82 protein-coding genes and 1 pseudogene (1 of these 83 running past the window's edge) are annotated in these 83,214 nt (G+C 72.5%); 58 read left to right on the forward strand and 25 right to left on the reverse strand.

The genetic code is table 11. From position 1 onward, the window contains the following. From ACFYS8_RS24185 to ACFYS8_RS24215, 7 genes are all read left to right on the forward strand, one after another. Positions 1–2,575: the 3' portion of a toxin glutamine deamidase domain-containing protein gene (locus ACFYS8_RS24185; RefSeq protein ID WP_387644118.1), read on the forward strand. Its footprint begins 686 nt before the window's first position; 2,575 of the gene's 3,261 nt are visible here — the last part of the coding sequence; its start codon lies off the left edge, out of view; its stop codon occupies positions 2,573–2,575. Beyond that, the gene (locus tag ACFYS8_RS24190; protein WP_387644121.1) at positions 2,572–3,849 is read left to right on the forward strand and encodes an SUKH-4 family immunity protein; all 1,278 of its coding nucleotides are present in this window, start codon (positions 2,572–2,574) and stop codon (positions 3,847–3,849) included. Before ACFYS8_RS24185 ends, ACFYS8_RS24190 begins: the two co-directional genes overlap by 4 nt. 49 nt (positions 3,850–3,898) lie before the next feature. Next, the gene (locus tag ACFYS8_RS24195) at positions 3,899–4,852 is read left to right on the forward strand and encodes a Ppx/GppA family phosphatase (protein WP_387644124.1); all 954 of its coding nucleotides are present in this window, start codon (positions 3,899–3,901) and stop codon (positions 4,850–4,852) included. 101 nt (positions 4,853–4,953) lie between these two features. Next, positions 4,954–7,935: a hypothetical protein gene (locus ACFYS8_RS24200; protein ID WP_387644127.1), complete on the forward strand. Its 2,982-nt coding sequence runs from the start codon at positions 4,954–4,956 to the stop codon at positions 7,933–7,935. A gap of 220 nt (positions 7,936–8,155) precedes the next feature. Next, positions 8,156–8,959, forward strand: coding sequence for a sugar phosphate isomerase/epimerase family protein (locus ACFYS8_RS24205; protein ID WP_387644970.1), 804 nt, complete (start codon positions 8,156–8,158; stop codon positions 8,957–8,959). Between the two features lie 89 nt (positions 8,960–9,048). Continuing rightward, complete coding sequence (locus ACFYS8_RS24210; RefSeq protein WP_387644130.1) at positions 9,049–9,447, forward strand: VOC family protein; 399 nt, start codon at positions 9,049–9,051, stop codon at positions 9,445–9,447. Between the two features lie 14 nt (positions 9,448–9,461). Further along, the gene (locus ACFYS8_RS24215) at positions 9,462–10,217 is read left to right on the forward strand and encodes a class I SAM-dependent methyltransferase (RefSeq protein WP_387644132.1); all 756 of its coding nucleotides are present in this window, start codon (positions 9,462–9,464) and stop codon (positions 10,215–10,217) included. 193 nt (positions 10,218–10,410) lie between these two features. Here the strand turns inward: ACFYS8_RS24215 and ACFYS8_RS24220 are convergent, their stop codons facing one another. Next, positions 10,411–11,568, reverse strand: a complete 1,158-nt coding sequence (locus ACFYS8_RS24220; RefSeq protein WP_387644973.1) for an IS701 family transposase — start codon at positions 11,566–11,568, stop codon at positions 10,411–10,413. 206 nt (positions 11,569–11,774) lie between these two features. Between ACFYS8_RS24220 and ilvD the strand changes: the two genes are divergently transcribed. Next, positions 11,775–13,619: a dihydroxy-acid dehydratase gene (ilvD, locus tag ACFYS8_RS24225; RefSeq protein WP_387644135.1), complete on the forward strand. Its 1,845-nt coding sequence runs from the start codon at positions 11,775–11,777 to the stop codon at positions 13,617–13,619. 48 nt (positions 13,620–13,667) lie between these two features. After that, positions 13,668–14,165, forward strand: a complete 498-nt coding sequence (locus ACFYS8_RS24230; RefSeq protein WP_387644137.1) for a hypothetical protein — start codon at positions 13,668–13,670, stop codon at positions 14,163–14,165. Between the two features lie 7 nt (positions 14,166–14,172). Here ACFYS8_RS24230 and ACFYS8_RS24235 read toward each other — a convergent pair whose 3' ends face one another. Both ACFYS8_RS24235 and ACFYS8_RS24240 read right to left on the reverse strand, forming a co-directional pair. Next, positions 14,173–15,273, reverse strand: a complete 1,101-nt coding sequence (locus ACFYS8_RS24235; protein WP_387644140.1) for a hypothetical protein — start codon at positions 15,271–15,273, stop codon at positions 14,173–14,175. 55 nt (positions 15,274–15,328) lie between these two features. Beyond that, positions 15,329–15,772 (reverse strand): hypothetical protein, encoded by a 444-nt coding sequence (locus ACFYS8_RS24240; protein WP_387644142.1) that lies wholly within the window; start codon positions 15,770–15,772, stop codon positions 15,329–15,331. Positions 15,773–15,901: 129 nt separating this feature from the next. Between ACFYS8_RS24240 and ACFYS8_RS24245 the strand changes: the two genes are divergently transcribed. From ACFYS8_RS24245 to ACFYS8_RS24290, 10 genes are all read left to right on the forward strand, one after another. Further along, positions 15,902–16,528, forward strand: coding sequence for a DUF6461 domain-containing protein (locus ACFYS8_RS24245; RefSeq protein ID WP_387644144.1), 627 nt, complete (start codon positions 15,902–15,904; stop codon positions 16,526–16,528). Between the two features lie 88 nt (positions 16,529–16,616). Then, a complete protein-coding gene (gene proC / locus ACFYS8_RS24250) occupies positions 16,617–17,444 on the forward strand; it encodes a pyrroline-5-carboxylate reductase (RefSeq protein ID WP_387644147.1) in 828 nt (275 codons plus the stop codon). Between the two features lie 11 nt (positions 17,445–17,455). Next, positions 17,456–18,106 (forward strand): HAD family hydrolase, encoded by a 651-nt coding sequence (locus ACFYS8_RS24255; protein WP_387644150.1) that lies wholly within the window; start codon positions 17,456–17,458, stop codon positions 18,104–18,106. A gap of 82 nt (positions 18,107–18,188) precedes the next feature. Beyond that, complete coding sequence (locus ACFYS8_RS24260; RefSeq protein ID WP_387644153.1) at positions 18,189–19,469, forward strand: MFS transporter; 1,281 nt, start codon at positions 18,189–18,191, stop codon at positions 19,467–19,469. A 124-nt stretch (positions 19,470–19,593) separates the two neighbouring features. Continuing rightward, on the forward strand, positions 19,594–20,778 hold the full coding sequence (locus ACFYS8_RS24265) for an acetoin utilization protein AcuC (RefSeq protein WP_387644155.1): 1,185 nt from the start codon (positions 19,594–19,596) through the stop codon (positions 20,776–20,778). Beyond that, a complete protein-coding gene (locus ACFYS8_RS24270; protein WP_387644157.1) occupies positions 20,775–21,632 on the forward strand; it encodes a phosphatase in 858 nt (285 codons plus the stop codon). The genes ACFYS8_RS24265 and ACFYS8_RS24270 overlap by 4 nt, the downstream gene beginning before the upstream one ends. A gap of 117 nt (positions 21,633–21,749) precedes the next feature. Next, entirely contained in the window at positions 21,750–21,953 is a 204-nt protein-coding gene (locus tag ACFYS8_RS24275) for a helix-turn-helix domain-containing protein (RefSeq protein WP_035863710.1), read from the forward strand. Positions 21,954–22,076: 123 nt separating this feature from the next. Next, a complete protein-coding gene (locus tag ACFYS8_RS24280; RefSeq protein ID WP_003948845.1) occupies positions 22,077–22,175 on the forward strand; it encodes a 30S ribosomal protein bS22 in 99 nt (32 codons plus the stop codon). Between the two features lie 159 nt (positions 22,176–22,334). Next, positions 22,335–23,390, forward strand: a complete 1,056-nt coding sequence (locus ACFYS8_RS24285) for an NAD-dependent epimerase/dehydratase family protein (protein ID WP_387644160.1) — start codon at positions 22,335–22,337, stop codon at positions 23,388–23,390. Next, on the forward strand, positions 23,387–24,391 hold the full coding sequence (locus ACFYS8_RS24290) for a lysophospholipid acyltransferase family protein (protein ID WP_387644163.1): 1,005 nt from the start codon (positions 23,387–23,389) through the stop codon (positions 24,389–24,391). Before ACFYS8_RS24285 ends, ACFYS8_RS24290 begins: the two co-directional genes overlap by 4 nt. A 91-nt stretch (positions 24,392–24,482) precedes the next feature. Here ACFYS8_RS24290 and ACFYS8_RS24295 read toward each other — a convergent pair whose 3' ends face one another. The 3 genes from ACFYS8_RS24295 to ACFYS8_RS24305 form a co-directional block, all read right to left on the reverse strand. After that, positions 24,483–25,640: a DUF5667 domain-containing protein gene (locus tag ACFYS8_RS24295; protein ID WP_387644166.1), complete on the reverse strand. Its 1,158-nt coding sequence runs from the start codon at positions 25,638–25,640 to the stop codon at positions 24,483–24,485. A gap of 408 nt (positions 25,641–26,048) precedes the next feature. Beyond that, entirely contained in the window at positions 26,049–26,897 is an 849-nt protein-coding gene (locus tag ACFYS8_RS24300; RefSeq protein ID WP_387644168.1) for an ECF subfamily RNA polymerase sigma factor, BldN family, read from the reverse strand. 465 nt (positions 26,898–27,362) lie between these two features. Then, positions 27,363–28,301 carry an HAD family hydrolase gene (locus ACFYS8_RS24305; protein WP_387644171.1) on the reverse strand — a complete coding sequence of 313 codons (939 nt, stop codon included), beginning with the start codon at positions 28,299–28,301 and terminating at the stop codon, positions 27,363–27,365. Positions 28,302–28,400: 99 nt separating this feature from the next. On the opposite strand from ACFYS8_RS24305, the gene ACFYS8_RS24310 reads away from it, so the two are divergent. From ACFYS8_RS24310 to hemB, 7 genes are all read left to right on the forward strand, one after another. Then, positions 28,401–28,679, forward strand: coding sequence for a glutaredoxin family protein (locus ACFYS8_RS24310; protein ID WP_387644174.1), 279 nt, complete (start codon positions 28,401–28,403; stop codon positions 28,677–28,679). Positions 28,680–28,824: 145 nt separating this feature from the next. Next, complete coding sequence (locus ACFYS8_RS24315) at positions 28,825–29,511, forward strand: exonuclease domain-containing protein (RefSeq protein WP_387644176.1); 687 nt, start codon at positions 28,825–28,827, stop codon at positions 29,509–29,511. Positions 29,512–29,612: 101 nt separating this feature from the next. Then, the gene (locus ACFYS8_RS24320) at positions 29,613–30,485 is read left to right on the forward strand and encodes a redox-sensing transcriptional repressor Rex (protein WP_387644179.1); all 873 of its coding nucleotides are present in this window, start codon (positions 29,613–29,615) and stop codon (positions 30,483–30,485) included. A 31-nt stretch (positions 30,486–30,516) separates the two neighbouring features. Beyond that, on the forward strand, positions 30,517–31,902 hold the full coding sequence (locus ACFYS8_RS24325; protein WP_387644182.1) for a glutamyl-tRNA reductase: 1,386 nt from the start codon (positions 30,517–30,519) through the stop codon (positions 31,900–31,902). 41 nt (positions 31,903–31,943) lie between these two features. Further along, positions 31,944–32,918 (forward strand): hydroxymethylbilane synthase, encoded by a 975-nt coding sequence (gene hemC, locus ACFYS8_RS24330; RefSeq protein ID WP_387644185.1) that lies wholly within the window; start codon positions 31,944–31,946, stop codon positions 32,916–32,918. After that, positions 32,915–34,534 carry a uroporphyrinogen-III synthase gene (locus ACFYS8_RS24335; protein ID WP_387644188.1) on the forward strand — a complete coding sequence of 540 codons (1,620 nt, stop codon included), beginning with the start codon at positions 32,915–32,917 and terminating at the stop codon, positions 34,532–34,534. Before hemC ends, ACFYS8_RS24335 begins: the two co-directional genes overlap by 4 nt. A gap of 67 nt (positions 34,535–34,601) precedes the next feature. Then, positions 34,602–35,582 (forward strand): porphobilinogen synthase, encoded by a 981-nt coding sequence (hemB, locus tag ACFYS8_RS24340; protein ID WP_387644191.1) that lies wholly within the window; start codon positions 34,602–34,604, stop codon positions 35,580–35,582. Positions 35,583–35,760: 178 nt separating this feature from the next. Here the strand turns inward: hemB and ACFYS8_RS24345 are convergent, their stop codons facing one another. The 3 genes from ACFYS8_RS24345 to ACFYS8_RS24355 form a co-directional block, all read right to left on the reverse strand. Then, positions 35,761–36,018 (reverse strand): hypothetical protein, encoded by a 258-nt coding sequence (locus tag ACFYS8_RS24345; protein WP_387644194.1) that lies wholly within the window; start codon positions 36,016–36,018, stop codon positions 35,761–35,763. A gap of 194 nt (positions 36,019–36,212) precedes the next feature. Beyond that, the gene (locus tag ACFYS8_RS24350; RefSeq protein ID WP_387644197.1) at positions 36,213–36,560 is read right to left on the reverse strand and encodes a rodlet layer protein; all 348 of its coding nucleotides are present in this window, start codon (positions 36,558–36,560) and stop codon (positions 36,213–36,215) included. A 146-nt stretch (positions 36,561–36,706) separates the two neighbouring features. After that, positions 36,707–37,051 carry a rodlet layer protein gene (locus ACFYS8_RS24355; protein ID WP_387644199.1) on the reverse strand — a complete coding sequence of 115 codons (345 nt, stop codon included), beginning with the start codon at positions 37,049–37,051 and terminating at the stop codon, positions 36,707–36,709. Between the two features lie 256 nt (positions 37,052–37,307). Here ACFYS8_RS24355 and ACFYS8_RS24360 point away from each other — a divergent pair, with 256 nt between their 5' ends. Further along, positions 37,308–38,063 carry a hypothetical protein gene (locus ACFYS8_RS24360; protein WP_387644202.1) on the forward strand — a complete coding sequence of 252 codons (756 nt, stop codon included), beginning with the start codon at positions 37,308–37,310 and terminating at the stop codon, positions 38,061–38,063. Between the two features lie 76 nt (positions 38,064–38,139). On the opposite strand, the gene ACFYS8_RS24365 is transcribed toward ACFYS8_RS24360, so the two are convergent. From ACFYS8_RS24365 to ACFYS8_RS24375, 3 genes are all read right to left on the reverse strand, one after another. Then, on the reverse strand, positions 38,140–38,523 hold the full coding sequence (locus ACFYS8_RS24365; protein WP_387644205.1) for a hypothetical protein: 384 nt from the start codon (positions 38,521–38,523) through the stop codon (positions 38,140–38,142). Positions 38,524–38,697: 174 nt separating this feature from the next. Further along, positions 38,698–39,102, reverse strand: a complete 405-nt coding sequence (locus tag ACFYS8_RS24370) for a chaplin (RefSeq protein WP_387644206.1) — start codon at positions 39,100–39,102, stop codon at positions 38,698–38,700. A gap of 82 nt (positions 39,103–39,184) precedes the next feature. Then, positions 39,185–39,427, reverse strand: a complete 243-nt coding sequence (locus ACFYS8_RS24375; protein ID WP_387644209.1) for a chaplin — start codon at positions 39,425–39,427, stop codon at positions 39,185–39,187. A 408-nt stretch (positions 39,428–39,835) separates the two neighbouring features. Here ACFYS8_RS24375 and ACFYS8_RS24380 point away from each other — a divergent pair, with 408 nt between their 5' ends. Then, positions 39,836–40,075, forward strand: coding sequence for a chaplin (locus ACFYS8_RS24380; protein ID WP_387644212.1), 240 nt, complete (start codon positions 39,836–39,838; stop codon positions 40,073–40,075). A 261-nt stretch (positions 40,076–40,336) separates the two neighbouring features. Further along, positions 40,337–41,986, forward strand: coding sequence for an RICIN domain-containing protein (locus ACFYS8_RS24385; RefSeq protein WP_387644215.1), 1,650 nt, complete (start codon positions 40,337–40,339; stop codon positions 41,984–41,986). Positions 41,987–42,013: 27 nt separating this feature from the next. Here the strand turns inward: ACFYS8_RS24385 and ACFYS8_RS24390 are convergent, their stop codons facing one another. Beyond that, complete coding sequence (locus ACFYS8_RS24390) at positions 42,014–42,592, reverse strand: DUF4291 domain-containing protein (RefSeq protein ID WP_387644218.1); 579 nt, start codon at positions 42,590–42,592, stop codon at positions 42,014–42,016. Between the two features lie 194 nt (positions 42,593–42,786). Here ACFYS8_RS24390 and ACFYS8_RS24395 point away from each other — a divergent pair, with 194 nt between their 5' ends. The 3 genes from ACFYS8_RS24395 (at position 42,787) to ACFYS8_RS24405 (ending at position 45,598) form a co-directional block, all read left to right on the forward strand. Beyond that, positions 42,787–43,767: a hypothetical protein gene (locus ACFYS8_RS24395; RefSeq protein WP_387644221.1), complete on the forward strand. Its 981-nt coding sequence runs from the start codon at positions 42,787–42,789 to the stop codon at positions 43,765–43,767. A 107-nt stretch (positions 43,768–43,874) separates the two neighbouring features. Further along, positions 43,875–44,630, forward strand: coding sequence for a sugar isomerase domain-containing protein (locus ACFYS8_RS24400; protein WP_387644223.1), 756 nt, complete (start codon positions 43,875–43,877; stop codon positions 44,628–44,630). Beyond that, on the forward strand, positions 44,627–45,598 hold the full coding sequence (locus ACFYS8_RS24405; RefSeq protein WP_387644226.1) for an N-acetylglucosamine kinase: 972 nt from the start codon (positions 44,627–44,629) through the stop codon (positions 45,596–45,598). Before ACFYS8_RS24400 ends, ACFYS8_RS24405 begins: the two co-directional genes overlap by 4 nt. Positions 45,599–45,613: 15 nt before the next feature. On the opposite strand, the gene ACFYS8_RS24410 is transcribed toward ACFYS8_RS24405, so the two are convergent. After that, positions 45,614–46,153: an ATP-binding protein gene (locus tag ACFYS8_RS24410; RefSeq protein WP_387644228.1), complete on the reverse strand. Its 540-nt coding sequence runs from the start codon at positions 46,151–46,153 to the stop codon at positions 45,614–45,616. Between the two features lie 189 nt (positions 46,154–46,342). On the opposite strand from ACFYS8_RS24410, the gene ACFYS8_RS24415 reads away from it, so the two are divergent. After that, positions 46,343–47,101 carry a GntR family transcriptional regulator gene (locus ACFYS8_RS24415; RefSeq protein WP_387644231.1) on the forward strand — a complete coding sequence of 253 codons (759 nt, stop codon included), beginning with the start codon at positions 46,343–46,345 and terminating at the stop codon, positions 47,099–47,101. Positions 47,102–47,245: 144 nt separating this feature from the next. Here ACFYS8_RS24415 and ACFYS8_RS24420 read toward each other — a convergent pair whose 3' ends face one another. Continuing rightward, positions 47,246–47,773, reverse strand: a complete 528-nt coding sequence (locus ACFYS8_RS24420; protein ID WP_387644233.1) for a YbhB/YbcL family Raf kinase inhibitor-like protein — start codon at positions 47,771–47,773, stop codon at positions 47,246–47,248. A gap of 256 nt (positions 47,774–48,029) precedes the next feature. On the opposite strand from ACFYS8_RS24420, the gene ACFYS8_RS24425 reads away from it, so the two are divergent. After that, on the forward strand, positions 48,030–49,322 hold the full coding sequence (locus ACFYS8_RS24425; RefSeq protein ID WP_387644976.1) for an MFS transporter: 1,293 nt from the start codon (positions 48,030–48,032) through the stop codon (positions 49,320–49,322). A 2-nt stretch (positions 49,323–49,324) separates the two neighbouring features. Here ACFYS8_RS24425 and ACFYS8_RS24430 read toward each other — a convergent pair whose 3' ends face one another. Next, positions 49,325–50,125 carry an NAD(P)-dependent oxidoreductase gene (locus ACFYS8_RS24430; protein ID WP_387644236.1) on the reverse strand — a complete coding sequence of 267 codons (801 nt, stop codon included), beginning with the start codon at positions 50,123–50,125 and terminating at the stop codon, positions 49,325–49,327. A gap of 71 nt (positions 50,126–50,196) precedes the next feature. Here ACFYS8_RS24430 and ACFYS8_RS24435 point away from each other — a divergent pair. The 3 genes and pseudogenes from ACFYS8_RS24435 to ACFYS8_RS24445 all read left to right on the forward strand — a co-directional run. Continuing rightward, a pseudogene (locus ACFYS8_RS24435) lies at positions 50,197–50,700 on the forward strand (LysR family transcriptional regulator); the annotation flags it as partial. Next, the gene (locus tag ACFYS8_RS24440; protein WP_387644979.1) at positions 50,624–51,082 is read left to right on the forward strand and encodes a LysR substrate-binding domain-containing protein; all 459 of its coding nucleotides are present in this window, start codon (positions 50,624–50,626) and stop codon (positions 51,080–51,082) included. The pseudogene ACFYS8_RS24435 and the gene ACFYS8_RS24440, both read left to right, overlap by 77 nt. A 127-nt stretch (positions 51,083–51,209) precedes the next feature. After that, positions 51,210–53,093 (forward strand): DUF4419 domain-containing protein, encoded by a 1,884-nt coding sequence (locus tag ACFYS8_RS24445; RefSeq protein ID WP_387644238.1) that lies wholly within the window; start codon positions 51,210–51,212, stop codon positions 53,091–53,093. A gap of 36 nt (positions 53,094–53,129) precedes the next feature. On the opposite strand, the gene ACFYS8_RS24450 is transcribed toward ACFYS8_RS24445, so the two are convergent. Beyond that, entirely contained in the window at positions 53,130–53,735 is a 606-nt protein-coding gene (locus ACFYS8_RS24450; protein ID WP_387644982.1) for a hypothetical protein, read from the reverse strand. A 250-nt stretch (positions 53,736–53,985) separates the two neighbouring features. On the opposite strand from ACFYS8_RS24450, the gene hemL reads away from it, so the two are divergent. The 7 genes from hemL (at position 53,986) to ACFYS8_RS24485 (ending at position 60,895) form a co-directional block, all read left to right on the forward strand. Further along, on the forward strand, positions 53,986–55,326 hold the full coding sequence (gene hemL, locus ACFYS8_RS24455) for a glutamate-1-semialdehyde 2,1-aminomutase (RefSeq protein WP_387644241.1): 1,341 nt from the start codon (positions 53,986–53,988) through the stop codon (positions 55,324–55,326). 32 nt (positions 55,327–55,358) lie between these two features. Beyond that, entirely contained in the window at positions 55,359–56,009 is a 651-nt protein-coding gene (locus ACFYS8_RS24460; RefSeq protein WP_380484498.1) for a histidine phosphatase family protein, read from the forward strand. Between the two features lie 152 nt (positions 56,010–56,161). Continuing rightward, a complete protein-coding gene (locus ACFYS8_RS24465) occupies positions 56,162–56,752 on the forward strand; it encodes a TlpA family protein disulfide reductase (protein WP_387644244.1) in 591 nt (196 codons plus the stop codon). Next, entirely contained in the window at positions 56,749–57,528 is a 780-nt protein-coding gene (locus ACFYS8_RS24470) for a cytochrome c biogenesis CcdA family protein (RefSeq protein ID WP_387644246.1), read from the forward strand. Before ACFYS8_RS24465 ends, ACFYS8_RS24470 begins: the two co-directional genes overlap by 4 nt. Positions 57,529–57,531: 3 nt before the next feature. Then, positions 57,532–59,292 carry a cytochrome c biogenesis protein ResB gene (locus ACFYS8_RS24475; protein ID WP_387644249.1) on the forward strand — a complete coding sequence of 587 codons (1,761 nt, stop codon included), beginning with the start codon at positions 57,532–57,534 and terminating at the stop codon, positions 59,290–59,292. Between the two features lie 3 nt (positions 59,293–59,295). Next, positions 59,296–60,417 (forward strand): c-type cytochrome biogenesis protein CcsB, encoded by a 1,122-nt coding sequence (gene ccsB, locus ACFYS8_RS24480; RefSeq protein WP_387644252.1) that lies wholly within the window; start codon positions 59,296–59,298, stop codon positions 60,415–60,417. 73 nt (positions 60,418–60,490) lie between these two features. Further along, the gene (locus tag ACFYS8_RS24485) at positions 60,491–60,895 is read left to right on the forward strand and encodes a hypothetical protein (protein ID WP_043914717.1); all 405 of its coding nucleotides are present in this window, start codon (positions 60,491–60,493) and stop codon (positions 60,893–60,895) included. A 62-nt stretch (positions 60,896–60,957) separates the two neighbouring features. On the opposite strand, the gene ACFYS8_RS24490 is transcribed toward ACFYS8_RS24485, so the two are convergent. From ACFYS8_RS24490 to ACFYS8_RS24500, 3 genes are all read right to left on the reverse strand, one after another. Beyond that, positions 60,958–61,161, reverse strand: coding sequence for an acyl-CoA carboxylase epsilon subunit (locus ACFYS8_RS24490; protein ID WP_387644255.1), 204 nt, complete (start codon positions 61,159–61,161; stop codon positions 60,958–60,960). Positions 61,162–61,220: 59 nt separating this feature from the next. After that, on the reverse strand, positions 61,221–62,813 hold the full coding sequence (locus tag ACFYS8_RS24495; RefSeq protein ID WP_387644985.1) for an acyl-CoA carboxylase subunit beta: 1,593 nt from the start codon (positions 62,811–62,813) through the stop codon (positions 61,221–61,223). A 348-nt stretch (positions 62,814–63,161) separates the two neighbouring features. Beyond that, positions 63,162–63,575: a PLD nuclease N-terminal domain-containing protein gene (locus tag ACFYS8_RS24500; protein WP_387644258.1), complete on the reverse strand. Its 414-nt coding sequence runs from the start codon at positions 63,573–63,575 to the stop codon at positions 63,162–63,164. Between the two features lie 75 nt (positions 63,576–63,650). Between ACFYS8_RS24500 and ACFYS8_RS24505 the strand changes: the two genes are divergently transcribed. The 3 genes from ACFYS8_RS24505 to ACFYS8_RS24515 all read left to right on the forward strand — a co-directional run bounded on the left by ACFYS8_RS24505 (position 63,651) and on the right by ACFYS8_RS24515 (position 66,621). Continuing rightward, positions 63,651–65,108, forward strand: coding sequence for a menaquinone biosynthesis decarboxylase (locus ACFYS8_RS24505; RefSeq protein ID WP_387644261.1), 1,458 nt, complete (start codon positions 63,651–63,653; stop codon positions 65,106–65,108). Next, entirely contained in the window at positions 65,105–66,004 is a 900-nt protein-coding gene (gene mqnP / locus ACFYS8_RS24510; protein ID WP_387644264.1) for a menaquinone biosynthesis prenyltransferase MqnP, read from the forward strand. Before ACFYS8_RS24505 ends, mqnP begins: the two co-directional genes overlap by 4 nt. Before the next feature lie 239 nt (positions 66,005–66,243). Continuing rightward, on the forward strand, positions 66,244–66,621 hold the full coding sequence (locus ACFYS8_RS24515) for a VOC family protein (RefSeq protein ID WP_387644267.1): 378 nt from the start codon (positions 66,244–66,246) through the stop codon (positions 66,619–66,621). A 5-nt stretch (positions 66,622–66,626) separates the two neighbouring features. Here the strand turns inward: ACFYS8_RS24515 and ACFYS8_RS24520 are convergent, their stop codons facing one another. After that, entirely contained in the window at positions 66,627–67,337 is a 711-nt protein-coding gene (locus ACFYS8_RS24520) for an MOSC domain-containing protein (protein ID WP_387644270.1), read from the reverse strand. A gap of 63 nt (positions 67,338–67,400) precedes the next feature. Next, positions 67,401–68,141 (reverse strand): cyclase family protein, encoded by a 741-nt coding sequence (locus ACFYS8_RS24525; protein WP_387644272.1) that lies wholly within the window; start codon positions 68,139–68,141, stop codon positions 67,401–67,403. Between the two features lie 124 nt (positions 68,142–68,265). Between ACFYS8_RS24525 and ACFYS8_RS24530 the strand changes: the two genes are divergently transcribed. From ACFYS8_RS24530 to ACFYS8_RS24555, 6 genes are all read left to right on the forward strand, one after another. Continuing rightward, positions 68,266–68,943 (forward strand): UbiX family flavin prenyltransferase, encoded by a 678-nt coding sequence (locus tag ACFYS8_RS24530; RefSeq protein ID WP_387644275.1) that lies wholly within the window; start codon positions 68,266–68,268, stop codon positions 68,941–68,943. Between the two features lie 118 nt (positions 68,944–69,061). Further along, on the forward strand, positions 69,062–69,523 hold the full coding sequence (locus ACFYS8_RS24535; protein ID WP_030462120.1) for an Lrp/AsnC family transcriptional regulator: 462 nt from the start codon (positions 69,062–69,064) through the stop codon (positions 69,521–69,523). A gap of 43 nt (positions 69,524–69,566) precedes the next feature. Next, complete coding sequence (locus ACFYS8_RS24540; protein ID WP_387644278.1) at positions 69,567–70,532, forward strand: threonine/serine dehydratase; 966 nt, start codon at positions 69,567–69,569, stop codon at positions 70,530–70,532. 51 nt (positions 70,533–70,583) lie between these two features. Further along, the gene (gene mqnE / locus ACFYS8_RS24545; RefSeq protein ID WP_387644281.1) at positions 70,584–71,747 is read left to right on the forward strand and encodes an aminofutalosine synthase MqnE; all 1,164 of its coding nucleotides are present in this window, start codon (positions 70,584–70,586) and stop codon (positions 71,745–71,747) included. A gap of 197 nt (positions 71,748–71,944) precedes the next feature. Further along, positions 71,945–72,853 carry a L,D-transpeptidase family protein gene (locus ACFYS8_RS24550; RefSeq protein WP_387644284.1) on the forward strand — a complete coding sequence of 303 codons (909 nt, stop codon included), beginning with the start codon at positions 71,945–71,947 and terminating at the stop codon, positions 72,851–72,853. Positions 72,854–72,948: 95 nt separating this feature from the next. Beyond that, on the forward strand, positions 72,949–73,893 hold the full coding sequence (locus ACFYS8_RS24555) for a beta-ketoacyl-ACP synthase III (RefSeq protein WP_387644286.1): 945 nt from the start codon (positions 72,949–72,951) through the stop codon (positions 73,891–73,893). A gap of 185 nt (positions 73,894–74,078) precedes the next feature. On the opposite strand, the gene ACFYS8_RS24560 is transcribed toward ACFYS8_RS24555, so the two are convergent. Further along, positions 74,079–74,720, reverse strand: a complete 642-nt coding sequence (locus tag ACFYS8_RS24560) for a TetR family transcriptional regulator (RefSeq protein ID WP_387644289.1) — start codon at positions 74,718–74,720, stop codon at positions 74,079–74,081. A gap of 307 nt (positions 74,721–75,027) precedes the next feature. On the opposite strand from ACFYS8_RS24560, the gene ACFYS8_RS24565 reads away from it, so the two are divergent. Continuing rightward, complete coding sequence (locus ACFYS8_RS24565) at positions 75,028–77,319, forward strand: PQQ-binding-like beta-propeller repeat protein (RefSeq protein WP_387644292.1); 2,292 nt, start codon at positions 75,028–75,030, stop codon at positions 77,317–77,319. Positions 77,320–77,452: 133 nt separating this feature from the next. On the opposite strand, the gene galE is transcribed toward ACFYS8_RS24565, so the two are convergent. Beyond that, complete coding sequence (gene galE / locus ACFYS8_RS24570) at positions 77,453–78,427, reverse strand: UDP-glucose 4-epimerase GalE (RefSeq protein ID WP_387644295.1); 975 nt, start codon at positions 78,425–78,427, stop codon at positions 77,453–77,455. Positions 78,428–78,540: 113 nt separating this feature from the next. Here galE and ACFYS8_RS24575 point away from each other — a divergent pair, with 113 nt between their 5' ends. After that, a complete protein-coding gene (locus ACFYS8_RS24575) occupies positions 78,541–79,656 on the forward strand; it encodes a S1C family serine protease (protein WP_387644297.1) in 1,116 nt (371 codons plus the stop codon). Positions 79,657–79,735: 79 nt separating this feature from the next. Here the strand turns inward: ACFYS8_RS24575 and ACFYS8_RS24580 are convergent, their stop codons facing one another. Next, positions 79,736–80,887, reverse strand: coding sequence for a sensor histidine kinase (locus tag ACFYS8_RS24580; protein WP_387644300.1), 1,152 nt, complete (start codon positions 80,885–80,887; stop codon positions 79,736–79,738). 276 nt (positions 80,888–81,163) lie between these two features. On the opposite strand from ACFYS8_RS24580, the gene ACFYS8_RS24585 reads away from it, so the two are divergent. From ACFYS8_RS24585 to ACFYS8_RS24595, 3 genes are all read left to right on the forward strand, one after another. Continuing rightward, complete coding sequence (locus ACFYS8_RS24585; protein WP_387644303.1) at positions 81,164–81,571, forward strand: NADH-quinone oxidoreductase subunit A; 408 nt, start codon at positions 81,164–81,166, stop codon at positions 81,569–81,571. After that, on the forward strand, positions 81,562–82,200 hold the full coding sequence (locus ACFYS8_RS24590; RefSeq protein WP_387644306.1) for an NADH-quinone oxidoreductase subunit B: 639 nt from the start codon (positions 81,562–81,564) through the stop codon (positions 82,198–82,200). The genes ACFYS8_RS24585 and ACFYS8_RS24590 overlap by 10 nt, the downstream gene beginning before the upstream one ends. Next, the coding region (locus tag ACFYS8_RS24595) for an NADH-quinone oxidoreductase subunit C (RefSeq protein ID WP_387644309.1) at positions 82,197–83,214 on the forward strand (1,018 nt) is incomplete at its 3' end. The genes ACFYS8_RS24590 and ACFYS8_RS24595, both read left to right, overlap by 4 nt.

An 83,214-nucleotide genomic window follows, 5' to 3' on the forward strand; every position in this document is an offset into this window, starting at 1 on the left:
CCGGTCCGGGCAGGTCACCGGCGTCCTGGCGAAGTCCGGCGTGGCCCGCTCGGTGGAGGTCGCCGGCGTGGCCGGCGTGCACGCCGAGCTGAAGGCCGACGGCACCGTCAAGACCGACCGGCACGGCAACCCGATCCTGGTCGGCGACGACGGCCAGCGAGTCAAGGGCGTCGAGGGCCTGAAGGTCACCCAGGGCACCGACGGCACCCAGCAGCTGGTCGGCCCGGACGGCACCCCGGTCGGCGGCGTGGCGATGGGCGAGGACGGCAAGCCGCTGCTCGGCAAGGACGGCAAGCCGGTGCTGGTCGGCCTGACCGGCGCGCTGGTCGGCACCGGCATCGTGCTGGCCCTCGGCCTGGACGGCCACCCCAAGCTCGACGACGACGGCCACCCGGTGATGATGGCCGCCAACGGCACCCCGGTCTCCGGCCTGGTCGCCGACCAGAAGGGCCACCTGCTGATCGGCAGCAACGGCCAGGCCGTCACCGTCAACGCGGACATGCAGGCGGTCGGCCCGAACGGGCAGATCGTGCAGTTCGGCGCCGACGGCCGCCCGCTCGACGTGCTCGGCAAGGACGGGCAGCCGCTGCCGATCGGCGACGGTCAGAACAACAGCCCGTACGGGGACGGTACGCGCGGCCACAACGGCCAGGGCGGCCACAACGGCCACAACGGCCACGACGGCCACGACGGCCAGGGCAACGGCAACGGCAACGGCCAGGGCAACGGCCGCGGCAACGGACCCGGCAGCAACATGTCCGGTGGCAACTCCCCGCTGAACGGGCTCCCGGGCAAGCTCGACGGCGCGATCTTCGACCAGCAGGGCGGCCAGGACCAGGGCGGCGGCCAGCCGCAGTCCGCTCCGGCAGGCGGCGGTGGGCACCGCGGTGGCGGCAACTCCGGCGGCTACCAGAACAACTCGGCTCCGGTGTACGGCAATTCGCACAGCGGCTCGTCCGGTGGTGGCGGCGGTGGCGGTGGCGGTTCGTACGGCGGCGGTGGCGGTGGCGGCGGTTCCTACGGCGGCGGTGGCGGCTGGTCCCCGAGCGACTCGCCCTCGCCCTCCTCGTCGCACGGGCCGGTGTCGGTGCACGTCGACTCGGTGCTGACGCCGCCCGCGCCGCACCTCCCGCCGTCGGTGGACAGCAGTGACATCTGGTCGTCCGGCGGTAGCGGTGGCGGTGGCGGTGGTGTGCACCGCGGCGACCCCGGTTCGGTGTTCGGCGGTTCGGGCGGTTCGGGTGGCGGCTCGTCCATCCAGCTCGGCCCGGTCGGCGGCGGTTCCGCCCCGGCCGCCGGCGGCGGCGTGCCGGTCGGCGGTTCGGTCGGCGGTTCGGTCGGCGCCGGCCCGGTGGCCGGTGCGGGCCCGGTCGGCGGTGCCTCCGGCGGCACTCCCGGCGCGGCCGGTACCCCCGGTGCCCCGGGCGCGGCGGCCGGTGCCGCCGGCGCCCCCGGTGCTGCGGCCGGTGCGGCAGCCGGCACCCCGGGTGCTCCCGGCGCTGCGGCCGGTACCCTCGGCGCCCCCGGCGCGGGTGGGCAGGGCGGCGGTGCGGCCGCGGTGGTCGGTGTCGGCCAGCACGCGGCGGACGGCCGTCCGGTGGCGGCCCGTCCGGTGACCGGCCCGGTCCCGCCCACGGGCGGCGGCGGCATCGGTCAGCAGGCCCCCGGTGGTCCCGTCCGGCACGACCCGCTGCCGGACGTCCGGCGGCACAGCCCCGCCGACGAGTCCGGCGCGCCGCTGCACCAGGCGTCCGCGGCCTGGCTGGTGCTCTCCGGCGGCGGGCAGGGCGGCGTGGTGCGGCCCGGCTCCGCCGAGCAGGTGGTGCGCACCCTCGCCGACAGCCGCCCGTACGGGCTGCCCGGCGGGCTCGGACCGGTCGATCCCGCGCACCAGGCCGAGGTGGTGCGGCGCACCCCCGCGCCGTTCCCGGACCCGATGGTCGGCGAGTGGATCGAGGTCCTCAACGGCGGCGGCCCGACCGAGAGCGGACGCGCCAACAACTGTGTGGACGTGGCACTTTCGGCCGTCGACACGCTCGGCACCGCACCCACCTGCGCCGCGCCGCGACTGCCCGACGGCCCGGCCGGCGAGCGCGGCGGCCGCGACCGCGCCGAGCTCGAACTCGGCACCCGCTTCCTCGACCTGGGCGACGGCGCCGAGGCGCACGGCAAGCTCGGCCAGGCACTGCTCGCGCACGGCACCGGCACCCGCGCGGTGCTGCTCACCGTCGACGGCTTCGGCCGCTCGCACACCTGGAACGCCGTCAACCACAAGGGCGTGCTCAGCTACCTCGACCACCAGACCGGCTACGCCGCGCCGACCCCGCTCTACCCGGCCGACCACGGCCTGTGGGCGATCGCGGTGGACGCCGCCGACCGGCCGATCGACCTGTCCGCTCCGCTGCCCGTCACCGTCGCCGTCCCCACCGGGGACCGCGACGACGCGGTGGCCGAGCCGGTGCCCGCCATGGCCGGCGCCCCCGCCGAGGAACCGGCCGCGGACGTCCCGCCCGCGGCAGCGCCGCCGCGCTCCCGTCTCACCATCCACCGCACCGCCGGGAGCACCAACCGATGATCAGCCGTGAACAGGCCCTCGCCACCGCCCACCGCTGGGTCAACGGCGACCTCCCGCAGGAGGCTTCGCGGCCTGTCAGGTGCCACGAGTTCGACCTCGGCTGGGTGCTCTGGCCGGAGCCCGCGCCGATCCTCACCGACCCGCTCACCGGGGTGCGCCGCGCCCCGGAGGAGATCGGCGCGGCCTGTGCCGTGGTCGACCGGGTCAGCGGCGAACTCACCGTCTTCCCGTCCGTCCCGGTGCCCGAGGTGGAGCGGCTCTACCGCGACCGCCTCGGCGCCGGGAGCCACCACCCGGCGCTGCCGCCCGTCACCGGCCCCGGCACCCGGGCCGCGCTCAGCTACCGGGACGGCAAGGGCGTCACTCAGTCGCTCACCGTGCACTCCGCGCACGGCCACCCGCACCCCGCGCTGCGCGCCTGGCAGCAGCTGTCCGCGCAGGGCGTCGCCCTCGACGACCTGATCGCGCTCCGCACCGACCTGCGGCTGTCGATGCTCCCCGGCGGCTACTGGGAGCACGTCATCGCGGCCCGGCTGCCCGGCGTCCGGATCGAGTTCGAGCAGCCGTACGGCCCGCGCCACGACCACCGGGCGGCCGCCGTCCGGGCGCTGGCCGCCCGCACCGGCCGGCACTGGAACCGGATGCCGTTCCCGCTCGCCGTGCCGCCCGCCCAGCCCGAGGACGAGAACGGCCTCGGGCAGCGGTTGGCCGCGCTGTTCGGCGAGGACGGCGCACACCGCTTCGAGCAGACCGCGGTGCTCGCCGCCGACCTGCCCGAGGCCGCCGCCCGCGCCCTGCAGCGCACCGGCCTGCCGCGGGTGGTGGCCGGGTTCTTCACCCTCCACCTCCCCGAGAGCGACGGCATCGCCGGGCAGGCCGGACCCGTCCTGCCCGACCTCACCGAACACCTCGGCGCGCTCGGCCGCGGCCGCCGCGCCACCGCCGCGGCCCGCGCCGCGCTGATCGGCCAGCGGCTGCTCGGCACCGACGGCTGGGCGCTGTTCACCGTCGACACCGCGCAGGGCCGGATCCGCGCCGTCGACCCCGACACCTGCGAGGCCCGCTACACCAACGCCGACCTGACCGCCTTCACCCGCTGCCTCGCGCTGCTCGCCGAGCGCTACCCGCGCCTGCGCGACCTGCCGCCCGAGCAGGCCGGCCCGGCCGTCGCCGAGTTCCAGTGGGCGCTGGCCGCACTCGACCGGACCGCGCTGCGGAACCCCGAGAACTGGTGGGCGGTCATCGTCGAACAGCTCTGGGACGGGCTGCTGTGACCCCACCGGTACCCCGGGAGGTCACCGGTCTGGGCTAAGTTGGACGGTCATGCGACTCGGTGTGCTCGACGTAGGCTCCAACACCGTCCACTTCCTCGTGGTGGACGCCCACCCCGGTGCGGCCCCCCTGCCCGCCTACTCCCACAAGGCCGACCTGCGCCTCGCCGAGCTGCTGGACGCGGACGGCGCGATCAGCCCGATCGGCATCGAACGGCTGGTCTCGATGGTCGCCTCCTCGCTGCGGGTCGCCGAGGACAAGGGCGTCGTCGACCTGCTGCCGTTCGCCACCTCCGCCGTCCGGGAGGCCAGCAACGGCGAGGAGGTGCTGCGCCGGGTCGAGGACGAGACCGGCGTCGCGCTCACCGTGCTGTCCGGCCAGGACGAGGCCCGGCTGACCTTCCTCGCCGTCCGCCGCTGGTTCGGCTGGTCCTCCGGCCGGCTGCTCAACCTCGACATCGGCGGCGGCTCCCTGGAGATCGCCTGCGGCCTCGACGAACAGCCCGACGTCGCCACCTCCCTGCCGCTCGGCGCCGGACGCCTCACCTCCCGGCTCCCCGGCGACGTCGCCGACCCCGGCGACATCCGCGAACTGCGGCGGCACATCCGCGCCGAGATCGCCGGCGCGGTCGGCGAGATCGCCCGCCTCGGCGCGCCCGACCACTCGGTGGCCACCTCCAAGACCTTCAAGCAGCTCGCCCGGATGACCGGCGCCGCCCCCGAGGGCGCCGGCGTCCGCGTCCCCCGCAAGCTCACCCGGGCCGGCCTCTCCGCCTGGCTGCCCCGCCTCGCCGCCATGACCCCCGCCGAACGCGCCCGCATCCCCGGCGTCTCGCTCGGCCGCGCCCGTCAGCTGCTGGCCGGCGCGCTGGTCGCCGACGCCGCGATGGACCTGTTCGGCCTGGACGAGCTGGACATCTGCCCATGGGCGCTGCGGGAGGGCATCATCCTGCGCCGCCTCGACACCATGGACGGCCAGGACAGTCGGGTCGCAATCGAAGCGTGACCCGGAGACCGGCCGCAACTCGCCTTTTTCCCTAGGGAATTCGTGTGCGAGCGGCTAGGATCCCGGTGGTTTTCAGGGGAGCGCTCACCGGGGGGATTGCGATGTCCGTGCCGTCTTTTGCCGACCGCCGAAGAGGGAGGCGCCGGTTCGCCGCGATCGGTGGCCTGCCACTGGTCGCCATGCTGCTGTCGCTGGCCGCACTGCTGCCGGGCAACGACCCGCAGCCGACCGTGGCCGGGGCCGTTCCGGTCGCCGCGCAGGCGGGCGCTCCGGTGTCCGGTACCTCGGCGCCGACGCCGACGCCCGGTGCATCGCCGAGTGCGAACAGCCTCGGCAGCTCCGGCAACTCCGCCAACTCCGTCAGCGGCGGCGCGGCTCCGTCCGCCGCCCAGAACCAGTTGGGGGGCGGCGTCCCGAGCCGGCCTCCGCGGCCGGTCTCGTATCCCAGCGGGACGCCCAACCCCATGCCCACGGACGGCCCGTGCCCGTTCGTTCTGCAGGCCCACACGGTGGTGCGCTGCGGCGCCGAGTCGGGCCAGCGGACGCTGTTCAAGCTCGACGTGTCGGCGGGCCGGGACATGGTGATGATCCAGGTGGTCAGCACGCTGTACGGCATGGCGCCGCGGCTGTTCGACCCGGACGGCCAGCAGGTGCAGTGCAACATCGCGCCCGACGACTACGTCGGCGGCCCGGTCCGGTGCGTCACCAACAAGGCCGGCACGTACACGTTGCAGCTGATCAACTACGGTTCGGGGACCCTGCCGATCGCGCTGTCGTACCTGCCGGTGTTCTCCACCGACAAGTGCGTGACCATGCGGGGCACCGACACGTCGCTGGGCAACCCCACCCTCTACCGGGGCACCGTGCCGCAGGGCATGGCGGGTGACTGCTGGGTGACCGACTTCGCCGCCGGTGACGTGGTGCGGCAGCTCGGCACCAACCTGGAGCAGATCCTGTTCGACGCGACCGGCCAGCAGGTCTGTGTCCCCGGCACCCCGCCGGTGTCCGGGACCGACTGCAAGCTGACCGGCACCGCCCCCTACCGGCTGGTCGTCCAGTACGGGCACGACTACAACCCCGCCGACCCCGGCACCCCGGCCTACCTGATGGCCATGTCGCGGATGTCGCGGCCGGAGGGCTGCCTGACGGTCGAGCCGCAGACGTACGGGGCGGCCCTCGACCTGACGGACATCACCCGCTGCCGGATCCTGCGGGTGCCCACCGACGGCCGTTACTCGTTCCGCGGGACCCACGACACCGGCAACATCGGCGGCACCCTCTACCGGTCCGACCTCAGCCCGATCTGCCCGTCCGGGACCTGTGACCTCACCGCCGGCGACTACCTGTACACGATCCCGCCGCCCATCTACCAGCCGTCGCCGTTCGCGATGGTCTTCCGCGCCGACACCGAGACCCGCGGCTGCACCGCCGGCCGCGACGACCAGATGGATTCCGGCGCGCCCGTCGAGACCTTCCCCTCGGCCGGGCAGGACATCTGCCGCACCCTGCCGACCGCGTCCGGCCAGTCCGTCTACGTGCTGAACGGGACGGACAAGGGCGAGACGGCGCGCTACCGCGTGCTGGACGCCGCCGGCACCGAACAGTGCCACGGCTTCACCGTGTACGACACCTACCAGGTGTGCCGGCTGACCGGCACCGCGCCGTTCCGGCTGACGGCGGAGGCCCAGGGCCCGTTCAACTACCGTCTTCTGGTGCAGCGGGTCGGTGAGACCGCCGGCTGCACGCCGTGGGCCGCCGCCGAGTACGGCACCGGCAGCGGCGCCCGCACCGGCCTGACCGGGAAGCCCGCCAACGGGGCCCTGGAGAGCTGCTTCGCCGTCCCGGCCGACCACCCGGCCGCCGAACTGATCGGCTACCGCGTCACCGGGAACCGGTTCAAGTCCGTGCTGCACGTGGTCGATTCGTCCGGTACGGAGGTCTGCCGGATCAACACCGGGATCGCCGACGTCTGCCGCGCTCCCGCCGGCCGGCCCTACACGGCCGTGCTGACCTACGACAGCAGCGTGAGCGACTTCACCGCCGTCCGCCGCGACGCCACCGTGTCCGCGCCCTGCGACCTGCCCGCGGCGACCGGCCAGGTCGGCGGGCCGTCCGCCGGTATCGCCGTCGACAGCTCCACCGACGCGCACTGCACCACGGTCGGCGCCGCTGCGGCGGACCTGCTGCAGATGAACTCCCGCACCTCCGGTGGTCGGTCCGCCCAGCTGACCGTGCTGGACGCCGACGGCCGGACCCGGTGCAACGCCTGGGAGACCAGCTGCCGGGTCACCGGCTCGACCCGCTACGTCACGCTGGTGGCCGCCCGCGACTCGGTCGACACGGGGCCGCTCCCGGGTGCGCTGGACGTCTGGCGGCTGGCCACCGCCGCCGGCTGGGCGCCCGAGTGCGCCGCCCACCCGGTCTCCGCCGACGGCTTCGACCAGCGCAGCGGGGTGCTGAGCGACGACGCCCCGCTGTACTGCGCGGTGCTGGACATGAAGCCCGGGCAGAGCGTGGACATCGCCACCGCCACCGACGACTACCGCAACTGGTCGCTGCTGAGCATGGCCGGCCGGGAGAACTGGGCCGACGAGGACACCGCCTACAAGTGCGTGAAGCAGCTGGGCGAAGTCCCGACGGGCTTCAACCAGTGCACGTACAACGGCACCACCACCGGGCACGCCGTACTGCTGTTCAGCCCGGGCCAGGCCCACACGCCGCTCGCCTACACCCTGCAGGGGGCCAAGCCGGGCACCGGCACCGCGTACTCGGGCATTCCGCAGTCGCTGACCCCGGCGGTGGCCGTCGAGGGCGGCTACGCCGAGGTGACCGTCCACGGCACCGGGCTGAGCCTCAACAGCAGGCTGACGCTGGTCCCCGAGAACACCCGGGTGGACCCGAACCTGTCCATGCGGCCGCTGTGGGTGAGCGCGGACGGCACCGAACTGCGGCTCCGGGTCGAGCTCGGGGGCGCGTCCACCGTCCGCTACGACCTGCTGGTCGTGGGCGCCGACCACACCGACGGCGTTCCCTCGCCGGGCTACCTGCCCAAGGCGTTCCAGGTGGTCAAGAAGAGCGCCTGAGACAGAGCGACTGAGACAGCCGGCGGGGCCGCCCATGGCGGCCCCGCCGTGCGTTGCGCTTAACCTGGTTCGCGTGGCGGATTCAGCGGATCAGCGAAAGCCGAGGCGCGGCCCCCTGCCGTTGAAGGCGGCGCGGGCCGCCCGTGCGGCGCGGCGGAAGCTGGAGCGGCCGCCGCTGCTGCGCACCACGGACCGGCTGGTGCTGCCGCCGCACCCGGCGCTGCACGTGCCGGACACCAAGGTCGCGCTGTCGACGGCGTCGGTGTACCCGTCGACCACCGAGACGGCGTTCGAGCTGGCCTCCCGGCTGGGCTACGACGGCGTCGAGGTGATGGTCTGGAACGACCCGGTGAGCCAGGACGTGGAGGCGCTGCGGCGGCTCTCCGACACCTACGAGGTGCCGATCCTCGCGGTGCACGCCCCGTGCCTGCTGATCACCCAGCGGGTCTGGAGCACCGACCCGTGGACCAAGCTGGTGCGGGCCCGGAAGGCGGCCGAGCGGCTGGGCGCGGACACCGTGGTGGTGCACCCGCCGTTCCGCTGGCAGCGGCAGTACGCCAAGGAGTTCGTGGCGGGCATCGACCGGATGGCGGGGGAGACGCCGGTCCGGTTCGCGGTGGAGAACATGTACCCGTGGCGCTACCGGGATCGCGAGATGCTGGCGTACGCGCCCGGCTGGGACGTCACCGACGAGGAGTACCGGCACTTCACCGTCGACCTGTCGCACGCGGCGACCTCGCGGGTGGACGCGCTGGAACTGGCCGCCCGGATGGGGGACCGGCTGGCGCACGTGCACCTGGCGGACGGGTCCGGGTCCGGCAAGGACGAGCACCTGATCCCGGGGCGCGGCAAGCAGCCGTGCGCGGAGCTGCTGGAGCGGCTGGCCCGGACCGGCTTCGACGGGCACGTGGTGCTGGAGGTCAACACCCGCAAGTCCGGCTCCCCGGCCGACCGGGAGGCCGACCTGGCGGAGGCGCTGGCCTTCACCCGGCTGCACCTGGCGGCGGTCCGGCCCATGATGTGACGGATCGTCAGTTCACGGATCACCGGACAGCCCGGCGGGCCCGCGCCTAGAGTCGCCAGCATGATCAACCACCGAACGGCGGTCCCGGCGTGATCGGCCCCGGCACCCACGTCCGGCTGGCCCGCCCGTCCCTGGACCTGGCGGCCGCCGAACGCTTCTACGTCGAGGGCCTCGGCCTGTCCGTGCTGTGGCGCAGCACCGTGCGGGTGTCCGGGCAGCACGACCTGCTGATGGTCGGATTCCCGGGCGGCACCTGGCACTTCGAGCTGGCCCTCGACCCGGAGCGCCCGGTCGCGCCGGCCCCGACGGTCGAGGACCTGTTCGTGCTGTACCTGGGCGAGCCCGTCGACGAGGCGCTGGTCGAGCGCCTGGTAGCGGCGGGCGGCCGCCAGGTGCCCGCGCACAACCCGTACTGGGACGAGTTCGGGGTGACGGTGCTGGATCCGGACGGGTACGGCCTGGTGCTGTGCTCGCGCACCTGGGGATGACGGGAGACGAATCGATGAGTGACATGCAGGCCCACGCGAACTCCTTCGGCGCGGTCGCCGCCGAGTACAACGCGGCCCGGCCGTCCTACCCGGACGAGCTGTTCGACGAGCTGGAGCGGCTGTCCGGCCGCCCGCTGAAGGGCGCGGACGTCCTGGACGTCGGCGCCGGCACGGGCATCGCCACCCGGCTGCTGGCCGACCGCGGCGCCCGGGTGGTCGCGGTGGAGCCCAGCGACGGCATGGCCGCGGTGCTCCGCGAGGTCAGTCCCGGACTGCCGGTGGTGAAGGCCGGCGGCGACGAACTGCCGTTCCACGACGCCTCGGTGGACCTCGTCACCTACGCGCAGGCGTTCCACTGGACCGACCCCGAGCGGTCCGTCCCGGAGGCGCTGCGGGTGCTGCGCCCGGGCGGGGCGCTGGCGGTGTGGTGGAACATCAAGGACTACGAGACGCCCTGGCTGGCCGCCCACCAGGAGCGGATGGCGGCCACCCTGCCCGGCTACCACTACTACGGCGGGGTGATCGCCGGGCACGAGAAGTTGACCGAGGCCGGCTTGGAGGTCCGCGAGGCCACGGTGCGCTGGGAACGGCAGGTGACGGTCGACCAGCTGATCACCGACCTGACCTCCCGCTCGTACGTCGCGGTGCTGGACCCGGAGCTGCGGGCCCCGATCCTGGCCGCCGAACGGGAGGCACTGCTCGCCGAGTTCCCGGACGGGCAGCTGGTCGAGCCGTACCGGCTGGAGCTGTTCGTCGCCCCGAAGCCTTAGTACTGCAACGGTGCTTATCCTGGCGAGGCTTCGGCTCTTGGGCTGTGGCCTCGTCTCTTGTAGTGGCTGGTCCGGGCCTGCTGTTGGCGTCGGCGGCGCCATCGGGACCAGTGCAGGACGTGGTCGGTTCTGTGGTGAGCAGGCCGGGTGAGGTGGGCGATAAGCCGACGTATCTCGGGGAGGGTAAGCGGGATCAGGTCTGACGTTCGAGCGGGTCTTGCCCCTTTTCGAGGTGCTGGGCCCGCAGGACGGTCAGGTAGGCGTGGGCGGCCATGGCGAGGGTGATGTGCCGATACCAGCCCGGGTGGCGGCGGACCTGGTAGTCGTCCAGGCCGCACTGGCCTTTCGCGGTCTGGAAGCACTCCTCGATCGCCCAGCGGGCGCCCGCGACGGCGATCAGCTCGTTCAGTGTGGCGACGGCAGGCGCGTAGGCGATGTAGTAGGCGATCTTCGTGGGATCGGTGATGCTGCGGCGGGCCAGGACCCAGTGCTTGCGGTCGGGGCGGTGCCAGGGCCGAACCTCCACGCGCGCCCAGTCGTAGATCCGCGGGCCGTGGGCGCCCTCCCCGCAGGAGCGGCGCTTCCACTTCTGCCGGGGCAGGTCGGCGACCAGGTCGTGCAGCCGGCGGTCCAAGGCTCGTCGGGTGACGACGGTGTCATGACTGGTGGTGGCAACCACGTGGAAGACGTCGGCCTGCTCCAACTCGGTCCGCCAGCCCTTGCTGTAGCCGTATCCGGCATCCGCGGTCACCCAACGGAAGGGGATCTCTTCGTCGATCGCGCGGCGGACCATCGCCCTCGCGAGCTGGACCTTGGTGGCGAACTCGACCTCGTCGCCGATCCCCGCCGCCCGACACCGCTCGAGGTCGTCGGTCCAAGACTTGGGCAGGTAGAGGGCCCGGTCGATCAGGGTCCGACCCAGCCTGCTGGAGTAGGCGAGGAAGACTCCGACCTGGCAGTTCTCGGTGCGGCCCGCGGTGCCGGAGTACTGGCGTTGGACGCCGGCCGATCGCACGCCCTTCTTCAGGAACCCGGTGTCGTCCACGATCAGCACGCCTCCGGGGTCGGCCAGGTGCTCGACGATGTACTCGCGCACGTCGTCGAGCACCCCGTCGGCGTCCCAGTCGATGCGGTTCAGCAGCCGCTGGATCCGGTCCGGGCCGCCGTGGCCGGCCTCCTCGGCCACCGTCCACCCGTTCTTGCGTTCCAACGGCGCCAGCAGGCCCCGCATATAGGCCAGTGCCGACTCCCGCGACTCGCTCCGCGCGAACCGGTGAGCAAACCGCTCATGCAGCCCGGCCAGCCCGTCCGACCACCGACGAGCATCGATCTCGGATATCTCCCCATCCATGAACTGCCCAACGAGCGAACCCAACGACCGTCACTGTAAGCACCGTTGCAGTATTAGGGCCTGTCCGGCCGATCTTGCCGGGCGCGCGCACCGGCAGCCGCCCGGCAGCCGCCCGCGCTGACCGCATCGCGGACACCTGGTCCGGATCCGGTCGGCGCGGGCGTAGGCTCGACGGACCCCCGAAATGTCCCGAAGGAGCGGCTCCGATGCCCCAGCTGAGGTCCAACACGGTCACCCAAGGTCGCAACATGGCGGGCGCGCGCGCCCTTCTGCGCGCCGCGGGCGTAGCCCGCGAGGACTTCGGCAAGCCGATCATCGCGGTCGCCAACTCCTTCACCGAGTTCGTCCCCGGCCACACCCACCTGCAGCCGGTCGGCCGGATCGTCTCCGAGGCGATCAAGCAGGCGGGCGGCATCCCGCGCGAGTTCAACACCATCGCGGTGGACGACGGCATCGCCATGGGCCACAACGGCATGCTCTACTCGCTGCCGTCCCGCGACCTGATCGCCGACTCGGTCGAGTACATGGTCAACGCGCACTGCGCGGACGCGCTGATCTGCATCTCCAACTGCGACAAGATCACCCCCGGCATGCTGATGGCCGCGCTGCGCCTCAACATCCCCACCGTGTTCGTCTCCGGCGGCCCGATGGAGGCCGGCCAGGCCACCCTGGTGGACGGCACCGTCCGCAAGCTGGACCTGGTGGACGCGATCTCCCAGGCGGTGAACGAGAACGTCTCCGACGCGGACATCTCGATCATCGAGGAGAACGCCTGCCCGACCTGCGGCTCCTGCTCCGGCATGTTCACCGCCAACTCGATGAACTGCCTGACCGAGGCGATCGGCCTGTCGCTCCCGGGCAACGGCTCGGTGCTGGCCACCCACACCGCCCGCCGCGCGCTGTACGAGCAGGCCGGCCGCACCGTCGTGGACATCACCAACCGCTACTACGGCGGCGACGACGCCTCCGTCCTGCCGCGCAACATCGCCACCCGCGCCGCGTTCGAGAACGCCATGGCGCTGGACATCGCGATGGGCGGCTCCACCAACACGATCCTGCACCTGCTGGCCGCCGCCCAGGAGGCCGAGGTCGACTTCGACATGCGGGCCATCGACGCCATCTCGCGCAAGGTGCCGTGCCTGTCCAAGGTCGCCCCGAACGGCAAGTACTACATGGAGGACGTGCACCGGGCCGGCGGCATCCCCGCCATCCTCGGCGAGCTGTACCGCGGCGGGCTGCTCAACGAGGAGGTGCACACCGTGCACTCCGACTCGATCGCCGAGTGGCTGAAGACCTGGGACGTGCGCGGCGGCTCGCCCTCCGAGCAGGCCGTCGAACTGTGGCACGCCGCCCCGGGCTGCGTCCGCTCCGCCGAGGCGTTCAGCCAGTCCGAGCGCTGGGACACCCTGGACACCGACGCGGCCGGCGGCTGCATCCGCAGCGTCGAGCACGCCTATTCGGTCGAGGGCGGCCTGGCCGTGCTGTACGGCAACATCGCCGAGGACGGCTGCGTGGTGAAGACCGCTGGCGTGGACGAGTCGATCTGGCGCTTCCAGGGCAAGGCCGTGGTCTGCGAGTCCCAGGACGAGGCCGTCGAGAAGATCCTCGCCAAGCAGGTCACCGAGGGCGACGTGGTGGTCATCCGCTACGAGGGTCCCAAGGGCGGCCCGGGCATGCAGGAGATGCTCTACCCGACGTCCTTCCTGAAGGGCCGCGGCCTCGGCAAGGCCTGCGCGCTGATCACCGACGGCCGGTTCTCCGGCGGCACCTCCGGCCTGTCCATCGGCCACATCTCCCCGGAGGCGGCGTCCGGCGGTGCCATCGCCCTGGTCGAGGACGGCGACCCGATCACCATCGACATCCCGGCCCGCACCATCAACCTCGACGTCTCCTTCGAGGAACTGCACGAGCGCCGGCTCAAGCTGGAGGCGGCGGGCGGCTACCGCCCGAAGTCCCGCGACCGCCAGGTCTCGGCCGCCCTCAAGGCGTACGCGGCGATGGCCACCTCCGCCGACAAGGGCGCCGTCCGGGACGTCAGCAAGCTCGGCTGAGGCGCGCCGCCCCGGGGCGGCTCGCTCGGCGTGGCGATAATCGGGCCCGTGAGGACCACGATTGACGGCGCGCCGGCCCCCGAACCGATCCGCTTCTTCGGCACCACCTGGGTCGACCGCGGCGCCGCCTACTGGCTGCGCCGCGTCCTGGTGCCGCTCGGCGCCCTGGCGGCCACCGCCGCCGGGGCGCTGCTGCTGCGTCTGGGCGTCTCCGGCGTCCGGATCTCCGGCGCCGCCCCGCTCACGGTGCTGCTGACGCTCGCCATCGGCATCTGCACCGCGCTGGCGGGCCTGCGCACCTGGAAGATCCTCACCGAGGGCCGCGAATCGCTCACCGGCTGGATGGCCGAGGACAGATCACTGGCCGGCGTCTGGCTGGTCGGCTTCACCGGCTCGCTCGCCGTCTACTTCCTGCGCAGCCTGGTCGAGGCCCCCGGCGAGGGCCTGCGGCGGGCCGTCCACGACCAGCAGACCGCCACCTGGCAGCGCCGCCGGGCCGCCCGTGCGGAGCGCGACGCCCGCAAGGCGGCCCGACGGCGGACCTGAGTCACGGTCAACTGCGGCTGGCGGTACCGCACTTGCCGTCGCTGTTCAGCGGCTTGCTCCAGTCGTACGGGTCACTGGTCGGCCCGGCCCCGGGCGAGGCGCTCGCGACGCCCCGGTCGGCCCGGAAGGCGGGCCGCAGGTAGCCGCCGCCGAAGGTGCACAGCGTGTTGGCGCGCTCGCTGGTCCAACTGACCAGCGACACCTTGTCCTTCTTCACCTGGAAGCGTGCCGGGTCGGCGAACCGGAAGTCGATCTTGCGGCGGACGATCTCCCGTTCCACCTCGACCCCGCCCGGCTCGGCCCGGACGAAGCCCACCGCCTTCGCACCCGCGCTGCCGGACGGCTGCGCCCCGGTGCCGCGGCCCGAGGGCTGCGCCGACGGCGAGGCCTGGCCGACCTTCGGCCCCGGCTTGAGCGCGTAGACGAAGGTGACGTCGGCGTGCACCAGCAGGCCCTGCTCGCCGTCGCCCTCGAAGGTGATCAGGCCCTGCACCTTCACCTGGTCGGTCACCGGCACCGCCCAGTCCGGGTCGAAGCGGCTCACCCAGTTCGCCGGGTCGCGCTCCTCGCTCGGGTGGGACAGTTCCGACGTCATCCGGTCGCCGGTCTCCCGGTTCGCCAGGTCGAGCGCGCCCTGCGGGTACCCGCCCGCCACCACCTTCGGATCCAGGTTGGTCGCCACCAGGTAGGCCTTGGCCAGCTCGAGGTCCTTGGCCACCCGGTCCTGGTCGAACACCCCGACCGCGGTGGCCTCCGGCAGCTTTAGCCCCTCCGGGCCGGCCGGCCACGCCTCGGCGGGCGAACCCGCCCACGGCCGGTCCACCGTCGCGGTCTCCGGCGCCAGGCTCGGCGGCGCGCTGCTGGGCGCCGCCGTCGCCGCACCCACCGACGGCAGCGCCGAGGACTTGGCCACCGGCTGCTCCGACTTCTGGTGGTTCAGCGTCACCACCACCGTCACCAGCGCCATCGCCGCCAGCCACGCCAGCAGCGCTTTGCGCCCCGGACGCGGCTTCTTCGCCGGCTGCTCGTTCTGCACCAACCCCGCGAAGGGGTCCCCCTCTTGTCCGGGGACGCCGTTGTCCGGCCCCGGCCCGTCTATTCTCGGCACGGCCGGAAGTATGCCGATCACCTCCGACACGCCCGACACCGGGGGTCGGAAACCGCTACTCCTTGCGGGCCGCCTTCACCGAGCCGACCACACCCGCCACCGCCAGCAGCAGACCCGCGGGCAGCAGCGAGGTGAACAGCGCCGCGAACAGGCCCCAGTCGCCCAGCAGCCACAGGTTCACGGTGTTCGCCAGCCACAGCGCCGCGGACGCCGGAACCACCGACTGCCACGGGTGCTCGTCCGCCCAGCGCCGCAGCCGCCGGTCCCCGCTCTTGCGCAGCCGCCCGCCGACCGTGCCCACCAGGAAGAAGAAGAACAGCCCGAGGCCGACCGGCCCCGCCAGGATGTCCATCGCCCAGTGCCCGGTCACCACATCGACCGCGAGTGCGGCGCCGCCGACCACCGCACCCACCGCCGTCGCCGTCCGCCACGGCCCGAGCGTCGCGGCGGCGACGGCGACCTGGCGGTTCTCACGTCCTGACAACTCTCCGTGTCCCATGTCTCCACGGTGCTCCTCGGCCGCCCCGGAATCCAGCATCGGGGCCCCTGAGATTCCCCCTACGGGCCGGTACCCGCACCGGCACACGGCCGGTGACGCCCTGTCGGTCCGCCCGGGCAGACTGGCCCGATGACTCCGACCGCGAACGACTACGCCTGGCTCGCCCACTCCCAGTGGTTCGGGCGCTGCGACCAGGACGGATACTCCCTCACCCTGGTGCGCGGCCGCACTCCGCAGCAGGTGCTCGAGGCGATCGGCGCCGTCCCGCAGGGCTTCGGCGACGGCTTCGACGACCTGCTCGACTGCCACGAGGAACTGCGCGAGTGGGTCGACGACTACCAGGACGACTCGTTCGCCGCGGCCGCCGTCACCGTCCCGGGCGAGGGCGGCGACTGGACGCTGCTGCTCGCCCTCGACTCCGGCGTCGGCATCAGCGGCCACCTGCCGGCGCTCTCCGCGGGCGGCGTCACCGTCACCCACGACAGCAACGCCGGCAAGCCCATGCAGCGGTTCACCCACTACCGGGACGGCGAAGTGCTCACCAGCTTCGAGGAACCCGAGTGGTCCCACGGCAGCGCCCCGGGGGCCCTCGGACCGCTGCTGCGCGAGGTCGGCTACGACGGGTCCGGCAAGCAGGCGGCGTTCTTCGCGCTGGCCGAGCGGCTCACCGGCGTCCGGATCACCGACGAGACCGTCCGCGACGCCGAGTTCCTGCTCGGCGTGGTGGCCGACGAGGACGAAGAGGGCACCGACTGATCCCGACCGCAGGGTGGACGCCTGCCCCGGAGCGGAGGCGTTCCGGGGCAGGATGGGGGCCAGGAACCGCAGCGCACGGAGGGCCTCCATGAGCAACACCACCACCGCCGGCCAGAAGATCGCCTTCCTCGGCACCGGAAAGATCGGCGAAGCCCTGCTCTCCGGCCTGCTGCGGGCCGGCGCCGACCCGGCCGACGTCATGATCACCGCCCGCCGCCCCGAGCGCGCCACCGAACTCGCCGACCGCTACGGCGTCGCCACGGCCACCAACGCCGAGGCCGCCAAGCTCGCCGACACCCTGATCCTCGCCGTCAAGCCGCAGGACATGGGCACCCTGCTCGACGAACTCGCCGAGCACGTCGCCGCCGACAAGCTGATCGTCTCCGCCGCCGCCGGCATCCCCACCGCCTGGTTCGAGGAGCGCCTCGCCCCCGGCACCCCCGTGGTCCGCGTCATGCCCAACACCCCGGTGCTGGTGGACGAGGGCATGAGCGTGATCTCCGGCGGCTCGCACGCCACCGAGGCCCACCTGGAGCGCACCGAGGCGATCTTCCGCTCGGTCGGCAAGGCGCTGCGCGTCCCCGAGAACCAGCAGGACGCCGCCACCGCGCTGTCCGGCTCCGGCCCCGCCTACTTCTACTTCCTGGTCGAGGCGATGATCGACGCCGGCATCCTGCTCGGCCTGCCCCGCCAGGTCGCGCACGAGCTGATCGTGCAGTCCGCGATCGGCGCCTCGGTGATGCTCCGCGACTCCGGCGAGCACCCCGTCAAGCTCCGCGAGGCCGTCACCTCCCCGGCCGGCACCACCATCGCCGCCATCCGCGAACTGGAGAACCACGGCGTCCGGGCCGCCATGCTCGGCGCCCTGGAGGCCGCCCGGGACCGCTCCCGGGAACTCGCCACCGGCGGAAAGTAGTCTGGAGCAACGTGAGCTACGACCTGCTGATCCTCGACAATGACGGCGTGCTGGTGGACAGCGAGCCGATATCCAACCGGGTGCTCGCCGAGTACCTCACCGAACTCGGCTTCCCCACCACCGTCGAGGACTCCTACCGCGACTTCATGGGCACCGCCGCGCACCACGTCCACGACGTGATCGCGCAGCGGTACGGGGCCACCCTCCCCGAGGGCTTCGACGACCTGTTCCACGACCGGGTGTTCGCCGCCTTCGACGGCGAACTGCGGCCCGTGCGCGGCGCCGAGAAGTTCCTGACGCACCTCCAGGAACGCGGCATCCGCTACTGCGTCGCCTCCTCCGCCCACCACTCCTGGATCCGCACCGCGCACCGCCTCACCGGCCTGTCCGGGTACTTCACCGACGAACTGCTGTTCTCCGCCCAGGACGTCGGCATCGGCAAGCCAGCCCCCGACCTGTTCCTGCACGCCGCCCGCACCATGGGCGCCGACCCGGCCCGCTGCCTGGTCCTGGAGGACAGCGCCAACGGCGTCCTCGCCGCCCGCGCCGCCGGAATGGACGTGTACGGGTACGCCGCACTCACCGACCCCGAGAAGCTCAACTCCGCTGGAGCCACCGGCCTTTACGCCGACCTGCAGGGGGCGGTCGATCTTCTGAACTGATCGCGCGCGACCCCTCCCGCCGACGCCGCCCACCGCCTACGCTCTGGCCCAACGTCCTTCGTACCGGCCGGTAGCGTCGGTGGTGAGCGAGGTTTTGATGCAGGCCGAACCGACCCCCCGGCTCCGCCAGGCCCGGGCCGCGCTCGCCGTCTCGTTCTTCCTCCAGGGCACCACCTTCGCGCTGCTGGTGGCCTGCATTCCCGAACTCCAGAAGCGCTACGGCCTCAGCGACGGCCTGCTGCCGGTCTTCCTGGCCGCCGTCCCGATCCTGGCCGGTATCGGCTCGATCGGCTCCGAGGCACTGGTCAAGCGCACCACCGCACGTGGCGTGCTGCGCGTCGTCCAGCCCGCCGTCTGCCTCACCCTCGCGCTCACCGGCCTCGGCAACCAACTGTGGCAACTCGCCATCGCCCTCGGCCTGTTCGGCCTCCTGGTCGGCGCCCTCGACGCCTCCATGAACATGCTCGGCGTCGGCCTCCAGCACCGCTACGGCCGCAGCATAATGATCGGCTTCCACGCCGCGTTCAGCCTCGGCGGCATCCTCGGCGCCGCACTGGCCGGCCTCGGCGCCCACTGGGACGCCGGCCTGCCGCTGCTGTTCGGCGGCGCGGCCGCCCTGCTGATACCCGCCGCCTTCGTCGTCGGCCGCCACTTCGCCGGCCCCGCCGAACTCGGCGACGCCGTCCGGGAAGCCGCCGAACTCGCCGCCCGCCGCATCCCCTGGCGGCCGCTGCTGCCGCTGTGCGCCGCGATGGCCTTCGCCTACATCGCGGACGCCTCGGTCTCCAACTACAGCGTCAAGTACCTCGCCGACGGCCTCGGCAGCCGCGAGGACCTCGCCAAGCTCTCCTACCTCGGCTACATGGTCGCCATGCTGCTCGGCCGCGCCGTCGGCGACCGCGCCGTCCAGCGCTTCGGCGCGACCGCCGTCGTCCGCACCGGCGCGAGCCTGGCCGGCGCCGGCTTCCTGCTCGCCGCCACCGCCCCCAGCACCTCGGCCGGCATCCTCGGCTTCACCGTCCTCGGCTTCGGCATCTGCGCGATCATCCCCCAGGTCTTCGCCGCCGGCGGCCGTCTCCTCCCGCACGCGAGCGACGCCGCCGTCGCCCGCCTCAACCTCTTCAACTACGCCGGCTTCCTGATCGGCTCCCCCCTCGTCGGCACCCTCGCCGAACTCTCCAACTACCGCTGGGCCTTCGGCGCCCCCATGCTCCTGATCCTCGCGATCATCCCGCTCGCCCCGCACTTCGCCCCGGCGGCGAAGCAAGTGGTTGCGCACACAGAGGCGCAGGCGGGTGCGCAACCGGGGACGCGGGTGGGTGCGAAACCGGGGGCGCGGGGAACTGCGCGAAACGGAAGCTGACCGGCGGAAAGATCGCGCCACGGACAATGACTTGCACGTGAGCGCGCCCCCGCAGGTGCCCAGGATTCGCGCCTCGTCCCATACCCTCGCGCCCCCGCCGGACCCGCCCCGATACGGTGGCCCCATGGCGGAAACTTGCGGACTGCACCTGTTCTGGGACGAGGACGAAACCGGCTACGACTTCGGCCCCGGCCACCCCATGGACCCGACCCGTCTAGCCCTGACGATGCGTCTGATCGAATCTCTCGGCCTCACCAAGCACCCGTCCGTGACGGTGCGTTCGGCCCCCGCCGCCGGTGACTCCACGCTCCGGCTGGTGCACACCGCCGACTACCTCGCCGCGGTGAAGCGCGCCGCCGCCGACCCGTCCGCCACCGATCCGGCGCACGGTCTCGGCACCGACGACAACTGGTCGTTCCCCGCGCTGCACACCGCCTCCGCGCTGATCGCCGGCCAGTCGGTGGCCGCCGCCGAGGCGGTGTGGCGCGGACAGACCCCGCACGCCGTCAACTTCGCGGGCGGACTGCACCACGCCATGCCCGGCCAGGCGTCCGGGTTCTGCATCTACAACGACCCCGCCCTCGCCATCGCCCGCCTGCTGGAACTGGGCGCGGAACGGGTCGCCTACATCGACGTGGACGTCCACCACGGCGACGGCGTGCAGCAGACGTTCTGGAACGACCCCCGGGTGCTCACCGTCTCGGTGCACGAGAGCCCCAGCACGCTGTTCCCGCAGACCGGCTGGGCCACCGAGACCGGCGGCCCGGACGCCGTGGGCACCGCCGCCAACCTGGCGCTGCCGGCCGGCACCGGCGACGCAGGCTGGCTGCGCGCCTTCCACGCCGTCGTCCCGGACCTGCTGGCCGCGTTCCGCCCGCAGGTGATCGTCAGCCAGCACGGCGCGGACACCCACATCGAGGACCCGCTCGCCCATCTGGCCGTCACCGTCGACGCCCAGCGCCTGATGGCCGAGTCGGTGCACCGCCTGGCCCACCAGTACGCGGACGGCCGCTGGGTGGCCACCGGCGGCGGCGGGTACGCGGTGGTCGACGTGGTGCCCCGCACCTGGACCCACCTGGTGGCCACCGCCGCCGGGAACCCGGTCGACCCGGCCACCGAAACCCCCGAGGATTGGCGCGCCGAGGTCTACCGGCTGACCCGCCGCCCCGCCCCGCTGCGGATGACCGACGGCGCCACCCCGCACTGGGCGGACTTCCACGACGGCGGCTACGACCCCGCCGACCGCCTCGACCAGGCCGTCCTGGCCACCCGCCGCGCCGTCCTCCCGCACCACGGACTGATCCCGTGACCGCCCGCGACAGTCTCCGCGCCCACCTGCTGAAGCACCGGCTGGCCGGCCCGGACGTGCCCACGCCCCGGCAGAACAACCTGCGCCACTACCGGCTCTTCGCCCAGGGCGACCCCAAGGCGCTGATGGGCCTCGAACCGGAGCCCCGTCGCGACCCGGACGCGGTGCTGCGCCTGATGGCCGAACGCGTCGGCGTGCACCCCGACCCCCGGTACACCGAGGGCCCCGACACCATCGACCCCGACCTCACCATCGCCGCCCTGGACCGCCTCGCCCTGCTGCTGCGCCGCACCGCCGCCCGCCGCGGCAGCGTGCTGGCCGGCACCGGGCACCCGACCAAGCTGGCGGGCTTCCACGGGGCGCTCGCAAGGGCGCTCGAAGCCGCGGGCTGCCCCGTGCACACCCCTGCGCGGGGCGTGCGCTTCCGTGAGCCCACCCCGGACGGTGACCGCCCCCGTTACCTCGACGTGGTCGACCGGGTGCTGGTGGTGCGCGCCCTGGACGGCCCCGACCGCCCCGACCGCCCCGGCCGCCCGGGCCGCCCGGCTGTTGGCGAGCTCGCCCACACGCACTCCCCGCTGCCCGTCCGACTCGCCCTGACCGCCCTCGCCGACGCCGGGCACCGCCCGCCCGACCTGGTCCTGGGCGACCACGGCTGGCTGTGCGGCGCCGGCCGCCTCGGCATCCCGGCCGGCGGCGTCGCCGACTGCAACGACGTCGCCCCGTTCGCCGCCGAGGCGGACGGCCTGGTCGCCGTGGTCGTCCCGCTGGAGGACGGTTCGGACCCGTCCTGCTACAGAGCGCTGAGCGACTACGTACTGCAACGGGCGGATCTCGCACCGTACAACAGTTGACGGCCACCCTCTTCCCACCCGTACCACCCATAACTACTCTGGGGATACACGTGTGCCGGTGGAGTCACCGGAGGGGAAGCCGGTGCCTTGCACACGGGTAAGGGTCGGGTGAGGGTCATGAGCGAGCGTCCCCTGCAGGATGTGGTCTTCCTGACCGTCGCCGAGGTCGCCTCGGTGATGCGGGTCTCGAAGATGACGGTCTACCGCCTGGTGCACAGCGGCGAACTTCCGGCCATCAGGGTCGGACGCTCGTTCCGGGTGCCCGAGCAGAAGGTGCACGAATACCTTCAGGAGTCCTACGTGCGGCTGCAGAGCGCGTAGTCCGGAAAGGCCGGCGGACTCCGATTACGGCAAACGCGAGGTGGACGGTAGGCTAGGCCCTCCGTCAGTCGTATGGACTCCCGTTCCTCACGGGCGCGGGTCCGAGTGAGCGAGGAATGTTCCGTGGGCTCTGTCATCAAGAAGCGTCGCAAGCGTATGGCCAAGAAGAAGCACCGCAAGCTTCTGAAGCGCACTCGCGTGCAGCGTCGCAACAAGAAGTAACACCGCCTGCGGTCGCCTCGCGCCGCCAGGTTTCACCACTGCCCGTCCCCGGATGATTTCCGGTGGCGGGCAGTGGCGTTTCCGCTCCCGCCTTCGCGGCGCGGTACGGTGCAGCCCAGGGGGAAGGCAGCAACGGCAGCCATGGGAGGTCCCGGAAACGTGGGCAGGGTCGTGCTCGTCACCGGCGTGTCGCACCGGCTCGGTGCGCGTTTCGCCGGGCAGATCGCCGAACAGCCGGGCGTGGACCGGGTGGTGGGAGTGGACGCCGGCCCGCCGCCGGCCGCGCTGCCGTCCGGCGTCCAGTACGCGCAGGTCGACCTGCGCCGGCCGGCGATTGCCCGGGTGATCGCCGAGCACGAGGTCGACACCGTGGTGCACCTGCACGTCACCGCGCTCGGCCACGGCGGCCGGGCGCTGGTGAAGGAGACCAACGTCATCGGCACCATGCAGCTGCTCGGGGCCTGCCAGAAGGCCCCCGGCGTGCGCCGCCTGGTGGTGAAGTCGACCACCGCCGTCTACGGCTCCGCGCCGCGCGACCCGGCGGTGTTCGGCGAGCGGATGCAGCCGAAGGCGCTGCCGGCCGGCGGCTTCGCCCGGGACGCCGCCGAAGTGGAGGGCTACGTACGGGGGTTCGCCCGCCGCCGCCCCGACGTCGCCGTCACGGTGCTGCGGTTCGCCAACATCCTCGGCCCGCACGGCGACACCCCGCTGACCGCGTACTTCCGGCTGCCGGTGCTGCCGACCGCGCTCGGCCACGACCCGCGCCTGCAGTTCGTCCACGAGGACGACGCGCTGGAGGTGCTGCGGATGGCCGCGCTGGACGCGCCGACCGGCACCTACAACGTGGCGGGCGACGGCGTGCTGCTGCTCTCCCAGTGCGCCCGCAGGCTCGGCCGGCCCACCGTGCCGCTGCTGCGGCCCGCGCTCGGCCTGGTTGCCCAGCTGGCCCGGCAGCTGACCGCCCCCGCGGACCGCGCGTTCTCCCAGGAACAGCTCCAACTGCTCACCCACGGACGGGTGGTGAGCACCGCGCTGCTGCGCGACACGTTCGGCTTCACGCCCCGCTGGACCACCTCCGAGGCGTTCGCCGACTTCGCCGCACACGTGGTGCCCGGCCCGCTTCCGCCGGCCCGGCTGACCGCCGTCACCGACCGGCTCACCGATCTGCTCGCCGACCACCGTCCCACCCAGCCCGAGGAGTTGAGGCCGCGATGACAGCCGCGCGGGAGCCCGCCGACCCGGCGGCCAAGGTCATCCCGATCGAGTCCGCGCCGAGCTGGTCCGGCCCCGATCCGCGCCCGGCGCTCGCCGACCGGCTGGCCGACAGCGTCGGCGCGGCCCTCTCCGGCCGGCTCGGCGCGACCGCGACCCAGCTGTTCGGCAAGGGCTGGGAGCAGCGCGCCGCCGGCGGACTCGGCTTCCTGCGCCGCCGGTTGACGGGCGACTACGAGGTCGACGACTTCGGCTTCGACCGGGAGCTGACCGAGGAGGTGTTCCTCGCGATGCTGCGGCCGCTGGCGGAGAAGTACTTCCGGATCGAGGTCCGCGGCACCGAGCACATTCCCGCCGAGGGCGGCGTGCTGATCGTCGCCAACCACTCCGGCACCATCCCGCTGGACGCGCTGATGACCCAGGTCGCGGTGCACGACCACGCCGACCGGCACCTGCGGATGCTGGCCGCCGACCTGGTGTTCGTGCTGCCGGTGGTCAACGAGCTGGCCCGCAAGGCCGGGCACACGCTGGCCTGCAACGAGGACGCGCAGACGCTGCTGGAGCGCGGCGAGGTGGTCGGGGTCTGGCCGGAGGGGTTCAAGGGCATCGGCAAGCCGTTCGCCGACCGGTACAAGCTCCAGCGGTTCGGCCGCGGCGGCTTCGTGGCGTCCGCGCTGCGGGCCGGGGTGCCGATCGTGCCGTGCTCGATCGTCGGGGCGGAGGAGACCTACCCGATGATCGGCAACTTCCGGACGCTGGCCCGGCTGCTCGGCCTGCCGTACGTGCCGATCACGCCGACCTTCCCGTGGCTGGGCCCGCTCGGGGCGATCCCGCTGCCGACCAAGTGGACCATCCAGTTCGGCGAGCCGATCCCGACGGACAGCTACCCGAAGGACGCCGCCGACGACCCGATGCTGGTGTTCAACCTGACCGACCAGGTGCGGGAGACCATCCAGCACACGCTGTACAAGCTGCTGGTGCAGCGCCGCTCGGTCTTCGGCTGACGGGCTGGCGGGCTGACGGGCCGGCGGGCCGATGCTTCGCCGATCGCCCCGCGCCCCCGGTGCGGGGCGCGGGGCGCGGGGCGATCGGGGCTCAGCCGAGGGTGAGCCCGGGCAGCAGCCCCGGGAGGAGCGGCGGGAGGTTGAGGCCCTGGTTGCCTCCCGGGGGCGCGGCCGGTGAGGCCGACGGGGCCGGAGCGCCGCCCTGGGCCGGCGGGGCGGTCGGCGAGGGCGCGGAGCCGGTGAGGCCGCCCAGCAGGTCGCCCAGACCGGGCTTGGCGGACGGGCTGGCCGACGGGGTGGCCCCCCGCGCGGACGACCCGTCGGCCGGGCCGTTCCCGGTGCCGCCGTTGGCGCCCGTGGTGGTGCCGCCCGGCTGCTGCTGGCCGGCCCCCGTGCCGGAACCGCCGGTGGTTCCGCTGCCGTCGCTGCCCTGGCCGGAAGGCTGCACCAGCCGCAGGGGCGCGACGTCCTCGCTTATGTCGCTGAACAGGCGGTCCACCTTGTCGGCCTGGCCGGCCAGGCCGGACGGCAGCCGGGACTGCAGGGCCGACCAGCGCTCGTCCTGCCCGGCGAAGCCGGCGAGTTGGCGCATCGGGGCGAGCGAGCCGTTGGAGCGGTAGACCGCGCGCAGCAGGGCGCGGCCGCGCAGCGCCTCGGCGTGCATGTCGTCGAGGGCGCGGCGGACCTGGTCGACCGTGGCGGGGCTGAGCGTGTTGCCCGGGTCGGTGCGGCCGACCAGCGACTGCGCCTCGTCGAGCCGGGTGGAGGCCTGCTGGAGGAGCAGGGCGCCGCGCTCGGAGTCGCTGTCGGCCAGGTCGAGGCGCAGCCCTTCGAGGCCGCGCTTCATGCCGTACAGGGCGTCCCCGGGCAGGGCGTTGGTGGAGGCCGCGGCGACCCCGCCGAGGGAGCCGACGGCGACGCCCGCGACCAGTCCGCCGATGGCCAGGCGGCGGCCCCACCGGGTGCGGCGGGTGCGCCTGGCGCGCTGGACGGGGAGGACCGCCGTGGGGGCGCCTTCGGCCCACTGCTGTTCGAACGCGGCCATCAGCCGGGCGCGTTGGACCGTCCGCGTCTCGGCGGCGATCCCGGGGGCGGGGAGCGCGCCGAGGGCGTCGGCCATGGTGAGCAGCTCGGTCATGGCGGTGGAGCCGGCCCGGTGCGCGCCGCTGCTCCGGTGGTCACTCTGGTGGGCCTCCAGCGCCTCGGCGAAGGACTTCGCCCGCCGGTGCTCCAGCACATTTGCCGTCACGGGCCACACCTCCCTTCGTCGTTTTCGACACCGTGGCCCGTCGGTTGGTTGTCCCGACAGGCCGAAACCACACCATCGGGTGACAGCTCGAAATCCCACTTGACTGCGGGCCCGGTGGCGGGATGCACGCTGGCCAACGAGCGGTGTCGGGAGTCGGTTACGCACGACCCCCCTGGCGTATTAAGCAGAGCAGATGACCGTCCCATCACCCGGACGGGCAAGCGCCCGCGCGGGGTTGACGGCGCATCACGGCCCGGGCGATCCGGCTGCACGCCCGCCGGGCCCGGGCGCGCCGCCAACGGGCGCGCCGGGCAAGGTCGTTCGCGCCGGGGCCTGCCGGGCGAGGGGCTGCCGGGCGAGGGTCTGCCGGTCGGGGGTCTCTCGGGTGTCGCGTCCACGGCCCGCGGATCACCGGGCGTCGGGCGGTAGCAGGCGGGCCAGCGTGCGCACCGCCCGGTACTGCAGCGTCTTGATGGCGCCCTCGTTCTTGCCCATGATCCGGGCCGTCTCGGCGACCGAAAGCCCTTGCAGGAAGCGCAGCGTGACGCACTCCTGCTGCTGCGGGTTGAGCCGCCGCACCGCGTCCAGCAGGGCGGCGTTGGAGAGCGACTCCAGCACCGACTCCTCGGGGCTGCGCTCGCACTCGTTGGAGTCGAGCATCTCGCCGGTGGTGACCTCCAGCCGGAACCGGCTGGACTTGAAGTGGTCGGCCACCAGGTTCCGGGCGATGGTGACCAGCCAGGCCCCGAAGTCGCGGCCCTGCCAGGTGAAGGTGCCGATCCGGCGCAGCGCGCGCAGGAAGGTCTCGCTGGTGAGGTCCTCGGCGGTGGCCCGGCTGCCGACCCGGTAGTAGATGTACCGGTAGACGGTGTCGGCGTAGTGGTCGTAGAGCCGCCCGAAGGCCTCGCTCTCGCCGTTCTGGGCACGTTCGACCAGATCGACGACGGGGTTGTGCTCGGTGTCGTAGCCGGGGCCGGCGGGCGCGGTGCGGGTGCGGCCGCGGGTGCCGGGGGAGGGCACGGTCCGGCTGCGCGGGGCGGCGGCGGGGCTGCCGGCGGCGGTGGAGCGCAGCAGTGGCGCGGCGAACGCGGCGGGGGCGGGCGTGGTGAACGCGGGGCCGGCCACCGCGGGTTGGGGCGCCAGCAGTTCGAACTCGCGGATCGCGGCCCACAGTCGCTCCAGGCGCACACTGCGGCGGAGGCCGGCGCTCGACGGGCGGGAGGTGGCTGGCGCGTCGTTCCGGACGGGTGGGTACACGGGACTCCCAGAGGCAGAACTGTGGACGGATCACCTCCGCCTGTGCGGAGAGGCACGCCGCATTGACCACCCGTCACGGGGACGTTCGGGGTGGCGTGCATCCAAGAGAGAATAACGCTTTGTGCAATGACAGCTACACCCCGTGGTCGAAGTGGTCGAAGGAAGTCCACTTCTCGCGCAAATTCGGCTGCCGATGACCGGAGTTGACGCCATCTCACCGGCTCAATGCGACCGCTTGTGCGCATCTGGTGACCGACTGGTGATGGATGGCCCGGGTTTCCCCGGTCGGGGCGTTCCCAACCCACGACTTTGACCGACTGCCGAACGATCACTTCCGGTCACGGCCGCGGCGCCTGCTCAGGGCCTGCCCGGGAGGGGCCGCGGGCATGCCGGGACCACCCGTCGGGGGGCGTGTCGGCGGCGGCGGGTTGACGCCCGGTCAAGGGCGGGGCGGGTGATGCCGGGTCAGGCCCGCTGGCGGCGGCGCATCGCCACCGCGGCGGCGGCCGCCCCGGCCGCGACGCCGAGCGCGGCCGCCGCGGGGATGCCGATCCTGGCTGCCTTGCGCCCGGTGCGGAAGTCCCGCACCCGCCAGCCCATCGCGCGGGCGTGCCGGCGCAGCGCCGCGTCCGGGTTGATCACGTACGGGTGGCCGACCAGGCTGAGCATCGGGATGTCGTTGGCGGAGTCGCTGAACGCGGCGCAGCGGGCCAGGTCGAGGTGCTCGCGGCGGGCCAGGGCCTGGACGGCGGCGGCCTTGGCGGGGCCGTGCAGCATGCCGCCGACCAGCCGTCCGGTGTACTCGCCGTCGCGGGTCTCGGCGACGGTGCCGAGGGCGCCGGTCATGCCGAGCCGGCGGGCGATCAGCCGGGCGACCTCCTGCGGGGCGGCGGTGACCAGCCAGACCCGCTGTCCGGCGTCCAGGTGCATCTGGACCAGGGCGCGGGTGCCGGGCCAGACCTTCTCGGCCAGCACGGGCTCGAAGATCTCCTCGCAGATCCGTTCCAGGTCGGCGGTGCGCTTGCCCGCGACCAGGCCGAGCGCGCTGTCCCGGGCGTCGGCGATGTGTTCGGCGTTCTCGGCGCCGCGCAGCCGGAACGCGGCCTGCTGCCAGGCGAACCGGGCCAGGTCGCGGCGGGTGAAGAAGCGCCGCCGGTACAGGCCGACGCCGAGGTAGAAGATCGCGGCGCCGCGCAGGATGGTGTTGTCGCAGTCGAAGAACGCGGCGGCCCGGACGTCGCCGGGCACCGGGGTGTGGTCGCCCTCGGGGGCCTTGGGGCGGCCCGGTTCCGTAGCGTCGGGGGTGAGCTGTTCCTGAGCGGCGTCGGCCGCGGCCTCGCCCGCCAGGACGGTCCGTTCGTCGGTGGAACGCCTCGACCGGGTGAGCCTTCGCAGCGCTGCCATGGGACGAGCATAGTCAGCCGGGGCGCCCGCCCCCGTGACCGAGGAGTGCCGCACCGGTGAACGAGGGGCATCCGGGGCGGCGCCGTGAGCGCCTGCACAATGAGTGGGGTGAGCCTGCTGCGACGTGCGAAGAAGAACCCGGCCGACACCACGGTGACGCTGATCGGCAAGCCCGGCTGCCATCTGTGCGAGGACGCCCGGGCGGTGATCCTCAAGGTGGTCGGCGAGCTCGGCGTCGGCTTCGAGGAGAAGGACATCCTGCAGGACGCGGCGCTGTACGAGCAGTACGCCGAGCAGATCCCGGTGACGCTGATCGACGGCCGCCAGCACGACTTCTGGCGGGTGGACGAGAAGCGGCTGCGCAAGGCGCTGGCCTGACTCCCCGGCCGGCGGGCCCCGAGGGCCTGTCCTCGCTCCGGCGGTCCTTCGTAGGCGCTCGACACCCTCGGCCCTAGGAGTTCCGGCGGCTCCCGGCTTACCATCGAACGGTTGTCCACCGGGGGCCGTGCAAGAGGAGGGCGCGATGAACGGCTATGCCGTCGTCGACGTCGAGGCCACCGGTCGCAGCCCGTGGCGCCACCGGGTGGTCGAGGTCGCCGTGGTGCAGCTGGACGCCGCCCTGCGCACCGAGCGGGTGTTCGCCACGCTGCTCGACCCGGCCGGGCCGGTGGGGCCGACGCACGTGCACCGGATAGCGCAGGAGGACGTGGTCGGCGCACCGCGGTTCCGGCAGATCGCGCCCTGGCTGCTGGAGCTGCTGGCCGACCGGGTGCTGGTCGGACACCACGTGACCTGCGACCGGGCGTTCCTGGAGCGGGAGTTCGCGCGGATCGGCGTGGTGCTGCCGGTGCTGCCGGCGGTGTGCACGATGCGGCTGGCCCGGCGGCTGATGCCGCAGGCGGGCGGTTTCGGACTGTCGGCGTGCGTGGAGGCGGCCGGGCTCGGCTGGTTCCCGGCGCACACCGCGCTCGGCGACGCCCGGGCCACCGTCGAACTGCTGCGCCACTGCCTGCGGCTCGGATCCCCGATGGACGAGCTGGTTCCGGAGGCCGGTCGAGCCGCAGCGGTGCCGTGGCCGCGGCTGGCGGCGGCCCGTTCGGCCCGTGCCCCGGGGTCGGTCCGACTGCTGCGCCGGTGGGCTCCGCTGGGTCCGTGGCCGGCCGGAGCGGAAGGGTCGCGTCCGCTGGTCGGTGCGGCGGGTTACGAGTGATGCGTGTCACTGTTCGGGGACAAATCGGACACCATCTTTGTGCACACGTTCACAAACGCATAGCCTGGCGGTCCAAGCCCAGCTTCACCCACAGGAGCACCGTGGCAATCGGCCGACCCTCACCCCACAGTTCGCAGACGCCCGATCCGGGCGCCGCGCGCCGGACCTCGCGTGCGCGGGGCATTCCGGAGGCGACGGTGGCCCGTCTCCCGCTCTACCTGCGGGCGCTGACCGCGCTGTCCGAGCGTTCCGTGCCGACCGTCTCCTCCGAGGAGCTGGCCGCCGCGGCCGGCGTGAACTCCGCCAAGCTCCGCAAGGACTTCTCCTACCTCGGGTCCTACGGCACCCGCGGCGTCGGCTACGACGTGGAATACCTCGTCTACCAGATCTCCCGCGAGCTCGGCCTCACCCAGGACTGGCCGGTCGTCATCGTCGGCATCGGCAACCTCGGCCACGCCCTCGCCAACTACGGCGGCTTCGCCTCCCGCGGCTTCCGGGTCGCCGCCCTGCTGGACGCCGACCCCAACGTGGTCGGCAGCACCGCCGCCGGCCTGCCGGTGCGGCACATGGACGAGCTGGAGGACATTGTCGTCTCCCAGCACGTCTCCATCGGCGTGATCACCACCCCGCCCGGCGCCGCCCAGCTGGTCTGCGACCGCCTGGTCGAGGCCGGCGTCACCAGCATCCTCAACTTCGCCCCCACCGTGCTGACCGTTCCGGACGGTGTGGACGTGCGCAAGGTCGACCTGTCGATCGAGCTGCAGATCCTCGCCTTCCACGAGCAGCGCAAGGCCGGCGACGAGCCCGCCGCCGGCGACTCGGTGCTCGACCGCGCCCCCGGGCCGGTCCGCGCCGCCGCCGCCAAGCTGCGCCGCGCCGCCGGTGGCGGCAAGGGTGAGCAGGCGAAGAGCACCCCGGCCGCCAAGGGCACCAAGGGCCCCGAGGACGACCTGTCCGCGGTGATGCCGGCGTGAGCACCAACATCCGTCACGACGAGGTGGGGGCATGAGTCTTCTGGTAGTCGGTCTGAGTCACCGGACCGCACCGGTCGGCGTACTGGAGCGCGCCGCGCTCACCGGCGAGAGCCCGACCCGGCTGCTGCACGACGCCGCCGCCTCGGCGACCGTCGCGGAAGCGGCACTGGTCAACACCTGCAACCGGATCGAGCTGTACGCCGACGTGGACAAGTTCCACGCCGGCGTCGCCGAGCTGTCCCAGATGCTCGCCGGGCACAGCGGCGTCGACCTCGACGAGCTCACCCCGCACCTGTACGTGCACTACGAGGACCGCGCCGTCCACCACCTGTTCTCGGTGGCCTGCGGCCTGGACTCGATGGTCGTCGGCGAGGGCCAGATCCTCGGCCAGCTGCGCGACGCCCTGGCCAAGGCCCAGGACGAGCACACCGCGGGCCGCGGCCTCAACGAGCTGTTCCAGCAGGCCCTGCGGGTCGGCAAGCGGGCGCACAGCGAGACCGGCATCGACAAGGCCGGCCAGTCGCTGGTCACCTTCGGCCTGGAGCAGGTCGCCGTCGGCGCCGGCCCGATCGCCGGCAAGCGCGCCCTGGTGGTCGGCGCGGGCTCGATGAGCTCGCTGGCCGCCGCCACCCTGGTCCGGGTCGGCATCACCGACCTGCAGATCGCCAACCGCACCCCGGCCCGCGCCGAACGCCTGGTGGAGATCCTCGGCGGCGCCGCCCGTACCCTGGACTTCGACAAGGTCCCGCAGGCACTCGCCGACGTGGACCTGGTGATCTCCTGCACCGGCGCCGCCGGCACCGTGATCGACGCCGCCGAGGTGGCCGCCGCGGTCGCCGCCCGCAGCGCCGAGCAGCCGCTCGCCTTCCTCGACCTCGCCATGCCGCGGGACGTCGACCACGCCGTGCACCAGCTCGACGGCGCCCTGCTGGTCGACCTGGAGAGCCTCTCCCACGCGCACGCCGCCACCCCCGGCGCGGGCGACGTGGACGCCGTCTCCACCATCGTCGGCGACGAGGTCACCGCATTCGGCCAGGCGCAGCGCGCCGCCCGGATCGCCCCCACCGTGGTCGCCCTGCGCGCCATGGCCTCCGAGGTGGTCCGCAGCGAACTCGCCCGGCTCACCTCCCGGTTGCCCGACCTCGACGAGCGCTCCAGCGCGGAGATCTCGCAGGCCGTCCGCCGGGTGGTCGAAAAACTGCTGCACGCCCCGACCGTCAAGGTCAAGCAGCTCGCCGCCGAACCCGGCGGGGCCTCCTACGCGGAAGCCCTGCGCGAACTGTTCGACTTGGACCCCGCGGCAGTGCACGCTGTCTCCGGCACCCCGACCGGCGACCGGGCCGGGTCCTCGATCCCGGCCGGCGGTATCCCCGCCGCCCAGGCCGCCGTCGCCCCGCCCGCCGGAGCACCCAGATGAACACCCCGTCAGCCCCCCAGCACGACCAGGACGATCACCTCATGAATGGTCCAGAGACAGTGACGCCGCTGCGCCTCGGTACCCGCCGCAGCGCCCTCGCCATGGCCCAGTCGGGCATGGTCGCCGAGGAGGTGGCCAAGATCACCGGCCGCCGGGTGGAGCTGGTCGAGATCACCACCTACGGGGACGTCTCCCGGGAGTCGCTGGCGCAGATCGGCGGCACCGGTGTGTTCGTCTCCGCGCTGCGCGACGCCCTGCTGGAGGGCCGCATCGACCTGGCCGTCCACTCGCTCAAGGACCTGCCGACCGCCGCCCCCACCGGGCTGCTGCTGGCCGCCGTCCCCGAGCGCGAGGACGTCCGGGACGCCCTGATCGCCCGCGACGGCCTCACCCTGGCCGAGCTGGTCGGCAAGGCCGACGGCCGTACCGTCCGGATCGGCACCGGCTCCCCGCGCCGGATGGCCCAGCTCAACGCCTGGGCCCGGGCGCACGACGCCGACCTCGAGACCGTCGCCATCCGCGGCAACGTCGACACCCGCATCAACTTCGTCACCTCCGGCGAACTCGACGCCGTGGTGCTGGCCACCGCCGGCCTGAACCGGCTCGGCCGCCACGCCGAGATCACCGAGCACCTCGACACCGCGCTGATGCTGCCCGCCCCCGGGCAGGGTGCGCTCGCCGTCGAGTGCGTCGACCCGACCCTGGCCGCCGTGCTGTCCCGGCTCGACCACGTCCCCACCCGGGCCGCCGTGGTCGCCGAGCGCGCCCTGCTGGCCACCCTGGAGGCCGGCTGCTCCGCGCCGGTCGCCGCGCTGGCCACCTGGGCCGGCACCGAACTGCGCCTGGAGGGCGTGGTCGGCACCACCGATGGCGCCGAACTGCTCAAGATGTCCGCCAACGGCCCGCTCGTCCTCGACGAAGCCGCCGAGGAGCAGGCCGCGGCCCTGGGCCGCGCCCTGGCCACCCGGCTGCTCGACGCCGGAGCGGCCGACCTGATGGGGGAGCGCGCCCGATGACCGCCGCCGGATTCCACCCGCCCGCAGGGCGCTGCACCTTCCTCGGCGCCGGCCCCGGCGACCCCGGACTGCTCACCCTGCGCGCCGTCGACGTGCTCAGCACCGCCGACGTGCTGATCGCCGACCCGCTGACCGCCGCCGCGGTCCGCACCCACTGCCCCAGCGGCGTCCAGGTGATCGACCCGGCCGACGCCGGCAAGGAGCTGTGCGACCTGGCCGCCGACGCGGTCCGGGCCGGCCGCCACCTGGTCCGCACCGTCGACGGCGACCCCGGCCTGGACGGCTGCGCCGCCCAGGAGATGCTGCGCTGCGCCAAGGCCGGCGTCCCGTTCGAGGTCGTTCCCGGCGTCGCCCAGTCGGTCGGCGTGCCCGCCTACGCGGGTGTCCCGCTCCGCGGCGACCAGGGCGCGGACGTCCGGTTCGTGGACGGCGAGGCGCTGCTCGGCGGCCAGCTGGTCGACCTCGGCGCGCCCGAGACCACCCTGGTGGTGCGCACCACCCTGGGCCAGCTGCCCGCGACCGCGAACGCCCTGGTGGCGCACGGCCGCAAGCCCGACGCGGCGCTGTCCGCGACGCTCTCCGGCACCACCACCCGCCAGCGCACCTTCACCTCCACGCTGGCCGCCATCGCCGCCGACCTGAAGGCCGCCCGGGTGCTGCCCTCGCCGGTCTCCGCCCCGGTGGACCCGGCGACCTCGGTGATAGCCGTGGTGGGCGCGCAGGTCGCCCACCGCGCCTCGCACTCCTGGTTCGAGACCAAGCCGCTGTTCGGCTGGAACGTGCTGGTGCCGCGCACCAAGGAGCAGGCCCACGGCCTGTCCGAGCAGCTGCGCTCGTACGGCGCGGTGCCGCAGGAGGTGCCGACCATCGCGGTCGAGCCGCCGCGCACCCCGCAGCAGATGGAACGCGCGATCAAGGGCCTGGTCACTGGCCGCTACGAGTGGATCGCCTTCACCTCGGTGAACGCCGTCAAGGCCGTCCGGGAGAAGTTCGAGGAGTACGGGCTCGACGCCCGCGCCTTCGCCGGCATCAAGGTCGCGGCGGTCGGCGAGACCACCGCGCAGGCGCTGGTCGACTTCGGCGTGAAGCCCGACCTGGTGCCGTCCGGCGAGCAGTCCGCCGCCGGCCTGCTGGAGGACTGGCCGCCCTACGACCCGGTGTTCGACCCGATCGACCGGGTGCTGCTGCCGCGCGCCGACATCGCCACCGAGACCCTGGTGGCCGGCCTGGTCGAGCTCGGCTGGGAGGTCGACGACGTGACGGCGTACCGGACGGTGCGCGCCTCGCCGCCGCCGGCCGAGACCCGCGAGGCGATCAAGGGCGGCGGTTTCGACGCGGTGCTGTTCACCTCGTCCTCGACCGTCCGGAACCTGGTCGGCATCGCCGGCAAGCCGCACAACGTGACCGTCATCGCCTGCATCGGCCCGGCCACCGCCAAGACGGCGGAGGAGCACGGCCTGCGGGTCGACGTGATGGCCCCGGCCCCGTCCGCGTCCGCGCTCGCCCAGGCGCTGGCCGACTTCGGGGCCAACCGCCGGGACGCCGCCACCGCGGCGGGCGAGCCGGTCTACCGGCCGAGCGAACGCCGCCCCGGTTCGCGCCGCAAGGCGCGCTGACCCTCCGTCGGGGGAGGCCGACCAAGCCTCCCCCGGCGTCTTTTTCGTGACTCAGGGAGCCTTCGAAGTGTCCGCCGAATTCCCGTCCGTCCGCCCGCGCCGCCTGCGCTCCACCCCCGCGATGCGCCGCCTGGTCGCCGAGACCCGGCTCCACCCGGCCGAGCTGATCCTGCCCGCGTTCGTCCGCGAGGGCATCGCCGAGCCGAAGCCGATCACCTCGATGCCCGGCGTCGTCCAGCACACCCGGGACACCCTGCGCCGGGCCGCCGTCGAGGCCGCCGAGGCCGGGCTGGGCGGCATCATGCTGTTCGGCGTCCCCGAGGTGCAGGACGCGGTCGGTACCGAGGGCACCAACCCCGACGGCATCCTGCAGGTCGCCATCCGCGACGTGGTCTCCGAGGTCGGCGACGCCCTGGTGGTGATGTCCGACCTGTGCCTGGACGAGTACACCGACCACGGCCACTGCGGCGTGCTCGCCGAGGACGGCTCGGTCGACAACGACGCCACCCTGGAGCGCTACGCCGAGATGGCCGTCGTGCAGGCCGAGGCCGGCGTCCACCTGGTCGGCCCGTCCGGGATGATGGACGGTCAGGTCGCCGTCATCCGCCGCGCCCTGGACGACGCGGGTTACCAGGACACCGGCATCCTCGCCTACACCGCGAAGTACGCCTCCGCGTTCTACGGCCCGTTCCGGGAGGCCGTCGGCTCCTCGCTCAAGGGCGACCGCAAGACCTACCAGCAGGACCCGGCCAACGCCCGCGAGTCGCTGCGCGAGCTGGAGCAGGACCTCGCCGAGGGCGCGGACATGGTGATGGTCAAGCCCGCGATGGCCTACCTGGACGTCCTGCGCCAGATCGCCGACGCCTCCCCGGTGCCGGTCTCCGCCTACCAGGTCTCCGGCGAGTACTCGATGGTCGAGGCCGCCGCCGCCAACGGCTGGATCGACCGCGAGCGCACCATCCTGGAGACGCTCACCTCGATCCGCCGGGCCGGCGCCGAGCAGATCCTCACCTACTGGGCCACCGAGGCCGCCCGCCTGCTGCGCTAGCACAGGAAGGGGCGCGGGGAACTGCGCGGCAAGCGCAAGGCCGGTCCGCAAGGTCGCGATCAAGAGCAGGTCACTGTCCTGCGTTGCGATCTTGCGGTTGGGTGCCTTCCGCTGCGCGCAGTTCCCCGCGCCCCTGTTTTCGCGTCCGTCGGCCTTTGCGCCGGCGGCTTTCGCGGGGTCAGCCGATGGCGATGATGCCGCCCTCGCCGCCGCCGATCGCGGTGGAGGTGGCCCAGCCGTAGCGGCCGCCCGCGGTGAAGATGTGGTCGGTCGCGGCGAAGCCCGCTCCGTGGCCCGCGATGAAGGGCTCGTGGGCGGTGATCACACCCTCCTCGCCGCCACCGGCAGCGACGTGCGCACAGGCGGGGGAGGCGATGCCGGCCAGGGCGAGCGCGGCGACGGTGGTGACGACGGCCTTGCCCAGCTTGCTCTTCATGAGAGTTCCTCTCTGCGTCGGGTGGTGTCTCTACGTCAACACGGGGGTGCGGCTGGCGGGGCGCTGCACGCGCCCGCCGGTGCTCCGATCACCCGGTCGCGCCGCGGACGAACGGGTGGGGGTACGGCCGGAGACACGGAACCGCCGGGCCCGGGGCTGGCCCCGGACCCGGCGGTCGGCTGTGACCGGGAAGATCAGCCGATCAGGTGGCTGACGCCACCGTCGCCGGCGGTGGCGGTGTTCTGGCCGATGTCGCAGGTCTGCTTGGCACCGTTGTTGAGCGCGTCGACCTCGACCGGGACGACGATGCCGATGAGGGCACCCACGCCGATGTTGTGGATGTCGGGCAGGCAGATGTTCGGGTTGTCCAGCACGTGGTTGTTCGGGCTGTGGTTGCCGTGGGTGCCGGTGGCGTTGGTGCCGCCGTCGCCCTGCAGGGAGACGGCGGAGCCGTCCGCGTCGCCGATGGCCATCGCGGGGGAGGCGGACATGGCGAAACCGGCGGCGACGACGCCGACGGCGGCGAGAGCCTTCTTGATCATGGGGTCATTCCTTTTCGGATCTGATGGAGTGGAGCAGTGCCCCTTGCGCGTGGCTCGCGCCGGGGCCACCGCCCGGCCGGGGGAACGGCGCGGGCGGATCGTGGGGCGCGGAGCGGGAGGCTCCGCGCCAGGGCGGTGACGGGACGTCAGCCGACCAGGTGGGAGACGCCGCCGTCGCCGCTGCCGACGGTGCCCTGGCCGACCACACAGGTCTGCTTGGGCTCGTTGTTGAGCGCGTCGACCTCGACCGGGATGGCCACGCCCAGCACTGCCACGCCGATGTTGTGGATCTCCGGCAGGCAGATGTTCGGGTTGTCGGCGAAGTGGAAGTTCGGGCTGTGGTTGCCCCAGGTGCCGCTGGAGTTGGTGCCGCCATTCCCCTGGATGGTGGCGGCCGAACCGTCCGCGTCGCCGATCGCGACGGCGGGGGAGGACACCGCGGCCAGCGCGGCGGCGGCCAGGCCGACGGTGGCCAAAGACTTCTTGAGCATGGTCGAGATACCTCTCTGAAATACCGTTCGAGGGGTGCTGCCCCGTCGTCGTCGGGATCAAAGAATGGCGAACAGGAAAGTTACGGGGGCGGAGAAAATTCGTCGAGGATCATCGATTTCTCCGCGCGCCAGTCGGATTATTAGGCCGTTCCGGTTAACTGTCGCTATCCGGGAGGGAGGTGGCTCGTTCGCCAGGGTGTGCGCGACGCACCCGAAGTACCTCCCGGGCTGCTGGCGGCACGAGAAGTCATACGGAATGACCGACGTACCGAATTACCGGATACCCGAACGAACGGCGAACACCATGAAGCTCTCCAAGCGGGCCGCGGGCGCCCTGCTGCTGGCGGTCGGCGCGGGCGTGGCGGCGACGCAGGGCGTGGCCCAGGCCGCGGCGAAGACCCCGGCCGAGGTGGCCGCGCTAGAGGACGGACTGGCCACCAAGCAGGTGCCGTTCAGCATTCCGCTCAGCACGCCGGACTCGCCGCTGCCGCTGCTCGCGGACGGCGGCGAGATCCACGGCGGCATCCCGTCCTCGCCGCTGCTGCCGCCGAGCGGGACCGGCCAGAGCCCGACCGAGCCGATCCCGGACCACGTGCTGTCGGCCCTGGGCGGCACCAAGCTAGGCCCGTCGCTGGGCGCCACGCTGCCGCTGCCCGAACTGGACCAGGGCGCGCGGCTCGGCAGCCTGGACCTGGACGCGCCGCCCGCCCCGCTGAACGTGGCCGGCCCGGCGGTCGGCCTGGGCCGGCCGGTCAGCTTCGTGCAGGGCGAGAGCGGCCGGCTGACCGACGCCGCACTGACGCTGGACAAGGTGGACCCGCACCTGGTGACCGCCCCGGTGCAGGCCGTGCCGGGTGCCAAGGCCTCGCTCGGCGGCGAGCAGGACCAGATCTCGGTCACCGACTCGGTGAAGACGCTGGCCGGCACCACCACCGCCATGACCGGCGAGATGCTGAACCAGGCCAACCCGGCGCAGACCCTCACCGGCGCGCTGGACCAGTCGCAGATGTGACGCGGCACCACCACTCGTTCGTACGGCCCGGTTGCTCCGTGTGGAGCAGCCGGGCCGTACGGGTGTCCGGGGGACGTCAGAGCGGCAGCGCGTTGAGCAGCGGGCCGGCCAGCGGGAGGTCCTTGGCCCCGCCGCCGGCGGACAGCGGCTTGGTGACCGTGCCGGTGCCGATCGGGCCGGGTCCGTTGTCGGGGATCACCGTGACGCCGTTGTTGAACACGTCCGCACCGGATCCGGCCCACGGGTCGAGCCGCAGGTCCTTGGCCGGGGCGACCGCGTAGCCGAGCGCGGAGGTGGTGCCACCGAGCGCCGCCTGGGCGTCGGCGGGCTGCAGGTGGGGGGCGGGCAGCGGGAGCCCGGCGAGCTGGTCGGTCTCGGCGTGCGCGGTTTGGGCGGTGAGGCCGCCGAGCAGCAGCGCGGCGCCGAGCGCGGCCAGCGCTCCGGTGGTCGTCCGGGACATCGGCCATTCCTTCGGGGAGGGGACTTCGGGGTGACAGGTACGTCGGGTTAACGAGTCGCCGGGGCGCTGGGTACTCCGAGGCGACGAGTACGTGGGTGCGGCGGGGACGAGCACTGCCCCCCGGCCGGTGGCCGAGGGGCAGTGTGCGCGGGGCTGGCGATCGGCCGGGACCGGTCAGTCGCAGTCCTCGTCCACCGGCTCGTGGTGGTGGTGCCCGTGGTGGTGCTCGTGCTCGGCCGGCGGCTCGGAGTGCTCGTGCTCGGCCGGCTCGCCGTGCTCGTGCGCGTGCTCGCCCGGCTCGACCGGCTCGACCACGGGCTCCACACCCTCGGTACCGCCGTCGCCGTTGATGCACGTGTTGCCGAACGCCGGGTTCAGCAGGGCGATGATGCCGATCGAGTTGCCGCAGACGTTGACCGGGACGTGGACCGGGACCTGGATCAGGTTGCCGGAGAGCACACCGGGGGAGTTGGCGGCGACGCCCTCGGCCTCGGCGGAGGCGTTGGCCAGGCCGGCCGAGCCGAGGACCAGGCCGGCGGCGGCGACGGTCATGACCGCGGCCTTCTTGAAGTTGCGCATGAGGGGTTGATCTCCTAGATCGCAGCGGGGAGTTGGTGTGCCGCGTGGCGCGGGCGTACGGCGCGGTACGGCGTCGGGCGGTTCAGCCGCCGTTGATGCAGGTGTTGCCGAAGGCCGGGTTCAGGATGCCGACGATGTCGATCGTGTTGCCGCACAGGTTGATCGGGATGTGGATCGGGACCTGGATGTCGTTGCCGGAGAGCACGCCGGGGGAACCGGCGGCGACGCCCTCGGCCTCGGCGGAGGCGTTGGCCAGGCCGGCCGAGCCGAGGACCAGGCCGGCGGCGGCGATGGACAGGACCGCCGCCTTCTTGAAGTTGCGCATGGCTCTTTCTTCCTCACGTTCTGCCCGACTGTGGAAGGTCGGGTGTCGGGCGATTGGCATCATCGCCCGCTGTTTTCCGGATGCGCCGTGAATGTCACTCACGCGGCTCAAGACCCGCGTGTCGCCCGTGGCTTGGGCGGTGCGTGCTGCGTCGGGGGTGCGCCGGCGGCTGTTCACGTCAGCGGGGTTCGCCAGGAAGAACGAACCAGTACGGCGGGGGAAACGGTCGAGTTCGCCGATCGTCCGGGCCGTTCACCCGAATGCTGCGGTTACGCCGGACGGGTGATTGTCCGAAGAGCATCGCAACTGATTCGGAGTGGCTTCGTTGGCTGAGTGCACGTCCCGTGTGCTTCCTTCCGGTAGCCCCGGCGCGGCAATTGGAAGATCTGATTTATCGAGGAGACTCAAATGAGCATCAAGAAGGCCGCCGCGGTCGGCGCCGCTGTCGTGGGCATCGTCGCCGCCGGTGCGGGTTCCGCCCTGGCGAGCAGCGAGGCCGAGGGCGTCGCCGCCGGTTCCCCCGGTGTCGTGTCCGGCAACCAGGTCCAGGTCCCGATCCACATCCCGGTCAACCTGTGCGGCAACTCGATCGACATCATCGGCCTGCTGAACCCGGCGTTCGGCAACACCTGCGTCAACGGCGGCTGACAGCACCCGCTGGTTGATCAAGCCGTCGTCCACATCCTCCTGGTGGGGTGTGGGCGGCGGCTCAGCTGCGTTTGCGGGCCGGGCTCCTGACGGGCCGTCGCAGGTGCCGTAGCCGCATCGCTCCGCGAGTCTTGTTGTGTTACCTGTCAGTACCTAGCATGTGAGCCTGCCTCATGTTCGCCGGGTTCCGGCCCGGTTCCCCCATGCTCCGCGCCGCCCGGCACCCGCCGGGCGTACCCCCACCCCCGCAAGGAGTCATGAGTGTCCAGGACACCAATGGTCCGCCGCAGGTCCCCCGCCCTGCTCGCCACCGCCGCGCTGCTGGCCGCCCTCGGCCTCGGCTCCGGCCTCGGCACCGCGGCCACCGCCCAGGCCGCCTCGCCCAGCGCGGGCAAGCCCGCCGCGATCGTCGCCCTCGGCGACAGCGCGATCTCCGGCGAGGGAGCCGGCACCGACACCAACGACGACTACGTCACCGGCACGGACAGCCCCACCAACTACTGCCACCGCTCCACCAAGTCCGAGATCTTCGTGACCCAGCTCCCCGGCGTCACCCCGATCGACCTGGCCTGCTCCGGCGCGCAGACCGGCGACCTGGTCAGCGACCCCGAGCTGGCGAAGATCACCGGACCGGGCAGCGGCGACTTCGGCGAGGCCAAGCAGGACGTCCAGCTGGCCGCCACCGCCGCCAACTACGACGTGAAGATGGTCGTCGTCACGATCGGCGCGAACGACGACTTCGAGTTCGCCGGCATCATGATGTCCTGCCTCGCCCAGTACTTCCCGATCCCGCAGTCCCAGGGCTGCCGGGACACCATCGGCAGCGCCGAGATCACCCGGCGCGCCGCCGGGGTCAAGCCCAAGGTGACGGCCGCGCTCACCAACATCCGCAACACCATGCGCAAGGCCGGCTACTCCGACGACTCCTACCAGCTGGTCTACCAGTCGTACTTCAACCCGATCACCCCCGACATCCGGCGCAACGACTACGTCGGCAAGGTCGCCGACGGCTGCCCGGCCTTCCCCGAGGACCTCGCCTGGGGCCACAACTGGGTCGTCCCCACGCTCAGCGACGCGCTGCGCGACGCCGCCTCCGGCGTGCCGGGCGTGCGCTACCTCGACCAGCGGCGGGTCGCCTTCGGGCACGAGGTCTGCGCGGAGTGGACCAGCTCGCCGTACGAGTACACCAACGGCGACGTGATCGACCTGTCGGAGAGCACCCGCAACGGCTGCGACAGCCCGATCTCCATCCCCGGCCTGTGCATGAACAACGTCCGCCAGTCGTACCACCTGCGGGTCGCCGGCTACGCGGCCGAGGCGGCCTGCCTGCGGCAGTTCTACCAGCAGGCCGGGCTCCGGCAGGCGTTCTGCTCGCTCAACCAGCAGAACACCACCTCGATCACCGCGCTCACCCCCGGCAAGCCGTTCCCGGACACCCCCGAGGACGGCGCCTGGTACCAGCTCACCAACCAGGCCAACGGCAAGGCGCTCGACCTGTCCGGCGGCGGCACCTACGGTGACTCCACCAACGGCCGCCCCGCGATCACCTATCCGGCCACCGGCGGGCTGAACCAGTCCTTCGTGTTCGAGATCAAGGCCGGCGGTTCCTTCGAACTCGACTTCAGCGGCAACCGCAACATGTGTCTGGACGTGTCCGGGGCCTCCACCGCGCCCGGTGCCAAGATCCAGCAGTGGGGCTGCAACGGTGGTGGCAACCAGCACTGGCTCCTGCAACCGGTCGGTGACGGCACTTACAAGCTGGCCGACTCCCAGGACGCCACCAAGCTGGCCACCGCCACCACCCAGACCGACGCCCAGGGCAACCCGCTGGTGCAGCTGGCCGCCGACAACGGCTCCGCCGCGCAGCACTGGCAGCTGACCAAGCTCGGCATCGTCTACCTGCACGGCTGATCCTGCCCGCGGGCCGGCGGCTCGCCGTCAGCCCGCACCCAGTCGGGCGGCCGCACCCGGTGGCATCGGGTACGGCCGCTCCGGCGGCAGCAGCGCCGCGTCCCTGGTGGCGTGCAACTCGTGGGCCAGCGGCGTCAGATCCTCGATCCGCACCAGCCACTCCCCGGCATAACGCCGCACCAGCTCCCCGCTCAGCCCCAACTGCAACGACCGGTGCGGCAGCGGCTGCAGGTGCAGATCCCGCTCCGGATCCCACTGCACCCGGGCCGGACTGCGCCGCAACGCCCGCTGCCACTCCGCCTTCGACGCGTGCAGCCCCGGCTCGTACCCGCTCAGCACCGCCGCCTCCAGCGCCGCGTCGAACCCCTGACGTGTGATCACCACCCCGACGATCCGCTCCTGCCCCGGGCTCCGCGCCCAGTCGCTGCGGTACATCAGCCAGCGGAACGACGGCTTGATCCACGTCATCCGATCCCGCGAGAACGCCTCCGGCCACCGACCGTCGGCCACCGCCGGGTCCGCGATCTCGGGCCGGAACGCCTGGTAGACCGTCACCGTCTCCTCGTCGTAACGGGCTCTGATCTGCTTCTTCGGTACCTCGTCCATCCGGCCATCCTGTCCGTCGGGGCCGCCGCGTGCCCGTGAATATTCGGTCAGGTCGCGAAGACGGGGGCGCGGGGAACTGCGGGAGGCGGAAGGCACTCGTCGGGAAGATCGCGACGCATGGCAATGACCTGCACGTGCTCGGGACCTGACGGACCGGTGAGCGTTTGTCGCGCGGTTCCGCCAGTATCGGCGCCATGGACCTTCTCGCCCAGCTCGACCCGGTCGGCCCGCTCACGCCCTTCGCGGCGGACCGGGTGGCCGTCGAGTCCTGGCTCGGGGTGCGACTGCCGATCGAGTACTGGGAGTTGACGCGGTACGGGACGGTGGTGATCGGCGGGGAGATCGCGTTGCAGGCGCCGACCCGGGAGCAGCTCGGGACGCTGGCGTGGTCCAAGCACGACCTGCGGGTCGAGCTGCGTGAGGCGGGAGTCGTCCCGCCCCGCCTGTATCCGGCGCCCGGCGGGCTGCTGCCCTGGGGGAGCGTCGTGAACGGCCGGACGTTCCTGTGCTGGAACACCGCTGATCCGGATCCGGACCGCTGGACGGTGGTGCTGTGCGATCCGACCCGGCCCGAGCCGCTGCTCGACTCGGGGCTGACGTTGGCCGCCTTCCTGGAGACGGTGATTCTCGACCGGGTCGGCCACCTGGGCCCGCTGCCGGCCACGGTCGCGCCGCACTGGCAGCAGGCCGTTCGGTGGAGTCCGTCGCCGCGCCGTGAACTCACCGGGGACGAACGCGAGTTCGCGTTGCACGGGCCGGCCGGGCTGGCCGCGTTGCGGCTTCTGGTGCCGCCCCCGGAGCGGCCGATTGCGGACCCGTTGGGTGCCCGACTGCCTTCCGATTACCGGGAGTTGATGGCGCTGTACGGCAGGGGCACCTGGTCGGAGTGGTTGGGGCTGCCTTCGCTGTCGCGGTCGGACGCCCCGGCGGACGGCTTCCTGGCGATCGGGACGAGCATCGACGCCGACCGGCTGGGCTGGCTGGTCACCGGCGCGGACCCGGACACCTGGCCGCTGGTGGTCCGGCCCCGGCACGTGTGGGGTGAAGTGCCGCTGTCGGGTGGGCTGGTGGCGGTGCTGGTGGGCTGGCTGCGGGGGGAGCTGGACGTGCCCGGGCTGCCGGGGCTGGATCCGGAGGACGACCCGTTCGAGTGTGCGGGGTTCGAGCCCTGGTGACGGTGGCCGGGTTGATTCCCTGCACTGGTCTAGTCCTGTCGTTGACAGCGGTGGCGGACCGGGCCGACCATGTGAGCCGTCCCACAGTGCTCTGCCTGGAGGTTCCCGTGACCAGCCCTTCCGCGGCCGACTTCGTTGCTGCCGCCCATGCCGCCATCGACAAGGTCAGCAGCTCGCAGGCCGGGGAGGTGGCGCGGGCCGCTGAGCTGATCGCGGATGCGCTGGCCGCGGACGGCATTGTGCAGGCGTTCGGTACCGGGCACTCCGAGGCGTTTGCGATGGAGATCGCCGGGCGGGCCGGCGGGCTGGTGCCGAGCAACCGGATCGTGCTGCGTGATGTGGTGCTGTTCGGCGGGCGGCCGGTGGAGATCCTGTCCGGCTCGGAGCTGGAGCGCGGTACCGAATCCGCCGCGATGCTCTGGGAGTTGACCGACCCGCATCCGGCGGACGTGTTCATTCTGGCGTCCAACTCCGGCGTCAACGGCTGCGTGGTGGAACTCGCCCGGCTGGCGAAGGAGAACGGTCACCCGCTGATCGTCGTCACCTCGGCCGAGCACACGGCGGGTGTTCAGCCCAAGCACCCGTCCGGCCTGCGGCTGCGCGACTACGCGGACGTGGTGCTGGACAACGGCGCGCCGTTCGGTGACGCCGTGCTTCCGATGGCGGGCGGCGGCCGGGCCTGTGGCATTTCGTCGATCACGGCCGCGCTGCTCGGTCAGCAGATCGTCGCCGAGGTGATTCGTCGGGTCGAGGAGAGCGGCGGCGTTCCGCCCGTCTACCTGTCGGCGAACATTCCCGGCGGCGACGAGCACAACAACAAGCTGGAAGCGCTGTACGCCGGCCGCATCCGTCGCACCGCATGACCGGCGCGCCGCTGGTGCTCGGCCTCGACGTGGGCGGCACCAGCACCCGGGCGCTGGTCGCGACCCTGGACGGGCAGATCCTCGGCACCGCGCACGGTGCCGGGGGCAACCCGGTCGCGCACGGTGCGGAGGTTGCCGTCCGGGAGATCGGCGGGGCTGTGCGGGCCGCGCTGGCCGGGCTCGATCCGGGGCGGGTGGCGGCGGGTGTGATCGGTCTCGCGGGCGGTTCACTCGCTCCGCCGGAGGTACTGGCGCTCTGGCCTGCCACCGGACTGACCATCACACCGCGCCTGGTCGGCGACGCCGAACTCGCCCACGCGGCCGGGACCGCCGCCGCCGACGGCACCCTGCTGCTCAGCGGCACGGGCGCGATCGCCGCGGAGATCCGCGACCACGCGCTACGCCGCACCGCCGACGGCCACGGCTGGCTGCTCGGCGACCGCGGCTCCGGCTTCTGGCTGGGGCGCGAAGCGGTCTCCGCCGCGCTCACGGCCGTGGACCGCGCGCTGCCGTTCGACGGATCGTCACTTGAAGTGCCCGGCCTGGCGGGTGCGATCGCCGACGCGCTGGTCGGGCCCGGCGGCCTGGGCCGCGAGCCGCGTTCCGCGCTGATCGCCGCCGCCCACGCCGAGGCGCCGGCCCGGCTGGCCCGGTTCGCCCCGATCGTCCTCGACCGGGCGGCGGCCGGTGATCCGGTGGCGCTCGCCCTGGTCGACCGCGCCGCCGGCCACCTGATCGACACGCTCGCCCTGGTCCGCGAACCCGACTCGTCGCTGCCGCTGGTGCTGGCCGGCGGTCTGCTCGCCTCCGAGACGCCGCTGGTCGCTCACCTGCGTCCCCGGCTGGCCGCGCGCTGGCCGGACGCGGAGGTCTTCACCGCCCGGAACGGTGCCGGCGCCGCCGCCTGGCTCGCCGCCCGGACCTTGGGCCACGGAACGGAGGAGCTCCACGGCCGCCTGACCGCGTGAGTGGTCGAGCGGGCGTCAGTGGCAGGTCATGGCTCCGGGCCCGACCCGGTCGGCCGGGATCTTCCGCGGGACGCCCTCCTCCGGGCTCCGATCGGGTCCCGGGTGTTCCTTCGTGCTCCGGTGCCGGGCCGGCCACCACGGGCGGTCGGCCCGCCCGGCCGGGAGGGCTATCTCGGCCCACACCCATTTCCCGGTGCGCTTGCGGATCACCCCGTGGGCGAGGGCGAGTTCGGCGATCAGCAGGATGCCGCGGCCGGACTCTGAGTCCCGGTCGGGGCGCCCGGCCATCGGGACGGTGGGGGCGGTGTCGTAGACCTCGATGACGGCCCGGTGGTGCAGCGGGTCGGCGTGCACGCCGACGGTGACGACCGGGCCGGACGCGTGGCGGACGGCGTTGCCGAGCAGTTCGGAGGTGACCAGATCGACGGTCAGTTGGGTGTCCTCGTCCAGGGGCGTGCCGCCCCAGGCGGTGATGAGCGCGCGGACCCGGCGGCGTCCGGCGGCGACGGTGGCGGGCTCGCGGGGCAGTGAGAACCATCGACGGTGCACGGACATGGTGGGCTCCTCACGCGGTTTCGTTCGATGAACGCTGGTGAAACGCCCATGAACGGGAGACTCGGCAGCCGATATGAGGGTATGTCAGATTGCAGCATCTCTAGACAAGCTGAAATCTCTAGAGATGTCAATGCATCGGGGGGCGTACCGTGCGTAGGATGTCTAGAGAAGGGAAGGAAGCCCGCCGCCATGACCAGTCACCCCCGCGCCACCCAGCCCAAGTACCAGCGGATCGCCGAGGATCTCAAGCGCGACATCGACTCAGGCCGCTACCGACCGGGTGACCGGCTGCCGGGCGAGAACGATCTGATGGTGACGTACGGCGTGGCCCGGATGACGGCCCGCCAGGCGCTCGGCATGCTGCAGACCGAGGGGATCGCGGAGGCCCGCAAGGGGGTGGGGGTCTTCGTCCGGGAGTTCCGGCCGATAAGGCGTCGCGGCATCCAGCGGCTGTCCGACCGGAACTGGGGCGGCGGCTTCTCGGTCTGGTCGACCGACATAGCGGCCCGCGAACTGACGGTGGACCAGCTGACCGTCACCGAACGGGAGGTGCCCGAGCAGATCGCCGCCGTCCTCGGCCTGAAGCCGGGCGAGTCGGCCTGCGTGCGCAGCCGCCGCTTCGTCCTGGACGGCAAGCCGGTGCTGCTCTCCGAGTCCTACCTGCCGGCCGCGCTGGTGGCGGGCAGCCGGATCACCGACCCGGACACCGGCCCCGGCGGCACCTACGCCCGGCTCGCCGAACTCGGCCACAAGCCGGTGCACTTCCAGGAACACATCCGCTCCCGGATGCCCGCCGGCAACGAGGCCGAGCGCCTCGCCCTCGCGCCCGGCACGCCGGTCTTCCTGGTGAACCGCACCGCCTTCGCCGAGGACGGCCAGGTGGTGGAGTTCAACGAGATGGTGCTCGACTCGGCCTCGTACATCCTCGAATACGACTTCGACGCCTGAGCATCCACAGCCGACGGGCAACTGAGCGCAGTTGTCCACAGAGCTGTGGACAAGTCCGCTACCCGTGGTTTCGACGGAACTCGATCTGTCCGGACCAATCAGGGGTAGCGGGCGTGCCCGGCGGGCCGGGCACGCCGCCCGATGTCAGCTCTCGTACTCGGCGATCACGGTGGCGCGGGCCAGCGCGTGGAAGCCGAGCGTGCCGCTGATCGCCGCCGCCGAGGTGTCCGCGTCCAGGCCGATCGAGTCGACGCCCAGGGCGTGCACGGTGAAGACGTACCGGTGCGGGCCGTGGCCGGGCGGCGGGGCCGCGCCGCCGAAGTCGCGGGTGCCGTAGTCGTTGCGGCCGTGCACCGCGCCCTCCGGCAGGCCGGGGAACTCGCCGGTGCCCGCGCCGGAAGCCAACTCGGTGACGGTCGCCGGGAGATCGAACAGCAGCCAGTGCCACCAGCCGGAGCCGGTCGGCGCGTCCGGGTCGAAGCAGGTCACCGCGAAGCTCTTGGTCTCCGCCGGGAATCCGGTCCAGCTGAGCTGCGGCGAGCGGTTTCCGCCCTGGTAGACCTGCTCCTCGCCCAGTCGGCCCCCGTCCGTCACCTCCTCGCTGACCAGGGTGAACGTGGGGACCGGGCGCAGGAATGTGTGCGGCAGCGGCGGTCGGTCGGATGCGGTCATGGGTGTTCCCCCGAGGGTGGTGCGTCGATGGATGCCCCGCGACCTTAGTGGGCCGCCGTCCGTTCGCCAAGATCCCCTTTTTTGCGTGCGAGGGCTGATCGCCCGTCGGGCCGGGAGGTGCGAAATTCGCTTGCGGCGCAACGGAATTGGTCGAGACCTTTGAGGGTTGCCTGCCGTCGTCGCCGAAGGAGTCCGCGCCGTGGAGGGGATCTTCGCCCGGGAGTACCGGGCGGTCACCGCCTGCTTCACCGCCATCATGTTCCTGACCGGGTTCGCTGCCCTGGCCGTGGTGCCCACCCTGCCGACCGCCGCCGCCGACCTGCACGGCGTCGCGCTGTTTCCGCTGGTCGCCGGGTGTTTCGTGGCGGCCAGCCTGCTCGGTGGCGTCCTCGGCGGCACCTGGTCGGACCGCGCCGGAGCCCGCGACCCGCTCGCCGCCGGCCTGGTGCTCACCGTCCTCACCCTGCTGGTCTCCGCCGCCAGCACCTCCATCTGGCAACTCGCCGCCGGACGCTTCCTGGACGGCCTCGCCGCCGGCATGGCCGCCGTCGCGATCAACGCGGCCATCGGGCAGGCCTACCCGGAACGGCTCCAGCCCCGGGTGCTCGCGCTGATGAGCGCCTGCTGGGTGATCCCCTCGCTGGTCGGGCCGCCGATCGCCGGACTGGTCTCCGAACTCTGGTCCTGGCGTGTCGTGTTCTACGGCCTGGCCGTGCTGACCGCGCTCCCCACCGTCCTGCTGGTCCCGATCCTGCGCCGCCACACCCTGCCGCGCACGCTCGACGAGCACCCGCCGCGACCGCCCCTGCTGATCGCCGCCGTGGTCAGCGTCGCCGCCGCACTCGGACAGTACGGCGTGTCCGGCTGGGACGCCCGCCACCTGCTCTTCGTCGCCGTCGGCGCCGCGCTGCTGATCGCCTTCGCCCCGCGCCTGCTCCCCACCGGCACCTGGCGGGCACTGCGCGGCCTGCCCACCACGGTGCTGCTGCGCGGCCTCTCCTCCGGGACGTTCTTCACCCTGGAGGCGTACGTCCCGCTCCTGCTGATCACCGAACGGCACGTCAACCCGGTGATCAGCGGCTTCGCCTTCACCGGCGCGGCGATCGCCTGGGCGGAGGGCTCCTGGGCGCAGGGCCAGCTCTTCCGGCACACCCCCCGGCACCGGGTGGTCGCCCTCGGCGCCCTGGTGATGTCCGCCGCCGTCGCCCTCGCCGTCCTCGGCACCTTCCCCGCGATGCCGGCCCTCACCGCCGCCCCCGCGATGCCGATCGCCGCGATCGGCATGGGCCTGCTCTCCCCGGCCCTCACCGTCCTCTCGCTCACCCACAGCCTCGCCGGCCGCGAGGGCCGCACCAGCAGCGCCATGCAGACCAACCAGAACCTCGGCCAGGTCGGCGTCCTCGCCCTCGCGTCCGCCGTCCTCAACACCTGCCTGGCCCTCGGAACCGCCCAACTGACGGGCTATGCAACGGCGTTCACGATGCTGGCGGCGCCGGTGGCGCTGCTCGTCGTACTGGCCGGACGGGCCCGCGCGGCCGGCGTCGACTGAGGTCAGGCGGGCCGGGGGCGGTGGGTGGTGGCGATGGCGGAGAGGTCGTGCTCGGCGAGGGTGGGGTCGGCGAGCAGGGTGGTGCGGGCGGCCTGGAGGACGGGTCCGCCGTTGGCGAGGGTCAGGTCCTTGGCGGCAAGGCGGATCGGGAAGTCGGCCTCCGTGCTCCCGGCCCGGGCCATGATGCCGGCGAGCGGGCCGGCGGACAGCGCGCGACGCGCCAACTCCTCGGAGACGCCCAGCTGTTCGGCGACGGTGAGCGCCTCGCCGACGGCGGTCACCGACGCGACGACCGCGCCCATCACCACCAGCTTGAGCGCCGCGCCCGCGCCGGGGCCGCCGCAGCGGAGGACCCGGCCGAGGCGTTCCAGGACGGGCTGGGCCCGGTCCAGATCCGCCGCCTCGCCGCCCGCGTACACCACCAGGTCGCCGGTCGCGGCGGGGCCGATGCTGCCCAGCACCGGGGCGTCCACCATCGTGACCCCGTCCGGGAGTTGAGCGCGCAGCCCGGCCGCGGCCTGCGGGCCGATCGAGGACATCTCGATCCACAGCGTGCCGGGCTCCAGGGCCGGGAGGAACCGCTTCGCGACCTCGGCCACCGCCGCCGGGTCGGACAGCATGGTGACGACGACCCCGGCGCCGCGTACGGCCTCCGCCGGGGCGGCGGCCTCGCTGAGGCCCTCGGCCCGGCCCGGCGTGCGGTTCCACACCGCCAACTCCGGCGTGGCGCCCGCGAGTCGGCGGGCCATCGGGAGGCCCATCCGGCCGAGTCCGAGAAAGGCAATGCGCTCCGTGATCTCCATGGCCGCCACGCTAGGGGCGGCCCAGGCAGGCGACAAGCGAATGTCTCGCATGGTAACCATGCCGAATGGACATGGCTTGGCTCGACGTCTTCCGCACCGCCGCCCGGCTCGGCTCGTTCACCGCGGCTGGGGAGCAGCTGGGGTTCACCCAGTCCGCGATCTCCCGCCAAATCTCCACCCTGGAAGCCGAGTTCGGCGTCCCGCTGTTCGACCGGCTGGCCCGCGAAGTGCGGCTCACCGAGCACGGGCAGGCCCTGCTGCCGCACGCCGAAGCGATGCTGGACCGGCTGGACGGCACCCGCCGCGACCTCACCGCGCTGACTCAACTCGCCTCCGGCCACCTCCGGTTGGGCGCGTTCGACAGCGCCAACGCGGCCCTCGTCCCGGCCGCGCTGGCCGCGTTCCGGGCCGCACACCCCGGCATCGCGCTCACCCTCACCGAGGGGCTGTCCGCGCAGCTGCTGGAATTGCTCGCGGAGGGCGCGATCGACCTCGCACTTGTCACCGCCTACCCGGAACACCCGTACGACACCGAGCAGTTCGAGCTCCACCGGATCGCCGACGACCCGGTGCTGGTCGCCCTGCCGCGCGGACACCGGCTGGCCCGGCGCCGCCGCCTGCGACTGGCCGACCTCGCCGAAGAGCCCGTGGATCACCGCCAGCCGCCGCATCGAGACCACCCTGCTCGCCGCCTGCGCCCGCAGCGGCTTCCAGCCCCGGGTCGAGTACGAGGTGGCCGGCTGGACGGCCAAACTCGGCCTGGTGGCAGCCGGGTTGGGCATCACCCTGATCCCGTCCCTGGCCGCCCGCGCCGCCCGCCCGGACCTCACCCTCGTCCCGCTGCACCCGGACGACACCCCGGTCCGCCACGTCCACACCGCCACCCGCCGGGGCCACCGACCCGCACCGGCGGTCACGGCCTTCCTCCCCCTGCTGCGCGCCGCGACCGCCGAGTGAAGGGGTGGTCAGGCCGTCTCTCCACCCGGGGCACCCGCAGCAGCAGCTGGACGACCCGGCAGTACTCGTCCACGCCCTCCTCCCGCGAAAGCCCGACGCCCGCCCTGCCACGCCCTACCGTGTCGGCATGACCGGAAGACCTCGCATGTTCGCCTACGTCGGCCCGCCCGAACTGCTCGCCCGCGCAGACCGAAGCACCCTCGGCCGCGCCATTCCCGCCCTCGCCGAACTCGACCGCTGGCTGGCGGAGTTGGCGCCCGCCGAGCGCGACGAGCCGGTCACCTATGTGGTCGATTCCACCGGCATGCTGCGGCTGGCGCCGCGCCGCAGCGAGCACGTCGCGTGCGCAGGCGGGGCGGACGTCCTGGCGGCCGGTGAGATTCGCTTCGCCCGGCAGGCCGGCGGCGGGTGGGCGGTCCGCGAGATCAGCAACCTGTCCACCGGCTACTGCCCGGACCTGGACAGCTGGTCGGCCGCCGCCGACGCCCTCGACCGGGCCGGCCTCACCGCCCGGCCGGACGGGTTCACCCATGCGTGCGCCTTCCGCCGCTGCCGGGCGTGCGGACAAATCAACCTGGTCAAGGACGACGACCTGACCTGCGCCGTCTGCGACACCGCCCTCCCCGCGGAGTGGAACCTCGCCGCACCGCGCCCGGCCGCAGCCGTGATCGACCTGCCGCTGCCGCCGGACGACTGGGCCGTCGAACTCGCCACCACCCTCCGGGCGGTCGACAACGCGCCGTTCCTGCAGGCCGTTTCGTCCCGCGAGGTGCACGTCCACCACCGTTCCGCAACCACCCTCGTGGCGGCACCCCGCCCGCACGGCGGCCCCGAGCCGACCTGGAGCCTGCTGGTTCGCGCCGCCCACCAGAGCTTCTGCGCGCACCTCCCGCTCAGCCTCGCGCCGGACGTCCTCTGGTACGCCGTGGTGCACGAGGTGGCGATCCATGTGCGGCTCAACTCCGAGACGTACGCCGGGATCTTCACCGACACGCCCGCGCACCAGCAGGAGATCGCAGTCCAGGACGACAGCCTGCTCGCCCCGGATCCGGACTGGAGCCGGTCGATCCGGCTGGTGCTCGAACCGCTGCGCGAGAAGCTCGGCGCGGAGGTCACCGACCTCTTCCTGCCCCGCTTCAGCACCACCACCCCGGACGACCTGTCCTCGGCCCTGGTGGCGCTGATGTCCGTGGTCGGCCCGTACTACCGCTTCACCTGGACGACCCTGTGCGGCATCCCGCGGATCCGCCTGGAGGGCACCGCCGAGGACTGGCAGCTGCTCGCCGGCCGGGTCGATTCCCTCGCGGCCCGGTTCGACGGCCTGCGCCCCTGGTTCGACGCCTTGCGCCCCGTCCTCGCCGAGATTGCCCGTACCGCCGCCGGCGGGCCCGTCGACGAGGACTTCTGGCGCTCGTTCTACAAGTGGAAGTCGCATTCCGGCGGCGAATCCGTCACCGGCTGGATCACCGCCCTGTTCGCCCACACCCAGACCCCGGACGGCCCGCAGCCCAAGACGTCCTTCGACTGGCAGGGCGGAAGGAGCTACCAGCAGAAAGACTTCCCGTCCCACGTCTCCAGCGCCCCGTTCCGCTGGCAGCGCCCGGACGGCGAGCGCGAGATGACGTTCCTGGCCGGCCTGCTCGGCCTCGAACGCGACGGCGAGTACCTCCGCCCGCGCCTCGCCCACGCCGTCCTGGAACTCCTCCCGGACTGGCCCCACCCCGCCGACCACCTGCTCCCGGACGGCTGGACCCACGCCCGGCTCCGCGAAGTCACCGGCGACCCCGTCGCCCGGGCCCTCCCCCTCGACCGGACGGTCACCGACGACGACCCCACCCGAACCGGCGCCTTCGAGCCCAGCCACATCGTCCAGGTCGGCTCGGACTACTTCGTCCGGTCGGCGTCCGACGGCCGCTGGCACCTCGGGGAATCCCTCCCCGACACCGGGGAGATCGAGGTCTACGACCGCTTCGGCCCGGACCTGGACGAGGCGCTGGGGTACCGCGACTGATCGATCACCGGGAACGGCCCTGCGCCTGGCGGAGCGTCAGGGCCAGACCAGGCAGTACAGCTGGTGCCCCGCCTCGTGCAGGCGGGAGGCGAAGTCCTGCCACTCGTGCAGCATCTGGTAGATGACGAAGGCGTCCCGCGGGCCGCGGCGGTCGGGGACGGTGGACCAGATGAACGCGGCGGCGCCGAGCTCGGGTTCGTCGGCCTTGCGGAGCGGTTCGACGACGGTGTGCGGGAGTTGGACCACCGCGTAGTCGGGGTGCAGGACCACCAGTTCGAGCGGCGGGACGTGGTGCAGCGGGACGCCCTGAATGCCCGTGAGGACCATCGCGCTCATCGTCTCGGGCTTGATCTTGGTGGAGAGGTGCCCGTTGCCGGAGCCACTGGTCTCCATCAGGTCGCCGAGCCGGCCCAGGGCGCCGAGCTCACCGGCGTCGAGGCCGAGGCCACCGGGGCCGAGGGCGGTGGGGACTCTGGCGGCGGTGGCGCGGTCCGGTGCGCCGAAGTACTTGTAGGTGACCCCCACTCTGCCCTCGCCCCTCCTTCCCCTGCCCGCTTCCCTGCCCCCGCCGGTCTCGTCCGGCCTGCGGGTACGCTCCGCGGCCTCGTCGAAACCGTCCTGCCTCTCGGACACTCGGACCATCCTCACCGGAACTCGCCGGAATCGACAGACCCCCGCATGTCCGACTTTCCCTCCGGACATGCCCCTTACCCGTCTGCTTGCGCGCTACACGAGCGCGCGCTACACGACCTTACCTTCGCCACGGGCAGTGAGGGGAGCAGCACACGGATCATCGTTCCAGATGATCGGGCCCGACATGCAGAACGCAAAGACACGATTTGAGACCATGTTCGGGTAAGAGAGGCTCCAGGCCACCCCGCGGACCCAACGGATGAGCGAGCAGATGAGCTACCCGTACGAAGCACCCCAGTCCCAGTCGCTGTTCGAGCGCGCCTTGGCGGTCACCCCCGGCGGCGTCAACTCGCCGGTGCGGGCCTTCCGCGCGGTCGGCGGCACGCCCCGGTTCATGGTGTCGGGCAGCGGCCCGTACCTGACCGACGCCGATGGCCGCGAATACGTGGACCTGGTGTGTTCCTGGGGCCCGATGCTGCTGGGCCACTCGCACCCGGCGGTGATCGAGGCCGTGCAGCAGGCGGTTTCCCGCGGCACCTCGTTCGGCACGCCCGGTCAGGGCGAGGTCGAGCTCGGCGAGGAGATCGTCGCCCGAATCGCCCCGGTCGAGCAGGTCCGCCTGGTCTCCAGCGGCACCGAGGCCACCATGTCGGCGATCCGGCTGGCCCGCGGCTTCACGGGCCGCGCCAAGGTGGTCAAGTTCGCGGGCTGCTACCACGGTCATGTGGACGCGCTGCTGGCCGCCGCCGGTTCCGGCGTCGCCACCTTCGGCCTGCCGGACACCCCGGGCGTCACCGGCGCGCAGGCCGGCGACACCATCGTGCTGCCGTACAACGACCTGGAGGCGGTGCGCGCCGCGTTCGCCGCGCACCCCGGCGAGATCGCCTGCGTGATCACCGAGGCCTCGCCCGGCAACATGGGCGTCGTCCCGCCGCTGCCCGGCTTCAACGGCGGCCTGGCCGAACTGTGCCGGGAGAACGGCGCGTTGTTCATCTCCGACGAGGTGATGACCGGCTTCCGCGTCTCCAAGGCGGGCTGGTACGGGCTGGAGGCCGCCCGCGAGGGCTGGGCGCCGGACCTGCTGACCTTCGGCAAGGTGATGGGCGGCGGTTTCCCGGCCGCGGCGTTCGGCGGCCGCGCCGACGTGATGGCGCACCTCGCCCCGGCCGGCCCGGTCTACCAGGCGGGCACCCTGTCCGGTAACCCGATCGCCACCGCCGCCGGCCTGGCCCAGCTGCGCAACTGCACCGACGAGGTCTACGCCACCGTCGACAAGGTCGCCGCCGAGGTGTCCGGCCTGGTCGCCGAGGCGCTCACCAAGGAGGGCGTGGCGCACCGCCTGCAGACCGCGGGCAACATGTTCTCGGTCTTCTTCACCGACCAGCAGGTCACCAACTACGACGAGGCCCGCCGTCAGCAGGCGTTCCGCTTCAACGGTTTCTTCCACTCGATGCTGAGTCAGGGCGTCTACCTGCCGCCGTCGGCGTTCGAGTCCTGGTTCGTCTCGGCCGCGCACGACGCGCGCGCGATCGAGCGGATCGCCGCCGCCCTGCCCGCCGCCGCCCGTGCCGCCGCCGAGGCCACCGAGGAGTCGAAGTGAGCGAGAAGAAGGACATCACCGTCGTCCACGTGATGCGGCACGGCGAGGTGCACAACCCGGAGGGCGTGCTGTACGGCCGGCTGCCGGGCTACCACCTCTCCGAGCTGGGGCGGCAGATGGCCGAGCGGGTGGCCGACCACCTGAAGGACCGTGACATCACCCACGTGGTGGCCTCTCCGCTGGAGCGCGCCCAGGAGACCGCCGAGCCGATCGCCAAGGCGCACGGCCTGACCGTCGCGGCCGACCCGCGGCTGATCGAGGCGGAGAACATCTTCGAGGGCAAGACCTTCGGCGTCGGCGACGGCTCGCTGCGCAACCCGGGGTACTGGAAGTACCTGACCAACCCGTTCAAGCCGTCCTGGGGCGAGCCGTACATCGACCAGGTGGTGCGGATGATGGGCGCGATCGCCGGCGCCCGGGACGCCGCGCGCGGGCACGAGGCGGTGTGCGTCAGCCACCAGCTGCCGATCTGGATCCTGCGCTCGTTCGCCGAGCGCCGCCGCCTGTGGCACGACCCGCGCCGCCGGCAGTGCTCGCTCGCTTCGCTGACCAGCTTCACCTACGAGGGTGACCGGATCGTCTCGATCGGCTACCGCGAGCCGGCCCGCGATCTGCTGCCGGCGCACCTGGTGGGCAAGGGCAAGAAGGGCGACAAGCCGGTCGGGAAGAGCTTCGGGGCGTAGCTCACATTGATGGTGCTCAGGTAAGCCTGGCCTGCCTGGAAAATGCCCGAATTAAGACGATCATAAATAAAGTATTCGCAGGTCAGAGGGGGTCCGGTCATCAACGCCGGACCCCCCTAAAACGGGCCGAAGAGCCATGCGAAACTTTTCACATGTCTTGGACGTCAAGCCGCCGCGCCCGCCTCACCGCCGCCCTCGGCGCGGCCACCGCCCTGGCCCTCACCGGGTGTGCCAGCTCCGGCTCCGGAGGCGGCTCGGTGGGCTTCATCACCGGCAAGGGCGGCATCGACACCGCCGCCGCCGGTCACCGGGTGGACGCCCCGGACATCAGCGGCACCGGGCTGGACAGCACCGCGCTCAAGCTCTCCGACTACCGCGGCAAGGTGGTCGTCCTCAACATCTGGGGCTCCTGGTGCAGCCCCTGCCGGGCCGAGGCCAAGGGCCTGCAGGAGAGCTCCCAGAAGTTCGGCGACCAGGTGCAGTTCCTCGGCATCAACACCCGGGACACCGACCCCGCCAACGCGGTCGCGTTCGAGAAGAACTTCGGGATCACCTACCCGAGCATCTACGACCCGGACGGCACCCAGATCCTCAAGTTCCCCAAGGGCAGCCTCAACCCGCAGTCCATCCCGACCACCATCGTGATCGACAAGGACGGCAAGCTGGCCGCCCGCGCCATGCGCGCGATGTCCACCGAGGACCTTGACAAGATGATCGAGCCGGTCCTCGCGGAGTCCAAGTGAGCGCCGCCCTGGCGGCTGCCGGGGTCGGCTACAACGACACCGTGGGCAGCGGCGCCCTGCTGCTCGCCCTGCCGATCGCGCTGGCCGCCGGCCTGCTCTCGTTCTTCTCGCCGTGCGTGCTGCCGCTGGTGCCCGGCTACCTCAGCTACGTCACCGGCTTCTCCGCCGCCGACCTCTCCGACGCCCGCGGCGCCCGCCGCGGCCGGATGCTGGCCGGCTCCGGGCTGTTCGTGCTCGGCTTCGCCGCTGTCTTCATCTCCGGCGGCGCACTGTTCGGTTCCTTCGGGCAGACCTTGAAGGATCACCAGCACACCATCTCGGTCGTGATGGGCGTGCTCACGGTGCTGATGGGGCTGGCGTTCATGGGCCTGCTGCCGGGCTTCACCATGCGCGAACTGCGCAGCCACCGCCGCCCGGCGGTCGGCCTGGCCGGTGCCCCGCTGCTCGGTGTGGTGTTCGGCGTGGGCTGGACGCCGTGCATCGGCCCGACCCTGGCGGCGATCCAGTCGCTGGCCTTCAACCAGGCCAGTGCCGGGCGCGGCGCACTGCTGATGACGGCCTACTGCCTCGGCCTCGGCGTACCGTTCGTCCTGGCCGCGCTGGCCTTCCGCAAGGCGCTGGGTGCCTTCGGCTGGGTCAAGCGCCACTACCAGTGGGTGATGCGGATCGGCGGCGGCATGCTCGTCGCCGTCGGCCTGGCCCTGGTGACGGGGGCGTGGGACGCGCTGGTCAACCAGCTCCAGTACCTCACCCAGAACTTCTCGATCGGAATCTGAGCCGTGAGCGACACCAAGACCAGCCCCCAGCCGGCCGACGCCGCGGACCCGGACTCCCCGGACGTCGAGCGGCTCAGCACCGCACCCGAGGAAGGCGAGATCCCGACCGGCAGCATAGGCGTCACCGGCTGGCTGCGCTGGGTCTGGCGGCAGCTCACCTCGATGCGGGTCGCCCTGCTGCTGCTGTTCCTGCTGTCGCTGGCGGCCATCCCCGGCTCGCTGGTCCCGCAGGAGGGCCCCGACACGATGAAGCTGGTGGCGTGGAAGGAGGCCCACAAGGGCATCACGCCGCTGTTCGAGAAGCTCCAGGTCTTCCACGTCTACAGCTCGTCCTGGTTCTCGGCGATCTACATCCTGCTGTTCATCTCGCTGGCCGGCTGCATCGTCCCGCGTACCTGGCAGTTCGTCGGCGTGCTGCGCTCGCAGCCCCCCGCGGCCCCGCGCAACCTGACCCGGATGCCGGTGTACGCGGCCTGGCACAGCGGTGCCGACCCGGAGACCGTGCACGCCGCCGCCCACGCGCTGCTGAAGAAGCGCGGCTTCCGGGCCCACGCCAACGGCAGGTCGGTCGCCGCCGAGAAGGGCTACCTGCGCGAGGTCGGCAACCTGCTGTTCCACTTCTCGCTGTTCGCGCTGCTGATCGGCGTCGCCTGGGCCGGCGTGGCCTCCGGCTCCGCCAGCAAGCTGGTGCTGGAGGGCCAGGGCTACTCCAACACCACCACCCAGATCGACGACTTCTACGGCTCGCAGTTCTACGGCGTGAACGACCTGGACAAGTTCGGCTTCAAGCTGGACGGCTTCACCGCCCGCTACCAGGAGACCGGCCCGCAGACCGGCACCGCCCGGCAGTTCACCGCCAACGTCCGTTACTGGACGGGCGACGACGCGACCAAGCTGACGAAGTCCACCATCGAGGTCAACCACCCGCTGGAGATCGGCGGCTCCAAGGTCTACCTGATCGGCCACGGCTACGCCCCGGTGGTGACGGTCAAGAACGCCAAGGGCGACATCGTCTTCCGCGGCCCGACGCCGTTCCTGCCGCGCGACGCCAACATGACCTCGCCCGGCGTGATCAAGGTCAACGACTACGGCACCGACGCCAACGGCAACAAGACCCAGCTGGCGTTCCAGGGCTTCTTCCTGCCCACCGCGCCGGAGAACTTCAACGTGACCGGCCCGCGGTCGATGTTCCCGGGCGCCGCCGACCCGATGCTGGTGCTCACCGCCTACGCGGGCGACCTGCGCACCGACAGCGGCCTGCCGCAGAACGTGTACCAGCTGGACGACAAGGCGATGACCCAGCTGAAGGTCGACGGCGACATCGCCAAGGCCCGCCTCAAGGTCGGCCAGGCATGGGAGCTGCCCGACAACTACGGGACCATCAGCTTCGACGGCTACCAGCAGTGGGCGACGTTCACCATCTCGCACCACCCCGGCAACTCCGTCGCGCTGGTCGGCGCGGTCGCCGCGATCCTCGGCCTGATCGGCTCGCTGTTCGTCCAGCGCCGCCGGATCTGGGTCCGGGCCACCACCGGCGCCGACGGCCGCACCCTGGTCGAGGTGGCCGGGCTGGGCCGCAGCGAGTCCGCCCGCACCGCCGAGGAGCTCGCCGAGCTCGCCGTCGAGCTGCAGAACGACGCCCCGGCCACCGACGAGGAACCGGCCCCCGCCGGCCCCGCCGACGACACCGCTGACGACGACGCACCGACTGCGGCCGACTCCCCGGCCGCAGCCGCCCCCACCGCCCCGGAAACCAAGGAGTAGACGGTGCTGCTCGCGCAGGTCAACCATGAGTTGGCCGATATCTCCAACAAGCTGGTCTACTCGGCCATGGCCGTCTACACCTTGGCCATGTTCGCTCAGATGTTCGAGTGGACGTTCGGTGCCAAGGGCGGCGTCGCCGTCCGCTCCCGGCAGCAGGCCACCCTCGGGGAGTCGGTCAGCGACTCCACCGACGCGGCGAAGGGCGTGCGCAAGGTCAGCGTCACGGTGGCCTCGCAGGGCGGCGGCACCGCCACCCTGACCCGCACCGCGCTGGCCGACGCCGGCGCCACCACGGTGACCAGCGGCCGCGGCGACGACACCCCGGCCGACGGCCTCGGCCCGGCCGGCAGCAGCGAGAAGGCCGACGTGGCCGGCCGGATCGCGGTCTCGCTGACCGTGCTCGGCATGCTGCTGCACATCGGTGGCGTGGTCACCCGCGGCCTGTCGGTGATGCGCTGGCCGTGGGGCAACATGTACGAGTTCTCCGTCGCGTTCGGCCTGATGATGGTCGCTTCGTACGTCGTGCTGCTGGCCACCAAGAAGAACGTGCGCTGGCTCGGCCTGCCCGTGGTGATCGCGGTCCTGCTGATCCTCGGCGTCGCCGTCAGCGTGCTGTACACCGAGTCCGAGCAGCTCGTCCCGGCGCTGCACTCCTACTGGCTGGGCATCCACGTCTCCACCGCGACGATCTGCGGCGGCGCCCTCTTCGCGGCGGCCGTCGCCACCGGTGCCTACCTGCTCAAGGACCGCTACGAGCACCGGATCGCGGCCGGCCTGACCGTCCGGGCCGCCAACTTCATGGACCGGCTGCCCGCGGCGAGCACCCTGGACAAGCTGTCCTACCGGATCAACGCCCTGGTCTTCCCGCTGTGGACGTTCACCATCATCGCGGGCGCGATCTGGGCCGAGGCCGCCTGGGGCAAGTACTGGGAGTGGGACCCGAAGGAGACCTGGTCGTTCATCACCTGGGTCGCCTACGCCGCCTACCTGCACGCCCGGGCCACCGCCGGCTGGCGCGGACGCAAGGCCGCCTACCTGGCCCTGCTCGCCTTCGCCTGCTGGCTGTTCAACTTCTACGGCGTCAACATCTTCGTCACCGGCAAGCACTCGTACGCCGGTATCTGACGCCCCGCCCCACCTGCTCCACCATCCCCTGATCCACCCCCGAGATCCACAAAGCCGCGAGGAGGGCCGCACCATGGAGTGCGACGAGGTCATCATGACCGTCCGAATCACCGCAGCGGAACGTGCGCTGCTGCGACGGCTCGCCCAGGGCCATCACAGCGATGTCTCCGAGGTCGTCGCCGACGGCCTGCTGGACGTTCTGCCCACGCTGCACTGCCCGGCGGACGCCCACCGGCTGCTCGCCGCGCTCGCCACCCCGGCGCCCTGCGCGCTCACGGTGTGGCTGCCGACCGAGCTCGCCGACCTGCTCACCATCGCCACCGCGCGGATCGCCCACTCCACCGGCGTCCGCCTCGGCTCGTCCTGCATCATGCTCGGTGCCGCGGTGCGGCTCTGGCTGGCCCAGGACCCGCAGCGGCTGGCGGCCAACCTCATCACCATGCACGCCGGCCGCCCTGCGGCGCTGGCCGCGGCGTAGCAGCACGCAACACGCGAGGGGCTCCGGGGGCACTGCCTCCGGAGCCCCTCGCGTGTTCACGCTTACGCGGCCTGCTGCCAGCTGACCGGGGAGAAGTACGCCGGGCGGCGCTCGATCCGGGACCAGGTGGCGATCGGCTCGACGACCTGGTTGGCGGCGGCGACCGCCGAGGCCTGCGCGGCGCGGGCGGCCAGCACGGCGGTCAGGGCGGCGAGCTCCTCGACGGACAGCGAGCCGCGGACGATGCGGACGAGAGGTTCGTTCATGGTTCCTGTTTCTCCCCCAGGCTGGCGGCTGAACGGTGGTGTCGGGCGCGACGCACCGGTTACATCGGCGGGTTGCCGTGCTTGCGGCTCGGCAGGTCGGCGTGCTTGGTGCGGAGCATGGCCAGCGAGGAGGCCAGCACGGCCCGGGTCTCCGCGGGGTCGATGACGTCGTCGACGAGGCCGCGCTCGGCCGCGTAGTACGGGTGCATCAGCTCGCTCTTGTACTCCTTGATCTTCTGCGCGCGCATCGCCTCGGGGTCTTCGGCCCCGTTGATGTCACGGCGGAAGATCACGTTGGCGGCGCCCTCGGCGCCCATCACGGCGATCTCGTTGGTCGGCCAGGCGAAGGACAGGTCCGCGCCGATCGAGCGGGAGTCCATCACGATGTACGCGCCGCCGTAGGCCTTGCGCAGGATCAGCTGGATGCGCGGCACGGTGGCGTTGCAGTACGCGTACAGCAGCTTGGCGCCGTGCCGGATGATGCCGTCGTGCTCCTGGTCCACGCCGGGCAGGAAGCCGGGCACGTCCAGCATGGTCACCAGCGGGATGTTGAACGCGTCGCACATCTGCACGAAGCGCGCGGACTTCTCGGAGGCGTTGATGTCCAGCACGCCGGCCAGCGACTGCGGCTGGTTGGCGATGATGCCGACCACGTGGCCGTCCACCCGGGCCAGCGCGCAGATCACGTTGGTCGCCCAGCGCTCGTGGACCTCGAGGTACTCGCCGTGGTCGACGATCTCCTCGATCACCTTGCGCATGTCGTACGGCCGGTTGCCGTCGGCCGGGACGAGGTCCAGCAGCGAGTCGTTGCGGCGGTCCACCGGGTCGTCGTTGGCGACGGTCGGCGGCATCTCGCGGTTGTTCTGCGGCAGCAGCGAGAGCAGGTAGCGGACCTCTTCGATGCAGGACTGCTCGTCGTCGTAGACGAAGTGCGAGACACCGGACACCGAGGAGTGGACGTCGGCGCCGCCGAGGCCGTTCTGGGTGATCTTCTCGCCGGTGACGGCCTGGACCACGTCCGGGCCGGTGATGAACATCTGCGAGGTCTCACGGACCATGAACACGAAGTCGGTCAGCGCGGGGGAGTACGCGGCGCCACCGGCGCACGGGCCGAGCATCACCGAGATCTGCGGGATCACGCCGGAGGCGCGGGTGTTGCGCTGGAAGATGCCGCCGTAACCGGCCAGCGCGGTGACACCCTCCTGGATGCGGGCGCCGGCGCCGTCGTTCAGCGAGACCAGCGGGGCACCGGCCGCGATGGCCATGTCCATGATTTTGTGGATCTTCTGCGCGTGGGCCTCGCCCAGCGCGCCACCGAAGATCCGGAAGTCGTGGGCGTAGGTGAAGACGGTACGGCCGTGGACGGTGCCCCAGCCGACGATCACGCCGTCGGTGTGCGGCTTCTTCGCCTCCAGGCCGAAACCCTGCGCGCGGTGCCGGCGCAGCGGCTCGACCTCGCGGAACGAACCCTCGTCCAGCAGCAGCTCGATCCGCTCCCGGGCGGTCAGCTTGCCCTTGGCGTGCTGCGCCTCGGTGGCCTTCTCGCTCGGACCCCGGCGGACCTGCTCGCGCAGCTCGTGAAGTTCGGTGACCCGGCTACGGGCATCGGCCGGAGCCTCGCCGCCGACCGGCGCATCGTGCAGGACCGTCATCTCGAACCTCTCCAAGGTCACGTGAGCCAGCGAACACCTCTTCTGTTACGACAGTACGAGCCAGTGCGCCCGCGTTTCGGCGTCGGTTCCGTACAAGGTCGGACGCCGATCGCTGTAGAGGACGCACAGAAGGGGGCGCACGGGCCTACCGCCGGGTCACTCCGGGCGGGTGCTGGGGGATACCCCCACCGGGATCTCCCGGACCAGTGAATTGGCAGGTCAGCGGCAAGATGGAGGGCATACGAAGGCCACCGGAACGAGGCCCCCGAAAGGGGCGCGCGAAGGCCGGCGGCCGGATGGAGCGGAACTGGAGAACGCCTGGATCGTAGGGATCCGCCAAAAGCGGGATCAGGCCTTGGAGCCGTCGCCTTCCTCGGGACGTTCGCCCCTTCGGCGCAGCTCCTCTTCGCGGCGCCGCAGGTCGGCCTCCCACTGCTCCAGCAGCTGCTCGTGCTGCTGGTTGCCGCGGTTCAGCGAAGCCAGGAACTCCGGGTCGTCGTCCGGCGCGAGCGGGCGCCCGCGCTCCGGGAACCCGGCGGCCGGGCCGGACGGCCACGACCCCCGCCGCCGTCGGGCGGCGGCCCGGTCCTTGCCGGCCACCAGCCAGGCGATCGAGCCGACCAGCGGGAACAGCAGCACGATGATCACCCACACCACCTTCGGCAGGTGGCGTATCTCGTCCTCCGGGGTGGTCAGGCAGTCGATGAACGCCCACACCCACAGGGCCAGCAGTGCCACCGTGGGGACGACTCGCAGAAGCACAGCGCAGAACTCCGAACTACGTTCGAACAGGACCCTTGGCGGGCTCAGGTTAGCCCGTATCGGATACTGACAGGTATGGCATACGACGATCTCCGTTCCTTCCTCCGGGCCCTGGAACGCGACGGTGACCTGAAGCGGATCAAGGTGGAGGTCGACCCGTACTTGGAGGTCGGTGAGATCGTCGACCGGGTGCAGAAGGCCAAGGGCCCCGCGCTGCTCTTCGAGAACGTCAAGGGCTCGGCGATGCCGCTGGCCATGAACGTCTTCGGCACCGAGCGCCGGCTCTCCAAGGCCCTCGGCCTGAAGTCCCCCGACGACATCGCCGAGAAGATCGGCGGCCTGCTCAAGCCCGAACTGCCGCACGGCTTCACCGGCTTCCGCGAGGCCTTCGGCAAGCTCGCCTCGATGGCACACGTCCCGCCGAAGAACGTGAAGTCCGGCGACGCGCCCGTGCACGAGGTGGTGCTCACCGGCGACGACGTCGACCTTGAGCAGCTGCCCGCGCTGTTCACCTGGCCCGAGGACGGCGGTTCCTTCTTCAACCTCGGCCTGACCCACACCAAGGACCCGGACTCGGGCATCCGCAACCTCGGCCTGTACCGGCTGCAGCGGCACGACAAGCGCACCATCGGCATGCACTGGCAGATCCACAAGGACAGCCGCAACCACGCCGCGGTCGCCGCCAAGCGCGGCGAGAAGCTGCCCGTCGCGATCGCCTTCGGCTGCCCGCCCGCCGTCACCTACGCCGCCACCGCCCCGCTGCCCGGCGACATCGACGAGTACCTGTTCGCCGGCTTCGTCGCGGGCGAGCGGACCCGCATGGTCGACTGCAAGACCGTCCCGCTCCAGGTTCCGGCGGACGCCGAGGTCGTCCTCGAAGGCTGGCTGGAGCCCGGCGAGATGCTGCCCGAGGGCCCGTTCGGCGACCACACCGGCTTCTACACGCCGCAGGAGCCGTTCCCCGCGCTCACCATCGACTGCGTCACCATGCGCCGCCGCCCGATCCTGCAGTCCATCGTGGTCGGCCGCCCGCCGACCGAGGACGGCCCGCTCGGCAAGTTCACCGAGCGCTTCTTCCTGCCGCTGCTCAAGGTGATCATCCCGGACATCGTCGACTACGACCTGCCCGAGGCCGGCGGCTTCCACAACTGCGTGATCGTCTCGATCGACAAGAAGTACCCGAAGCACGCGCAGAAGGTCATGCACGCCATCTGGGGCGCCCACATGATGTCGCTGACCAAGCTGATCATCGTGGTGGACGCCGACTGCGACGTCCACGACTACCAGGAAGTCGCCTGGCGGGCCCTCGGCAACGTCGACTACAGCCGCGACCTGTCCGTCGTCGAAGGCCCCGTCGACCACCTCGACCACGCTTCCTACCAGCAGTTCTGGGGCGGCAAGGCCGGCATCGACGCCACCCGCAAGCTCCCCGAGGAGGGCTACACCCGCGACGGCGGCTGGCCCGAGATGGTCGCCTCCGACCCGGCGACCGCCGCCCGGGTCACCCGCCGCTGGAAGGAATACGGGCTGTGACCACCGCCGCCTTCGAAGCCCCGAAGAGCAGGACCAGGGCCTTCCTGCGCCTGGTCATGATCGAACACTCGATCTTCGCCCTGCCCTTCGCCTACATCGCCGCCCTCACCGCGATGTTCCTCGCCGACAAGTCCGTGCACTGGGGCCAGCTGCTGCTGGTCACCATCTGCATGGTCGGCCTGCGCACCTTCGCGATGGCCGCCAACCGGATCATCGACCGCGAGATCGACGCCCGGAACCCGCGCACCGCGAACCGCGAACTCGTCACCGGCGCCGTCTCGGTGCGCACCGCGTACATCGGCTCCGCCATCGCCCTGGTGGTCTTCCTCGGCTCCGCCGCCCTGCTCAACACCCTCTGCCTGGTGCTGGCCCCGGTCGCGGTGATCCCGATGGTGGTCTACCCCTACGGCAAGCGGTTCACCGACTTCCCGCAGGCCATCCTCGGCATCGCCCAGGCCATGGGCCCGGTCGGCGCCTGGCTCGCCGTCACCGGCAGCTGGTCCTGGGAGGCGGCCGTCCTCGGCCTCGCCGTCGGCATCTGGATCGGCGGCTTCGACCTCATCTACGCCTGCCAGGACGTCGCCGCCGACCGCGGCATGGGCGTCCGCTCCGTCCCCGCCCGGTTCGGCATCCCCGCCGCCATCAACGGCGCCCGGGTCTGCCACGCCCTCACCACCGCACTGCTGATCTGGTACGCCGTCCTCACCGACGCCGGCGCCTTCTTCTGGTGCGGCCTCGCCGTCGTCGCCGGCGCCTTCGTCTACGAGCACACCATCGTCAAGCCGCACGACCTGTCCCGCCTCAACCGGGCGTTCTTCCAGACCAACGGCTTCGTGGGCATCTCGCTGTTCGCCTTCGCCCTGATCGACCTGATCGCCCGGGGCCTCACCGTGTGAGGCTGCGCAACCAGGGAGAGCACAACCAGGGAGAGCACAACCAGGGGCGCGGGGAACTGCGCGAAGCGGGAGGTGCCCGTCAGCAAGATCGCGACGCAGGGCAATGACTTGCACGTGCTCGCGACCTTGCGGACGGGCTTTGCGCTTGTCGCGCAGTTCCCGCTGATCGTCTGCGGTCGGCCCCCTTGATGAGCCATGCTGGAGCGAGAGACCGACGAGACCCGGACGGGGAGCGCACGATGATCGGCACACTGCAGTGCGTGGTGCTGGACTGCCACTACCCGGCGGGCCTGGCCCACTTCTACGCCGCGCTGCTCGGCGGCGAGGTCGACCGGCCCGATCCGCGCTGGTCGCTCCACGAGGAGTGGTCCACCGTCCACCTGCCGAACGGCCAGGTTCTCGGGTTCCAGCGGGTCGAGGACTACCGCCCGCCGATCTGGCCGGACCCGGGTCACCCGCAGCAGCTCCACCTGGACATCGAGGTCGAGGACGTCTCCGCCGTCGAGCAGCGGGTGGTGGAGCTCGGCGCCGAGGTCAAGGACCGGGAGGCGGGCTGGACGGTGTTCGTCGACCCGGCCGGGCACCCGTTCTGCCTGATCCCGCGCCGGGCCGGCTGACCGCCTCAGGCCAGCGTCAGCACGTCCCCGACCCGCAGCCGGCCGGGCCGGGAGACGGACGCCAGCGCGCCGAGCTCGGAGTCCCGCTCGTGCGCGACGGTCTTCAGGATCTCCGGCGCGTGCGGCAGCCCGGGCTGCGGCGCCCCGACCATCACGCACCGCACGCTGGCCCGGACGAACGCCAGCCGCACCCCGCCCTTCACCCGGCCCTCCCGGCCGTACCAGGCGTCCTCGGTGAACGGGGGCGTCCCGGGCGGGGTGCGCAGCAGCACGTTCGGCCGGAACCGGCGCTCGTCCACCACCGCGGACGGTACCGCCGCGGCCACCCAGTCCAGGGTGGCGGTGGTCAGCACGCTCACCGGCAGTTCGTCGAAGTGCGAGACGGCGTCCTCGCGGGCCAGGGCGACGTCCTCCTGCTCCAGGTAGGCGCGCAGGAAGGCGTCCGGGTCCGGGACCGGCATGCCCAGCGGGTCGAACAGCTCCGGGCCGTCGATCCGGCCGCCCAGCCGGGAGCTGAGCCGCAGCAGACCGTCCATCCGCCGGAACCGGCGGGTGCTCTTGCCCGACCCGAACTTCCCGGCGCCGTCGCGCACCGCGTAGAGGCGGTCGCCGACCAGGCCGCGTTCTTCCACCTCGACGGAGTCGAGCAACTCGCCGCCCGTGGATTTCACGGGATAGCGCCACAAGCGCTCGACCACACCGACGATCTGAGGCATGGCGGGAGCCTAGCGGCGCCATGCCAAGGTGGTCTAGACCAAGTCGCGGACGGCGGCGGCCCGTCAGCCGATTCGCGCCACCGCCCGCACCGGCGCCCCGTCCGCCGCCGTCAACCGCAACGGGAACAGCGACACCTCCACCGGCACCCCCGCCGCCTGCGCCTCCAGCAGCAACGACAGGTCCGTCAGGTTCTCCGCGATCACCCCACCGCCCTCCGGCCCCAACAGCACCCGGTGCGCCGCCAGCGTCGGCAACTCCGGCGCCGGATCGTGCTCGTCCTTCAACTCGGCCAGCAGACTCGCCACTTCGGGATCGGACGGCCCCGGATCGGGCGTCGGATCCACCGACAGCGCGTCCACCCCGACGGTGCGCACACCCGCCGCGACAATCGCCGCCGCGGCCTCCTCGGACAGGTACGGATGCGCGAAGTACCGGTCCGTCCCCCAGTACTTGGGCCACCCCGTCGCCAACAGCAGCACCGTGCCCGGCCCCGAGACCGCGAGCGCCGCCGCCAAGTGCTCCGCCGTCACCTCCCCGCGGGCCGGCAACCCGCGCAGATCCACCACCACCGCGGGCCCCGTGAACAGCTCCAACGGCAACCCGTCCAACGTCGGCCACCGCACATCCAGGTGATACGGCGCATCCACGTGCGTCCCCGTCTGCGACCCCAGATGCACCGCCAGCACATTCACCCCCTCCACCCCGGCCGTCAACGCCGCCCGCAACTCCACCCCGGGATCCCCCGGATACACCGGCATCCCGGACACCACCGGATGCGTCAAATCCACCAACACGGCTGCCATGTACACATTCTGAACCCAAGAGGCGCGCCACCAGGGGCGCGGGGAACTGCGCGAAGGGGAACGCACCCGTCGGAAAGATCGCGATGCGGGGCAATGACCTGCCCGTGGACGCGACAATGGCGGTATGAGCAACACCCGTCGCCCTTGGGTCGTAGGCGTCTCCGGCGCCAGTGGCACCCCCTACGCCGCGTCCGTGATCCGTGCGCTGCTGGATGCCGGCGAGTCCGTCGACCTGATCGTGAGCCGGGCCGCCCGGCTGACCATCCTGGACGAGACCGGCATCTCGTTCCGGGACGCGCACTGGAAGGCCGATCTCGCGCAGTGGCTGGGCCGGGACGAGAAGGAGCTGGACGACGTCCGGTACTGGCCCGCAGGGGACTTCGCGGCCGGCCCGTCCTCCGGCTCGTACCCGGCGAAGGGCATGCTGGTCGTCCCGGCCACCACCGGCGCGGCGGCCGGCATCGCGCTGGGGCTGTCCAAGGACCTGCTCCAGCGCACCGCCTCGGTCACGCTCAAGGAGCGCCGCCCGCTGGTGATCTGCCTGCGCGAGACGCCGCTCACCGGCTCCACCCTGCAGCACCTGGTGACCCTCGACGCGCAGGGCGCGGTCGTGCTGCCGGCCTCGCCGGGGTTCTACGCGGGGGGCTCGACCGCCCAGGAGCTGGTGGATTTCGTGGCCGGCCGGGTGCTGGACGCGGTGGGCGTGCGGCACTCCCTGTACCGGCGCTGGACGGGCAGCCTCGGCGAAGCGGGCAGCACTCCCGGACGTTCCCAGGAAACCGGGCCGCGCCGGGGCGAGTGAGCGGCCGCGCTACGGGAGAGTATGTTCTCTGGGATACCCCGGTCGATCGGCGCTCGGCGCCTTGGAATCCAGAAAATGATCTGTGGTTCTGGAGTGGTTCGGAAGGACGCGGCAGGTAATGGACTCTGTGGACAGGCAGCTCATTCAGGCACTTCGTGAGAACGGCCGTGCCTCGTACGCCGAGCTGGGCCGTCTGGTGGGCCTCTCCGGGCCGAGCGTGACGGACCGGATCAACCGCCTTGAGCAGGCGGGCGTGATCACCGGGTACCGGGCGACGGTCAACCCGGCCACCCTGGGCTACGGCGTGACGGCGCTGATCGGTCTTCAACTGACCGACGCCGCCGACCACGACGACGTCTCGCACCGGCTGAAGGACCTCCCGGAGGTGGAGGACTGCTGGTTCATCGCGGGTGACGACTCGTACATGCTGAAGGTCCGGGTGCCGGACGTGGAGGGCCTGGAGTCGGTGGTCAAGCGGCTGTCGGGCACCAAGGGGGTGGCGCGCACCCGGACCACGGTGGTGCTCTCCACCAAGTGGGAGAACAGGGTCAGCGAACTGCCGCTGCACCTCGCCGAGTAGGGTCGCCACCTCACACCCCGTCAACTCCCGAGGATGGCCCCGGATGTCCCTGGTCGATCTGGAAGACCTGCGCGCCGCCCAACGCCGGATCGCCGGTGCGGCGGTCCGCACCCCGCTGCTGCCCTGCCCGTGGGCGGAGCAGCCGGACGGGCGCCGGCTGTGGATCAAGCCGGAGAGTCTCCAGCCGACCGGGGCGTTCAAGGTCCGCGGGGCGTTCAACCGGCTGGCGGCGCTGACCGAGGAGGAGCGCTCCCGGGGCGTGGTGGCGCAGTCCAGCGGCAACCACGCCCAGGCGGTGGCCTACGCGGCGCGGCGGCTCGGCATCAAGGCGGTCATCGTGATGCCGGACACCTCGCCCGCCGTGAAGATCGAGAACACCCGTGCGTTCGGCGCCGAGGTGCTGGTCGTCCCGGCCGAGCAGCGTGACACGCTCCCGCCGCGGCTGGTCGCCGAGCACGGCTACGTGTGGGTGCCGCCGTACGACGACCCGTACATCGTGGCGGGCCAGGGCACGGTCGGCCTGGAGATCGCCGAGGACGCCCCGGACGACCTGGACACCGTGCTGGTGCCGGTCTCCGGCGGCGGCCTGATCTCCGGGACGGCGGCGGCGCTGAAGCTGGCCTGCCCGGGCGTGCGGGTGATCGGCGTGGAGCCGGAGCTCGCGGCGGACGCGCAGGAGAGCCTGCGCAAGGGCATCCGCACCGCCTGGCCGATGGCCGACACCTACCGCACCATCGCGGACGGCCTGCGCACTCCGTCGGTGGGCGTGCTCCCGTTCGAGCACCTCACCGCGTACGTGGACGACATCGTCACCGTCTCCGAGCAGGAGATCAAGGACACCGTCGCACTGCTGGCCCGCCGCGGCCGGCTGGTCGCCGAGCCGTCCGGCGCGGTCGCCCCGGCCGCGTACTTCCACCGCGCGGACGAGCTTGGCGGCCGGGTGTTCGCGGCCGTCCTGAGCGGCGGCAACCTGGACCCCGCCCTGCTGGCCGAACTGCTGGCGGCCTAGGCGTAGTCTCGACTGGCAACGAACCGAAGGACCGAGGAGGCGGAGCGCCGCATGGACGCAGGGCTCAAGCGCGAGCTGGAGGCGAAGGTCTACGCCGGTGAGCGGCTGACCCGCGAGGACGGGATCGCGCTCTACGAGAGCGACGACCTGGCCTGGCTGGGCGGCCTGGCGCACCACGTGCGGACGCAGAAGAACGGCGACGTCGTCCACTTCAACGTCAACCGTCACCTCAACATGACCAACGTGTGCAGCGCCTCCTGCGCGTACTGCTCGTTCCAGCGCAAGCCGGGCGAGAAGGACGCGTACACGATGCGCATCGAGGAGGCCGTCCGGCTCGCCAAGGCGATGGAGTCGGAGTCCCTCACCGAGCTGCACATCGTCAACGGCCTGCACCCGACCCTGCCGTGGCGCTACTACCCGCGCTCGCTGAAGGAGTTGAAGGCCGCGCTGCCGAACGTCTCGCTGAAGGCGTTCACCGCGACCGAGATCCACTGGTTCGAGCGGATCAGCGGCCTGACGGCCAGCGAGATCCTGGACGAGCTGATCGAGGCCGGCCTGGAGTCGCTGACCGGCGGCGGCGCGGAGATCTTCGACTGGGAGGTCCGCCAGCACATCGTCGACCACGAAACCCACTGGGAGGACTGGTCGCGGATCCACCGCCTGGCGCACGAAAAGGGCCTCAAGACCCCGGCCACCATGCTGTACGGCCACATCGAGGAGCCCCGCCACCGGGTCGACCACGTGCTGCGGCTGCGTGAACTGCAGGACGAGACCGGCGGTTTCCAGGTTTTCATCCCGCTGCGCTACCAGCACGACTTCCACGACTCCAAGGACGGCAAGGTCCGCAACCGTCTGATGGACCGCACCGAGATGGCCACCGGCGCCGAGGCGCTGAAGACCTTCGCGGTGTCCCGTCTGCTGTTCGACAACGTCCCGCACGTCAAGGTGTTCTGGGTGATGCACGGCGTCACCACCGCGCAGCTGGCGCTCAGCCACGGCGCGGACGACATGGACGGCTCGGTGGTCGAGTACAAGATCACCCACGACGCGGACAACTTCGGCACCCCGAACAAGCTGGGCCGCGACGACCTGCTCCAGCTGATCCGGGACGCCGGCTTCCGCCCGGTCGAGCGCAACACCCGCTACGAGATCATCCGCGAGTACGACGGGCCGGACCTGCTGCGCCGGGAGACCCCGCAGGCGATGCGCCTCTGACTTTCGCTCGGCCACGCGCCCGGCGGCCGGTCTCCGGCCGCCGGGCGCAGCTGTTTTTCCAGGGGGCGCGCGGGACGGCCGTTCACCACCCAAAGTGCCTCTCACCACCGGAGAAGCCTCGCCGGACGCGTATGCTCACAGGCTCATCACACAGCCCGGGTTCCACCGCGTCCCCCGGGTCTGGGAGGATCGACGGCATGTCCGGTTCCCATCGTTCCGCCTCGCACCGCCGCTCGGCCCCCGCGCCGGCCCCCCGGAGCGAGGGAGAGCAGCCCCAGGGCCGAGCCGGGAGCCGCCGCCGGCGCAAGCCGAAGCCGCGCCGCGCCGCCAAGCTCACCGTCGGCACCGCGACCCTGCTGGCCCTGACGGCCGGCTGGTTCACCATCGGCCCGGGCCGGTCCTTCCAGGGCGAGACCGCCAGCGCCGCCCCGGACCGCGAGCCCGAGACCGCCCCGATGAAGGCCGCCGACTCCCACACCGAGCCCCCGGCCGCCGACCGCTCCTCCCGCGACAAGATCACCAGCATCCCGGGCCTGGGCGCCGACTGGATGGCCAAGATCCCTGCCGAGACCCGCCAGCTGGTGGTCGCCAGCGGCAAGGGCAAGGACTCCTCCGACAACACCGTCACGCTGTGGACCCGCAGCGACGACGGCGGCTGGCAGGCCGGCGAGTCCTGGCCCGCCCACAACGCCCTCAAGGGCTGGACCACCAACCACCGCTCCGGCGACCTGCACAGCCCGATCGGCCTGTACTCGCTCTCCGACGCCGGCGGCCGCAAGGCCAACCCGGGCTCCAAGATGCCGTACGACGAGAACGCCAAGTTCGTGATGCCCGGCCGCGGCTTCAACAACGAACCGCTGGCCGGCTCCTTCGACTACGTGGTCGCGATCAACTACAACCGGGTGGTCGGCGCCTCCCCGCTCGACGGCCGCTTCCCGGAGGGCGCGGCCAAGGGCGGCGGCATCTGGCTGCACCTCGACCACGGCGGCCCCACCCACGGCTGCATCTCGCTGACCGAGGACCACATGGTCGACCTGCTCAAGGCCCTCGACCCGGCCATGCACCCGATGATCGCCATGGGCGACGCCGAGTCGCTGGCGGCCTGACCTGTTCCGATTGTGAAGGCCCTACAGCATCCGGCGCTCGATCCTGTGCCAGGGCGTTACCGCCCGACTGGCCGGTAACCCGGTTGAGTGGCAGTATGACCGCCTCCCGCATCGTGGCGCTGGGCCACTGCCAGCCGCCGAAGATCCTCACCAACGACGATCTCTCGGCGATGGTCGACACCGACGACCAGTGGATCCGGAGCCGGGTCGGCATCCGTACCCGGCACATCGCCGAGGGCGAGACCCTGGTCGACCTCGCCGCGGAAGCCGCCCAGAAGGCCCTGGCCCGCGCGGGAGTGACCCCCGACCAGATCGACCTGGTCGCCGTCGCCACCTGCACCGCCGTCGAACGCAGCCCCAACACCGCCGCCGCGGTCGCCGCCCGGCTCGGCATCCCCACGCCCGCCGCCTACGACATCAACACCGTCTGCTCGGGCTTCTCGTACGCCCTGGCCACCGCCGACCACGCGATCCGGGCCGGCGCCGCCACCCGCGCGCTGGTGATCGGCGCCGAGCGGATGTCCGACATCGTGGACTGGACCGACCGCACCACCTGCGTGATCTTCGCGGACGGCGCGGGCGCCGCCGTCCTGGAGGCCGTCCCCGACGAGCAGAGCGGCATCGGCCCGGTGGTGTGGGGCTCCGAGCCGGAGAAGGGCGAGGCGGTGGTGATCAGCGGCTGGCAGCCGATCATCAGCCAGCAGGGCCAGACCGTCTTCCGCTGGGCCACCACCCAGGTCGCCCCGCTGGCCCGCCGGGCCTGCGAGAAGGCCGGCCTGGACCCGTCCGAGCTGCGCGGCTTCGTCGCCCACCAGGCCAACCTGCGGATCATCGACGCGATCGCCGGGAAGCTCGGCCTGGCCGAGGACGCCGTGGTCGCCCGCGACGTGGTCGAATCCGGCAACACCTCCGCCGCTTCCATCCCGCTCGCGCTGTCCAAGCTGGTCGAGCGCGGCGAGCTGCACAGCGGCGACCCGGTGCTGCTGTTCGGCTTCGGCGGCGGCCTGGCCTACGCGGGCCAGGTGGTGCGCTGCCCCTGACCCGGGAGCGCCACGGACACGGCGCAGGGGCGGTCGGGAAACCTTTCTCCCGACCGCCCCTGCGCTTCGTTGTTGGTGCGGATGACACCCCTGCGGTACGTCGGCGAACCTCCCCCGAGGACACGGCCGCGTCCGACGCACCCCGTACAGGAACCGGGGCGGGCGTCACTGGACTGGACTGAGTGTTACTTCGGCGGCTTCTTTCCGGTGACTCCGAGGTACACCTGGAGCGCCAGGCTGGGCTTGAGGTCCTTGACCTTCACGCCCCACGAGGTGAACGCCTTCGAGTGCTCCGCGGCCCCGGCCAGCAACGTCACCAGGGCGCCGGCGATAGCCGACCCGTCGACCGTCTTGTCGGTCTTGCCCTGGGTGTTGCGAACCGCTTCGGCGAGCGGAGCCGCCACCGAGTTGAGGACCTTCATGCGGATCTTGAAGAACCGCTTGTCCCCTTCTGCGGCACCGAGTGTGATCACTCGGAGAATGGCGTCATTCTTGCGCCAGAAGGCGAGGAATCCGTCCACCAGTTCTTCGGAAGTGGTGAAGCCGGTCTTTCCCGCCCAGGACTTTCCATCGACGAGCTCTTTGAGCCCGGCGCTGTCCTCGGCCATTTCCTCGGCGATCTCAAGGACTGCGCCCTCGACATCCGGGAAGTACTGGTAGAAGGTCGCGGGGGAGGTACCCGCCATACGGGCGACGTCGATGACCTTGACGTCACGGTACGGCGACGTGCTGAGCATCTCGCGGAGGCAGTCGAGCAGCTTCTGCCGCGTCTCCTGTCCGCGCCGCCCGGCGACGCGACCGTCGACGGTGCGAACTTGTCCTGTCATGCCGTCAGCTTACCGTGGCACGATCTTGGCGCGATTCGGTAGTGCGACTATTAGTCCGCCCGTGCGGAGAATCAACGACTTTTCAGCGTGTGTTGTTGCCCCCCCGTGCACTGATGACCTCACAGCGTGACGACAAGTCAGCAGTGAAGGGTTCGGTGGGGGCCGCGGGACCGCCCGGCGTCCGGCCGGCCGCTCTACCACCCCGGGGGACACGGGCGGGGGAGATTGGCTCCAGGACGGCGGGCATTGGAGAATCGGGGGCGCGCCACCGCCGGGGGGCGTTGGCTGAAGGGGAGGTGGCTGCGGAGTGGACCAGCTGACGGCGCACGATCCGAGGCGGATCGGGCCCTTCGAGGTGCTGGCCCGGCTCGGCGCGGGCGGCATGGGTCTGGTGTACCTGGCCCGGTCGGCCTCGGGTCGCCGGGTGGCCATCAAGACCGTCCGCAGCGAACTGGCCGAGGACAACCTGTTCCGGGTCCGCTTCGCCCGCGAGATCGCCGCCGCGAAAACGGTCGGCGGCTTCTACACCGCCGCCGTGGTGGACGCCGACGCCGACGCGGCGGTGCCGTGGCTGGCCACCGCGTACGTGCCCGCGCCCTCGCTGGAGGACCTGGTCAACGACTGCGGGCCGCTGCCCGCCGACGCGGTGCGCTGGCTGACCGCCGGCATCGCCGAGGCGCTGCAGTCCATCCACGCCGCCGGGCTGGTGCACCGCGACCTCAAGCCGTCCAACGTGCTGGTGGTCGAGGACGGGCCGCGGGTGATCGACTTCGGGATCGCCGCCGGGGTCTCCAGCACCCGGCTCACCATGACCAACGTCGCGGTCGGCACCCCCGCCTACATGTCGCCCGAGCAGGCCCGCGACAGCCGCAGCGTCACCGGCGCCAGCGACGTGTTCTCGCTCGGCTCGCTGGTGGTGTTCTGCGCCACCGGGCACCCGCCGTACCGGGGCACCAACCCGGTCGAGACGGTGTTCCAGCTGCTGCGCGACCAGCCCGACCTGTCCGGGCTGCCGGCCGAACTGGTCGACCTGGTGCGGGCCTGCATGCGGCCCGCGCCCGAGCACCGGCCGACGCCCGCCCAGATCCAGGCCGAGCTGGCCCCGCACCTGTTCTCCCGGGCCGACGCTTCCGGCGAGGCCGGGGACTGGCTGCCGCCCGCCGCGCTCGACCTGATCGAGGCCAAGCGCAGCAGCCGCCGCCCCGTCAGCCAGCCGCCGCAGCCGCCGCAGCCCCAGCCGGTCCCTGTGCCGCCGCAGCCGCTCGCCCCGCCGATGCCCGTCGCGCCGGTCGGGCCGCCGTCCGAGGAGGTGGCCACCGAGCGGGTGCGGCCGCACCAGCGGCCGGTGGCCGGCGTTTCCGGCGGCGACGGCGAGGTCCGGCTGGCCGGCGCGCACGTGCCGATAGGCCCCGGGCCGCGGGTGGAGCCGGTCGCGCCGTCCGTCGCCCCGGTCGGCACCGACTGGGTGCGCCGCACCCCCGCGCCGGCCGCCCCGCCGCAGCCGCCCGCCGCCCGCTGGCGGCCCTGGCGGTTCCGGATGTCCAACGACGTCTGGGGCACCCCCGTGGTCGCCGACGGGACGCTGTTCGTCTCCAGCTTCGAGGTGCACGCCCTGGACATCCGCTCCGGCGAGCGCCGCTGGAAGACCCGCGACGTGGCCTGGGCCCTGGCCGTGGACGGCGGCCGGCTGCACGCCGCCGACGGGCCGCACCTGTACACCGTGGACTCCGCCGACGGCACCGAACGCTGGCGCAGCTCGCTGGACGGCTGGGTCTACTCGCTGGACGCCGCCGACGGCGTGCTGTGCTGCGGCATCCGCGGCGGCGGGGTACAGCTGCGCTCGGCCGCCAGCGGCGCCGAACTGTGGCGCGCCGACGACGCCCAGCAGGAGTACGAGAACCCGCAGTCCGGCCCGGCGCTGATCGCCGGCTCCGCCTACTATCAGGGCGCCGGCCGGCTGCACTGCGTGGACCCGCGCGGCAGCGGCGTGCGCTGGGCGTTCCCGGTCAGCGGCAAGGTCCCGGCCCGGCCGGTGGAGCGGGCCGGCGTGCTGTACCTGACGTCCGGCCAGCGGGTGCACGCGCTGGACGCCGCCACCGGCGCCGAGCGCTGGCGGTTCGACGCCCCTGTGGTGCTGTTCACCCCGCCCGCGGTGGACGACCGGGCGGTGTACGTCGCCGACTACCTCGGCACCCTGTACGCGCTGGACGCCGCCACCGGGCACGGCCTGTGGCGGGCCGCCACCACCTCCCGGCAGGGCGCCGAACCCGCCGTGGTCGCCGACGGCACGGTGCTGCTGGGCTCCGGCGACACCCTGTTCGCCTTCGACAGCGCCACCGGCCAGGAACGCTGGCGCTACGCCGCCCGCGCCGACCTGGTCGGCTCCCCGGCGGTCGCCGACGGGCTGGTCCACCTGGGCAGCCGCGACCACTCGCTGCACACCCTGGAACTCGCCACCGGCCGCCTGCGCTGGGAACTCGGCACCAAGGGCGAACTGACCGGCTCCCCGGTCGCCGTCGACGGCCGGGTCTTCGTCGGCTCCAAGGACCGCTGCGTGTACGCGCTGGACTCGTTCTACGGCACGGCCGTCCCGCACTGACGTCCGGTTCTCTTCGCCGAAGGGGCGGCTACCGGTCAAGTCTTGGCATACCCTCCCCCGAATCGGTCCTCCCGGCGAACTGATACGACGACGGCCCCGGACCAGTGCGGTCCGGGGCCGTCGTGGTCGGCGGCTACGGGTGGCGGTGCTGCCAGCCGGCCCAGGCGGAGGCGACCATGGCGCGGACGTCGTGGCGGGCGGTCCAGCCGAGTTCGCGGTGGATCAACTCTGCGGAGGCCACCACCCGGGCCGGGTCGCCGGCGCGGCGGGCGGTCACCTCGGGGGCGGTGTCGAGGCCGGTGACCTCGGCGATCTCGGCGAGCATCTCGCGGACGGAGACGCCGTGCCCGGTGCCGATGTTGAGGGTCAGCCGGACCTGCTCGCCGGACTCGGGGGCGCTCAGCCGGCGGACGGCGGCGACGTGCGCGGAGGCGACGTCCGAGACGTGGATGTAGTCGCGGACGCAGGTGCCGTCGGGGGTCGGGTAGTCGTCCCCGAAGATCAGCGGGGGCAGCCCGGCGGTGAGGCGCTGGAAGGCCAGCGGCACCAGGTTGGCCGCGCCCGGGTCGGACAGCTCGGGGAGGGCCGCGCCCGCCACGTTGAAGTAGCGCAGCGACACCGCGGACAGCCCGTACGCGTCGGCGCAGGCGTTCAGCAGCCACTCGCCGGCCAGCTTGGTCTCGCCGTACGGGTTCATCGGCGCGCACGGCGTGGACTCGGTGACCAGGTCGACGTCCGGCATGCCGTAGACGGCGGCGGAGGAGGACAGCACCACCCGGCGCACGCCCGCGTCGACCGCGGCGGCCAGCACGACCCGCAGGCCCTCCACGTTCTCGTGGTAGTAGCGCAGCGGCTGGGCGACCGACTCGCCGACCTGCTTGCGGGCCGCCAGGTGCAGCACGCCTCGGACGCCGTGTTCGGTGAGGACGCGGTCCAGCAGCGGGCGGTCCAGCGTGGAGCCCGTCACCAGGGGGACGCCGGGGGGCAGGTGGGAGGCCGCGCCGGTGCTCAGGTCGTCCAGGACGACCACGGACTCGCCGGCCGCGACCAGCTCCCGGACGACATGACCGCCGATGTAGCCGGCCCCGCCCGTGATCAACCAGGTCATGGCCCGATCCTAGACGGCCGCTTTCCGGGTGGTGGCTGGAGTGTCTGGGCGGCTATTCGGACATATCGCTGAAATGCTGACAAAGTTCTGTCTCGCGACCGGAGGTGGCAGTCGTGCGCCCGAAGAAGGAACCGACCCGCCCGCTTCCGGCCGGCCCCCGGCCCACCGGGCCCAGGCTGTGGCTCGGTCCGGCGGCGGTGTTGGTCTCGGCGGCCCTGCTGGCCACCGGCTGCTCCAGCGCCCACAAGGGTTCCGGATCCAACACGGCGGCCGGCGCCACCACGACCGCTCCCGCCCCGTCCGCCAGCAACCAGACGGAGCAGGACTACCAGCAGGTGATCAACCAGGTGCTGCCCTCGGTGGTGCAGATCACCGCGGGTGACAGCCTCGGCTCCGGGATCGTCTTCGACGACAAGGGCGACATCGTCACCAACGCGCACGTGATCGGCACCGCGCAGACCTTCACCGTGACGCTGGCCAACAGCACCAAGCCGCTGAACGCCACCCTGGTGGGCAGCTACCCGCAGTCCGACCTCGCGGTGATCAAGCTCAGCAGCCCGCCCAGTGGGCTCAAGCCCGCCACCTTCGCGGACAGCGCGAAGGTGGCGGTCGGCCAGATCACGCTGGCCATGGGCAGCCCGCTGGGTCTGTCCAGCAGCGTCACCCAGGGCATCGTCTCGGCGGTCGGGCGGACCGTCAGCGAGCCGTCGAGCTCCGGCTCGCCCGGCGCCACCATCGGCAACATGGTGCAGACCTCGGCCGCGATCAACCCCGGCAACAGCGGCGGCGCGCTCGTCAACCTCTCCAGCCAGGTGATCGGGATCAACACGCTGACCGCGGTGGACCCGGAGCTGGGCAACTCGGCAGCGCCCGGCATCGGCTTCGCCATCCCCGCCGTCACCGTGACCAGCATCGCCAGTCAGCTGATCGCCAGCGGCACCGTCACCAACTCCGGGCGGGCCGCGCTCGGGGTGACCGTCCGCCCCTTCTTCAACGCGAACTTCCAGCCCGCCGGGGCGGTGATCGTCTCGGTGACCTCCGGCGGACCGGCCGACTCCGCGGGGCTGCAGGCGGGCGACGTGATCACGAAGATCAATGACACCGCGATCACCACCCCCGCCGCGCTGACCAGCGCGCTGGCCTCGTTCTCCCCGGGTGACAAGGTCACCGTCGGCTACCAGCGCAACGGGCAGAACCAGACCGCGGACGTCACCCTCGGGACGCTCTAGCCCCGCCCGCTCGGGCCCGGGGTGCCGCACCGCGCAAGGGAGGCGGCACCCCGGGCCCGTCCATGACCTGGGCGGCCTGTCAGGCCCGGCCGGCCCGGGTGCGCCAGGGGAGTTCGACCGTCACCGAGGTCGGGCCGGCGGCCGGGCTGTCCACCACGAACACGCCGTCCACCGACTCGGCGCGCTCGGCCAGGCCGGCCAGGCCGCCGCCGGGCCGGATCTCGGCGCCGCCCTTGCCGTCGTCCTGCACCGTCAGCATCAGCCGGTCCTCCTGGCGCCAGAGATCCACCGTGGCGGAGCGGGCGCCGGAGTGCTTGGAAGCGTTGGTGAGCAGCTCGCTGACGGTGAAGTAGGCGATGCCCTCGACCGCCGAGTCGGGGCGCTCCCCGCCCAGTTCGACCTGGACCTTGACGCCGCCCGGCAGCGTGCAGCGGGCCGCCACCGAGGACAGCGCGGCATCCAGACCGCGGTCGGTCAGCACCGCCGGGTGGATGCCCCGGGCGAGATCGCGCAGTTCCTGCAGGGCCAGCTTCACCTCGCCGTGCGCCGCGTCGACCATCTTCTGCGCGGCCACCGGATCCTCCGACAGCTTCTCCTTGGCCAGGCCGAGATCCATCGCCAGCGCCACCAGCCGGGCCTGCGCGCCGTCGTGCAGATCCCGCTCGATGCGGCGCAGATCGGCGGCGGCGTGGTCGACCACCGTGCCCCGGTCGTCCTCCAGCTTGTGGACCCGCTCCTCCAGCGCGCCCGGCGACAGCAGACCCTCCACCAGCAGCCGGGAGACCCACGCCAGCCCCCGCATCCCCCACGGCAGCACCGGCCAGCCGACGGTCAACAGCACCACCGTCAGCGTGAAGCCGAGGATGCCCCAGGGCAGCATCAGCAGGCAGTACAGCGCGCAGCGCCAGCTCAGCCCGTCCGAGAGCGAGGCTATGACCCAGCCCGCCGTGCCGGGACGGGAGACCACCAGCGGCCCCGGCTCGGCGACCCGGCTGCCCAGCGCGGCCCGGGCCCGGACCCGGCCCAGCCGGCCGAACAGACGGCAGCACGTCAGCCCGAAGGCCAGCAGCGGCAGCCCGATCACCGTCACCGCCAGGCCGACGCCCGTCCACAGCAGCGTCACCATCACCGTGAACGCGGCGATGCCGACCGGGAGGTTCAGCAACTCGTGCTGGACCTGTTGCCACAGCTGCGGCCCGTACAACGACGGGCGCTTCGCCTTGTCCTCCATGTCGGCGCCCTCTCCCTGGTGTTCGCCGGTCTCTTGACGATCACCAGCATCCCGGTTGCGGACAGCCGGCCGCCATGGTGCTGCACTCCGTCTTCGTCCGGGGGTTATCCCCACCCCCCGTGCTGAACCCCGCTCCCGACGGGCCGACAAGCGGAATTCCACCGGGCGTCCACCGGACGTCTTGCAGAACGGGCAGATGGGGGAGTAGACGAGCGGTGCACATAGACTCCCGCGATAGCGATGGTTATGGACGGGCAAAGAAGAAGGGCGTAATCCATGGAGTGGCAGCCGCTCGCTGCCGACCCCGCCGCCGGCAGCGGTTACTTCGACGCCTACGCGGCGATCGGCCTGCTGGCGGTCATCGGCGTCCTCTTCGTCATGGTGGCTTTCACCGCCAACCGCCTGCTGCGACCGGTGGTCGACACCCCGGAGAAACTGCTCGCCTACGAGTGCGGCGTCGATCCGGTCGGCGAGGGCTGGGCGCACACCCAGATCCGCTACTACGTCTACGCCTTCCTGTACGTGATCTTCGCAGTCGACGCGATCTACCTGTTCCCGTGGGCCACGGTGTTCGCCGCCGCCGGCTTCGGGGCGGTCACGCTGGTGGAGATGTTCGTCTTCATCGGCTTCCTCGCGGTCGGACTGCTCTACGCCTGGAAGAAGGGCGTTCTGGAATGGACGTGACGCACGCGCACGGGACGCCCGCCGACGGGCCGGTCCCGCTCGGCATCCCCGACCCGGCCAACCCCGGCGCCGCCGTCGAGCAGCGCCGCCTCGGCCCGCTCGCCCGGCTCGCCCCGGACCCGGTCAAGGTGGTGCTCAACTGGGGCCGCCGCTACAGCCTCTGGTGCTTCAACTTCGGACTCGCCTGCTGCGCGATCGAGTTCATCGCCGCGTCCATGGCCAAGCACGACTTCATCCGGATGGGTGTCATCCCGTTCGCGCCCGGCCCCCGGCAGGCCGACCTGATGATCGTCTCGGGCACCGTCACCGACAAGATGGCCCCCGCCGTCAAGCGCCTGTACGAGCAGATGCCCGAACCGAAGTACGTCATCTCCTTCGGCGCCTGCGCCAACTCCGGCGGCCCCTACTGGGACTCCTACTCCGTCACCAAGGGCGTCGACCAGATCATCCCCGTCGACGTCTACGTGCCCGGCTGCCCGCCCCGGCCCGAGGCGCTGCTCCAGGGCATCCTCAAGCTCCAGGAGAAGATCGCCGCCGAGGACATCCCGCAGCGCTACGCCGCACCCGCCGCCGCGCTGCGCCGCCCGCTCAAGGCTGCGCCCGCCACGACGGGGGAGGGGCAGCAGTGACCGAGACCCCTGACGTCCCTGCCGTTCCGACCCCCGCCGAGCGCATCGCCGCCGCGATCGGACCGTGGGCGACCGCTGCCGAGGCGTACGACCTGCTCACCGTCACCGTCCCCGCCGAGCACTGGATCGAGGCGCTCACCGCCGCCCGCGACGGCCTCGGCCTGACGTTCCTGGACTGGCTGAGCGCCGTCGACGAACTCGCCGAGGGCTTCGCGGTCTGCGCCCACCTGGCCGCCGTCGGCGAGCCCGGCAGCGTGCGCCGACTGCTGCTGCGCACCCGGGTGCCGCGCGACAAGGCAGTGCTGCCGACAGCCGTCGGGGTGTACGCCGGCGCCGCCTGGCACGAGCGGGAGACCCGGGAGATGTTCGGCATCGAATTCCCCGGCCACCCCTACCCGGCCACCCTGCTGCTGCCGGACGGCTTCGAGGGCCACCCGCTGCGCAAGGACTTCGTGCTGGCCGCCCGGGTCGCCAAGGACTGGCCCGGGGCCAAGGAACCCGGCGAGTCCGACCACGGCGGCGGCCCCGCCCGCCGCAAGATGCTGCCCCCCGGCGTCCCCGACCCGAACGAGTGGGGCCCGCTCAAGGGCACCCTGCCGCCCGTCGCCGAACGCCCCGCGCGCGCCGCACGGGCCGGCGCCGGCCCCGGCGTCGACCGTCCGCGCCGCACCCGCAGCGTGGGGGAGGGCTCCGCCAGCCAGGCGGCGCCGGCCCCGGGCACGCCCGCCGCCGCCGACGCGCCGCCGCCGGTGCGCGCCGACCGTCCGCGCCGCAGCCGCAGCGTCGGCGAGGGTTCGGTCAGCCAGGCCGCCGATTCGGCTGCGCCCGCTGCCGAGCCGTCGTCGACTCCCGAGGCCCCGCGCCGCACCGCCCGGACCCAGTCGTCCGACGCCCCGTGGCACGCGCCCGTGCCGGCCCACGACGAGTCCGCGAAGCCTGCGGCCGCGAAGCCCGAGGCCGTGCAGGCCGAGCCTGCGGCGACCGGGCCTGCGAAGCCTGCGGCCGTGCAGCCCG

This window comes from Kitasatospora sp. NPDC004615 (assembly GCF_042873545.1).
Taxonomy (GTDB): Bacteria; Actinomycetota; Actinomycetes; order Streptomycetales; family Streptomycetaceae; genus Kitasatospora.

Coding starts and splice junctions, on each gene's coding strand:
- ACFYS8_RS24555 (WP_387644286.1), top strand. CDS start 72,949: ATGACCGCCTCCCGCATCGTGGCGCTGGGCCACTGCCAGCCGCCGAAG.
- ACFYS8_RS24490 (WP_387644255.1), bottom strand. CDS start 61,161: ATGAACGAACCTCTCGTCCGCATCGTCCGCGGCTCGCTGTCCGTCGAG.
- ACFYS8_RS24580 (WP_387644300.1), bottom strand. CDS start 80,887: ATGGAGGACAAGGCGAAGCGCCCGTCGTTGTACGGGCCGCAGCTGTGG.
- ACFYS8_RS24265 (WP_387644155.1), top strand. CDS start 19,594: ATGGCGGAAACTTGCGGACTGCACCTGTTCTGGGACGAGGACGAAACC.
- hemC (WP_387644185.1), top strand. CDS start 31,944: ATGAATGGTCCAGAGACAGTGACGCCGCTGCGCCTCGGTACCCGCCGC.
- hemL (WP_387644241.1), top strand. CDS start 53,986: ATGAGCGAGCAGATGAGCTACCCGTACGAAGCACCCCAGTCCCAGTCG.
- ACFYS8_RS24215 (WP_387644132.1), top strand. CDS start 9,462: ATGAGTGACATGCAGGCCCACGCGAACTCCTTCGGCGCGGTCGCCGCC.
- ACFYS8_RS24415 (WP_387644231.1), top strand. CDS start 46,343: ATGACCAGTCACCCCCGCGCCACCCAGCCCAAGTACCAGCGGATCGCC.
- ACFYS8_RS24245 (WP_387644144.1), top strand. CDS start 15,902: ATGACTCCGACCGCGAACGACTACGCCTGGCTCGCCCACTCCCAGTGG.
- ACFYS8_RS24425 (WP_387644976.1), top strand. CDS start 48,030: ATGTTCCTGACCGGGTTCGCTGCCCTGGCCGTGGTGCCCACCCTGCCG.
- ACFYS8_RS24305 (WP_387644171.1), bottom strand. CDS start 28,301: ATGGCAGCGCTGCGAAGGCTCACCCGGTCGAGGCGTTCCACCGACGAA.
- ACFYS8_RS24200 (WP_387644127.1), top strand. CDS start 4,954: ATGTCCGTGCCGTCTTTTGCCGACCGCCGAAGAGGGAGGCGCCGGTTC.
- ACFYS8_RS24560 (WP_387644289.1), bottom strand. CDS start 74,720: ATGACAGGACAAGTTCGCACCGTCGACGGTCGCGTCGCCGGGCGGCGC.
- ACFYS8_RS24310 (WP_387644174.1), top strand. CDS start 28,401: ATGAGTGGGGTGAGCCTGCTGCGACGTGCGAAGAAGAACCCGGCCGAC.
- ACFYS8_RS24585 (WP_387644303.1), top strand. CDS start 81,164: ATGGAGTGGCAGCCGCTCGCTGCCGACCCCGCCGCCGGCAGCGGTTAC.
- ACFYS8_RS24195 (WP_387644124.1), top strand. CDS start 3,899: ATGCGACTCGGTGTGCTCGACGTAGGCTCCAACACCGTCCACTTCCTC.
- ACFYS8_RS24460 (WP_380484498.1), top strand. CDS start 55,359: ATGCGGCACGGCGAGGTGCACAACCCGGAGGGCGTGCTGTACGGCCGG.
- ACFYS8_RS24540 (WP_387644278.1), top strand. CDS start 69,567: ATGTCCCTGGTCGATCTGGAAGACCTGCGCGCCGCCCAACGCCGGATC.
- ACFYS8_RS24535 (WP_030462120.1), top strand. CDS start 69,062: ATGGACTCTGTGGACAGGCAGCTCATTCAGGCACTTCGTGAGAACGGC.
- ACFYS8_RS24505 (WP_387644261.1), top strand. CDS start 63,651: ATGGCATACGACGATCTCCGTTCCTTCCTCCGGGCCCTGGAACGCGAC.
- galE (WP_387644295.1), bottom strand. CDS start 78,427: ATGACCTGGTTGATCACGGGCGGGGCCGGCTACATCGGCGGTCATGTC.
- ACFYS8_RS24485 (WP_043914717.1), top strand. CDS start 60,491: ATGGAGTGCGACGAGGTCATCATGACCGTCCGAATCACCGCAGCGGAA.
- ACFYS8_RS24450 (WP_387644982.1), bottom strand. CDS start 53,735: ATGGTCCGAGTGTCCGAGAGGCAGGACGGTTTCGACGAGGCCGCGGAG.
- ACFYS8_RS24370 (WP_387644206.1), bottom strand. CDS start 39,102: ATGCGCAACTTCAAGAAGGCCGCGGTCATGACCGTCGCCGCCGCCGGC.
- ACFYS8_RS24380 (WP_387644212.1), top strand. CDS start 39,836: ATGAGCATCAAGAAGGCCGCCGCGGTCGGCGCCGCTGTCGTGGGCATC.
- ACFYS8_RS24530 (WP_387644275.1), top strand. CDS start 68,266: ATGAGCAACACCCGTCGCCCTTGGGTCGTAGGCGTCTCCGGCGCCAGT.
- ACFYS8_RS24360 (WP_387644202.1), top strand. CDS start 37,308: ATGACCGACGTACCGAATTACCGGATACCCGAACGAACGGCGAACACC.
- ACFYS8_RS24190 (WP_387644121.1), top strand. CDS start 2,572: ATGATCAGCCGTGAACAGGCCCTCGCCACCGCCCACCGCTGGGTCAAC.
- ACFYS8_RS24365 (WP_387644205.1), bottom strand. CDS start 38,523: ATGTCCCGGACGACCACCGGAGCGCTGGCCGCGCTCGGCGCCGCGCTG.
- ACFYS8_RS24465 (WP_387644244.1), top strand. CDS start 56,162: ATGTCTTGGACGTCAAGCCGCCGCGCCCGCCTCACCGCCGCCCTCGGC.
- ACFYS8_RS24290 (WP_387644163.1), top strand. CDS start 23,387: ATGACAGCCGCGCGGGAGCCCGCCGACCCGGCGGCCAAGGTCATCCCG.
- proC (WP_387644147.1), top strand. CDS start 16,617: ATGAGCAACACCACCACCGCCGGCCAGAAGATCGCCTTCCTCGGCACC.
- ACFYS8_RS24495 (WP_387644985.1), bottom strand. CDS start 62,813: ATGACGGTCCTGCACGATGCGCCGGTCGGCGGCGAGGCTCCGGCCGAT.
- ACFYS8_RS24335 (WP_387644188.1), top strand. CDS start 32,915: ATGACCGCCGCCGGATTCCACCCGCCCGCAGGGCGCTGCACCTTCCTC.
- ACFYS8_RS24375 (WP_387644209.1), bottom strand. CDS start 39,427: ATGCGCAACTTCAAGAAGGCGGCGGTCCTGTCCATCGCCGCCGCCGGC.
- ACFYS8_RS24390 (WP_387644218.1), bottom strand. CDS start 42,592: ATGGACGAGGTACCGAAGAAGCAGATCAGAGCCCGTTACGACGAGGAG.
- ACFYS8_RS24430 (WP_387644236.1), bottom strand. CDS start 50,125: ATGGAGATCACGGAGCGCATTGCCTTTCTCGGACTCGGCCGGATGGGC.
- ACFYS8_RS24355 (WP_387644199.1), bottom strand. CDS start 37,051: ATGCTCAAGAAGTCTTTGGCCACCGTCGGCCTGGCCGCCGCCGCGCTG.
- mqnE (WP_387644281.1), top strand. CDS start 70,584: ATGGACGCAGGGCTCAAGCGCGAGCTGGAGGCGAAGGTCTACGCCGGT.
- ACFYS8_RS24515 (WP_387644267.1), top strand. CDS start 66,244: ATGATCGGCACACTGCAGTGCGTGGTGCTGGACTGCCACTACCCGGCG.
- ACFYS8_RS24410 (WP_387644228.1), bottom strand. CDS start 46,153: ATGTCCGTGCACCGTCGATGGTTCTCACTGCCCCGCGAGCCCGCCACC.
- ACFYS8_RS24275 (WP_035863710.1), top strand. CDS start 21,750: ATGAGCGAGCGTCCCCTGCAGGATGTGGTCTTCCTGACCGTCGCCGAG.
- ilvD (WP_387644135.1), top strand. CDS start 11,775: ATGCCCCAGCTGAGGTCCAACACGGTCACCCAAGGTCGCAACATGGCG.
- ACFYS8_RS24240 (WP_387644142.1), bottom strand. CDS start 15,772: ATGGGACACGGAGAGTTGTCAGGACGTGAGAACCGCCAGGTCGCCGTC.
- ACFYS8_RS24345 (WP_387644194.1), bottom strand. CDS start 36,018: ATGAAGAGCAAGCTGGGCAAGGCCGTCGTCACCACCGTCGCCGCGCTC.
- ACFYS8_RS24525 (WP_387644272.1), bottom strand. CDS start 68,141: ATGGCAGCCGTGTTGGTGGATTTGACGCATCCGGTGGTGTCCGGGATG.
- ACFYS8_RS24350 (WP_387644197.1), bottom strand. CDS start 36,560: ATGATCAAGAAGGCTCTCGCCGCCGTCGGCGTCGTCGCCGCCGGTTTC.
- ACFYS8_RS24550 (WP_387644284.1), top strand. CDS start 71,945: ATGTCCGGTTCCCATCGTTCCGCCTCGCACCGCCGCTCGGCCCCCGCG.
- ACFYS8_RS24315 (WP_387644176.1), top strand. CDS start 28,825: ATGAACGGCTATGCCGTCGTCGACGTCGAGGCCACCGGTCGCAGCCCG.
- ACFYS8_RS24220 (WP_387644973.1), bottom strand. CDS start 11,568: ATGGATGGGGAGATATCCGAGATCGATGCTCGTCGGTGGTCGGACGGG.
- ACFYS8_RS24520 (WP_387644270.1), bottom strand. CDS start 67,337: ATGCCTCAGATCGTCGGTGTGGTCGAGCGCTTGTGGCGCTATCCCGTG.
- ACFYS8_RS24590 (WP_387644306.1), top strand. CDS start 81,562: ATGGACGTGACGCACGCGCACGGGACGCCCGCCGACGGGCCGGTCCCG.
- ACFYS8_RS24420 (WP_387644233.1), bottom strand. CDS start 47,773: ATGACCGCATCCGACCGACCGCCGCTGCCGCACACATTCCTGCGCCCG.
- ACFYS8_RS24325 (WP_387644182.1), top strand. CDS start 30,517: ATGAGTCTTCTGGTAGTCGGTCTGAGTCACCGGACCGCACCGGTCGGC.
- ACFYS8_RS24445 (WP_387644238.1), top strand. CDS start 51,210: ATGACCGGAAGACCTCGCATGTTCGCCTACGTCGGCCCGCCCGAACTG.
- ACFYS8_RS24405 (WP_387644226.1), top strand. CDS start 44,627: ATGACCGGCGCGCCGCTGGTGCTCGGCCTCGACGTGGGCGGCACCAGC.
- ACFYS8_RS24395 (WP_387644221.1), top strand. CDS start 42,787: ATGGACCTTCTCGCCCAGCTCGACCCGGTCGGCCCGCTCACGCCCTTC.